This is a genomic window from Rhizobacter sp. P5_C2 (assembly GCF_054049715.1).
Genome location: NZ_JBFULV010000007.1, coordinates 1 through 111,865, shown reverse-complemented (window position 1 = coordinate 111,865; position 111,865 = coordinate 1). Strand labels below are relative to the sequence as shown.

The 111,865-nt window shown below is 68.7% G+C and carries 107 protein-coding genes; 55 read left to right on the top strand and 52 right to left on the bottom strand.

The window, feature by feature from the left end; all coding sequences use genetic code 11:
* Positions 1 to 79: 79 nt before the first annotated feature.
* Entirely contained in the window at positions 80 to 595 is a 516-nt protein-coding gene (locus ACXJLU_RS04270) for a L,D-transpeptidase (RefSeq protein ID WP_457329230.1), read from the top strand.
* On the opposite strand, the gene ACXJLU_RS04265 is transcribed toward ACXJLU_RS04270, so the two are convergent.
* Positions 535 to 1,488 (bottom strand): DMT family transporter, encoded by a 954-nt coding sequence (locus ACXJLU_RS04265; RefSeq protein WP_457329229.1) that lies wholly within the window; start codon positions 1,486 to 1,488, stop codon positions 535 to 537. The genes ACXJLU_RS04270 and ACXJLU_RS04265 overlap by 61 nt on opposite strands.
* 68 nt (positions 1,489 to 1,556) lie before the next feature.
* Here ACXJLU_RS04265 and ACXJLU_RS04260 point away from each other — a divergent pair, with 68 nt between their 5' ends.
* Together ACXJLU_RS04260 and ACXJLU_RS04255 are read left to right on the top strand one after the other, a co-directional pair.
* Positions 1,557 to 2,423: a LysR family transcriptional regulator gene (locus ACXJLU_RS04260; protein ID WP_073464336.1), complete on the top strand. Its 867-nt coding sequence runs from the start codon at positions 1,557 to 1,559 to the stop codon at positions 2,421 to 2,423.
* A 67-nt stretch (positions 2,424 to 2,490) separates the two neighbouring features.
* Positions 2,491 to 3,111: a hypothetical protein gene (locus ACXJLU_RS04255; protein ID WP_457329228.1), complete on the top strand. Its 621-nt coding sequence runs from the start codon at positions 2,491 to 2,493 to the stop codon at positions 3,109 to 3,111.
* A 13-nt stretch (positions 3,112 to 3,124) separates the two neighbouring features.
* Here ACXJLU_RS04255 and ACXJLU_RS04250 read toward each other — a convergent pair whose 3' ends face one another.
* The 9 genes from ACXJLU_RS04250 to ACXJLU_RS04210 form a co-directional block, all read right to left on the bottom strand.
* Positions 3,125 to 4,087: a recombination-associated protein RdgC gene (locus ACXJLU_RS04250; protein WP_457329227.1), complete on the bottom strand. Its 963-nt coding sequence runs from the start codon at positions 4,085 to 4,087 to the stop codon at positions 3,125 to 3,127.
* A gap of 58 nt (positions 4,088 to 4,145) precedes the next feature.
* On the bottom strand, positions 4,146 to 7,232 hold the full coding sequence (locus ACXJLU_RS04245; RefSeq protein WP_457329226.1) for a hypothetical protein: 3,087 nt from the start codon (positions 7,230 to 7,232) through the stop codon (positions 4,146 to 4,148).
* Between the two features lie 158 nt (positions 7,233 to 7,390).
* Positions 7,391 to 8,269 (bottom strand): transglutaminase family protein, encoded by an 879-nt coding sequence (locus tag ACXJLU_RS04240; protein WP_457329225.1) that lies wholly within the window; start codon positions 8,267 to 8,269, stop codon positions 7,391 to 7,393.
* Positions 8,269 to 10,746, bottom strand: coding sequence for a circularly permuted type 2 ATP-grasp protein (locus tag ACXJLU_RS04235; RefSeq protein ID WP_073464349.1), 2,478 nt, complete (start codon positions 10,744 to 10,746; stop codon positions 8,269 to 8,271). Before ACXJLU_RS04235 ends, ACXJLU_RS04240 begins: the two co-directional genes overlap by 1 nt.
* A 52-nt stretch (positions 10,747 to 10,798) precedes the next feature.
* Positions 10,799 to 14,122 carry a transglutaminase family protein gene (locus tag ACXJLU_RS04230; RefSeq protein WP_457329224.1) on the bottom strand — a complete coding sequence of 1,108 codons (3,324 nt, stop codon included), beginning with the start codon at positions 14,120 to 14,122 and terminating at the stop codon, positions 10,799 to 10,801.
* Entirely contained in the window at positions 14,123 to 14,971 is an 849-nt protein-coding gene (locus ACXJLU_RS04225; RefSeq protein ID WP_457329223.1) for a transglutaminase family protein, read from the bottom strand.
* A 22-nt stretch (positions 14,972 to 14,993) separates the two neighbouring features.
* Positions 14,994 to 15,977 carry an alpha-E domain-containing protein gene (locus ACXJLU_RS04220; protein ID WP_457329222.1) on the bottom strand — a complete coding sequence of 328 codons (984 nt, stop codon included), beginning with the start codon at positions 15,975 to 15,977 and terminating at the stop codon, positions 14,994 to 14,996.
* Positions 15,978 to 16,009: 32 nt separating this feature from the next.
* Positions 16,010 to 17,446: a circularly permuted type 2 ATP-grasp protein gene (locus tag ACXJLU_RS04215; protein ID WP_457329221.1), complete on the bottom strand. Its 1,437-nt coding sequence runs from the start codon at positions 17,444 to 17,446 to the stop codon at positions 16,010 to 16,012.
* Positions 17,447 to 17,495: 49 nt separating this feature from the next.
* Entirely contained in the window at positions 17,496 to 19,898 is a 2,403-nt protein-coding gene (locus ACXJLU_RS04210) for a DNA internalization-related competence protein ComEC/Rec2 (RefSeq protein WP_457329220.1), read from the bottom strand.
* 230 nt (positions 19,899 to 20,128) lie between these two features.
* Here ACXJLU_RS04210 and ACXJLU_RS04205 point away from each other — a divergent pair, with 230 nt between their 5' ends.
* Positions 20,129 to 21,187 (top strand): hypothetical protein, encoded by a 1,059-nt coding sequence (locus ACXJLU_RS04205; RefSeq protein WP_457329219.1) that lies wholly within the window; start codon positions 20,129 to 20,131, stop codon positions 21,185 to 21,187.
* A 103-nt stretch (positions 21,188 to 21,290) separates the two neighbouring features.
* On the opposite strand, the gene ACXJLU_RS04200 is transcribed toward ACXJLU_RS04205, so the two are convergent.
* The 3 genes from ACXJLU_RS04200 to ACXJLU_RS04190 all read right to left on the bottom strand — a co-directional run bounded on the left by ACXJLU_RS04200 (position 21,291) and on the right by ACXJLU_RS04190 (position 26,195).
* Complete coding sequence (locus tag ACXJLU_RS04200) at positions 21,291 to 23,480, bottom strand: YecA family protein (protein WP_457329218.1); 2,190 nt, start codon at positions 23,478 to 23,480, stop codon at positions 21,291 to 21,293.
* A gap of 30 nt (positions 23,481 to 23,510) precedes the next feature.
* Entirely contained in the window at positions 23,511 to 23,768 is a 258-nt protein-coding gene (locus ACXJLU_RS04195) for a hypothetical protein (protein WP_457329217.1), read from the bottom strand.
* 336 nt (positions 23,769 to 24,104) lie between these two features.
* Positions 24,105 to 26,195: a PQQ-dependent sugar dehydrogenase gene (locus tag ACXJLU_RS04190; RefSeq protein WP_457329216.1), complete on the bottom strand. Its 2,091-nt coding sequence runs from the start codon at positions 26,193 to 26,195 to the stop codon at positions 24,105 to 24,107.
* A gap of 132 nt (positions 26,196 to 26,327) precedes the next feature.
* On the opposite strand from ACXJLU_RS04190, the gene ACXJLU_RS04185 reads away from it, so the two are divergent.
* From ACXJLU_RS04185 to ACXJLU_RS04170, 4 genes are all read left to right on the top strand, one after another.
* Positions 26,328 to 26,714, top strand: a complete 387-nt coding sequence (locus tag ACXJLU_RS04185) for a VOC family protein (RefSeq protein ID WP_457329215.1) — start codon at positions 26,328 to 26,330, stop codon at positions 26,712 to 26,714.
* A gap of 103 nt (positions 26,715 to 26,817) precedes the next feature.
* Entirely contained in the window at positions 26,818 to 27,279 is a 462-nt protein-coding gene (locus tag ACXJLU_RS04180) for a RidA family protein (RefSeq protein ID WP_457329214.1), read from the top strand.
* 3 nt (positions 27,280 to 27,282) lie between these two features.
* Positions 27,283 to 27,762, top strand: a complete 480-nt coding sequence (locus tag ACXJLU_RS04175) for a disulfide bond formation protein B (RefSeq protein WP_457329213.1) — start codon at positions 27,283 to 27,285, stop codon at positions 27,760 to 27,762.
* 86 nt (positions 27,763 to 27,848) lie between these two features.
* Complete coding sequence (locus ACXJLU_RS04170) at positions 27,849 to 28,196, top strand: hypothetical protein (RefSeq protein WP_457329212.1); 348 nt, start codon at positions 27,849 to 27,851, stop codon at positions 28,194 to 28,196.
* A 36-nt stretch (positions 28,197 to 28,232) separates the two neighbouring features.
* On the opposite strand, the gene parC is transcribed toward ACXJLU_RS04170, so the two are convergent.
* The 3 genes from parC to ACXJLU_RS04155 are packed head-to-tail and all read right to left on the bottom strand — an operon-like array spanning position 28,233 to position 33,268.
* A complete protein-coding gene (gene parC / locus ACXJLU_RS04165; protein WP_457329211.1) occupies positions 28,233 to 30,539 on the bottom strand; it encodes a DNA topoisomerase IV subunit A in 2,307 nt (768 codons plus the stop codon).
* Positions 30,540 to 30,578: 39 nt separating this feature from the next.
* Positions 30,579 to 31,247 (bottom strand): lytic transglycosylase domain-containing protein, encoded by a 669-nt coding sequence (locus ACXJLU_RS04160; RefSeq protein ID WP_457329210.1) that lies wholly within the window; start codon positions 31,245 to 31,247, stop codon positions 30,579 to 30,581.
* Between the two features lie 35 nt (positions 31,248 to 31,282).
* Positions 31,283 to 33,268 carry a DNA topoisomerase IV subunit B gene (locus ACXJLU_RS04155; protein WP_457329209.1) on the bottom strand — a complete coding sequence of 662 codons (1,986 nt, stop codon included), beginning with the start codon at positions 33,266 to 33,268 and terminating at the stop codon, positions 31,283 to 31,285.
* 128 nt (positions 33,269 to 33,396) lie between these two features.
* Here ACXJLU_RS04155 and ACXJLU_RS04150 point away from each other — a divergent pair, with 128 nt between their 5' ends.
* From ACXJLU_RS04150 to ACXJLU_RS04115, 8 genes are all read left to right on the top strand, one after another.
* Positions 33,397 to 34,122, top strand: a complete 726-nt coding sequence (locus tag ACXJLU_RS04150) for a hypothetical protein (RefSeq protein WP_457329208.1) — start codon at positions 33,397 to 33,399, stop codon at positions 34,120 to 34,122.
* Positions 34,123 to 34,150: 28 nt separating this feature from the next.
* Positions 34,151 to 35,368, top strand: a complete 1,218-nt coding sequence (locus ACXJLU_RS04145; RefSeq protein ID WP_457329207.1) for an MFS transporter — start codon at positions 34,151 to 34,153, stop codon at positions 35,366 to 35,368.
* A complete protein-coding gene (locus tag ACXJLU_RS04140) occupies positions 35,365 to 35,493 on the top strand; it encodes a hypothetical protein (protein ID WP_457329206.1) in 129 nt (42 codons plus the stop codon). Before ACXJLU_RS04145 ends, ACXJLU_RS04140 begins: the two co-directional genes overlap by 4 nt.
* Position 35,494: 1 nt before the next feature.
* Positions 35,495 to 36,301: an SDR family oxidoreductase gene (locus ACXJLU_RS04135; protein WP_457329205.1), complete on the top strand. Its 807-nt coding sequence runs from the start codon at positions 35,495 to 35,497 to the stop codon at positions 36,299 to 36,301.
* Positions 36,298 to 36,891 (top strand): class I SAM-dependent methyltransferase, encoded by a 594-nt coding sequence (locus ACXJLU_RS04130; protein ID WP_457329204.1) that lies wholly within the window; start codon positions 36,298 to 36,300, stop codon positions 36,889 to 36,891. Before ACXJLU_RS04135 ends, ACXJLU_RS04130 begins: the two co-directional genes overlap by 4 nt.
* Positions 36,892 to 36,916: 25 nt before the next feature.
* Positions 36,917 to 37,798, top strand: coding sequence for a 4-hydroxy-tetrahydrodipicolinate synthase (dapA, locus tag ACXJLU_RS04125; protein ID WP_457329203.1), 882 nt, complete (start codon positions 36,917 to 36,919; stop codon positions 37,796 to 37,798).
* 110 nt (positions 37,799 to 37,908) lie between these two features.
* Positions 37,909 to 39,081 (top strand): NlpB/DapX family lipoprotein, encoded by a 1,173-nt coding sequence (gene bamC / locus ACXJLU_RS04120; protein ID WP_457329237.1) that lies wholly within the window; start codon positions 37,909 to 37,911, stop codon positions 39,079 to 39,081.
* 34 nt (positions 39,082 to 39,115) lie between these two features.
* Positions 39,116 to 39,892 (top strand): MBL fold metallo-hydrolase, encoded by a 777-nt coding sequence (locus ACXJLU_RS04115; protein WP_457329236.1) that lies wholly within the window; start codon positions 39,116 to 39,118, stop codon positions 39,890 to 39,892.
* Between the two features lie 458 nt (positions 39,893 to 40,350).
* Here the strand turns inward: ACXJLU_RS04115 and ACXJLU_RS04110 are convergent, their stop codons facing one another.
* On the bottom strand, positions 40,351 to 40,854 hold the full coding sequence (locus ACXJLU_RS04110) for a hypothetical protein (RefSeq protein ID WP_457329202.1): 504 nt from the start codon (positions 40,852 to 40,854) through the stop codon (positions 40,351 to 40,353).
* A 19-nt stretch (positions 40,855 to 40,873) separates the two neighbouring features.
* Positions 40,874 to 42,046: a JmjC domain-containing protein gene (locus ACXJLU_RS04105; protein ID WP_457329201.1), complete on the bottom strand. Its 1,173-nt coding sequence runs from the start codon at positions 42,044 to 42,046 to the stop codon at positions 40,874 to 40,876.
* Positions 42,047 to 42,083: 37 nt separating this feature from the next.
* Between ACXJLU_RS04105 and ACXJLU_RS04100 the strand changes: the two genes are divergently transcribed.
* Positions 42,084 to 42,605 carry an FKBP-type peptidyl-prolyl cis-trans isomerase gene (locus tag ACXJLU_RS04100; RefSeq protein ID WP_073464401.1) on the top strand — a complete coding sequence of 174 codons (522 nt, stop codon included), beginning with the start codon at positions 42,084 to 42,086 and terminating at the stop codon, positions 42,603 to 42,605.
* Here the strand turns inward: ACXJLU_RS04100 and ACXJLU_RS04095 are convergent.
* From ACXJLU_RS04095 to lepB, 7 genes are all read right to left on the bottom strand, one after another.
* Complete coding sequence (locus ACXJLU_RS04095; RefSeq protein WP_457329200.1) at positions 42,591 to 45,677, bottom strand: efflux RND transporter permease subunit; 3,087 nt, start codon at positions 45,675 to 45,677, stop codon at positions 42,591 to 42,593. The two genes, ACXJLU_RS04100 and ACXJLU_RS04095, sit on opposite strands and share 15 nt — an antisense overlap.
* Positions 45,674 to 46,867 (bottom strand): efflux RND transporter periplasmic adaptor subunit, encoded by a 1,194-nt coding sequence (locus tag ACXJLU_RS04090; RefSeq protein ID WP_457329199.1) that lies wholly within the window; start codon positions 46,865 to 46,867, stop codon positions 45,674 to 45,676. Before ACXJLU_RS04090 ends, ACXJLU_RS04095 begins: the two co-directional genes overlap by 4 nt.
* A gap of 18 nt (positions 46,868 to 46,885) precedes the next feature.
* The gene (locus tag ACXJLU_RS04085; protein ID WP_457329198.1) at positions 46,886 to 48,376 is read right to left on the bottom strand and encodes an MFS transporter; all 1,491 of its coding nucleotides are present in this window, start codon (positions 48,374 to 48,376) and stop codon (positions 46,886 to 46,888) included.
* Positions 48,369 to 48,851, bottom strand: a complete 483-nt coding sequence (locus ACXJLU_RS04080; RefSeq protein WP_457329197.1) for a MarR family winged helix-turn-helix transcriptional regulator — start codon at positions 48,849 to 48,851, stop codon at positions 48,369 to 48,371. Before ACXJLU_RS04080 ends, ACXJLU_RS04085 begins: the two co-directional genes overlap by 8 nt.
* Positions 48,852 to 48,976: 125 nt before the next feature.
* Complete coding sequence (dut, locus tag ACXJLU_RS04075) at positions 48,977 to 49,426, bottom strand: dUTP diphosphatase (RefSeq protein WP_457329196.1); 450 nt, start codon at positions 49,424 to 49,426, stop codon at positions 48,977 to 48,979.
* Positions 49,423 to 50,664: a bifunctional phosphopantothenoylcysteine decarboxylase/phosphopantothenate--cysteine ligase CoaBC gene (gene coaBC, locus ACXJLU_RS04070; RefSeq protein WP_457329195.1), complete on the bottom strand. Its 1,242-nt coding sequence runs from the start codon at positions 50,662 to 50,664 to the stop codon at positions 49,423 to 49,425. Before coaBC ends, dut begins: the two co-directional genes overlap by 4 nt.
* On the bottom strand, positions 50,661 to 51,470 hold the full coding sequence (gene lepB / locus ACXJLU_RS04065) for a signal peptidase I (protein WP_457329194.1): 810 nt from the start codon (positions 51,468 to 51,470) through the stop codon (positions 50,661 to 50,663). Before lepB ends, coaBC begins: the two co-directional genes overlap by 4 nt.
* Before the next feature lie 187 nt (positions 51,471 to 51,657).
* Here lepB and egtD point away from each other — a divergent pair, with 187 nt between their 5' ends.
* Positions 51,658 to 52,731 carry an L-histidine N(alpha)-methyltransferase gene (gene egtD, locus ACXJLU_RS04060; protein ID WP_457329193.1) on the top strand — a complete coding sequence of 358 codons (1,074 nt, stop codon included), beginning with the start codon at positions 51,658 to 51,660 and terminating at the stop codon, positions 52,729 to 52,731.
* Positions 52,732 to 53,410: 679 nt separating this feature from the next.
* Positions 53,411 to 53,731, top strand: a complete 321-nt coding sequence (locus ACXJLU_RS04055) for an antibiotic biosynthesis monooxygenase family protein (protein ID WP_457329192.1) — start codon at positions 53,411 to 53,413, stop codon at positions 53,729 to 53,731.
* Positions 53,732 to 53,923: 192 nt separating this feature from the next.
* On the opposite strand, the gene ACXJLU_RS04050 is transcribed toward ACXJLU_RS04055, so the two are convergent.
* The 4 genes from ACXJLU_RS04050 to ACXJLU_RS04035 form a co-directional block, all read right to left on the bottom strand.
* A complete protein-coding gene (locus tag ACXJLU_RS04050; protein WP_457329191.1) occupies positions 53,924 to 54,481 on the bottom strand; it encodes a hypothetical protein in 558 nt (185 codons plus the stop codon).
* 130 nt (positions 54,482 to 54,611) lie between these two features.
* Complete coding sequence (locus ACXJLU_RS04045; RefSeq protein ID WP_457329190.1) at positions 54,612 to 55,013, bottom strand: c-type cytochrome; 402 nt, start codon at positions 55,011 to 55,013, stop codon at positions 54,612 to 54,614.
* Positions 55,010 to 55,342, bottom strand: a complete 333-nt coding sequence (locus tag ACXJLU_RS04040) for a cupredoxin domain-containing protein (RefSeq protein WP_457329189.1) — start codon at positions 55,340 to 55,342, stop codon at positions 55,010 to 55,012. The genes ACXJLU_RS04045 and ACXJLU_RS04040 overlap by 4 nt, the downstream gene beginning before the upstream one ends.
* A gap of 17 nt (positions 55,343 to 55,359) precedes the next feature.
* Entirely contained in the window at positions 55,360 to 56,400 is a 1,041-nt protein-coding gene (locus ACXJLU_RS04035) for a cytochrome-c peroxidase (RefSeq protein WP_457329188.1), read from the bottom strand.
* A gap of 250 nt (positions 56,401 to 56,650) precedes the next feature.
* On the opposite strand from ACXJLU_RS04035, the gene ACXJLU_RS04030 reads away from it, so the two are divergent.
* The 6 genes from ACXJLU_RS04030 (at position 56,651) to ACXJLU_RS04005 (ending at position 64,297) form a co-directional block, all read left to right on the top strand.
* On the top strand, positions 56,651 to 58,729 hold the full coding sequence (locus tag ACXJLU_RS04030; protein ID WP_457329187.1) for a methyl-accepting chemotaxis protein: 2,079 nt from the start codon (positions 56,651 to 56,653) through the stop codon (positions 58,727 to 58,729).
* Between the two features lie 5 nt (positions 58,730 to 58,734).
* Entirely contained in the window at positions 58,735 to 59,949 is a 1,215-nt protein-coding gene (locus tag ACXJLU_RS04025) for a sensor histidine kinase (RefSeq protein WP_457329235.1), read from the top strand.
* Positions 59,950 to 60,000: 51 nt separating this feature from the next.
* Entirely contained in the window at positions 60,001 to 60,603 is a 603-nt protein-coding gene (locus tag ACXJLU_RS04020; protein WP_457329185.1) for a YfiR family protein, read from the top strand.
* Positions 60,603 to 62,792, top strand: a complete 2,190-nt coding sequence (locus tag ACXJLU_RS04015) for an ATP-binding protein (RefSeq protein ID WP_457329184.1) — start codon at positions 60,603 to 60,605, stop codon at positions 62,790 to 62,792. Before ACXJLU_RS04020 ends, ACXJLU_RS04015 begins: the two co-directional genes overlap by 1 nt.
* 289 nt (positions 62,793 to 63,081) lie before the next feature.
* Positions 63,082 to 63,543, top strand: coding sequence for a hypothetical protein (locus tag ACXJLU_RS04010; RefSeq protein WP_457329183.1), 462 nt, complete (start codon positions 63,082 to 63,084; stop codon positions 63,541 to 63,543).
* Between the two features lie 82 nt (positions 63,544 to 63,625).
* The gene (locus ACXJLU_RS04005; RefSeq protein ID WP_457329182.1) at positions 63,626 to 64,297 is read left to right on the top strand and encodes a response regulator transcription factor; all 672 of its coding nucleotides are present in this window, start codon (positions 63,626 to 63,628) and stop codon (positions 64,295 to 64,297) included.
* Between the two features lie 13 nt (positions 64,298 to 64,310).
* Here the strand turns inward: ACXJLU_RS04005 and ACXJLU_RS04000 are convergent, their stop codons facing one another.
* From ACXJLU_RS04000 to ACXJLU_RS03985, 4 genes are all read right to left on the bottom strand, one after another.
* Entirely contained in the window at positions 64,311 to 65,909 is a 1,599-nt protein-coding gene (locus tag ACXJLU_RS04000; protein ID WP_457329181.1) for a response regulator, read from the bottom strand.
* Entirely contained in the window at positions 65,906 to 66,364 is a 459-nt protein-coding gene (locus ACXJLU_RS03995) for a response regulator (RefSeq protein ID WP_457329180.1), read from the bottom strand. Before ACXJLU_RS03995 ends, ACXJLU_RS04000 begins: the two co-directional genes overlap by 4 nt.
* A gap of 99 nt (positions 66,365 to 66,463) precedes the next feature.
* Positions 66,464 to 67,765 (bottom strand): DUF4397 domain-containing protein, encoded by a 1,302-nt coding sequence (locus ACXJLU_RS03990; RefSeq protein ID WP_457329179.1) that lies wholly within the window; start codon positions 67,763 to 67,765, stop codon positions 66,464 to 66,466.
* A gap of 30 nt (positions 67,766 to 67,795) precedes the next feature.
* On the bottom strand, positions 67,796 to 68,785 hold the full coding sequence (locus tag ACXJLU_RS03985) for a tRNA dihydrouridine synthase (RefSeq protein WP_457329178.1): 990 nt from the start codon (positions 68,783 to 68,785) through the stop codon (positions 67,796 to 67,798).
* Between the two features lie 131 nt (positions 68,786 to 68,916).
* Here ACXJLU_RS03985 and ACXJLU_RS03980 point away from each other — a divergent pair, with 131 nt between their 5' ends.
* On the top strand, positions 68,917 to 70,845 hold the full coding sequence (locus ACXJLU_RS03980; RefSeq protein WP_457329177.1) for a response regulator: 1,929 nt from the start codon (positions 68,917 to 68,919) through the stop codon (positions 70,843 to 70,845).
* Here the strand turns inward: ACXJLU_RS03980 and ACXJLU_RS03975 are convergent.
* Positions 70,757 to 71,428, bottom strand: coding sequence for an N-acyl amino acid synthase FeeM domain-containing protein (locus ACXJLU_RS03975; protein WP_457329176.1), 672 nt, complete (start codon positions 71,426 to 71,428; stop codon positions 70,757 to 70,759). The two genes, ACXJLU_RS03980 and ACXJLU_RS03975, sit on opposite strands and share 89 nt — an antisense overlap.
* Before the next feature lie 259 nt (positions 71,429 to 71,687).
* Between ACXJLU_RS03975 and ACXJLU_RS03970 the strand changes: the two genes are divergently transcribed.
* Positions 71,688 to 72,080, top strand: a complete 393-nt coding sequence (locus ACXJLU_RS03970) for an FKBP-type peptidyl-prolyl cis-trans isomerase (RefSeq protein WP_457329234.1) — start codon at positions 71,688 to 71,690, stop codon at positions 72,078 to 72,080.
* A 41-nt stretch (positions 72,081 to 72,121) separates the two neighbouring features.
* Here ACXJLU_RS03970 and ACXJLU_RS03965 read toward each other — a convergent pair whose 3' ends face one another.
* The 5 genes from ACXJLU_RS03965 to ACXJLU_RS03945 form a co-directional block, all read right to left on the bottom strand.
* A complete protein-coding gene (locus ACXJLU_RS03965) occupies positions 72,122 to 72,331 on the bottom strand; it encodes a hypothetical protein (protein WP_073464442.1) in 210 nt (69 codons plus the stop codon).
* Between the two features lie 308 nt (positions 72,332 to 72,639).
* Positions 72,640 to 72,819 (bottom strand): hypothetical protein, encoded by a 180-nt coding sequence (locus ACXJLU_RS03960; protein WP_073464444.1) that lies wholly within the window; start codon positions 72,817 to 72,819, stop codon positions 72,640 to 72,642.
* A 148-nt stretch (positions 72,820 to 72,967) separates the two neighbouring features.
* Complete coding sequence (locus tag ACXJLU_RS03955; RefSeq protein WP_457329175.1) at positions 72,968 to 73,267, bottom strand: flagellar basal body protein; 300 nt, start codon at positions 73,265 to 73,267, stop codon at positions 72,968 to 72,970.
* Between the two features lie 54 nt (positions 73,268 to 73,321).
* Positions 73,322 to 73,669: a GFA family protein gene (locus tag ACXJLU_RS03950; RefSeq protein ID WP_457329174.1), complete on the bottom strand. Its 348-nt coding sequence runs from the start codon at positions 73,667 to 73,669 to the stop codon at positions 73,322 to 73,324.
* An 8-nt stretch (positions 73,670 to 73,677) separates the two neighbouring features.
* On the bottom strand, positions 73,678 to 74,643 hold the full coding sequence (locus ACXJLU_RS03945; protein WP_457329173.1) for a threo-3-hydroxy-L-aspartate ammonia-lyase: 966 nt from the start codon (positions 74,641 to 74,643) through the stop codon (positions 73,678 to 73,680).
* A 167-nt stretch (positions 74,644 to 74,810) separates the two neighbouring features.
* On the opposite strand from ACXJLU_RS03945, the gene ACXJLU_RS03940 reads away from it, so the two are divergent.
* The 8 genes from ACXJLU_RS03940 (at position 74,811) to ACXJLU_RS03905 (ending at position 81,100) form a co-directional block, all read left to right on the top strand.
* Positions 74,811 to 75,398, top strand: a complete 588-nt coding sequence (locus ACXJLU_RS03940) for a LysE family translocator (RefSeq protein ID WP_457329172.1) — start codon at positions 74,811 to 74,813, stop codon at positions 75,396 to 75,398.
* A gap of 30 nt (positions 75,399 to 75,428) precedes the next feature.
* Positions 75,429 to 76,865, top strand: coding sequence for an aminotransferase-like domain-containing protein (locus ACXJLU_RS03935; protein ID WP_457329171.1), 1,437 nt, complete (start codon positions 75,429 to 75,431; stop codon positions 76,863 to 76,865).
* A gap of 47 nt (positions 76,866 to 76,912) precedes the next feature.
* Positions 76,913 to 78,313 (top strand): ATP-dependent RNA helicase DbpA, encoded by a 1,401-nt coding sequence (gene dbpA, locus ACXJLU_RS03930; RefSeq protein WP_457329170.1) that lies wholly within the window; start codon positions 76,913 to 76,915, stop codon positions 78,311 to 78,313.
* Entirely contained in the window at positions 78,310 to 78,633 is a 324-nt protein-coding gene (locus ACXJLU_RS03925; RefSeq protein ID WP_457329169.1) for a 2Fe-2S iron-sulfur cluster-binding protein, read from the top strand. The genes dbpA and ACXJLU_RS03925 overlap by 4 nt, the downstream gene beginning before the upstream one ends.
* A gap of 7 nt (positions 78,634 to 78,640) precedes the next feature.
* A complete protein-coding gene (locus ACXJLU_RS03920; RefSeq protein WP_457329168.1) occupies positions 78,641 to 79,126 on the top strand; it encodes a DUF2127 domain-containing protein in 486 nt (161 codons plus the stop codon).
* Between the two features lie 131 nt (positions 79,127 to 79,257).
* Complete coding sequence (locus ACXJLU_RS03915) at positions 79,258 to 79,464, top strand: hypothetical protein (protein ID WP_073464463.1); 207 nt, start codon at positions 79,258 to 79,260, stop codon at positions 79,462 to 79,464.
* Between the two features lie 62 nt (positions 79,465 to 79,526).
* Complete coding sequence (locus ACXJLU_RS03910) at positions 79,527 to 80,453, top strand: peptidylprolyl isomerase (protein ID WP_457329167.1); 927 nt, start codon at positions 79,527 to 79,529, stop codon at positions 80,451 to 80,453.
* A 209-nt stretch (positions 80,454 to 80,662) separates the two neighbouring features.
* Entirely contained in the window at positions 80,663 to 81,100 is a 438-nt protein-coding gene (locus ACXJLU_RS03905) for a hypothetical protein (protein ID WP_457329166.1), read from the top strand.
* Here ACXJLU_RS03905 and ACXJLU_RS03900 read toward each other — a convergent pair.
* Positions 81,089 to 82,978, bottom strand: coding sequence for an ABC transporter ATP-binding protein (locus ACXJLU_RS03900; RefSeq protein WP_457329233.1), 1,890 nt, complete (start codon positions 82,976 to 82,978; stop codon positions 81,089 to 81,091). The two genes, ACXJLU_RS03905 and ACXJLU_RS03900, sit on opposite strands and share 12 nt — an antisense overlap.
* A 570-nt stretch (positions 82,979 to 83,548) precedes the next feature.
* Here ACXJLU_RS03900 and ACXJLU_RS03895 point away from each other — a divergent pair.
* Together ACXJLU_RS03895 and ACXJLU_RS03890 are read left to right on the top strand one after the other, a co-directional pair.
* Entirely contained in the window at positions 83,549 to 84,289 is a 741-nt protein-coding gene (locus ACXJLU_RS03895; protein ID WP_457329165.1) for a hypothetical protein, read from the top strand.
* A gap of 480 nt (positions 84,290 to 84,769) precedes the next feature.
* The gene (locus tag ACXJLU_RS03890) at positions 84,770 to 85,261 is read left to right on the top strand and encodes a hypothetical protein (protein WP_457329164.1); all 492 of its coding nucleotides are present in this window, start codon (positions 84,770 to 84,772) and stop codon (positions 85,259 to 85,261) included.
* A gap of 8 nt (positions 85,262 to 85,269) precedes the next feature.
* Here ACXJLU_RS03890 and ACXJLU_RS03885 read toward each other — a convergent pair whose 3' ends face one another.
* The gene (locus ACXJLU_RS03885) at positions 85,270 to 85,740 is read right to left on the bottom strand and encodes a BON domain-containing protein (protein WP_457329163.1); all 471 of its coding nucleotides are present in this window, start codon (positions 85,738 to 85,740) and stop codon (positions 85,270 to 85,272) included.
* 241 nt (positions 85,741 to 85,981) lie between these two features.
* On the opposite strand from ACXJLU_RS03885, the gene ACXJLU_RS03880 reads away from it, so the two are divergent.
* The 3 genes from ACXJLU_RS03880 (at position 85,982) to ACXJLU_RS03870 (ending at position 88,302) form a co-directional block, all read left to right on the top strand.
* Positions 85,982 to 87,301 (top strand): PQQ-dependent sugar dehydrogenase, encoded by a 1,320-nt coding sequence (locus ACXJLU_RS03880; RefSeq protein ID WP_457329162.1) that lies wholly within the window; start codon positions 85,982 to 85,984, stop codon positions 87,299 to 87,301.
* 78 nt (positions 87,302 to 87,379) lie between these two features.
* Positions 87,380 to 87,997, top strand: a complete 618-nt coding sequence (locus tag ACXJLU_RS03875; RefSeq protein WP_457329161.1) for a YqhG/Tai3 family protein — start codon at positions 87,380 to 87,382, stop codon at positions 87,995 to 87,997.
* A 74-nt stretch (positions 87,998 to 88,071) separates the two neighbouring features.
* Entirely contained in the window at positions 88,072 to 88,302 is a 231-nt protein-coding gene (locus ACXJLU_RS03870) for a DUF1161 domain-containing protein (RefSeq protein WP_457329160.1), read from the top strand.
* A 2-nt stretch (positions 88,303 to 88,304) separates the two neighbouring features.
* Here ACXJLU_RS03870 and ACXJLU_RS03865 read toward each other — a convergent pair whose 3' ends face one another.
* A complete protein-coding gene (locus ACXJLU_RS03865) occupies positions 88,305 to 88,913 on the bottom strand; it encodes a nucleoside/nucleotide kinase family protein (RefSeq protein ID WP_457329159.1) in 609 nt (202 codons plus the stop codon).
* A gap of 19 nt (positions 88,914 to 88,932) precedes the next feature.
* On the opposite strand from ACXJLU_RS03865, the gene ACXJLU_RS03860 reads away from it, so the two are divergent.
* The 7 genes from ACXJLU_RS03860 (at position 88,933) to ACXJLU_RS03830 (ending at position 97,154) form a co-directional block, all read left to right on the top strand.
* Entirely contained in the window at positions 88,933 to 89,562 is a 630-nt protein-coding gene (locus ACXJLU_RS03860) for a pseudouridine synthase (protein WP_457329158.1), read from the top strand.
* Positions 89,563 to 89,566: 4 nt separating this feature from the next.
* Positions 89,567 to 90,148 carry a flavin reductase family protein gene (locus ACXJLU_RS03855; protein ID WP_457329157.1) on the top strand — a complete coding sequence of 194 codons (582 nt, stop codon included), beginning with the start codon at positions 89,567 to 89,569 and terminating at the stop codon, positions 90,146 to 90,148.
* Positions 90,149 to 90,175: 27 nt separating this feature from the next.
* Entirely contained in the window at positions 90,176 to 90,631 is a 456-nt protein-coding gene (locus tag ACXJLU_RS03850; RefSeq protein WP_457329156.1) for a YybH family protein, read from the top strand.
* 26 nt (positions 90,632 to 90,657) lie between these two features.
* Positions 90,658 to 91,884 carry an MFS transporter gene (locus tag ACXJLU_RS03845; protein ID WP_457329155.1) on the top strand — a complete coding sequence of 409 codons (1,227 nt, stop codon included), beginning with the start codon at positions 90,658 to 90,660 and terminating at the stop codon, positions 91,882 to 91,884.
* A gap of 45 nt (positions 91,885 to 91,929) precedes the next feature.
* Complete coding sequence (locus tag ACXJLU_RS03840) at positions 91,930 to 92,148, top strand: hypothetical protein (protein ID WP_457329154.1); 219 nt, start codon at positions 91,930 to 91,932, stop codon at positions 92,146 to 92,148.
* Positions 92,149 to 92,264: 116 nt separating this feature from the next.
* On the top strand, positions 92,265 to 95,429 hold the full coding sequence (locus ACXJLU_RS03835) for an NAD(P)-binding protein (protein WP_457329153.1): 3,165 nt from the start codon (positions 92,265 to 92,267) through the stop codon (positions 95,427 to 95,429).
* A 48-nt stretch (positions 95,430 to 95,477) separates the two neighbouring features.
* On the top strand, positions 95,478 to 97,154 hold the full coding sequence (locus ACXJLU_RS03830) for a GGDEF domain-containing protein (RefSeq protein ID WP_457329152.1): 1,677 nt from the start codon (positions 95,478 to 95,480) through the stop codon (positions 97,152 to 97,154).
* On the opposite strand, the gene rsgA is transcribed toward ACXJLU_RS03830, so the two are convergent.
* The gene (rsgA, locus tag ACXJLU_RS03825) at positions 97,135 to 98,223 is read right to left on the bottom strand and encodes a ribosome small subunit-dependent GTPase A (protein WP_457329151.1); all 1,089 of its coding nucleotides are present in this window, start codon (positions 98,221 to 98,223) and stop codon (positions 97,135 to 97,137) included. The genes ACXJLU_RS03830 and rsgA overlap by 20 nt on opposite strands.
* A 364-nt stretch (positions 98,224 to 98,587) precedes the next feature.
* Between rsgA and ACXJLU_RS03820 the strand changes: the two genes are divergently transcribed.
* Positions 98,588 to 99,346, top strand: a complete 759-nt coding sequence (locus tag ACXJLU_RS03820) for an SDR family NAD(P)-dependent oxidoreductase (protein ID WP_457329150.1) — start codon at positions 98,588 to 98,590, stop codon at positions 99,344 to 99,346.
* A 7-nt stretch (positions 99,347 to 99,353) separates the two neighbouring features.
* Here ACXJLU_RS03820 and ACXJLU_RS03815 read toward each other — a convergent pair whose 3' ends face one another.
* The 3 genes from ACXJLU_RS03815 to ACXJLU_RS03805 all read right to left on the bottom strand — a co-directional run bounded on the left by ACXJLU_RS03815 (position 99,354) and on the right by ACXJLU_RS03805 (position 100,858).
* Positions 99,354 to 99,644 carry a hypothetical protein gene (locus ACXJLU_RS03815; protein ID WP_457329149.1) on the bottom strand — a complete coding sequence of 97 codons (291 nt, stop codon included), beginning with the start codon at positions 99,642 to 99,644 and terminating at the stop codon, positions 99,354 to 99,356.
* 74 nt (positions 99,645 to 99,718) lie between these two features.
* Positions 99,719 to 99,970, bottom strand: coding sequence for a hypothetical protein (locus tag ACXJLU_RS03810; RefSeq protein WP_457329148.1), 252 nt, complete (start codon positions 99,968 to 99,970; stop codon positions 99,719 to 99,721).
* Between the two features lie 144 nt (positions 99,971 to 100,114).
* Positions 100,115 to 100,858 carry a 2OG-Fe dioxygenase family protein gene (locus tag ACXJLU_RS03805; RefSeq protein ID WP_457329147.1) on the bottom strand — a complete coding sequence of 248 codons (744 nt, stop codon included), beginning with the start codon at positions 100,856 to 100,858 and terminating at the stop codon, positions 100,115 to 100,117.
* A gap of 100 nt (positions 100,859 to 100,958) precedes the next feature.
* On the opposite strand from ACXJLU_RS03805, the gene trhA reads away from it, so the two are divergent.
* The 4 genes from trhA (at position 100,959) to ACXJLU_RS03785 (ending at position 103,077) form a co-directional block, all read left to right on the top strand.
* Positions 100,959 to 101,573: a PAQR family membrane homeostasis protein TrhA gene (gene trhA, locus ACXJLU_RS03800; RefSeq protein WP_073464512.1), complete on the top strand. Its 615-nt coding sequence runs from the start codon at positions 100,959 to 100,961 to the stop codon at positions 101,571 to 101,573.
* Positions 101,570 to 102,073, top strand: coding sequence for a cupin domain-containing protein (locus tag ACXJLU_RS03795; protein WP_457329146.1), 504 nt, complete (start codon positions 101,570 to 101,572; stop codon positions 102,071 to 102,073). The genes trhA and ACXJLU_RS03795 overlap by 4 nt, the downstream gene beginning before the upstream one ends.
* The gene (locus tag ACXJLU_RS03790; protein WP_457329145.1) at positions 102,070 to 102,330 is read left to right on the top strand and encodes a VF530 family protein; all 261 of its coding nucleotides are present in this window, start codon (positions 102,070 to 102,072) and stop codon (positions 102,328 to 102,330) included. Before ACXJLU_RS03795 ends, ACXJLU_RS03790 begins: the two co-directional genes overlap by 4 nt.
* 186 nt (positions 102,331 to 102,516) lie before the next feature.
* Positions 102,517 to 103,077, top strand: a complete 561-nt coding sequence (locus ACXJLU_RS03785) for a porin family protein (protein ID WP_457329144.1) — start codon at positions 102,517 to 102,519, stop codon at positions 103,075 to 103,077.
* Here ACXJLU_RS03785 and ACXJLU_RS03780 read toward each other — a convergent pair.
* From ACXJLU_RS03780 to ACXJLU_RS03765, 4 genes are read right to left on the bottom strand one after another with little or no spacing between them, the layout of a single operon-like run.
* On the bottom strand, positions 103,065 to 103,319 hold the full coding sequence (locus ACXJLU_RS03780) for an RNA-binding S4 domain-containing protein (protein WP_457329143.1): 255 nt from the start codon (positions 103,317 to 103,319) through the stop codon (positions 103,065 to 103,067). The genes ACXJLU_RS03785 and ACXJLU_RS03780 overlap by 13 nt on opposite strands.
* The gene (locus ACXJLU_RS03775) at positions 103,316 to 104,299 is read right to left on the bottom strand and encodes an LLM class flavin-dependent oxidoreductase (protein WP_457329142.1); all 984 of its coding nucleotides are present in this window, start codon (positions 104,297 to 104,299) and stop codon (positions 103,316 to 103,318) included. Before ACXJLU_RS03775 ends, ACXJLU_RS03780 begins: the two co-directional genes overlap by 4 nt.
* Positions 104,296 to 105,129: an S-formylglutathione hydrolase gene (gene fghA / locus ACXJLU_RS03770; RefSeq protein WP_457329141.1), complete on the bottom strand. Its 834-nt coding sequence runs from the start codon at positions 105,127 to 105,129 to the stop codon at positions 104,296 to 104,298. The genes ACXJLU_RS03775 and fghA overlap by 4 nt, the downstream gene beginning before the upstream one ends.
* Positions 105,130 to 105,151: 22 nt before the next feature.
* Complete coding sequence (locus ACXJLU_RS03765; protein WP_457329140.1) at positions 105,152 to 106,261, bottom strand: S-(hydroxymethyl)glutathione dehydrogenase/class III alcohol dehydrogenase; 1,110 nt, start codon at positions 106,259 to 106,261, stop codon at positions 105,152 to 105,154.
* Positions 106,262 to 106,568: 307 nt separating this feature from the next.
* On the opposite strand from ACXJLU_RS03765, the gene ACXJLU_RS03760 reads away from it, so the two are divergent.
* Positions 106,569 to 106,778, top strand: a complete 210-nt coding sequence (locus ACXJLU_RS03760) for a cold-shock protein (RefSeq protein WP_047511365.1) — start codon at positions 106,569 to 106,571, stop codon at positions 106,776 to 106,778.
* 93 nt (positions 106,779 to 106,871) lie between these two features.
* Here ACXJLU_RS03760 and ACXJLU_RS03755 read toward each other — a convergent pair whose 3' ends face one another.
* Positions 106,872 to 107,336, bottom strand: coding sequence for a BON domain-containing protein (locus ACXJLU_RS03755; protein WP_457329139.1), 465 nt, complete (start codon positions 107,334 to 107,336; stop codon positions 106,872 to 106,874).
* A gap of 11 nt (positions 107,337 to 107,347) precedes the next feature.
* The gene (locus tag ACXJLU_RS03750) at positions 107,348 to 107,950 is read right to left on the bottom strand and encodes a lipocalin family protein (protein WP_457329138.1); all 603 of its coding nucleotides are present in this window, start codon (positions 107,948 to 107,950) and stop codon (positions 107,348 to 107,350) included.
* A 182-nt stretch (positions 107,951 to 108,132) separates the two neighbouring features.
* On the opposite strand from ACXJLU_RS03750, the gene ACXJLU_RS03745 reads away from it, so the two are divergent.
* Complete coding sequence (locus ACXJLU_RS03745) at positions 108,133 to 109,161, top strand: NADP-dependent oxidoreductase (RefSeq protein ID WP_457329137.1); 1,029 nt, start codon at positions 108,133 to 108,135, stop codon at positions 109,159 to 109,161.
* A 72-nt stretch (positions 109,162 to 109,233) separates the two neighbouring features.
* The coding region (locus ACXJLU_RS03740) for a PAS domain-containing sensor histidine kinase (protein WP_457329136.1) at positions 109,234 to 111,865 on the top strand (2,632 nt) is incomplete at its 3' end.

Genomic DNA, 111,865 nt, shown 5'->3' with positions numbered 1-111,865 from the left:
TCTGTGGGTGGCGAGCACACTGGCGTGTGCGGCAGCTTCGACATCCGACGCGATCGATGCATCGCCCGAGGTGCGGCTGGTGACCCGCTGGATCCTCGACACCCACGACAACCAGGGCAAGCCGTTCGCGGTGGTCGACAAGAAGGCGGCGCAGCTGCGCATCCATGCGGCCGACGGCCGGCTGCTCGGCGTCGCCCCGGCGCTGCTGGGCCTGGCCCCTGGCGACACCGCGATCGCCGACATCGCGCACCGCGCGCCGGCCAGCCTGCGCCCGTTCGAGCGCACCACGCCGGCCGGCCGCTTCGAATCGCAGCCGGGGCGCAACCTGCACGGCGAAGACATCGTCTGGCTCGACTACGCGGCCTCGCTCGCGATCCACCGGCTGCGCCCCGCGGCGGCCACCGAGCGCCGCACGCAGCGGCTCGCCTCGGCCTCGCCGGCCGACAACCGCATCTCGCTCGGCTGCGTGGTCGTGCCGGTGGCGTTCTACGAGCAGGTCGTGGCGCCGGTGCTCGGGCACGAACGCGCGGTGGTCTACGTGCTGCCGGAAGACCGGCCGGTGCGCGGGTTCTTCGAGGCCGCGCAGGGCTTGTAGACCAGCGCGGCGCCCATCAGCAGCATCCCCGCCGACTGCAGCGCCGACAGGCTGCGGCCATACACCAGCCAATCCACGGCCACCGCGGCGAACGGGTAGACGAACTGCAGCAGCGCGATGCGGCCGGTCGGCAGCCGTGCCATGCCGGCATACAGCAGCACATACGCCAGGCCGGTGTGGATCACGCCCAGCCCGGCCAGCCAGCCCCAGGCCGCGGGCTGCGCGGGCCAGCCCTGCGTCAGCGGCCACCAGGCCGTCAGCAGCACGCCGACCGCGCATTGCCAGGCCGCGAGCGCAAACGACGACGCCCCCTGCGCCAGCTTCGCGATCAGCGTGACCGCCGCGTAGCTGAGCGAGCCGCCGAGGCACATCACGAGGCCGGCCAGGTAGCGCGTCGATGCCAGCTCGCGCTGCGGCTGCCCGGCCAGGCCCGTCGCCAGCGCCAGGCCGAGCAACGCGAGCCCTGCCGCGGCCCAGCGCCGCGCGCCGATGCGTTCGCGCAACCACCACGCGCCGAAGCCCATCACCCACAGCGGCTGCACGTGGAACACCACGGTCGCGACACCGATCGAGGTGCGATCGATCGCCGCGAAGAACAGCGCCCAGTTCGCCACCATCAGCACGCCGCACGCGAGCGCGGCCGCCAGCGCCCGCGGCGCGAGCCGCAGCTCGTGCAGGCGGCCGGTGGCCGCGCCCCAGGCGAGCAGCGCCAGGCCGCCGAACGCACAGCGGAAGCAGACCGCCATCAGCGGATGCTGGCCGGCCTCTTCGACGAACACGCCGAGCGTGCCGAGCAGCAGGCCGCCGGCGGTCATCAGCAGCACGCCGCGCTCGGTTGACGAGGCGGTGGGCACTGACGGGGTCACGGCAGGCGTCGCGGTCGGAGGGCTCATGCCGGCATCGTCGACGCGGCGCAGCATCCCGTAAAGCGCATAGTTCAACTTGCTACCATTCGATTTCCATGAGAACCCCCGACCTCCAGCTCGACTGGCTGCGCGCCTTCGTCGCCGTGGTCGATGCCGGCTCGCTGACGGCGGCCGCGCCGCAGGTGCACCGCTCGCAGTCCGCGCTGAGCATGCAGATCCGCAAGCTCGAAGAGGCCGTCGGCCGGCCGGTGCTGACGCGCGGCCCCCGCCACCTGGCGCTGACGCCGACCGGCCACGAGCTGCTCGGCTATGCGCGGCGCCTGCTCGAACTGCATGCCGAGGCGCTGGGGGCGTTGAACGACACCCGCGTCAGCGGCCATGTGCGGCTGGGCGTGCCCGACGACTACGCGGTGGCCTACCTGGCGCCGGTGCTGCGCACCTTCGCGAGCCGCCACGGGCTGGTCGAGATCACGCTGTCATGCGCGCAATCCACGCTGCTGATCCCGCAGGTCGAGCGCGGCGAGATCGACGTGGCCATCGTCACGCGCGACCGGCCGCAGCGCGGCACGCTGCTGTTCCGCGAGCCGATGGTGTGGGTCGGCGCAGCGCAGCACGAGGCCTGGCGGCGCGAGCCGCTGCCGCTCGCGATGTACGAGGCCGGCAGCCTGGCGCGCAAGGCGGTGCTCGCCGCGCTGGCGGCGCAGCGGCGCCAGCACCGCACCGTGACGCACAGCCAGAGCCTGGTCGGCCAGCTCGCGGCGGTCGAGGGCGGGCTCGCGGTGGCGGCGCTCACGCGCTGCAGCGTGCCGGCAGGCCTGCAGATCCTCGACGGGCGGCACCAACTCCCCCCGCTGCCCGACATGGAGGTCGCGGTGCTGCGCAGCAAAGCGAGCCAGGGCGACGCGGCGGCCGATGCGATGCAGGCGCAAATCGTGAATACCTTGCGCCGTTCACCCTCCTGAGGGATGGACGGGCGGCACGAACGCAGCAGAATCCCTCCCGACTCAAGAACAACAGGAGGGTTGGAACGTGAAGAGATCGACAAGAGCCCGCGTCGTGCGGGGCGTGTTCGGTGCCGTCGTCGCGGCGGCAGCGCTGGCCGCGGCACCGGCCGCTTCGGCGCAATCGATGTACCGATGCAAGTCGGGCAATTCGACCTATGTGTCCGACCGGCCCTGCACCGCCGGTGCCGGCTCGACGCTCGGCACCATCAGCGCGGCCCCGAGCAACACCTACCAGCAGCCGTCGGGCACCTATGTGCAGCGCCCGCCCAAGGCGGCCGATCACGTGAACTACCTCAGCTCGGCCTGCGCCGACATCGCCGAGGCGATCCGCACCGGCCCGTCACGCGGCGTGCGCGGCGACGTGATCAGCGGCTTGCACGAGGAGTACCGGCAGAAATGCTCGGACGACGACGCGGCGGCGCGGCAGCGGGTGGCCGAGGACCGGCGCAACGAGCGCGATGCCAAACGTTCGGTCCAGACGGCGGCCCAGCAACAGCAGCAGCAGACGCGCATCGCCAGCGACCAGTGCAACGAGCTGCTGCGCATCCTCGCGGCCAAGCGCCGGCAGATCGCGACGATGACCGACGGCGAGCGCGCCGACCTGCAGCGCTCGGAGGAGAGCTACGCGCAGCGCTGCAAGCACTGAGGCGGCAGGCCCCTCAGGCCGCCAGCGGCTGGGGCGACGCTGCTGTTGCCGCTTTCGCGGCACCGGTGACGGCGTCGCGGTTCAGCTCGCCGCCCAGCGCCTCGATCAGCGCCGGGATCAGCTGCTGCAGCTCGCCGGTGACCAGCGCGACATCGGCGTCGAAGTGATCCTCGTCCTTGGTGGCCGTCGAGGCGCCTTCGAGCACCACGTCGAGCAGCTTCAGCTTCTTGATCGTCATCGCATCGCTCAGCACGAAGGACACGCGCGACGACCAGGTCATCGCGAGCGATGTCGGCAGCTTGCCCTGCACGATGTGCTGGCCGACCTCGTCGATGTCGAGCGTGTGGCGGGCGTACTTGACGGTGGCCTTCTCGCTGTCGGGCTGCTTCAGCTCGCATTCGCGGTCGACGGTGAAGCCGGCCGGCGCTTCCTTGCTGGTCAGCCATTCGGCCATCGCGGTGGCAGGCGAGATCGCGCTCTGGGCCAGGCTCAGCCGGATGCCGCCACCGAGCAGCTCGACCAGCATCGTGACGACGCGGTCGGCCTTGGCGGTGCTGGCGGCGTCGATCACGACGAAGCCGGCGCGCACGTCGATCCACACCAGCGTGGCGGAGCGCTTCGGGAAGGCGCGCGGCAGCAGGTCCTGCACGATCTCCTCTTTCAGCTCCTTGGCGATCTTGCCCTTGGGGCGGCGGCCGGTCTCGGCCTCGATGCGGTCGAGCCGGGCTTCGAGCTCGGTCTTGATGACCGACGACGGCACCGCCTTGCGCTCGACGCCCAGGCGCAGCACCAGCTGGCCGCCGATGTTCTCGATCAGCGCGCCTTCCTTGTCACCGCGCGGCTGCAGCCAGCCGGCGGATTCGGGCTGCGTCGCGCCGCAGGCGGTGAAGCGGCTGCCGGCGAGGCGGTCTTCCACCTCATCAAGCGGGGGTGGGGTCCATTGGTCGATGCGGTAGAGGAGTGCGTTCTTGAACATGGGCACGACGGGAGTGGGGCCCGGATTGTAGGAGCTGCCGGCCCGGGCCCCGGACTTCCTAGCCCAGGACTTTCCGGCGCCCGGCGCCGGCCTTGATCGCGGTGCCGGGTCTCACCTTGGCCGGAGGATCGACGAAGAACACCAGGCGCGCGCGGTCCAGCCGGTGCTGATGGCAATAGGCCTGGACGGCCGCTTCGACGCTGTCGTACTCCGCGATCGTGGTGCCGTTCTCCAAAACCATCTGCGACAGCACCCACCGCCCACTGCCGACCCGCTCGAGCCTGCCCCAGGCGCTTTCGGGAAGCGACTTTTGCAGGTCCGTCAGCAAGACGCGCTTCGTGGATCGCAATTGACCGTGGACATACGGGCTGGCCGGCCTTGCGTCGCCTTCGACCAGCAGGTCGCGAGACGCATCGTCGCGCTCGCTGATCTCTGCCAGCGAGGGCAGAACGGGCAGGTCGCTCATTCGCTGGGCCCGCTCCATGTCCAGCCAGGACAACTGATTGATCGCGTGGTCGCGATGGCGAAGTTCAACGGGGAGGGGCTGCGTCCAGTCGCCGGTCTCCACCCACTTCCTGTACTTCTCACGGGGGATCACGGCGACGCGGTCGTCGCCCTGCCGCCCAGGATGGTGGTAGTCGCCCGCCGCGGTCCGTTGCCAGGCACCGTCGAAGCCGGCAGGAATCGACCGATGCCGCGACAGCCCCGGGGGCATCGCACCCCTGAAGCGCAGCCGCCACTCGTTCCGCAGCGTCGCCCGCACCTCGTTCCAGGCAGCCGACCGCCTCGTCAGCTCATCCGGCAGCAGTTGCCCGGATTCGAGGTGCCTCAGTACAGCGCTCAGCTTCGAATCGCTGAATTGCTTCACCGCCGTCTTGTCGGCGACGACCTCCCCGATTCCGATGCTGGCTTCGCTCCACCTCGTGCTGACGAACTTGCAGAACGGCTCGAGATCGAGCAAGGCCGGGCTCCCGCGGCGGGCCTCGAAGGCGTCGATTTTGCGGGCATGGGCGACGCCCTTTTGCAAGCCTTCCATCTGCTGCAGGAACAACTGCGGCGGGACACTCTTGAACAGCAGATCCGCCGCCGCCCACATCTGCTCGGTCGTCAACGGTTCCACGTGCTCCAGGTGCTTCTCCGTGTGCAGGTATCGATTGATGCTTTCCAGAGGGACCTGCTCCCCCTTCAGGTTCCGCTTCAGGAGTTCAACGAACTGGCAGGTCCTCGTATCGCTGCTGCCACTCAAACGCGTGATCCAGCAGGCAGCCTCATAGGAGGACAGCAATGCACCGGGCGCCAGCTTGGCCGGCGGCGGCGCGCTCAGCGCGAACGCAGCGTGATATTCCCCGCGCCGCGCCAGCAACGTGAGCCACTCGTTGTCGCGCTCGCTGCACCCCGCCCTGTGCCGCTCGGCTTCGTCCGACGTGATCATGCGTTCGATGTCGTCGAACAGCCGTTCGTCGATGCCTGCCGTGATGGCCAGGTGCAGCTTGATCGCCGATTCCATCTCCGGATCGCGTGCGGCCGGTGGGGTCAGGCTGCGCCGTGCCAGCAGTTCGCAGAACTCGTCCAGCGCGGCACACGCATTGCGGGCCGGATCCACCTTGCGCGAACACATGCCGGCAAACACCCGAAGACCACCGGTGTACTGGCCCTGGGGAACCACGGACCACAACCCCTTCTCCTCATTCCCCTTCCCCTTCCCCTGCGCGAGGGTCGTGGCGCGGTCCCGGCGGTTGCAGCGGGCCGCCGCCCCATTGGCCACCACCGCATCGCTGCGCAGACCGGAACGCAGCCGCTCCCGTGTCCAGGCCTTCGCGAGGTAGCTGATGAGGTAGGCCGCACTGATGAACGCTCCAAACGCGGCAGCGATCACCGACACATACCAGACCACCAGGGAAGCCAGGAGAACCGCGACCGCGGTCAGAGGCGTGGTCAAGGCAGCGTTGCCGATGCCCTTGGCAATCCGCATGCGCGCGAAGAACTTCTCGCGCCTGGCCTGATGCTTCAGCTTGACGAACCGCCCGTGGGAACCCTTCAGGATGTCACTGAAAATCTTGCCGTCCTCGCCTGTCTTCTCCTCCACCGCCGCGATGAGCGCGCAGAGCAACTCGCACTTGCTGCTGTGGGCCGCGTATTCCTTCTTGCGAGTGCGCAGTTCAGACAGGCCGACCTTGATGTCCAATCCGGCGCACACCGCCGTCAGCGGCAAGCCGGCCACGCCGAGCGCCATGCCGGCGCCGCTCAACCCCACCGCTGCGAGATTGGCACCCGCATGCACCTTCATGCCCATGTTCGCGAGCGACAGCAAGGCATTGACCGGCGTCGCCGCGGAATCGCGCAGCGCCGCATCACGGCAGCGCCTCAGCGCTTGGCGTGCCTCCTTGTCGAACAACGCGCAGTTGGACAGCCCCTGCTGGCAACGGCGAAACCCGTAGGTCACGTGCGGAGGCGACGGCTTTCCCTGCTTGTGGTTCTCGATGTAGGTCAGGTAGTGCCGGTAGAACACCACGACCTCGACCTTCCAGCGGTCTTGCCGGCTCAGCGTGTCGAGATACGTGTTGAACGAATCCAGGCTGTCGAGCAGCGTGCAGCCGGCCACCACGCCCGAAACCGTCGCCAGGCCTTCGAGGCTGCCGGCAGGCAGCTGACAGTCGGGCGCATTCCGGGTCGTCAGCCCCTGGCACACGCCGCGCCCGAAGCTGCCAGCGGCCCATCCCCCCGTCGAACCTGCCACCGCAGGACCGGTCAGCGAGATCTTGTCGGGCTCCCCGAACGCCTTGCTGCCGGTCTCGCGGGGCTGGCCCAGCGCCCTGCGCCCGCGGTTCCCGACCTTGTTCGTCACGGCACCCGGCAGCTCGCGGGCCCGCTGATAGAGCGAGGGCTTGGCGGTGGCGAACACAGGCTCATGGATCGTCCGCCCGGAAGAGGGGTCGAGGCCGATTTCGCGCACCAATCCCTTGGCCACCAGCTTGCCGGCCAGGCGCTCCACCTGACGCTGGATCTTTGCGTCGATCAGCGCATTCAGGTCGAGCTGCAGCCTCGCGCACTCCTGCGGGTCGAAGGCCGCAGCCGGCACCTGCGACTTCGGCGGGCGCGTCGTGGAATAGCCGTACTGAGTGGCTGTAGCGAATCCGATGTGCATGAGCGTCGGGCCTTCCAGCTGAACAAGCGCCGCGGGCTCCGCTCCCTCTTGCCGACGAGAAACCCGCGGGACACTTGCTGAGTGGCAGAACCCGACCGTTGGTTCACAGTTCGAATGGATCCGTACGGACCGCGGGCCCGCGGCCGCCCCCAGCGCCGTCAGACCGGCGTCACGCTCACCGACACATCGAGCTGCTGCTCGCCACCCCCGAGGATCACGCCGCGCAGCGGCACCACGTCGGCGAAATCGGCGCCCCAGGCGAGCGTGATGTAGCGCTCGTCGGCCAGCTGGTTGTTGGTGGGATCGAACTCGACCCAGCCGTGCGCCGGCGAGTACGCGGCCACCCACGCATGCGACGCGTCGACGCCGAGCAGCCGCGGCTGCCCTGGCGGCGGATCGGTCAGCAGGTAGCCCGACACGTAGCGCGCCGGCAGCCCGTGGCCGCGCAGGCAGGCGATCATCAGGTGCGCGAAGTCCTGGCAGACGCCGCGCTTCTGGTACAGCACCTCGTCGACCGAGGTGCTCACCGTGGTCGCCCCCGCCTCGAACTCGAAGTCGGCGTGGATCGCCTGCGTCAGCGCCGAGATCGACTCGAACCAGTCGCGGCCCGGCGCCAGCGCGGTGCGGGCATACAGCCGCGCACCTTCGGACAAGGGCACCAGCACCGTCGGTTCGCACATGCGCGCCGGCTCCAGCGCACCGAGCGTCGGTGTGTTGCGCACCGCATCGCGCACCGATTCCCACGGCTGCGCGGCCGAGGCCCACACCGGCCGCGTGCCCACCTCGACCGTGCAGGCCATGCGCACCCGCAGCAGCCGGTGCGCACCGTGCAGCCCGAAATGCGTGACCGCGTTGCCGAAGCTGTCGGGCGCCTCGTGGCGCTCGTCGGGCGGCGGATCGATCTGCAGCGAATGCGCCAGCAGCTTCTGCCACGGCAGGTCGCGCGGCGCGAGCCGGGCCAGTTGCCACGATTGAGACACCGGCGCCGCGTACGCGTAGCGCGTCTCGTGCTCGACGGTGTAGCGGACGGCCGGCATCACGCGACCAGCGACAGCACGCTGCGCGACGCGGCGTGCGAGAAGAACTTCAGCGTCAGCTCGTCCGACACCGTGTACGCGGCGCGCTGCAGCTGGTCGATCACCGCCGCCAGCGCCTCGCTCTCCGGGTGCAGGTCGTGCGCACCGAGCGCCAGCAGCGCCGCCTGCGCCGGCCCGAGCACGTCGCTCGCGAAGCGCCCGTGCGTGCGCTCGAGCCTGTCGGTGTATTCCACCAGCCCCTTCACCTGGAAGGCCACCGAGCGCGGGTTGGTGTCGTCGCGCAGCAGCAGGTCGAGCACCGGCAGCCATTCCGGCGCCACCAGGTAGCGCGAACGGTAGGTCACGGTGGAGTCGGTCAGCTCCAGCAGCCAGTCGAGCCCGCTGCTGCGGCCTTCGCGCGTCGCGACCTTCAGCGTCTGGCACAGGGTCGACAGCCGCTCGATGCGCCGCCCGATCGACAGGAAACGCCACGAGGTGCTGCGCGTCATGCCGTCGAGCACGAAACCCGACAGCGTCATCATCGAGGTGACCGCGCGGTCCAGCCAGGCCAGCGCCAGCGCCAGCGAGCCGCCGCGCTGGAACACCGGGTCGGCGATCAGCTGGTTCAGCGTGCGCCAGTTGTCGGCCGACAGGCGGTCGCGCAGGCTGAAGGCCACGCGCAGCAGCTGCCGCAGCCGCACGCTCAAGCCTTCGTCCGGGTGCGTCGCGGCGCGCAGCAGCTCGGTGCCCACGTCATCGAGCGAATCGATCAGGCCCATGCGCTTCGCGAGCGCGAGCGTCGGCGTCAGGCCGTCTTCCGGGTCGTCGGCGCGCGCATCGACATTGCCCAGCACGCCGGCCACCGCGACACGCAGCAGCCGCGCCGAGGCATCGCAGCGCTCGCCGTAGCGGCCGAACCAGAACAGGTTCTCGGCGGTGCGCGACGGCACGTTGCCCTTGGTCGTCGCCAGGTCGGCCGGCGTCACGGTGCGGGTCAGCAGCGAGAACGACGCGTTGACCGGCCGGTCGGACAGCACCCAGGTGTCCTTCGAGCGGCCGCCGCGCTGCATGCCGATCACGCGGTCGTCTTCGTCGCCGGCCACGCGGGTCAGGCCGCCAGGCATCACGCGCCAGCCGTTCGGCGTCGCGACCGCGAACACCCGCAGCCCGACGGTGCGCGCGCTCAGGTGTTCGCCATGGCGGGCGGTGCCGCGCTGCTCGCGCTCGAGCACCGGCGCCTGCGACACGTGCACCCACTCCTGCGCGACGTAGCGCTGCGGGCGTGCCGCCACGCGGGCCCGCAGCAGCACGCGCTCGTCGTCGGAGAGGTCGGCGCCGAACACCGCCGGCTCGCCGGCCGAGCGGTCCAGCGGCTTGATGATCAGGTGGTCGATGCGCTTCCAGGCGTCGTCGAACGCCGCCGGCTCGCCCAGCCACCAGGTGGCGACCGACGGCAGCAGCAGCGGCTCGCCGAGCAGCTGTTCGCTGAGCTGCGGCAGGTAGCCGAGCAGCGCGCCGGATTCGAGCACGCCCGAGCCGAGCGCATTGGCCAGCAGCACGGTGCCGCGGCGTGCGCAGTCGGTGAGGCCGGCCACGCCGAGCGCCGAATCGGAGCGCAGCTCGAGCGGATCGCAGTAGTCGTCGTCCTGGCGGCGCAGCAGCGCGTGCACCCGCTTCAGGCCGTCGACGGTCTTCATCCAGACGCGGCCGTCGCGCACCGTCAGGTCGCTGCCCTCGACGAGCGCGAAGCCGAGGTAGCGCGCCAGCAGCGCGTGCTCGAAGTAGGTTTCGTTGTACGGCCCCGGCGTCAGCAGGCCGATCAGCGGCGGACCGTCCCCTTTCGGGGCCAGGCGCAGCAGCGATTCGCGCAGGTTCGAGAAGAACGAGGCCAGGTGCTGCACGTGCAGGTCGCGGAACATCTGCGGGAACACCCGCGAGACGACCAGCCGGTTCTCCAGCGCGTAGCCGGCGCCCGAGGGCGCCTGCGTGCGGTCGTTGACGACCCACCAGCGGCCGTCGGGCGAGCGCGCGAGGTCGGCCGCGTACTGGAACAGGTGCACGCCGCCGGGCGGGCGGATGCCCTGCACCTGGTGCAGGAAGCCGCTGTGGCCGAACACCACCGACGGCGGCACGCTGCCGTTGCGCAGCAGTTCCTGCGGGCCATAGATGTCGGTCAGCACGCGGTTCAGCAACTCGGCGCGCTGCGCGATGCCGGCCTCGATCTCGTCCCATTCGGTGGGCGAGATCAGCAGCGGCAGCGGGTCGACCTCCCAGGGGCGGTCGGCGCCCTGCGGGTCGGCGTAGACGTTGTAGGTGATCCCGTTCTCGCGGATCTCGCGTTCCATCAGCGACAAGGTGTCGCCGATGTCGGGGCCCTGGCGCTGGGCCAGGGTCTTCAGGAAGGCTTCCCAGTGGGGCCGGGGTTCGCCGGCCGCGGCGAGCAACTCGTCGTAGCGGCCCTCATTGACGGCGTATCCCTCAAGCAATGTTCTGAGCATGTGTCGACTTCAAACCAGTCGCCAGTTTGTCACATGCGCATCGCGTCCTGCGTCACGAGGGAGCGCGCCGCAGATCCAGCGTGAACGGAAAGTTCGGGTTGCGCTCCTCCTTCGGCACCACCATCACGCCCGGCGTGTGGCCGACGCGGAAGAAGCGCGCCAGCCGCCGCGCCTCGGCCTCGTAGGCATTGACCGGCGCGGTGTCGTAGCTGCGTCCGCCCGGGTGGGCCACGTGGTACTGGCAGCCGCCCAGCGAGCGGCTCATCCAGCTGTCGACCAGGTCGATCGTCAGCGGCGCATGCACCGGGATCGACGGGTGGAGCGCCGATGCCGGGTTCCACGCGCGGTAGCGCACCGCGCCGACGAACTCGCCGACCTTGCCGGTCGGCTGCATCGGGATCACGCGGCCGTTGCAGGTCAGCACATGGCGGTCGCCGACGAGGCCGGTCGCCCGCACCTGCAGCCGCTCGACCGACGAATCGACGAAGCGCACCGTGCCGCCCGGCGCGCCCTCCTCGCCCATCACGTGCCACGGCTCCAGCGCGAGCCGCAGCTCGACCTCGGTGCCCATCGCGCTGAAATCGCCCAGCCGCGGGAAGCGGAAGTTCAGGTGCGGCGCGAACCACTCCGGCTGGAAGCCGTAGCCGAACTGGTTCATCTCCTCGATCACGTCGCACAGGTCCTGCCAGATGAAGTGCGGCAGCATGAAGCGGTCGTGCAGCTCGGTGCCCCAGCGCTTCAGGCGCGGCGGCTGGTACGGCCGCTGCCAGAAGCGCGACACCAGCGCACGCATCAGCAGCTGCTGCGTCAGGCTCATGCGCGCATGCGGCGGCATCTCGAACGCGCGCATCTCCAGCAGACCGAGCCGGCCGGTCGGGCCGTCGGGCGAGTACAGCTTGTCGATGCAGAACTCGGCGCGGTGCGTGTTGCCGGTCACGTCGATCAGCAGGTTGCGCATCAGCCGGTCGACCAGCCACGGCGGCGTGTAGCCGTTGCCTTGCGCGGCGATCCGCTGCAGCTCGGCGAACGCGATCTCGATCTCGTAGACCGAATCGTTGCGCGCCTCGTCGACGCGCGGCGCCTGGCTGGTCGGGCCGATGAACAGCCCCGAGAACAGGTAGCTCAGCGCCGGGTGGTTGTGCCAGTAGCCGACCATGCTGGCCAGCAGGTCGGGCCGGCGCAGGAACGGCGAATCGGCCACCGTCGCGCCGCCCAGCACGAAGTGGTTGCCGCCGCCGGTGCCGGTGTGGCGACCGTCGACCATGAACTTCTCGGTCGACAGCCGCGTCTCGTGCGCTGCCTGGTAGAGGTGCGTCGTCTGCTCGACCAGCTCGCCCCAGTTGTGCGCCGGGTGGATGTTGACCTCGATCACGCCGGGGTCGGGCGTGACGCGCAGCGTCGACAGCCGCGGATCCTTCGGCGGCTCGTAGCCTTCCAGGATCACCGGCAGCTTCATCGCGACTGCCGTGTCCTCGACCGCGGCGATCACCTCCAGGTAGTCCTCCAGCGCGGTCGCCGGCGGAAGGAAGACGTAGAGCCGGCCACCGCGCGGCTCGACGCTGATCGCGGTGCGGGTGACCCAGCCGGCCGATTCCTTCGGCGCCGGCTGGGGTGTCGGAGCTGGAACCGCGGGCATCACGCTCGCGGTCGAGCCCGGCGCCAGGCGCAGCCGGGGGTAGGCCGGCAGCGGCGCGAACGGCTGCGATTGATCCGGCGGATGCACCCACGGCAGGTCGGTGTCCTTGGCCCAGGGCTGCGAATCGAGCGGCAGCCGGTAGCCCATCGCCGAATCGCCGGGGATCAGGTAGCAGCGCTCGGCGCGCAGGAACCACGCGCCGGTCTTCCACCGGTTGATGGCATTGCGCACCGGGTTGCGCGCGATCGGCAAGACGTGGCCGACCACCTTGTCCAACCCCTGGCTGAACACATTCCGCAGGCGGTCGCGCTCCAGCGCGTCGGAGAGCTTCGCGTCGAACGGGTCGACATTGACCGGCAGCTTGCGCTCGCGCCACAGGTAGTACCAGACGTCTTCATACGCCGGGAACACGTACTTGCCGTCCAGCCCCAGGCGCTGCGCGACGCCCTGCAGGAACTGCTGCGCCTGCACGTCGGTGACGCCGTAGTCCTTGTGCTCGTCGGCGAACAGCTCGGGGTGCGTCCACACCGGCTCGCGGTCCTTGCGCCAGAACAGGTTCAGCGACCAGCGCGGCAACTGCTCGCCCGGGTACCACTTGCCCTGCCCGTAGTGCAGCAGCCCGCCGTCGCCGTACTTGCGGCGCAGCTTGTCCATCAGGTCGGCGCTCAGCAGCCGCTTGGTCGGCCCCATCGCGTCGGTGTTCCATTCGGCGCCGTCGCGGTCGTCGACCGACACGAAGGTCGGCTCACCGCCCTGCGTCAGCCGCACGTCGTGGCGGCGCAGGTCGTCGTCGACGCGGTGGCCCATCGCCTCGATCTCGCCCCACTGCGCATCGTCGTAGGGCAGCGTCACGCGCGGCGCTTCCCAGATGCGCGTGACCTTCATCAGGTGCTCGAACTCGGTCTCGCATTCGTCCAGCGCGCCGCTCACCGGCGCGGCCGACGACGGCTCCGGCGAGCAGGCGAGCGGGATGTGGCCCTCGCCCGCCAGCAGGCCCGACGTGGGGTCGAACCCGATCCAGCCGGCGCCCGGCAGGTAGACCTCGCACCAGGCGTGCAGGTCGGTGAAATCGACCTCGGTGCCGCTGGGGCCGTCGAGCGATTTGACATCGCTCTTCAGCTGGATCAGGTAGCCCGACACGAAGCGCGACGCGAAGCCCAGATGCCGCAGGATCTGCACCAGCAGCCAGCCGGAATCGCGGCACGAGCCGCTCGCGTTGACCAGCGTCTGCTCCGGCGTCTGCACGCCGGGCTCCATGCGGATCAGGTAGCCGATGTCTTTTTGCAGCCGCTGGTTCAGCGCGACCAGGAAGTTGGTCGTCTGCATCTTCTCGCGCGGGATGCTGGCCAGGTACTTCTCGAAGGCCGGCGTCAGCGGCGCCTTGTGGCGGTACGGCTCCAGCTCGGTCGCGAGCGACTTGTCGTACTCGAACGGAAAGTGCTCGGCCGCCGGTTCGAGGAAGAAATCGAACGGGTTCAGCACCGACATCTCGACCACCAGGTCGACCTCGATGCGGAACGAGGTGGTCTTGTCCGGGAACACCAGCCGCGCCAGGTAGTTGGCCTGCGGGTCCTGCTGCCAGTTGATGAAGTGCGTGGCCGGCTCGATGCGCATCGAGTAGCTCAGCACCCGGGTGCGCGAATGCGGGGCCGGGCGCAGCCGGATCACCTGCGGGCCCAGGTTGATCGGCCGGTCGTACCGGTAGTGGGTCACGTGGTTGAGCGCGACGTGGATGGACATTCAGGGCTCCTGGGCGGTGAGCACCGCGGTTTCGGGAACGGGGTCCGGCGTGGGGGCGTCGTCGAGGACGCCGATGTCCACCGTGACCCGCATGGTTTCGTCGCCGCCGCCTTCGCGCACGCCACGGATCGGCGAGCAGGCGGCGTAGTCGGGGCCGACGGCCAGGCGCACGTGGCGCTCGTCCATCAGGCAGCGGTGCGTGATGTCGACGCTGAGCCAGCGCCGCGCGACGGGGTCGACGCAGACGTCGGCCCAGGCGTGGCTCGCGAGGGCGGGCGCATCGGGGGCGTGGAAATAGCCGCTCACGTAGCGCGCCGGCACGCCGGCAGCGCGGCAGGCGGCGATGAAGACGTGGGCCTGGTCCTGGCACACGCCGGCGCCGAGCGCGAGCGCTTCGGCGGCGCTGGTGCGCGTGGTCGTCTTGCCGCCTTCGTAGGCGATGCGGTCGGCCACCGCGAGCGCCAGCGTGAGCGCCCGGGCCTCATCGACCGGGCCGTCGAGGTGCTCGCGGCCCAGCGCGGCGAGCGCGTCGGCGGCCTCGGTGAGCGGCGTGGCGCGCAGGTAGAAGGCCGGCGGGATGCGGTCGTCGACCAGCAGCGGCGAGGCATGCGTGCGCACGACACCCGCGGCCCGCACCACGCCGCGGTAGACGCGCTGGCGCAGGCTCCAGGTGTGGCCCAGGTTGCCGAAGGCATCGCGCTGCGCGAACAGCTGGCCGGGCGCGGACAGGCTCCAGTCGAGCACCGTCTGGTGAGCGTTGGCCTGCGGCGTGAGGCACAGCGACTGCAGCGCGTACTGCAGCGGCGCGCTGTAGTCGTAGTGCGTGACGTGCCGGATGTCGAGCTTCATCCGGTGGCCCGCGCACGCGACGTCATGCCGCCACCGGCACCAGGAAGTCGCGGCTGATGCCCACCCCCAGCGTGCCGACGCGTTCGAGGAACTGCGTGAGGAACGCGTGCAGGCCGGTCGCGAGGATCTCGTCGATGCGGCCGAAGCGCAGGTCGGCCTGCAGCCGGCCCGCGCGGCGCAGCGTGTCGGACGACTGCTCGTTGGCCACCTGGCGCAGGTTGTTCACGACCTCGTCCATGCAGGCGGCCAGCGAGCGGGGCATGTCGGAGCGCAGGATCAGCAATTCGGCCACTTTCTCGGGCTTGATGACGTTGCGGTAGGCCTTGCGGTAGACCTCGAAGCCGGACACCGAGCGCAGGATCGCCGACCAGTGGTAGAAGTCGTACTCCTGGTCCTTGCCGTTGCCGTTGCCATTGGTGCCCATCGAGCCGGTGCCGAAGAACTCGCTCTCGACCGCGTGAAACTTCACGTCGAGCATGCGGGCGGTGTTGTCGGCGCGCTCCAGGAAGCTGCCGATGCGCAGGAAGTGGAAGGCCTCGTCCTGCAGCATCGTGCCCACCGTCACGCCGCGCGACAGGTGCGAGCGGAACTTGACCCATTCGAAGCCCTCGCCGGGGTCCTTCTGGAAGGTCTTGTGGCGCAGCATGCGCTGGAACTCGAGCCAGGTCTGGTTCTGCGTCTCCCAGACCTCGGTGGTCAGCGTGCCGCGCACCGCGCGGGCGTTCTCGCGCGCGGCCATCAGGCAGCTGTAGATGCTCGACGGGTTGCGCTCGTCGCTGACCATGTAGTCCATCACGCGGCGGGCATCGATCTCGCCGTAGCGCGACGCGTAGTCGGGGCTCAGCTCGGAGATGCTCAGCAGGCCCTTCCAGCCGTTGACCGCGGCATCGGCCGATTGCGGCAGCAGCGAGGTCTGGTAGTTGACGTCCAGCATGCGGGCGGTGTTCTCGGCCCGCTCCATGTAGCGGGCCATCCAGAAGAGGTGGTCGGCGGTTCTCGACAGCATCGTTGGTCTCCCCTTTTCTCAGGCTTCAGGTCTCAGGCTTCCAGCACCCAGGTGTCTTTCGTGCCCCCGCCTTGCGACGAGTTGACGACCAGCGAGCCCTCCTTCAGCGCGACGCGCGTCAGCCCGCCCGGCACCATCTGCACCGTCTTGCCGCTCAGCACGAACGGGCGCAGGTCGATGTGGCGCGGCGCGATGCCGCTCTCGACGAAGGTCGGGCAGGTCGACAGGCTCAGCGTCGGCTGCGCGATGTAGCCGCCGGGGTTGGCCTCGAGCACCTTGCGGAAATCGGCGATCTCGTCCTTCGTGGCGGCCGGCCCGACCAGCATGCCGTAGCCGCCGGCGCCGTGCACCTCTTTCACGACCAGCTCGCCCAGGTGCGCCAGCACGTATTTCATGTCCTCGGCATCGCGGCACTGGTAGGTCGGCACGTTGTTCAGGATCGGTTTCTCGCCGAGGTAGAACTCGATCATCTTCGGCACGTAGGGGTAGATCGACTTGTCGTCGGCGACGCCGGTGCCGATGGCGTTCGACAGCGTCACGTTGCCGGCGCGGTAGACGCTGAGCAGCCCGGCGCAGCCGAGCGTCGAATCGGGGCGGAAGGCGAGCGGATCGAGGAAGTCGTCGTCGACGCGGCGGTAGATCACGTCGACGCGCTTCGGGCCCTGCGTCGTGCGCATGTAGACGAAGTTGTCCTTGACGAACAGGTCCTGCCCCTCGACCAGCTCGACGCCCATCTGCTGCGCGAGGAAGGCGTGCTCGAAGTAGGCGCTGTTGTACATGCCGGGCGTCAGCACCACGACGGTCGGGTCGTTGACGGCGGCCGGCGCGACCGCGCGCAGGGTTTCGAGCAGCAGGTCGGGGTAGTGCGCGACCGGTGCCACGCGGTGCTGGCTGAACAGGTCGGGGAACAGCCGCATCATCATCTTGCGGTTCTCGAGCATGTAGCTCACGCCGCTGGGCACGCGCAGGTTGTCTTCGAGCACGTAGTACGAGCCGCTGCCGTCGGGGTTGGCGGCGCGCACGATGTCGATGCCGGAGATGTGCGAATAGACGCCGCCCGGCACGTCGACGCCCATCATCTCGGGGCGGAACTGCGCGTTCTTGAAGATCTGGTCGCCGGGGACGATGCCGGCCTTGATGATCTCCTGGCCGTGGTAGACGTCGTGGATGAAGCGGTTCAGCGCGGTCACGCGCTGGCGCAGGCCGGCTTCCATGCTCGTCCACTCGGAAGCGGGGATCACGCGCGGGATCAGGTCGAACGGGATCAGGCGTTCGGTGCCGGAGCCGTCTTCGTCCTTCGCGCCGTACACCGCGAAGGTGATGCCGACGCGGCGGAAGATCATCTCGGCTTCTTCGCGGCGCGAGCGCATCACGTCGCCCGGTTGCTGGGCCAGCCAGCGCTCGTACACCCTGTAGTGGTCGCGCACCGTGGTGCTGCTGGCCTGCATCTCGTCGAAGCTTGCTCTCATCGAATCGGTCTCCTCTGGGGTCAGGGTAGCAAATTCCAGGCCATTCTCGTCACGGCGGCGGCACCCGATGGTGCCAGTAGCGGCGGGCGCGGTCACGCTCGCAAACACCGGCAGCGGGTGGGCGGTCGCTGCGCCAGCGCCAGGCGCCGCACGAGGTGCTGGCGGCGACCAGCACGTCGCGCTCGTGCAGCCGGGCCAGCACCTCGGGCACCGGGTGGCCGAAGCGGTTGCGGTAGCCGGCCTGGATCAGCGCGACCTGCGGCTGCACCGCATCGAGGAAATCCGCGCTCGACGAGGTGCGGCTGCCGTGGTGCGCGACCAGCAGCAGGTCGCTGCGCAGTGCATCGCGGCTGCGCTCGACCAGCGCGCCCTCCTGTTCGCGCTCGATGTCGCCGGTGAGCAGCGCGCTGCGCCCGCCGGCGCTGACGCGCAGCACGCACGAGACGGCGTTCGGCTTGCGGGCGCGCTCGTAGTCGTCGGCGAAGGGGTGCAGCATCTGGAAGTGCACGCCGTCCCAGTCCCACGACTGGCCGGCGGCGCAGCGGGTGGCGGGCACGCCGGCGTCGCGCAGCGGGTGGCCGTCTTCCAATGAGCTGTCGAGCTCGGCGACCGGCAGGCCGGCGATCACCGCCGCGGCGCCGCCGGTGTGGTCGGCATCGCGGTGGCTCAGCACCAGGCGGTCGATGCGGTCTTCGCCGCGTGAGCGCAACAGCGGCAGCAGCACGCGCTGGCCGGCATCCGATTCGCGCGAGTACTGCGGGCCGGCGTCGTAGACCAGCAGGTGCTGCCGGGTGCGCACCAGGACCGAGGTGCCCTGCCCCACATCGAGCGCCAGCAGCTCGAACTGACCGGCGGCCGGCAGCTCGCGCGGCGGCAGCAGCAAGGGCAGCGCGAGCGGCACGGCCAGCAGGCGCAGGCGCCACGGCAGCGGCAACACCAGCAGCACGGCCGACAACAGCCCGGCGAGCGCCGCCCACCACGGGGCGGCCGGCACGCTCCACACCGCCCACGGCGCCTGGGCCAGCCACGTCAGCAGCACGACCAACTGCTGCTCGACCCACGCGCCGAGCGTCCAAAGCCACGGCCAGCCGGCCCCCAGCAGCGCGAGCGGCGTGATCACCAGCGTGATCAGCGGGATCGCGACCAGGTTGGCCGCGAAGCCGACGACCGAGATCTGCTGGAAGAACACCAGCGTCAGCGGTGCCAAGCCGATGGTGGCGATCGCCTGCGTGCGCAGGCCGTCGCGCAGGCTGCGCCGCACCGCGGCGAGCCGGCTCGGGGCTGCGGTTGGTGCGGGCTTGCCGTGCACCGGCTCGGACGCCATCAGCAGCCCGACCGCCATGAACGACAGCCAGAAACCCGGCTGCAGCAGCGCCCACGGGTCGCAGGCGCTGACGACCACCGCCGCAGCCAGCAGCACCAGCGGCCACGGCCAGCGGCGCGCACCGGCCTGCAGCAGCGTGACCACCGCGAGCATCCACACCGTGCGCTGGGCCGGCACGCCCCAGCCGGCGAACAGCGCATAGCCCATCGCCGCCGCGAGGCCGATCCAGCGCGCGGCCAGCGGCGCCGGCACCCACAGCATCGCGCGCACCGAACGCCGCCACAGCGCACCGGCAAGGCGCGCGGCCAGCCACGCAAACATCGTGATGTGCAGCCCGCTGATGCTGACGAGGTGGGCGATGCCGGTGCTGCGGAACAGCTGCCAGTCGCCACGTTCGATGGCCGATTGGTCGCCGACTGCCAGCGCCGCCAGCACGCCGGCCGCCTGCGGGTCGTCGACCTGCGCGTACAGCCGGTCGCGCACGCGCTGGCGCAGGCGCTCGATCGGGTGCGCGGCGGCGGGGTCGAGCAGCTCGGCATGGCCGTCGAGCACATAGCCGGTGGCGCGCACGCTTTGCTCGAACAGCATCAGCTCGATGTCGAAACCGTTGGGGTTCAGGCTGCCGTGCGGCTGGCGCAGGCGCGTCGTGAAGCGCCAGGCCTGGCCGGCGCGCAGCTTCGATTGCTCGGCGCTCAGCGGGCCATCGTCGTGCCAGCCCTTGTACCAGCCGAGCGAGACGAGCGGCGGCACGGTGACACGCTCGCCGCGCCAGCGGGCTTCATCGACCTCGAAGCGGAATTGCAGGCCGGAGGGGGTGTGGTCGGGGAGGCTGGCGACGACGCCGGTGAGGACCAGGTCTTCGCCTTCGAGCGAGGTGGGCAGCGCATCGGCCAGCCGCAGCGAGGCACGCAGATCGGACGCCGCGAAGCCGGCGATCGATGCGGCCAGCACGCCGAGCAGCGCCCAACGGTGCCAGCGCCATGCGAGCATCGCGCAGGGAAGCGATGCGATGAGCAGCAGCGCAGTGACCGATGCCGGGCAGACGGCTTGCTGCTGGAGCTGCCAAGCAACCCCCGACAGCCATGCAGCCGTGATCCTCGCAAGGTACAGCCCGCCTTGTCTGCGCATCGGGCGAGTTTAGTTTCAACGGCTGCGGTCGCTCACGGCTCGAATCTGGTGATGCTTACGAATGGTTCGACGTCGAATCCATCTCTTTCATTGGCGAACGGGCTGCATCTACTTGCGTCAGCGTGGGCCGACATGTACTGTGCGATGCAATACATGAGGGAGCAGAGGGATGAAGCCCGAAAAGACGATAGGGCTGGGAGTCAAGAGGGACGTGAACCTGGGAGGACACCGTGAGTAGCTTTGAGGTTGTCACCGACATCGCTGAAATCGCTCGACTGAACAAGGAACTCGGGCGGCGCTTGTCGAAGACTTTCAGGGTGCACCGCACGCGCGAAATCACGTATCCCTCTGGGCACCATACCGGAAGGGTGTACTTCGAAGCCGCAACCGGCTCCAACGTTCGAGCATGGTCACCCTCTAGCAAACCGGACAAGCTCAACAACTTTCTACTCGCCGGAGACCCAACTGCGTCCACCTGGATGCAGATTGATGTGCAGCTGAACTTCCCGGCCGGCACATACAACCGCCGAATGGCCGGCGTCTTTGTGACTGACGAGAATGGCGATGTCTTGGTCGCCCATCGAGGCAAGCTGACCAAGGGAATGGCGGGACTTGCAAAGGCGAAGGTCTTGAGGGAGTTCTACTCCCTAACGGTCGAGGCAGGCGACCGGCATCGCACCTCAAGGGTGATTCTGATTGCAGCCCTGGACGACCCGGAGTTGGCCGACGGACTGTGGGAGTTCGCCGCGAAGGCCCGAGAGGTAGCCACTCGGATTGCAACCGAAGATGACGGCAACGACACGTCAACCGGCGGCCGCACGAAAGGTTCGAGCGGCGACAAGAAGCCCGCCTCGCCACCAAAGGACCCCTTGCTGAAGCTCCGGGCGTACTTCGACGAGTACGCCGGCGAAGGGAACACCAAAGGCCATGGTGGCGGCAAGCGAACCGTCGAGCACGGTGCGGTCGTCAAAGCCTTAGAAGCGCAGCTGCGCGCCAATGGAAACAGCGAGAAAGCCCAGGCCATCGACCTGGCTATCGTCGCAGCACAGGTCGACCTTTACGAGGTGAAGACCTCAGCCCGAACCACGGACGTGTACACGGGCGTGGGCCAACTTCTCATCCACGGCGAATGCATCCGAGAACTGCTTGAGAAGCCTGTGCGCAGGCACTTGGTTCTGCCGGCTCTCCCGCGCGCAAGCTACAAGAAGCACGTTACCAAGAGGGGTGGCATCAACATCGTCACCTACGAGAAGGCAGGGGCCGGCTACAAGTTCAGCGGTCTTTTGTGATGCCTCACCCGCTCATGACCTGCGCCACCCACAGACTTCACCATGCTTCGCCAGAGCGACCTTCAACTCAGGCGCACACCGTGCACATCACCACCCGCTGTAGCTAAACCAAGCAGCACTTCTTGAACTTCTTTCCACTGGCGCAAGGGCAAGGGCTGTTACGGCCCACCTTGGCCGCACGGGCTTGACGAGCAAACGCCCGCAGCGCCTCATGCCCGCCGCTGGCATCGGGCAGCCCCGCCGTCAGCTCATCCATCTCGGCGGACTGCTCCCAGCGAGACATCGCACCAACCGCGAACTGCACCTGCCCCTGCGAACCTATGGATATTCCAAACCACTGCGGCGCACGCACGGCGTACTTGCGCATCTCGCAATGGGCGCGGAGCCTCTCGACCGCCTCCTGGCTCTGCACCGGATTGAAGTGCATCGTTACGCCAGCTTCTCCGCCACCGAAGTGGAACGACGCATCGTGGAGCCTCCGATCGGCGCGCCCCTGCCTTACCAGCGCGTCGAACGTTCGGTTGAATCCGCGGACCGCATCCTCTCCAAAAGACAGAAGCAGGAAGCAGAACTCCATCAACCCCGCGTCCGATTGCTCCTCGAACTGCGAGACCACCCGGCCGAATGGCGTGCCGATGAACTTGGTCAGTATCCCGGGTGGAGTTCGCTCGCCGGCATGGCCGTCCCGCCGCACCGACATCGCGGTATCCATTGCGACGGTGAACGAATCATCCAGGTACGCCATGCTGAATTCGTCCTGGGGCCACAGGTTCGTCTGCAGGTGGTAGGCCAGTGCCGTGAACTCGTGGTTGACCAGGATTTCATCTCCGACAGACAAGCGCATGCGCAGGTAATGCAGCAGGCGAACTGGACTGGAGAGGAACTCTGTCATCGTGTCGAGCAAGAACACGTCCATCACCAGCGGCGGCAAGATGACGTCGGTGCGCTGAGCCTTCAAGTACTCCCGCGCCTGATGAGCGAGCGCCGGGTAGTGCTCGGCCACGACGCACAACGTGAACACCTGCTTAATGAACGCAGGTAGCTGCACCTCGTTGCCTTGGTCATCCTCAAGTCGGCAGTCCTTGGCCAAGATTGCATTGGCGCATTCCCAGCCCTGGTCGCATGCGTCTTGAATCGCCGCGGCGAAGTCCGTCCGGAGTAGGCCGTCATTGCCCTTGCGAGCCGCCAGCGTCAGCTTCTTCGCCTTGGCCTGAACCACGATGATGCGGTCACCAAAGGTCACCAAGACGTCGGCTTCGCCGAGGCGGTTCTTTCCCCTGTACAGGTTCACGTTCGCGTGGACGTTCTTGCGGCCGAACACCGTCGCAAGGCGCCGAGCAGAGAATGTCTCCGTAAACGCCCCGCGGTGTTCGTTCGCCGTGGGCCGGTAGGTCTTGTCCGCGAACATCCAGTAGAACGGCGACTCGTAGAGCGACTCATACATCGCTCCATGGTCGAAGAGCAAGACGCCGCCGGCCCCTGTCGGGATGAGCGGCATCGCCACCACTTCGTTGAAATCTCCGACGGACCTGAAGCCCTCGTTGTTGCCGGGCAGTGTGAACGCCCGCATGAACGCCTGCACGGCATCAAGTGCCACGCCGCTGCGATGGGCAACATCGTCGGCGCGGAACTCGAACATCGCCAGCCAGCTCGAAGGCTCCACCCCCATCTGTTTTGCAGCGCCGTAGATTTCCGCACCACGGGCGCTCATCTCGTCACACATCGTGCGAGCGACGACGCTGGCCTGTCCGGACGTGAAACCCTTGTTGGCGAGCAGCCAAGCGTCGTCCCGACCGTACTTCTCCGGTGCCATGTCCCTGTACTGGAAGTGATGTGCGGACTCCGTGCCGTAGAAGATGGCCTCGCGCATGGACTCTCCGCTGGCCGGCGGCACCTCGACCGCCTCAGCACAGCCTTCCTCGCCTCCCGCGCTCGGAACGCTATTGAGCAGTTCCAGCATCGACTCGCGCATCGGCAACCACATCGCTTCATGCAACTCCGAAAGAAGCTCGTCAGAACGCGCGACATAGCGTGCAAGGTCTTGCGCGGTCGGTTCGGCGAGGTCGCGTTCGCTGCGGCACATAAAACCCAGCAGCACCATCAACTCGGTGCGAAGCAACCGGCTGGGCTGATGGACTTTCTCCATGTCGGACACCGTCAGCTCTTCCCGATAGACGACCAGGTTGTCTCGCACGCAAATCGCGGCGATGGCATGTACGTAGCCCGGCGAGCCGGTCAGTGCCAGCAAGTCCGCAACAACGTCCCCTTCACTGCGCGTCGTCTTCGAGAACATCTTCTTTTCCTATCCCGTGAATGGTCGACATCAACGTTCCCTCATCGTGTCAGCCTTTGTACCAGCCAAGCAAGACGAGCGGCGGCACGGTGACCAGTTGGCCACGCCGACGGGCTTCAGCGACCTCGAAGCGAACTGCAGGGCGGAGGGGGTGTGGTCGGGGAGGCTCGCGACGACGCCGATGAGGATCAGGTCTTCGCCTTCGAGCGAGGTGGGCAGCGCATCGGCTAATCGCAATGAGGCGCGCAGGTCGGAGGACGAGAAGCCGGCGATCGACGCGGCCAGCACGCCGAGCAGTGCTGCACAGCGCCAGCGCTACGCGAGCATCACGCAGGGCAGCGATGCGATGAGCAGTAGCACCGTGACCGACGCCGGGCAGACGGCCTGCTGCTGGAGTTGCCAAGAAACCTCCGACAGCAATGCAGCCGTGATCCCCGCAAGGTACAGCCCGCCTTGTCTGCGCATCGGGCGAGTGCAGGTGGCGCTGCCTGCCTGATGCGGCAGGACCAACTGGCGATGGCCTGCGCCGCGATGGCATTGCACCTCGGCGGCTCACTGCTGCTGACCTTCGCAGGCATGACCACCGCGTCGCTGCTGCGAACGCGATGGCTCGCCGCACCGCCCTCAATTGCCGAGGATCACCTTGAAGATCTTCTCGTCGCTGTTGTTGGCCGTGCTGTCCTTGTCGCCATTGTTCGTGGTGCTCATCCACAGGTTGCCGTCGATCGACGGTTCGACGGTGCGGATGCGGCCGTAGGTGCCGCGGAACAGCTCCTGCACGTTGGTCAGGCTGTCGCCGCTGATGACCTCGCGATACACGCGCGTGCCGCGCTGGCACGCTACATACAGCACGCCGCGCACGATCGCGATGCCGCTGCACGAGCCGTCTGCCGTCGGGTAGGTGTGCTTGGGCGCGATGTAGCCCGAGGTGCCGCAGCCGCCACCGCTGCGCGACGAGGTGCCTTCGCAGTCGGGCCAGCCGTAGTTGCCGCCCTTCTGGATCAGGTTGGTCTCGTCCATCGTGCCGTCGCCGAACTCCTGCTCCCACAGCCGGCCCTGCGCATCGAAGGCCAGGCCTTGCGGGTTGCGGTGGCCGTAGCTCCACACGTAGTTGCCGAACGGGTTGTCGGTGGGCCGCGTGCCATCCGGGTTCATCCGCAGCACCTTGCCGTTCAGGCCGCTGGTGTTCTGCGCGTTGGCGCCGTTCTGCGCATCGCCGGTGGCGACGTAGAGTTTGCCGTCCGGGCCGAAGCGCAGGCGGCCGCCGTTGTGGTACTTGTTGCGCAGGATGCCGCTCAGCAGCACCTGGATCGTCGACGTGTCCAGCGTGCCGTTGACGTACTTCAGGCGGATCACGCGGTTGTCGCTGGCCGTCGTGTGCATCACGTAGAGCCATGGGTCGGTGGCCGGGAAGGCCGGCGTCACGGCCAAGCCCATCAGCCCGCCCTCGCCGTCGGTGCCGGACACGTTCGGGATCTTGCCGACGGTGGTCTTGGCGCCGGTGGCCGGGTTCAGTCGCACGATGTCCTGCGCATCACGGCGGCTGTAAAGCACGTTGCCGTCGGGCAGCGTGACCAGCCCCCACGGGATGTCGGTGTCGGTGGCCACCTGGCTCACCGAGCACACCGGGTTGCTGCACGCGCCGCCGGTCGTCAGGCTGACGCTGGTGCTGCGGGCCGACACGTTGCCCTGCGCATCGCGCGCGGCCACCGCATAGCGGTAGGTCGTGCTGGCGGCGAGGCCGCTGTCGGTGTAGCTCAGGTTCGAAGTGGAGCCGACCTTGGCATCGTCGCGGTAGACGTCATAGGCGCTCACCGCGACGTTGTCGGTGGCGGCCTTCCAGGTCAGCGTGGCGGCGGTGCCGGCCACCGAGCCGGAGAGCCCGGTCGGCGCGGTCGGCGGCTCGGTGTCGGCGCTGCACTGCGGCACGGTGATCGGCAGCGTCGCACTGGCCTGCGAGACATTGCCCGCTGCGTCGCGGGCGTTCACGTACAGCCCCCAGCTGGCGCCCGGGCTCAACGTCAGCGAGGTGCTGAGCGTGCTGCCGCTGACCGAAGCCATCGCCTGGCCATCGTGGTAGATGTCGTAGAACGCGACGCCGACGTTGTCGGTGGCCGCCGACCACGACAGCGTGACCGAACGGCATTGCAGGTTGGCCACCTTCAGGTTGCCGGGGATCGACGGCGCCTGGGTGTCGTTGGTGCCGCCATCGCTGCGGTTCCACACCTGGTTGCCATTGCCGTGGCAGGCCCAGAGTTGCACCACCGCCTTCTGCGCGGTGCTGGCGCCCGTGACATCGAGGCACAGGCCGGATTGCGAACCCGAGATGGTGCCGTTGGCGTTGTAGCGCCACTGCTGGTTGGCCTGGCCGTTGCAGGTGTACGACGTGACCAGCGTGCCGTTCGTGGTGCCCTGGCCCTTGGCATCGAGGCAGCGCGTGCCGCCGAAGGTGCGCAGCTCGCCTGAAGCAGTGAACTCCCACTGCTGGTTGGGATTGCCATGGCAGTCGTAGATCTGGATCCCCGCGCCGGCCGTCGTGCTGTTGCCGGAGACATCCATGCAACGGCCGCTCGCCTTGCCGACCAGCGTGGTGGTGGCGGCAGACGCCGAGCCGGGCAACGCAGCAAAGGCCGACAACACGGCCAGCGGTGTGCACAGGGCAAGGCGCCGCAGCGCGCCCGCGTTCAGGGTCTTGAATGCCGTGTCGATTGCCATGGATGAGCCTCCTTGCGTTGTTTGAGGAACGTTCGTTCCAGCGGCAACATACTTGGAATTTCAATTCCACTGTGTAAACAGGCGTTCGCGCCCCCTCCCGCTACAGTTCATCCAGCAACAAGGAGTCCTGTCATGAAGCGCGTTACCGGCATCGGCGGCATCTTCTTCAAGTCCAAGGACCCGAAGGCACTCGGCGAGTGGTATCGGAAACACCTCGGGCTGGACGTCGAGGAATGGGGCGGCGTGAGCTTCCGGTGGGTCACCGAAGACAACCCGACGGGCGCGGGCACCACGCTCTGGACGCCATTCAAGGAAGACACGTCCTCCTTCGCCCCGAGCACGGCGAGCTTCATGGTCAACTTCCGGGTGCATGACCTTCACGCGCTGCTCGCGGCATTGCGGTCGGAAGGCTGTGCGGTCGACGACAAGGTCGACGAGTCCGAATTCGGCAAGTTCGGCTGGGTTCAAGACCCGGAAGGCAATCGCGTCGAGCTCTGGCAACCGCCACAAGGCCAATGAAGCGGGGGACATCCTCAGTCCGGGCGCGCTCACAACCCCGCAGCGCGTTCAGCCAAAGCCCCAGGTGTAGGATCCCCCGCTTCCTCCACCTGCCCTCCCCGCCATGTCCGTCTACGACCGCCTGAAAGCCCTCGGCATCGACCTGCCGCCGGTGTCCGCTCCCGCTGCCGCCTACGTGCCCTTCGTGCGCACCGGCAACCTGGTGTTCCTGTCCGGCCACATCGCCAAGCGCGACGGCAAGCCCTGGGTCGGCAAGCTCGGCCTCGACATGGACACCGCCACCGGCAAGCTCGCCGCCCGCGCGATCGCGATCGACCTGATGGGCACGCTGCAGGCCGCGGTCGGCGGCAACCTCACCAAGGTCGAACGCATCGTCAAGGTGATGAGCCTCGTCAACAGCACCGGCGAATTCACCGAGCAGCACCTGGTGACCAACGGCTGCTCCGAGCTGCTGGCCGAGGTGTTCGGCGCCGACAAGGGCGCGCATGCCCGCAGCGCGTTCGGCGTGGCCCAGGTGCCGACCGGTGCCTGCGTCGAGATCGAGCTGATCGCGCAGGTGGCCTGACCGATGGCCGCCTTCAAGTTCGGCGCCACGCAGCGCCTGTATGCCGTCGCGGTGCTGTGCCTGGCCGCCGTCGGCGTCGCGCTGTTCTCGCAGTACATGTTCGACATGCGCCCCTGCCCGTGGTGCATCCTGCAGCGGCTGCTGTTCACGCTGATCGCGGTGCTGTGCATCGTCGCGGCCTGGCTGCGTGGCGGGCCGCGCGTGGCGCTCGGCGGCATCTCGGTGCTGCTGGCCGCGGGCGGCATCGCGGCGGCGCTATGGCAGAACCTGGTCGCCGCGAAGTCGAGCTCGTGCAACCTGACCTTCGCCGACAAGATCATCACCGGCATCGGCGTCGACAAGCTGCTGCCGTCGGTGTTCAAGGTGACCGGCAGTTGCGCCGAGGCAGCCGTTTCCATCCTCGGCGTGCCCTACGAGTTCTGGAGCCTCGCGGTGTTCGGCGTGGCCGGGCTGCTGGTGCTGTCGGCGCTGCGCGGACGTTGATCACCCTGGCCGCGGGTCAATCGCCGATGGCGCCCGCGGCCATCGAGGGCTAAGCTCACCGGATCGTCCGCTACCGGAGCACGATCATGATGTGGCACTGGAACTCGTGGTGGGAACCGCGCAAGGACAACCCCGCCGCCACCGAGCCCCCCGCCTGGCACGGGCCGTGGGGCGTCGAGCAGGTGGCCGCCTGGCAGGCGCGCAGCTGGGAGCACATGGTGAGCACGAGCCGCTCGATGTGGAGCTTCTGGCTCGGCGCGATGCCGGTGCCCACCTGGCCGGTGATCGGGCAGGTCACGCCGCCATCGGCGCCGCATGAGGTGCAGCCGGAGACGCCGGCCGCGCCGGTGACGCGGGCGGCACCGAAATCCTCGCCGCGCAAGCGGACTGCGCTGCCGGATGGGCGGCATGCGCAGCAGGCTCGCAAGCGCTGAGCGTGCCGCCCGGCCAATGAGCCGGGCCGCGCGCCATCAACCGGCCAGCACCCGCTGCGCCTTCATCCCCGCCTCCAGCACCTTCCCCTTGCGCGCCCGCTTGCCGCCATAGACGGCGAGCGACGCGCCCTTCAGGTCTTCTTCCTTCGGCTTGCCGCCGCGGCCCAGGCCCAGCACCTTCAGCGCGGCCGCACAGGTCGCGGTGGAGACCAGCGGGTCCTTCGCGTCGACCTCCATCAGCGTCAGCCCGCGGCCGCCGTTGGACTGCAGCTTCAGCTCGTCGAGCGGGAACACCAGCAGCCGGCCGCTCAGGCTCAGGCAGGCCACCTGCTTGTGCGCCGCCGCCAGCGGCACCGGCGGCAGCAGCTTGTCGCCGTCGTCCAGCGTCAGGAAGCTCTTGCCGCCGCGCTGCCGGCTGACCATGTCGGACACCTGCGCCAGCAGACCGAAGCCGCCGGTGTTCGACAGCAGCAGCTTCGTGTCGGCGCTCGCGGCAAAGTAATGCAGCGGCTGCGTGCCGCTTTCAAGGTCGACCAGCGTCGTGATCGGTTGGCCGTCGCCGCGCCCGCCGGGCAGCAGGCTGGCCGCGATTGAATACACGCGGCCGTTGCTGCCGAACACCAGCAAGGTGTCGACGCTGCGGCACGGGAAGGTGCCGTACAGCCCGTCGCCCGCCTTGAAGGCCAGCGCCGCCGGATCGATCTCGTGGCCCTTCAGCGCACGTGCCCAGCCCTTCAGGCTGACCACCACCGTCACCGGCTCGTCGAGCACCTTCACTTCCACCACGGTGCGCTTCTGCGCCTGGATCAGCGTGCGGCGGTCGTCGCCGTACTGCTTCGCGTCGGCCTCGATCTCCTTGATCATCGTACGGCGCAGCGAGGCCGGGCTGCCGAGGATCTCCTGCAGCTTGTCGCGCTCGGCGCGCTGCTCCTTCAGCTCCTGCTCGATCTTGATGGCTTCCAGCCGCGCCAGCTGGCGCAGGCGGATCTCGAGGATGTCCTCGGCCTGCCGGTCGCTCAGCTTGAAGCGCTCGATCAGCGCGGCCTTCGGCTCGTCCGACTGCCGGATGATGCGGATCACCTCGTCGATGTTCAGCAGCACCGTCTGCCGGCCTTCCAGCACGTGGATGCGCTCGAGCACCTTGTCGAGGCGGTGCTGCGTGCGCCGCTGCACCGTCTGCTGGCGGAAGGCGATCCACTCCTGCAGCATCAGCCGCAAGGTCTTCTGCGTCGGCCGGCCATCGGCGCCGATCATCGTCAGGTTGATCGGCGCCGAGGTCTCCAGGCTGGTGTGCGCCAGCAAGGTGTTGATCAGGTCCTGCTGCTCGATGCGGCTGGTCTTGGGCTCGATGACGACGCGCACCGCCGCATCCTTGTTCGATTCGTCGCGCACCGTGTCGAGCACGGCCAGCACCGTCGCCTTCACCTGCACCTGGTCGGCGGTCAGCGCCTTCTTGCCGGTCTTGACCTTCGGGTTGATCAGCTCCTCGATCTCTTCGAGCACCTTCTGCACGCTGGTGCCGTGCGGCAGCTCGGTGATGACGAGCTGCCACTGGCCGCGCGCCAGGTCTTCGATCTTCCAGCGCGCGCGCACCTTCAGGCTGCCGCGGCCGGTGGTGTAGGCCGCGCGGATGTCTTCGGGCGAGCTGATGATCTGGCCGCCGCCCGGGTAGTCGGGGCCCGGCACCAGCGTGAACAGCTCGTCGTCGCTCATCGCCTCGTTGCGGATCAGCGCGACGGTGGCCGCGGCGATCTCGCGCAGGTTGTGCGACGGCAGCTCGGTGGCCAGCCCCACCGCGATGCCGCTGGCGCCGTTCAGCAGCACGAAGGGCAGGCGCGCCGGCAGCAGGCGCGGTTCGCGCTCGACGCCGTCGTAGTTGGGGACGAAGTCGACCGTGCCTTCGTCGAGCTCGTCGAGCAGCAGGCGCGAGATCGGGGCCAAGCGCGCTTCGGTGTAGCGCATCGCGGCCGCGTTGTCGCCGTCGCGCGAGCCGAAGTTGCCCTGGCCGTCGACCAGCGGGTAGCGCTGCGAGAAATCCTGCGCCATGCGCACCATCGCGTCGTACGCCGCCTGGTCGCCGTGCGGGTGGAACTTGCCGATCACGTCGCCGACGACGCGCGCGCTCTTGACCGGCCGGGCACCGGCCGTGCCGCTGAAGGCGAGGCCGAGGCGCTGCATCGCGTACAGGATGCGCCGCTGCACCGGCTTCTGGCCGTCGCAGACGTCGGGCAACGCGCGGCCCTTGACGACGCTGAGCGCGTATTCGAGGTACGCGCGTTCGGCGTAATGGGCGAGCGTGATGGCGTCGTCGGGATTGCCGGTGTCGAAGAGGTCGTTGGTCATCGTGTTTTTCAGGGAAAGGCTTCGCGGCTTCTGCAAGGGCTAGCGGGAAGCGTCGGATGCAGCGGCGCCGTGCATCTGCAGCCCGGTGCGTTCGCCCGGCATGCGCGCCTGCAGCAGCGCCCAGTAGAGCTCCAGCACCAGGTGCACGTGCGCCTGGGTTTCGGGGATGGCCGGCATCTCGCCGCCAGCCTTGCGCACCGCGGATTCACCGGCATTCCACGCCGCGAGCGCGACATCGATGCGGCCGAAGCGGCGCGTCAGGGTCGACAGCATGCGGGCGCCGGTGAGGATGTTGGTGCGCGGGTCGAGCAGCTTGTCGCGCAGCGCGGCGGGGCGTTCGCTGGCCGCGAAGCCGCCGTAGTGCTGCGCGGCGATCGGGGTCAGCTGCATCAGGCCGACCGCACCGCGCGGCGACACCGCCTTCGCGTTGAAGCCGGACTCGACCGCGATGATGGCCTTCAGCAGCTCGATGTCGACGCCGTGCGCGGCCGCCGCCTCGCGCAGCAGCGGCTGCAGCGACTTGACCTCGGGCGCGAACTCCAGCCAGGTCAGCAGGCCGCCGGCGCCATCGGTCTTGCCAGGCACGCGCAACTGCGCCGCATCGCCCATCACCAGGTGGTAGCGCGAATCGACCTGCGTCGGCGCGAGGTGCGCGGTGCCGCTGCCGTCGACGTAGCCCCACAGCTCGGCGTGGGCGAGCGCGGGCACGGCGAGGGCGACCGCAGCCAGGGTCGCCGACGGATTCACACGTCGACCTCGACGTCGTCGCCGCGCAATTCCATCAGCTCGCGGCGGGCTTGCGCCTCGCCCTTGCCCATCAGCTTGGTCAGCGACTCGGTGGTCGCGCCGAAATCGAGCGCGCCGAAGGCCACCTGCAGCAGGCGGCGCGTGTCGGGGTTCAGCGTGGTGTCCCACAGTTGCTCGGCGTTCATCTCGCCCAGGCCCTTGAAGCGGCCGATGCTCCAGCTGTTGTCGCGCGCGCCTTCCTTGCGCAGCTTGTCCAGCGTGGCGGTCAGCTCGCCTTCGTCCAGCACGTAGAGCTTGGCCGCCGGCTTCTTGCCGCGCGCCGGCGCGTCGACACGGAACAGCGGCGGCTTCGCGATGTAGATGTTGCCGCGCTCGATCAGCTTCGGGAAATGCCTGAAGAACAGCGTCAGCAGCAATACCTGGATGTGCGAGCCGTCGACGTCCGCATCGCTCAGGATGCAGATCTTGCCGTAGCGCAGCCCCGACAGGTCCGGCTCGTCGGTCGCGCCGTGCGGGTCGACGCCGATCGCCACCGCGATGTCGTGGATCTCGTTGTTCGCGAACAGCCGGTCGCGCTCGACCTCCCAGGCGTTCAGCACCTTGCCGCGCAGCGGCAGCACCGCCTGCGTCTCCTTGTTGCGGCCCATCTTCGCGCTGCCGCCGGCCGAATCGCCCTCGACCAGGAACAGCTCGTTCAACGTCAGGTCGCGGCTTTCGCAATCGGTCAGCTTGCCGGGCAGCACCGCCACGCCCGAGCCCTTGCGCTTCTCGACCTTCTGGCTCGCGCGCTGGCGCGTCTGTGCCTGCTTGATCACCAACTCGGCCAGCTTGCGGCCCAGCTCCACATGCTGGTTCAGCCACAGCTCCAGCGCCGGCTTCACGTAGGTCGACACCAGTCGCAGCGCATCGCGGCTGTTCAGCCGCTCCTTGATCTGGCCCTGGAACTGCGGGTCGAGCACCTTGGCCGACAGCACGAAGCTGGCGCGCGAGAACACGTCTTCCGGCATCAGCTTCACGCCCTTGGGCAGCAGGCTGTGCAGGTCGATGAAGCCCTTCACCGCACCGAACAACCCGTCCTTCAGCCCGGCTTCGTGCGTGCCGCCGTTGACGGTGGGGATCAGGTTGACGTAGCTCTCGCGCATCGGCGAGCCGTCTTCGGTGAACGCGACGCACCAGGCGGCGCCCTCGCCTTCAGCGAAGTTTTCGGTCTCGCGCGAGTCTGCGAAGCGCTCGCCCTCGAACAGCGGGATCACCGGGTCGGCGGTCAGCGCCTGCATCAGGTAGTCGCGCAGGCCGCCCTGGTAGGTCCAGGTCTGCACCTCGCCGCTCTTCTCGATCGTCAGCGAGACGATGACGCCGGGCATCAGCACCGCCTTGCTGCGCAGCAGGTGGGTCAGCTCGGCCTTCGGGAAATCGACGCTCTCGAAGTACTTCGGGTCCGGCCAGGCGCGCACCGTGGTGCCGGTCTTGCGGTCGCCCGACGCGGCCGAGTACACGCCCTTGCGAATCGTCAACGGCTCGATCACGTCGCCGCCCGAGAACGCCAGCCGCGCCACCTGGCCCTCGCGGTACACCGTGACCTCCAGCCGCTTGGCCAACGCGTTCGTCACGCTGACGCCCACGCCGTGCAGGCCGCCCGAGAAGCTGTAGGCACCGCCGGAGCCCTTGTCGAACTTGCCGCCGGCATGCAGCCGGGTGTAGACGATCTCGACCACCGGTACCTGCTCTTCGGGGTGCAGCCCGAACGGAATGCCGCGGCCGTCGTCGTGCACCGTGACCGAGCCGTCGGTGTGCAGCACCACGTCGATGCGCTTGCCGTGGCCGGCCAGCGCCTCGTCGGCCGCGTTGTCGATGACCTCTTGAATGATGTGCAGCGGGTTGTCGGTGCGGGTGTACATGCCCGGCCGCTGTTTCACGGGCTCGAGGCCCTTCAGGACACGGATCGATGACTCGCCGTAGGAATTGCTGGGTTTGGTCGCCATGGGGCGGGATTCTAGAAGCCCACCACGTTACAACTCGCAATCGACCGTGGCGCGGTCGACACGGAGGCGTCGTGGCGGCGCGTTACCCTTGCGCGCTTTTTTCTGATTCACCCAACCCGACCCGACCCATGCGCCTTGCCTCCGCCACCCTGATCGCCCTCCTGTTCGGTACCGCTGCGCCGATCGCCCAGGCAGCCGAGCTGAACTCGCTGCAAACGCTGACGCAGTCCGAGTTCCGCCTGCTGTCGGAAGACCTGGGCGCCATCGTGTCGTTCAAGCCGCTGATCCCGTCCGAGCCGCTCGGGCTGACCGGCTTCGACATCGGCGTCGGCGTGTCGGGCACCGTGCTCGAGAACCGCGGCGTCTGGGAAAAGGCGACCGGCGGCAGCAGCGTGCCGTCGACGATCGCGGTGCCGTCGCTGCGCGCGCACAAGGGGCTGCCGTTCGACATCGACGTGGGCGTCTCGGTCTCGCGCGTGCCGTCGGCCGGCGTCACCGTCACCGGCGGCGAGCTGCGCTGGGCGCCGCTGGCCGGCAACGCGGTGCTGCCGGCGATCGCGCTGCGGCTGAGCGCGTCGTCGATGTCGGGCGTCGACCAGCTGAAGCTGCGCACGCTCGGCTTCGACGTCTCGGTGTCGAAGGGCTTCCTGTTCGCGACGCCGTACGCCGGGCTCGGCACCGTCAACGTCAAGAGCAAGCCCCAGGGCGCACCGTTGGCAGGCGATGAAGACTTCAACCTGGCGAAGGTGTTCGCCGGCGTGAACCTGAACCTCGGGCTGGGCAACCTGGCCTTCGAGGCCGACAAGACCGGCAAGGCGACCAGCTACAGCGCGAAGTTCGGCTTCCGGTTCTGATCGGAGGGCAATCCGTTACATTCGCCCGATGTCCCGGACTGTCGACGCCCCCGCTCCGCTCTCGATGAAACAGGTGCTGCTGTGCGGCGCCATGATCGTCACGCTGTCGATGGGCATCCGCCACGGCTTCGGGCTGTGGCTGCAACCGATCACGATGGACCGCGGCTGGACGCGCGAGACCTTCGCCTTCGCGCTCGCGGTGCAGAACCTCGCCTGGGGCGTCGCCGGCCCGTTCGCCGGTGCGCTGGCCGACCGCTTCGGCGCCTTCCGGGTGCTGATCGCCGGCAGCCTGCTGTATGCCGGCGGGCTGGTGCTGATGGGCCTGTCCACCTCCGGCCTCGCCTTCACCGGCAGCGCCGGGCTGCTGCTCGGCATGGCGCAATCCGGCACCACCTACGCGGTGGTCTACGGCGTGATCGGCCGCAACGTCGCCGCCGAAAAGCGCAGCTGGGCGATGGGCGTCGCCGCGGCGGCCGGCTCGTTCGGCCAGTTCCTGATGGTGCCCACCGAGAACTGGCTGATCGGCCACCTCGGCTGGCAGCAGGCGCTGTTCGTGCTGGGCTGCGTGGCGCTGGCCATCATCCCGCTGGCGGCCGGCCTCAAGGAACCGAAGTTCGTCGTCAACCCGCTGCAGCAAAGCCTCTCCGCCGCGCTGCGCGAGGCCTTCGCGTACCCGAGCTTCCTGCTGCTGATGGCCGGCTATTTCGTCTGCGGCTTCCAGGTGGTGTTCATCGGCGTGCACATGCCCAGCTACCTGAAGGACCACGGGCTGTCGCAGGACGTCGCCACCGGCGCGCTCGCGCTCATCGGCCTGTTCAACGTGATCGGCACCTACACCGCCGGCACGCTCGGCCAGCGCCTGCCCAAGCGCTACATCCTGTCGACCATCTACGCGCTGCGCTCGGTCGCGATCCTCGTCTTCCTGAACGTGCCGCTGTCGCCGACCAGCGTCTACGTCTTCGCGTCGGTCATGGGCGTGCTGTGGCTGTCGACCGTGCCGCCGACCAACGCCGTCGTCGCGCAGATCTTCGGTGTGCGCTATCTGTCGATGCTGGGCGGCTTCGTGTTCCTCAGCCACCAGGTCGGCTCCTTCCTCGGCGTGTGGCTCGGCGGCAAGCTGTACGACACGACCGGCAGCTACGACGTGGTGTGGTGGATCGCGGTCGGCCTGGGCGTGTTCGCCGCGCTCGTCAACCTGCCGGTGCGCGAATCGGCGATCGTGCGGGCGACGCCGCAACCCGCATGAAGGAGGACGTCGTCAGGTTGGGCATCTGGGTGGCGGTCGGCATCGTGATGGTGCTCGTGTTCCTCGCCTACCTGCGCCCCGAGATGGCCTTCACGCTCGCCAACCAGCTCTGGAACTGCTTCTGACATGTACGTCGTCGTCATCACCGGCGCCTCGGACGGCATCGGCGCCGAACTGGCCCGGCAGTGGGCCGCGCGCGGCAAGGGCAACATCGCGCTGGTGCTGGCAGCCCGCAACCTCGACAAGCTGCAGGCCGTCGCCGACGAGTGCCGCACGCACGGCGCGCAGGCGCTGGTGCAGCGCTGCGACGTGAGCGTGCAAGCCGACTGCAAGGCGCTGGTCGACGCGACGATGCACACCTACGGCCGGCTCGACACGCTGGTCAACAACGCCGGCATGTCGGCGCAGGCGCTGCTGCGCGACGTGGCCGACCTCGGCTGGTACGAAGACCTGATGCGGGTGAACCTGTGGGGAAGCGTCTGGTGCACGCACGCCGCGCTGCCGCACCTGAAGACGAGCTACGGCCGCATCGTCGCGGTGTCGAGCCTGGCCGGGCTGGTCGGCGTGCCGGGGCGCACCGCCTACGCGGCCACCAAGTTCGCGATGACCGGCTTCTTCGAATCGCTGCGCCCGGAGATCGGCCGCCAGGGCATCAGCGTGACCATCGCCTACCCGGGCGTCGTCGCAACGGAGATCCGCCGCCGCGGGTACGACGCGAGCGGCCACGCCGCCGGCCGCAGCGGGCTCGATGAATCGGATGCGATGCCGGTCGAGACCTGCGCCCGGCTGATCATCGAAGGTGCCGAGGCGCGCCGGCGCGACATCGTGATGACGGCGCAGGGCAAGCTCGGCCGCTGGCTGAAGCTGGTCGCGCCGCGCTTCATCGACCGGCTGGCGCTGAAGGCGCTGAACCAGCACGCCCGCCCGCAATGAGCGCGACGCTGACGCCCCCCGGCGCACCCGCGCCCTCGGCCTGGGTGCAGCGCTGGTCGCACCTGATCGCGCCGGGCGCCCGCGTGCTCGACGTGGCCTGCGGCAGCGGCCGCCATGTGCGCTGGTTCGCCGGCCGGGGCTGCCACGTGACGGCGCTCGACCGCGACGCGGCCGCCACCGAGCCGCTGCACCCGATCGCCGACGTGGTGCTGGCCGACATCGAGACCGGCCCGTGGCCGCTGCCCGACCGCCATTTCGACGCCGTCGTCGTGACGAACTACCTGTGGCGGCCGCTGCTGCCGACGCTCTGCCAGGCGCTGAACGAGGGCGGCGTGCTGATCTACGAGACCTTCGCCCACGGCCAGCAGAGCGTGGGCCGGCCGGCCAACCCCGATTTTTTGCTGCGCCCGGGCGAGTTGCTCGAGGCGGCCCGCGGCTTGCGCATCGTCGCGTTCGAAGACGGCTTCCTCGGCTCGCCGGCGCGCTTCGTGCAGCGGATCGCCGCGGTGAACGCCGCCGCCGACCCCGGCGGACCGGGTGAAATCCCGCGTTATCTTCTGGACGCCGGGCACCCCCCGCAGGGTGAGTAAAATCCGCGGATTCCGAGGATCCCGCATGAAACCCATTGTTGGCAGCATCGTCGCGCTGATCACGCCGATGCACGAGGACGGCAGCGTCGACTATGACGCGCTGCGCCGCCTGATCGACTGGCACATCGACGAAGGCACCGACTGCATCGGCGTCGTCGGCACCACCGGCGAAAGCCCCACGGTCTCGGTCGAGGAGCACTGGGAGATCATCCGCATCGCGGTCGAGCATGCGCGCGGCCGCGTACCGATCATGGCCGGCACCGGCGCCAACTCCACCCGCGAGGCCATCGAGCACTCGCGCTATGCCCGCAAGGCCGGTGCCGACTGCACGCTGTCGGTCGTGCCGTACTACAACAAGCCGTCGCAGGAAGGCATCTACCAGCACTTCAAGGCGATCGCCGAGGCGGTCGACATCCCGATGGTGCTGTACAACGTCCCCGGCCGCACGGTGGCGGACATGCTGCCCGAGACCACGCTGCGCCTCGCGCAGGTCCCCGGCATCGTCGGCATCAAGGAAGCCACCGGCAACATCGAGCGCGCCGGCTGGCTGGTGCGCAATGCGCCCGCGGGCTTCTCGATCTATTCCGGCGACGACCCGACGGCGATCGCGCTGATGCTGCTGGGCGGCCACGGCAACGTGAGCGTCACCGCCAACGTCGCGCCGCGCGCGATGCACGAGCTGTGCAAGGCGGCGCTAGCCGGCCAGGCGCGCGAGGCGACAGCCATCCACCTGAAGCTGCTGCCGCTGCACAAGAACCTGTTCGTCGAACCGAGCCCCGCGCCCACCAAATGGGCCTTGTCGCGCCTGGGGCGCTGCGGCGCCACGCTGCGCCTGCCGATCGTCGGGCTGACGCCCGCCGGCCAGGCGACGGTGGAACAAGCGATGCGCGAATCGGGTCTGCTGTGAGCGGCCCGAGCCGCCTGCGCTGACGCGACCGCCCGTCCCTGCTCCAGTCCGCCCTCCCTTTCCTCTTTTCCACCGGCCCGGCCGGCGCCCTTGTGGCACTGTCCTCGGAGATGCACAACGTGACCCGTTTTCCCCTGAACCCTCTCGCCCAGGCCACCGCCGCCGCCCTCGCCCTGGGCCTCGCCGCCGCCGGTTGCTCGTCGATCGAGACGGCCGTGACCGGCGAGAAGGTCGACTACAAGACCGCGACCGCCAAGCCGACGCCGCTGGAAGTGCCGCCCGACCTGACCCAGCTGCAGAACGACTCGCGCTACAACATGCAGAGCGGCGGCACCATCAGCGCCACCACCTTCCAGAACCCGCAGGCCGTTGCAGGATCCACCGTGGCCGCCGGCCCGGCCACGCAGACGGTGGCGCCGAACGCGCTCGGCCAGGCCCGCCTGGAACGCCAGGGCGACCAGCGCTGGGTCGTGACCGCGCAGACGCCCGAGCAGGTGTGGCCGCAGCTGCAGGCCTTCTGGAAGGAGCGCGGCCTGTCGATCTCGCTCGACCAGCCCGAGGCCGGCGTGATGGAAACCGAATGGGCCGAGAACCGCGCCAAGCTGCCGGACGACCTGCTGCGCCGCACGCTGGGCCGCGTCATCGACGGCCTGTACTCCACCGGTGAGCGCGACAAGTACCGCACCCGCGTCGAGCGCGGCGCGAACGGCACCGAGATCCACATCGCGCACCGCGGGCTGCGCGAGGTCTACGTCGGCCAGCAGAAGGAATCGACGAGCTGGGAACCGCGCCCCAACGACCCGGAACTCGAGGGCGAAATGCTGTCGCGGCTGCTCGTGAAGCTGGGCGCGAAGGACGAGCAGGTCAAGCTGGCCTCGCAGCAGGCCGCGTCGGCGCCCGCCTCCGCGACGCCGCATGCACGCGCGCTGACCGGCCAGGCCGCCGCGACGCTGCAGGTCGACGACGCCTTCGACCGCGCCTGGCGGCGTGTCGGCCTCGCGCTCGACCGCAGCGGCTTCACGGTGGAAGACCGCGACCGCACGCAAGGCGTCTACTTCGTGCGCTATGTCGATCCGGCGATGGCCGGCAAGGAAGAGCCCGGCTTCTTCGGCCGCCTGTTCGGCACCGGCGAGAAGGGCAACTTCGCCCCGGTGAAGTACCGAGTGCGCGTGGTCGGCCAGGGCGATGCCAGCCTGATCTCGGTGCTCGACAGCAAGGGCGAGCCGGAGAACGGCGACGCCGGCAAGCGCATCGTCGGCCTGCTGGTCGACGAGCTGAAGTAAGCCCCGGGGTTCCGGCAACGAGGTACCGCACATGCTGCGCTTCTGCAGCCTCGGCAGCGGCAGCACCGGCAACGCGACGCTGGTCGAGGCCGGCAGCGGCGCGAGCGTCACGCGGCTGCTGATCGACTGCGGCTTCTCGCTGCGCGAGCTGACGCTGCGACTGTCGCGCACCGGGCTCGCGGTCGACGACATCGACGCGGTGTTCGTGACCCACGAGCACGGCGACCACGTCGGCTGCGCGCTGACGCTCGCACGCCGGCACCGCGTTCCGCTGTGGACCAGCCAGGGCACCTGGCGCGCGATCGGCGATCCGACGGCGCAGGAATGGCTGAACGTGGCCCGCGACGGCGAGCCGATCGCGATCGGCGACCTGCAGCTGCAGCCCTACACCGTGCCGCACGATGCCAACGAGCCGCTGCAGCTGCGCGTGACCGATGGCGACGCCTGCCTGGGCGTGCTGACCGACATCGGCTCGTCGACGGCGCACGTGGTGGCGCACCTGCAGCACTGCGATGCACTGCTGCTGGAATGCAATCACGACGTCCAGATGCTCGCGAACTCGAGCTACCCGGCCTCGCTGAAGCGGCGTGTCGGCGGACGGCTCGGGCACCTGTCGAACGAGACCGCCGCGGAGATCCTCGCGGCCTGCCTGCACGGCGGGCTGCGCCACCTGGTGGCCGCGCACCTGAGCCGGCAGAACAACCGGCCCGAGCTGGCGGTTCAAGCCTTGCTCGGTGTGACCGGCGGCAACGCGGACGACATCATCGTGGCCGACCCGGCACTCGGATTCGGCTGGCTGTCATTGCGGTGAACGGGCAGCGGCAGATCCAGACGTGAAAAAGCCGCCCGAAGGCGGCTTTTTGAATCGCCGAAGCGATTTACTTGGCAGCCGAAGCAGCGCTCGAAGCAGCGGCAGCAGCAGACGAAGCAGCGTCCGTGGCAGCCGAAGCGGCCATTGCAGCGCCCGAAGCGGCGGCATCAGCCATCGGAGCGGGAGCCGGAGCAGCGACCGGAGCAGGAGCCGGAGCGGCCTCTTCCGGCTTCTTGCCGCAAGCGGCCAGAGCAACAGCAGCAACCAGGGAAGCCAACAGAAGCGACTTTTTCATACTTATCCTCAATGAAGGTTCAGACAATTACCGGTAATTGTGGGAACCCTCCGATCTCGATATCCGGCAGGATACCCGGCAGATCCCCAACGCAGTCAGACCCAGGAAAGCTCGAGCGTTTCCTAGGCCCAGCCCATGATTATACGCAGGCCGGGTGCATACCCTATAGGCCCAGCGTTGTCGCAGGAAAGGCCTCGACGGAGCGTTGCAAAAGTGCATCAAGGTGTTCGCGCGTGCGCACCGCATCGCCCTCGTCGGTGGACCAGCTTGCACGGTACTGCGCGCGGTTCAGCAGCTTCAGCGTGAGCAGGCCCGGTGCCAGCAGCACGGTCGGCATGTCGCGCTCGTCGTCGCTGTCGGGCGAGCGGCATTCGACGATGTGCGACCACTGCCGCCGCCAGGCTGCGAAGCGCGCATGGCGCCGCGACACCTCGTCGAAGTGCCCGCCCAGCATCGTCAGCTTGCGGTGCGCGAAGGCCCAGCGCGTCAGGTGATCGAGCACCTCCAGCTCGCCGAGCGGCCAGTCGGCGAAATCGGGATCGCTCAGCAGCAGCTCGCGGCAGCCTTGCTCGGCCGCGAGCGCGAAGCCCTCGCGCAGGGCCTGCAGGAAATCGCTGCGCGACGTGATGATGCGGTGTGCACCGCCGCTCCCATCGACCTCTTCCATCGTGTGCTCCTTGCGTGGCTCAGGTCTCGTGCACCGGATGCACCCAGCCGGCGTGCGCCCACTGCCCGAGCAGTTCGAAGGCATCGTCGCTCAGCCGCGCGACATCGGCAAGCGCCAGGCGGCGGCCGTCCGCCAGCAGGCGCATCAGGCGCGCATCGCGGCCCGCGGCGCGGAACGAATCGCCGTTGATGAAGACATGCCAATCGTCGTACATCATCCGCGTGCGGCGGTCCAGGCGCACCGCGCGCGGCGCCTCCAGCGGCTCACCGGCGTCGAACCACACCGCCGGTTTCGGCTCGCTCAGCAGTTCGCCGAGCGCGCAGGTGAGCGCTGTCGGGTCGCGCAGCAGCCGCTGCACCGCATCGGCGGCGAACGCCTGCAGCCGCTGCGGCACGCGGCCGGGCGCGTCGGTGGCCGCTTGCGACGGATCGCGGTACAGCGGGTCTTCGCCATCGGGGTCGACCGCCTCGATCACGCGCTGCAGCACCTCGGTCGCGAGTTCGTCGCGGCCGGTGGCACGAAAGCCGATCGAGCAGGTCATGCACTCGCCCTCGGCCACGCCGTCATGCCCCCAGCCGGGCGGCAGGTACAGCATGTCGCCGGGCTCGAGCAGCCACTCCTGCTCGGGCACGAAGCGGCTGAGGATCTTCAGCGGCACGTCCGGCTCGAGCGATGCATCGTCGACCGGCCCGATGCGCCAGCGCCGCCGGCCTTGCACCTGCAGCAGGAACACGTCGTAGGAATCGACGTGCGGCCCGACCCCGCCACCGTCGCTCGCCCACGAGACCATCAGGTCGTCGAGCCGCGCATCCGGCACGAAGCGGAACCACGACAACAGCTCGCGCGCGGCATCGAGGTGCAGGTCCAGCCCCTGCACCAGCAGGGTCCAGCCGCGGCGCGACACCGCCGGCAACGAACGCCGCAGCAGCGGCCCGCGCTTCATCGACCAGCCGCGGCTGCCGCGCAGGATCAGGCGCGATTCGACGTCCTCGCGCGACGCCAGCTCGAACAGCTGCGCGCGCGGCGCGATCGGCACGATGCCCGGCACCGCCTGGCGGATCAGCAGCGGCTTCTTCTGCCAGTGGCGGCGCATGAAGGCGGCGGGCGACAGGCCGCCCAGCAGCGTGTCGGGGCGGGGGGCATCACCGGGCGTAGAGCCGGGCGCAGAGGGGTGGGAGATCGGTGCGGGCATCGCAGGATTGTGCGATGACTGTGCGATCATTCCGCCGATGCTCATCACCAATCCCTGCGTCGTCGCCCTCACGTGGCGGCTGGAAGACGCCCAAGGCCAGCTGATCGACGAACTGGACGCCCCGGTCGAGTTCTTCGTCGGTGGCGACGACCTGCTCGCGAAGGTCGAAGAAGCGCTGATCGGCCAGGAGGCCGGCTACGAAACCAAGCTGCACCTCGAGCCCGACCAGGCCTTCGGCGACTACCAGCCCGACCTGGTCTTCTTCGAAGAACGTTCGATCTTCCCGGAGCAGGTCGACGTCGGCATGCAGTTCGACGGCCCGCCCGAAGGCGCCGTCACCGAAGGCCTGCAGCCCGACGCGGTCTACACCGTGACCGAGGTCTACCCGACCCACGTGGTGCTCGACGGCAACCACCCGCTGGCCGGCATCGCGCTGCGGCTCGACCTGAAGGTGCGCGACGTGCGCGAGGCCACCGAAGATGAGATCGACGCCGGCACCGTCGGCTCGCCGGCCGTGAGCATCATGACGACGGCGCCGTCGAATTCACAGCTGCACTGAGCCCTCGGGGGCCGTGACCGGTCCCTTGCCGCTGAAGCGGTCGAGGTACAGGTAGATCACCGGCGTGATGTAGAGCGTGATCGCCTGCGAGAACACCAGCCCGCCGACCACCGCCAGCCCGAGCGGCTGGCGCAGCTCGGCACCCGCGCCGAGCCCCATCGCGATCGGCAGCGCCCCCATCAGCGCCGCCAGCGTCGTCATCATGATCGGCCGGAAGCGCAGCACGCAGGCCTCGCGGATCGCCTGCTCCGGCGCCATGCCCTGCGAGCGCTGCTGGTCGAGCGCGAAGTCGATCATCATGATCGCGTTCTTCTTGACGATGCCGATCAGCAGCAGGATGCCGATGGTCGCGATCAGCGTCAGGTCCATGTTGAACAGCTTCAGCGTCAGCAGCGCACCAACCGCCGCCGACGGCAGCCCGGCCAGGATCGTCAGCGGGTGGATGTAGCTCTCGTACAGCACGCCCAGCAGCACATAGATCACCAGCAGCGCGCCGACGATCAGGATCGCCTGGCTGCCCTGCGAGCTCTTGAACACCGCCGCATCGCCGCCGTAGCTGGTGATGATCGACTCCGGCAGCTCGATCTCCGCGCGGTAGTGCTCGATCTTGCCGGTCGCATCGCCGAGCGCGGCCCCGGGCGCGAGGTTGAACGACACCGTCACCGCCTGCAGCTGGCCGACGTGGTTGATCGAGGTCGGCCCGACGGTGCGCGTGACGGTCGTGAAGCTCGACATCGGCACCAGCGTGCCGTTGGACGAGCGCACGTAGATGTTGTTGAACGCGCTCTCGTCCTGCTTGGCGCCGGGCGCCACCTCCATGATCACCTGGTAGCTGTCGACGCTGGTGTAGATGGTCGACACCTGCCGCTCGCCGAACGCGCTGAACAGCGCCGAGCGCAGCGCGTCGATCGACACGCCGAGCACGTTGGCGCGGTCGCGGTCGATGTTCAGCGAGGCCTGCAGCCCGCGCAGCTGCGAATCGCTGGTCACGTCGCGGAACAGCGGATCGGCGCGCAGCTTCGCTTGCAGCTTCTGCGCCCAGTCGCTGAGCTCATCGGCCTTGACGCTCTGCAGGATGTATTGGTACTGCGCCTTGCTCTGGCGGCCGCCGAGCTGCAGGTTCTGGATCGGGCGCATGAAGACGGTGATGCCGGCCACGTCGCGCAGCTTGCGGCGCAGCCCTTCGACCACCTTGGTCATGTCGTCGCGCTGCGCATGCGGCTTCAGCGCCACGAACATGCGGCCGGTGTTCTGCGCGCCGCCGCCGCCGTTGAACGAGCTGACGGCCTGCACGTTCGGGTCGTCGCGGATGATGGCCGCGACGCGGTCCTGCAGCCGCACCATCTCCGGGAACGAGGTGTCTTCCGAGGCCTCGGTCTGCACGCTGAGCTGGCCGATGTCTTCCTGCGGGAAGAAGCCCTTCGAGATGCTCGCGAACAGCCAGCCGGTCGCGAGGAAGGTGACCGCCGCGACCATCACGACGGCCACGCGGTGGCGCAGCGCCACGTCGAGCGTGCGCGAATAGGCGCCGAGCAGCAGGTCGAAGCCGCGCTCGAACGAGCGCACCAGCGCGCCCGGCTGCTTCTTGTGCGCATCGTCGGTCAGGAAGCGGCTGGCCAGCATCGGCACCAGCGTCAGCGAGACGAAGGCCGACGCGATGATGGCCAGCGACACGATCACCGCGAACTCGTGGAACAAGAGGCCGATCACGCCCGGCATGAAGAAGATCGGGATGAACACCGCGATCAGCGAGGTGGAGATCGAGATGATCGTGAAGCCGACCTCGCGCGAGCCGCGCAGGGCCGCACCGAACGGCGCCTCGCCGTGCTCGACGTGCCGCATGATGTTCTCGAGCATCACGATCGCGTCGTCGACCACCAGGCCGACCGCCAGCGTCAGCCCGAGCAGCGAGATGTTGTCGAGCGTGTAGCCGAAGCCCCACAGCAGCGCGATCGCGCCGACCAGCGAGACCGGCAGCGACAGCGTCGGGATCGCGGTCGCGACGAAGCGGCGCAGGAACAGGAAGATCACCAGCACCACCAGCACGATGGTGCCGAGCATCGTCAGCGTCACGTCGTGCAGCGATTCGCGCACCGACACCGAGCGGTCGTTGACCAGGTTCATGCGCACCGACTGCGGCAGCTGCGCCTGGAAGCCCGGCAGCGCGGCGCGCACCGCGTCGACCACCTTGACGGTGTTGGCGTCGGGCTGGCGCAGGATGGCGAGCGTGATCGACGGCTCGCCGTTGTAGCTCGCGAAGGTCTTGACCGTCTCGTAGCTGTCCTCGACCGAGGCGACCTCCTTCAGCCGCACCGGGTTGCCGTTGCGGTTGCTGACGATCAGCTCACCGAACTCGGCGGCATTGCGCAGCTGGCGGTTCGCCTGCAGCGTCAGCGTCTGCTTCGGGCCTTCGAGCGTGCCGACCGGCGTGTTGGCGTTGGCCGCGCCGAGCGCGGCGTTCAGCTCGTCGAGGCTGATGTTGCGCGCGGCCAGCGCATCGGGCTGCACCCGCACCCGCACCGCATAGCGCTTCTGGCCGAAGATGTTGACCTGCGCGACGCCGGCCAGCGTCGACAGCGACGGCGAGATCAGGTGCTCGGCGAAATCGTTCAGGTCCGACAGGTTCAGCGACGGCGAGGTCAGCGCGATCAGCAGCACCGGCGCATCGGCCGGGTTGACCTTGCGGTACGACGGCGGGCTGGTCATGTCCTGCGGCAGCTGGCGCTGGGCGCGCAGCAGCGCGGCCTGCACGTCGACCGCGGCGGCGTCGATGTCGCGGCCCTCGTCGAACTCCAGCGTCACGGTGGTGCTGCCCAGCGTGTTCGCCGAGCTGATCACGCTGAGGCCGGGGATGGTCTGGAACTGCTTCTCGAGCTGCAGCGCGACCGAGGTGGCCATGGTCTCGGGGCTCGCACCCGGCAACGCCGCCGAGACGTTGATGACCGGCGTGTTGTAGCTCGGCAGCGCCGCCACCGGGATGCGCGTGTACGCGATCACGCCGGCCACGACGATGGCGGCGTTCAGCAGCACCGTCATCACCGGACGGCGGATGAACAGCTCGGACAGGTTCATGGTGTCACCCCCGGTGTGGCGGACGCGGTTGCAGATGCTCCACCCTTGCCCTTGCCACCCGCCCCGCTGGCGGCGCGCTCGACCACCGGCGCGCCCGGGCGCAGGTTCTGCCGGCCGTCGACCACGATGCGCTCGCCCGGCTGCACGCCGGTGACGACCGCGTCGGTGCCGGCCGCCTGCACCACCACGATCGGCCGGGCGACGGCCTTGCCGCCGTCGTCGACCGTGTAGACGATGTTGCCGCGCGGTCCCTGGATCAGCGAGGCCTGCGGCACGACGGTCGCGCCCTTCAGCGTCTCGACCACCAGGCGCACGCTGACGAACGCGCCGGGCCACAGCGTCTGCTGCTTGTTGTCGAACACCGCCTTCACCTTGACGGTGCCGGACGACGCGTCGATGTTGTTGTCGACGAACTGCAGCTTGCCGGTCAGCGTGCCGCGGCCCTCGGGCAGCACGGCCGTGACCACGCCACGGCCCGATTGCAGGTTGCGCAGCGCTTCGCCGAGGTTGCGCTGGGGCAGGTTGAAGCCGACCGCGATCGGGTCGATCTGCGTCAGCGTGACCAGCGTGCTGGTGGCCGGCTGCACCGAGCTGCCGGGGAACACGTTGATCGCGCCGGCGCGGCCGGCCCCTGGCGCGACGATTCGGTTGTAGCCGAGCGCCACCTTGGCGGCGGCCAGCGCGGCGCGATCGGACGACACCACCGCCTGCGAGCCTTCGACCAGCGTCTGGCTGCTGTCGACGGCGCTCTGCGAGACGAAGTTCTGCGCCAGCAGGTCCTTGCTGCGGGTGAGCTGGCGCTGTGCGTCGGCCAGCGAGGCCAGGTCTTTCTCGAGCTGGGCCTGCGCCTTCGCGACGTTGACCTCGTCGGTGCGCGCGTCGAGCGTGAACAGCAGCTCGCCGGCCTTCACGAACTGGCCTTCCTTGATGTGCACCTGGGTGATGGTGCTGGCGACCTGCGGGCGGATGTCGACGCTGTTCAGCGCGGTGACGCTGCCGGTGGCTTCGAGCGTGACGTCGTAGTCGCGCTGCTGGGCCCGCACGGTGCTGACGCTGACCGCCGCGCCCGAGGCCGCCGCCGACGGGGCCGCCGCAGCGCCCTCGCCCTTGCCGCGCGATGCCAGGCCGTAGCCGACCCCTGCCACCACGACCACTGCGGCGATCACCCAACCCACCAAGCTCTTGTTCATGAACTGCCCGTCGTCAAGTCATTCGGAAAAATCGGCCCGGCCCTCGGCCCCGGGATGGAAGCGCAGCGCCGGCACCCGGCTGGCGGCCCAGGCGGCCAGCACGCACACGGCGGCGGCACAGCCGAAGGCGACCTCGAACGCGACGCGCAGGTCTTGCTGTGCATGCGGATCCTGGGCCGCGTGCAGCGCATCGCTGCTCCCGATCAACCCGAAGATCAGCGCGCCGAACGCACTCGCGCCGATCGAGGAACCCAGCGTGCGAGCCAAAGACATGGTGGCCGCCGCGGCACCCAGCCGCGCGGGGCCGGAGGCCGTCTGCGTCACGATCTGCATCACCGACATCACGCTGCCCAGGCCCAGCCCGGTGGTGAATCCGAGGCCGATCAGTGTGCGCTTGTCGGGCGGCAGCAGTGCCATGCCGAGCAGGCCGGCGGCGGCCAGCAGCAGCCCGCCCATCGGGATCGCCGTCGGCCGGCCGGTCCAGACGATCAGCCGCGACGTGAGGGTCGCGCCGCCGACGATGCCGGCCGTCAGCGGCAGCAGCAGCAGGCCGGATTCGGCCGCATCGGCGTGCAGCGACAGCTGAAGGTAGATCGGCAGGTAGAACACCATCGCGAACATCGCCGACGCGAAGCCGACGACCGTCAGCACCGCATAGCGCACCGGCGGCAGCCGCATCAACTCGATCGGCAGGAAGGGCCGCGCGGCGAGGCGCTCGACGCGCAGCAACACCGCCCACAGCGCGACGATGGCCGCCAGCATCGCCGCGCTGGCAGCCGACACCCATTCGAAGCGGTGCCCGGCCGACGACAGCCAGAACAGGCTCAGCCCCATCGCCAGCGCGAACAGCAACATGCCCTGCACGTCGGGCGGGCCCTTGCGCTCGTGCGGCACGTCGTCGGCGCGCAGCGCATGCAGCCGCCACAGCGCCAGTGCGCACAGCGGCAGGTTGACCAGGAACAGCCAGCGCCAGCTGGCGTGGTGCACCACCAGCCCGCCGATCACCGGCCCGCCGACGCTGGCCAGCGTGAAGACGATCGCGAAATAGCCCTGGCTGCGCGCGCGCCGCTGCGGCGAGACGACCTCGCCGATCAGCGCCTGCGACAGCGTCATCAGCCCGCCGCCGCCCAGCCCCTGCAGCGTGCGCGCGGCCACCAGCCACCACAGCCCGGTCGCCAGGCCGCAGCCCAGCGAGCCGAGTGCGAACATCAGCGTGGCCAGCGACAGCAGCTTGCGCCGCCCGAACTGGTCGCCCAGCTGGCCGTACAAGGGCACGACGATCACCGACGCGAGCAGGTACGAGACGGCCAGCCAGGAGGTGTCGCGCAGGCCGCCGAACTCGCGGCTGATCACCGGTGTGGCGGTGGCGAGCAGGGTCTGGTCGACGGCCGCGAGGAACATCGGCAGCATCACCGCGCCGAACAGGCGGCGGAAGCGGCGGCGCCCTTCGGCGATCCGTTCGGCGGCGACCTGCTCGGCGGCAGCCGTGGGCGATGCGGTGTCAGTCATGGACGAACCTGGCCTTGAGGATGGCCAGACCCTGCATCACGACCGCCAGTTCCGCCGGCGTGGCGTCGGACAAGGTTTTTGCGAGGTCAKCGCGGGCGCCACGGCGGATGCCGTCCAGCAGCGACTTGCCTTCGGCGCTCAGCCGCAGCTCGGTGCGGCGGCGGTCGGCCTGCGCGGTGGTGGGCGAGACGTAGCTGGCGCGCACCAGCCGGTCGACCATCGACGACGCGGTGGCCAGCGTGACGCCGAGGAAACCGGCGACATCGCTGATCGAGCAGGCGGCGTGCCGGCCGATGAAGCCCAGGCAGCGGAATTGCGGCACCGACAGGCCGGCATCCAGGTTGCCACGCATGCCCATGCGGATGGCGTTCATCACGTCGGGCACGACGCTCAGCACCTCGGCGGCGACGCGGCTGGCGTCGGGCGCGGGGCTGGTCGGTTCGGGCTTGGCTGGAGGTCTGGCAAGAGAGGCCACGGCGGGGCGCTGCCTTCGCAGGACTGGACGAGATGCTTAGCCTATCAAAGCATTTCGACAAGTTTATTGCGGGTCGGTAAACCAACCGCCAGCCGCCGCGAGGATTTCACGGCGTCGGCAAGAAATCAGTGCTTGCCGGTCGAGCCGAAGCCCCCTGCCCCGCGGTCGGAGGTGCCGAATTCGTCCACCACCCGGAAGCTCGCCTGCACCACCGGCACGATCACCAGCTGCGCGATGCGCTCCATCGGCGCAATCGTGAAGGCCGACTGGCCGCGGTTCCAGCAGCTCACCATCAGCTGGCCCTGGTAGTCGGAATCGATCAGCCCGACCAGGTTGCCGAGCACGATGCCATGCTTGTGGCCCAGCCCCGAGCGCGGCAGGATGATCGCCGCCAGCCCCGGATCGGCGACGTGGATCGCGAGGCCGGTCGGGATCAGCTGCGTCTGGCCGGGCTCGAGCACCAGCGGCGCGTCGAGGCAGGCGCGCAGGTCGAGGCCGGCGCTGCCGGGGGTCGCGTACGCCGGCAGTTGCTCGGCCATGCGCGGGTCGAGCACCTTCAGGTCGATCGGGGTCATGCGGGTCGAGGAGTGGAAGTGGAAGAGGACAGCCGCGCCGCGATCTCGTCCACCAGCGTGCGCGCGAGCGTCAGTTTGTCGGCATGCGGCAGCTGGCGCTCGCCCTGGGCGTCAACCAGCAGCAGCGCGTTGTCGTCACGCCCGAAGGTCGCTGGCCCCAGGTTGCCGACGATCAGCGGCACGTTCTTGCGCTGCAGCTTCTCGCGGGCATGCCTGGACAGGTCGTGGCTCTCGGCCGCGAAGCCGACGCAGAACGGCCGGTCGGGCAGCTTCGCGACGGCGGCCAGGATGTCGGCGTTCTCGGTCAGCTCGAAGGTCGGTGCGACCTTGCTGCCGTTCTTCTTGATCTTGTGGTCCGACAGCGAGGCCGGCCGCCAGTCGGCCACCGCCGCGGTCGCGACGAACACGCCGTGCTGCGCCGCCAGCGGCAGCACCGCGTCGAACATCTGCTGGGCGGTCTGCACATCGATGCGGCGCACGCCGCGCGGCGTCGGCAGGTGCACCGGGCCGGCCACCAGCGTCACCTCGGCACCGGCTTCGTGCGCCGCGCGGGCGATCGCGAAGCCCATCTTGCCGCTGGAACGGTTGGTGATGCCGCGCACCGGATCGATCGGCTCGAAGGTCGGCCCGGCGGTGATCAGCAGGCGCTGGCCGCGCAGCCGCTTCGGCGCGAAGAACGAGACCACGTCCTCCAGCAGCTCCAGCGGCTCGAGCATGCGGCCGTCGCCGATCTCGCCGCAGGCCTGGTCGCCGTTGCCCGGGCCGAGCACGGTGGCGCCATCGGCGCGCAGCTGGGCGATGTTGCGCTGCGTCGCCGGGTGTGCCCACATCTCGCGGTTCATCGCCGGCGCCACCAGCAGCGGGCAGTTGGCGATCGGCCGCGCGAGGCACAGCAGGCTCAGCAGGTCGTCGGCCCGGCCCTGCACCAGCCGGGCGATGAAATCGGCGCTGGCCGGCGCGATCAGCACCGCATCGGCCTCGCGCGTCAGGTTGATATGGGCCATGTTGTTGGCCTCGCGCGCGTCCCACTGGCTGGTGAACACCGGCCGGGTCGACAGCGCCTGCATCGTGACCGGCGTGATGAACTGCTCGGCCGCCTCGGTCATCACGACCTGCACCGAGGCGCCCGCCTTCACCAGCGCGCGCGTCAGCTCGGCGGCCTTGTAGCAGGCGATGCCGCCGGTCAGGCCGAGCACGATGCGCTTGCCTTGCAGGTCAGTGGAAGATGCAGTGCTCACAGCGGTGTCCAGAAGCGTGACATGTCGGACAGGTTGAACAGCACGCGCACCGCCTTGCCATACACCTCGGAATGCGGCAGGAAGCCCCAGCGGCGGGAGTCTTCGGAGTTGTCGCGGTTGTCGCCCAGCATCATGTACTGACCCTCGGGCACCGTGCAGTGCCAGGCGCCGCGGCGCTCGTTGACGCACTGCCGGCCGAGGTCGGGCTGCTGCAGGTCGACCGCCATGCTGCCCAGCACGAACGGGTTGATCTTGATCAGGTGCTCGCGCCCGGGCAGCGATTCTTTCTGCAGCCACTGGCCGCGGTCTTCCTCGCGCACGCCGGCCTCGCTGCCGTCGCTGACCGGCTCGACCTCGAACGGCGCGCCGTTGATGCTGACCGCGCCGTCCTGGAAGCGCACCACGTCGCCCGGCATGCCGATCAGCCGCTTCACGTAGAACTCGGAGACGTTGCGCGGGAAGCGGAACACGACGACATCGCCGCGCTGCGGCTTGCCGAACTCGATCGCGGTGTTGGTGAACGGCAGGCGCGGGCCGTACGCCAGGTGGTTGACGAGCAGGTAGTCGCCGACCCGCAGCGTCGGCTCCATCGAACCGGACGGCACCTTCGGCCAGTCGGCCACCGCGACGCGGCAGGTGAACATCAGCGCCACCACGAAGAACAGCTCGGCACCGAAGCTGACCCACAGCGGCTTGCGCGTCGGCGCGGGCGTGCGCGCGAGGCGCCGGCGCCAGGCAAACCAGCAGGCGCCGGTGGCCAGGCTCAGCAGGCAAAGCACTTCGTTGATGGAAAAACCGATCTGCATCGAGGGCGCTTTCCGGGTGGGTGTTCGGGGGCCTGACTGGAAATGGGCCCGGCCGGGATTATGGCCGCGCCCCGCGGCCCCTTCGGCGCCAGATTCCTACACCTCGACGGCTGTAAGTCCTACGACCTTGGGTCGACAACGTTTATCGGCATCCGGCAAGATGCCCCCCACCCCGAGGAGACCCTGCATGGACCCGTTGCTGGCTTTGCGCACCACCGCCCGAGATACTGCCCGAGACACCCCCCGCGATACCGCCTCCGCCGACCCGGGCCGCCGCCCGTCGCTGGTCGGTCTGCCCGGCCGCACGGCACCGCTGCAGCCGCAGTTCATGCAGAACAAGCTGCCGCCCGAGACCGCCACGCTGGCCGAGGTGACGGCCGGGTTGCTGAAGGCGCGGGCCGAGGTCGCGCCCAAGTATTTCTACGACAGCCTGGGCTCGCACCTGTTCGAGGCGATCACCGAACTGCCCGAGTACTACCCGACCCGCACCGAAGCCGCGATCTTCGACCTGCATGCCGGCGAGATGGCCGACGCGATCGGCCGCGGGATGACGCTGATCGACCTGGGCGCCGGCAACTGCGCGAAGGCGGTGCGGCTGTTCCCGGAGTTCAAGCCGTCGCGCTATGTCGCGATCGACATCTCGGTCGACTTCCTGCGCGAGGCGCTGGCCGGCGTGCAACGCGCGCACCCGGCGCTGAACGTCACCGGCCTCGGCATGGACTTCGCGAATGCGCTGGTGCTGCCGAACGAGCTGCTGCGCGACCGGCCGGTGTTCTTCTACCCCGGATCGAGCATCGGCAACTTCACGCCCGAACAGGCCTCGCGGCTGCTGGCCGGCGCCCGCGAGCAGGCGCGCGGCGGCGGCATGCTGATCGGCATCGACCTGGTGAAGCCGGCGCACCTGCTGGAAGCTGCCTACGACGATGCGCTCGGCGTCACCGCGGCATTCAACCGCAACCTGCTGCCGCACCTGAACCGGCGCATCGGCACTGACTTCCAGCTGCCCGACTGGCAGCACGTGGCGCGCTTCGACACCGGGCTGTCGCGCATCGAGATGCACCTGCAGGCGGTGCGCGAGCTGGACGTGCGCTGGGCCGGGCACAGCCGGCACTTCGCGGCCGGCGAGCGCATCCACACCGAGAGTTCGTACAAGTACACGCTGGCGAGCTTCGAGGCACTGCTGCGCGAATCGGGCTTCCGCCAGATGCGGCACTGGACCGATCCGCAGGGGTGGTTCGCGGTGTTCTGGGCACAGGGCTGAGCGCGCCGCACCTGTTCTGTCCATTCAACTGGCAGAAATCGTGCGTCCAGTTGCCTTGAGCTCCCGGCTGGCAGTTGCAACATAGACGTGCCAAAGGTGCTTTGGCGTTGTCAAGCCGAGGCGACCGCAGGCAGCGACGCGGCTCTCCGTGTCGTCGCCGAGATCGAGCAAGCGATCCATGAACTCAAGCTCGATCTGGCTGACAGGCCCGGAGTGGCGAGTTGCACCATCGGGCCGTTGCTGAGCGACGACCCGATGATGTACCCAAGTTGGCGTGGGGAGGGCTTCTGCATGGCTGACGATTTGCGATGTCCCGGGCGAGGATATGCGGTGCCAACGAAGTCTGTTCAACAGATTGGTCGCCGAAAAGCGGACGCTGCCGATGCATGCCGGGGCGCTTCGAATCGGTCGCCGGCATTCGGAAATCGGGAGTCGAGTGGTTGGCGATGACAAGCAGCGTTCATACCCCCGTGCAGGGCCACCACTGTAAAATTCCAGCGTCGAGAAAGGGCCGGATCGGTAAGTTGGTAAGCCCGATCCCTTCCGCAAGGAAGAACCTGTTCAGCTCCGGCGAGAACCCGCGACAAGCCCGTGGTGCGCTTTGCGCCACTGCGCTTGTTCGTGCACGGTTCCATCGATTGCCCGCGGCCGAAGAAGCGCTTCTGAAAAGGGAAGTGTCATGCCTACCATCGTTGCTGACGACAAGGTCGTCACACAGATCAACGTCTTCACCACCACACCGGATCACCAGCAAGCGCTGATCGATCTCCTCAAGGAAGCCGCGCACGCCGTGCGGGACGTACCGGGCTGGCGATCGGCCAGCATCCATCGAGAGCGAGACGGCACACGCGTCGTCAACTATGCGCAGTGCGACAGCTTTGACGCCTGGAAACTAGTCTTCGAAAAGCTGCAGGACGAGGGTTTCATCGCCCGCAACAAGGCGCTCGGAACTGCGTCGCCCGGCCTGTACGAAGTCGTGTTTACCTTGGTCAAGACGTAGCAAGTCGATCAAGCTGCATGAGGATTTGCTTGAGCCACATGCGCTGGCGTTTGCCGACACAACTTCACCAATGGTCGGCAAACGCCTTTCTCAAAGTGCCCTGGGGTCCGACTGCAAGTGGCCGACCACGGGCGGTCAAGTTTGACTGGTGCCTGAGCCGGTTGCGGGTGGTATGTCGGTGCTCACCGGCTTTCAACCTACGCTCTGGTACGGCACCAACTCCCATAGGCGCTTAGGCATAGGTTTCACACGTGGCAACTCGAGGCAACCATAGCTCGACAGCAACCCCAAGCGACGGCGCCAGTTGTGAATGTAGAACGCGACTCGGAAGCGAGGCAGCAACGGCGCCTTCGGCGGCGGCTGGCCCGAGAGCACGGCGCTGCCGTCATCGGTGAGGTACGTCTCCTGCCAAGCACACTGCGACCAGCCTTCGCGCACCCCGGGATCGAATTGCACAAAGTCGCCCACGTCAAACTTGGAATCAACGTTCTCCGCCAGGACCTCGACAAGTACAGCCATCGCCAGCGAACTCTCAAACTCCTCCCAGATTTCCTGCCTGTCGGCTTCAGTGTGCGCCCTCGGAACTTCACGCCGACATCGGGTGAGGAAATCAATGGTCTCCTGTGAGTAATTCGCCGGGTCCCGCTCAGCAGCCCGACGTTCGACGAAGCGCTCGTATTCAGCGCGGTTTTGCACCGGCGAGTACAGGCCGAAGGCTGTCAGTCGTGGGGGTGAGGACGTGTGTCTCATGCCGCCCAATTCTGCCCGTGGATGGCGGCTCGCCCCGTATTCCTCTGGCAGGAACGTTCGCACCACCCCTGCTGATCCAGTGGGTTGGAACTGTTTTCGAAAAACCAAAGCGAAGAGCCTGACTGCAGGACTACGGCGTCGCGTCGGCCCGCAGGTTCAGCGAGCGCACGTAGGCGACGATGTCGCGCATCTGCTCCTCGGTCAGCTCGGCGCCCCACGGCGGCATGAACGGCGAGCGGCCCAGCGCCTGCCCGCCCATCTTGACGATCAGGCCGAGGTAGGCGTCGTTCTTGTCGGTGGTGCGCAGGTTGGCCGGCCGCGGGTCGTACAGCCGGGCGGCGCGGCCATTGCCGTCGGCGTTGATGCCGTGGCAGGTGACGCAGTAGTTCGCGAACACCAGCCCGCCGCGGAACACCGCCGCCTCGCGGCTGTCGCGCGGCAGCGGCTCGGCGCGCACGCCACCGGCCCAGCTCAGCAGGCACGCGACGACCAGCGCGCCGATCCACAGCGCGCGGCTGTCGTGGGGCTTCACTTGCTGACCTCGATCACCATGCGCATGTCCGGGTGGACCGCGCACTCGACCTCGACGGTGCCGGGCTTGTCGAGCGTGACCGTCTTCGAGCCGCCCTGCCCGAACGAGCCGAGGTCGAAGCTCTTCGCATCGGACAGCGAGAACACGTTGTGCGCGAACGGATCCTCGTTGACGAACTTCACGGTGTCGCCGACCTTCACCTGCAGCTTCTTGACGGAGAAGGCCTTGCCCTTCTGCGCCAGCACATGCTCGGCAGCACCGGCCGGCAGGCTGGCGAACACGACGGCGCCGGCCACCAGGAGAGGATGGAACTGCATGGGGAACTGCATGGAATGGCTCCTGGACATCAGTTGGCCGGCAAGGTCGGCAGCGTGAACGGCTTGGCCGGCGTGGTCAGCGCCTCCATGAAGGAGACGATGTCGCGCATCTCGTCGTTCGACAGCGACAGCGGCTTGACGCTCGCCGACAGGTTGGTGCGAACCTCGCCGCCGCGGTTGTAGTGCGCCACCACGTCGAGCAGCGTCCTGGCCGACCCGTCATGGAAGTACGGCGCGGTCAGCGCCACGTCGCGCAGCGTCGGCGTCTTGAACGCGCCTTTCAGCGACGCCACCGGCTTGATCGCGAAACGGCCGACGTCCGGGTTTTCCTGACCCCACGACGCGAGGCCGATGTTGTGGAAACCGTTGTCGGTGAAGTTCGGCGCCTGGTGGCAAGCGGCGCAATTGCCCTTGGCCGGATCGGCGAACAGCCGGAAGCCGCTCACCTGGCGGGCTGTCATGGCGTGGCGATCGCCCCGCAGCCAGCGGTCGAACGGGGAGTCGTTGCTGACCACCGTGCGCTCGAAGGCCGCGATCGCCTTCGAGGTCGTCGTCTTGTCGATCGCCTCGCCCGGGTAGGCCGCGGCGAAGGCGGCCTGGTAGCTCGGGTTGACGGCCAGCCAGGCGAACAGCGCGTCGAGGTTCATCGCCATCTCGTCCATCGACTCCATCGGCCCCATCGCCTGGTGCTCGAGCGTCGCGCGGCGGCCGTCCCACATCTGGATGGTGTTGTAGCCGCTGTTGACGATGGTCGGCGACGCCCGGCCCAGCACCTTGCTGCGGAATCCCTTGGCGGTGCCCAGGCCGTCCGACCAGCCGTACAGCGGGCTGTGGCAACCAGCGCACGACAGGTTGCGCTCCGACGACAGGCGGGCATCGAAGAACAGCATCTTGCCCAGCTCGATGCGGGCGGCGGTCGGCGCGTTGTCGCCGGGGTGCGGCGGCGCGTCGGGCAGCAACCACTGCCGGTCCTGCGGCGTCGCCACCTGCGGGTCGTCGACCGCCTCGGCAGCGCTCCAACCCAGGCTCGACAGACACAGGGCCAGGGCCCACGGACGCATCCAGTTCATGGTGAATTCCTTTCTTTTGAGCAAGAACAAGCGACGGAAATGTGAACCGGTTTTCGTCGCCGTGCGCGTCAAACGGACCCCTGCTTTGTCAACAACTGCCAACTGGCCGGCCAGGGCGGCTGCGGTTCCATCAGTTGTCATTCGTTGACAAATGAAGCGTTCACCAAAACGCTCGGGGCGGCGATATTTGTCAACAGTCGGAGACATAACGTTCCGACACGTGACCCTCTGGAACAGGAAGCAGTAACCCATGTCATCCGCGACACCCGCCACCGCCGACGGCCTGCCAGCGTCCGTCCGCCCTGCCGAGCAGCGCGCCGTGTCGAGGAACGCCGGGCCGCCCGGCGGGCCGTGGGAGTTCTTCCGTTACCACGGCATCTGGGCGCCCGGGGTCCGCCTGTTCCGCCATCTGTCCTTCAACGCCAAGGCCTTGATGATCTCGGCAGTGTTCATGGTGCCGATCACGATGCTCGGCACCGTCTACCTGCGTGACATGGCGGCCGCGTTGGTCGCCACCGAGCGCGAGCTGCAAGGCCTGCGCTACCTGCAGGATGCGCTGCCGCTGGTGCGCTTCACGCAGGCCCAGCGCCAGCGCGCGATGCAGGCGGCCGGGCTCGATGCCGCGAGCAGCTGGCCGAAGGACCAGGCGGACTATCGGCAGCTCCACGGACGGCTGCAGGCCACGCACCGGTCGATGGGCGAGGTCTTCGACGCGGCCGCGCCGTTCCAGGCCGTGGCGGCGGACTTGCCGGCCGCACCGCCGCGCGGGGCGGACGCGACCGAACTGTACGAACGCTATACGCAGCTGGTCGCCGACCAGCAGGCGCTGGTGCGGGTGGTGATGGAGCAGTCCAGCCTGTCGCAGGACCCCGACCTGACGACCGGCCGGATCGTGGCCGGCGCCGTGGCCGCCGTTCCCGAGCTGGCCGACCGGATCGGGCAGGCCTTGTCGCTGGGCGAGCAGGTCCTGGCGGTCGGCGAGATTTCCGCGCCGCAGCAACGGTTGCTGTCCGATGCGCTGCCGGTGATGGAATACCTGGAGGCCCAGGTGTCCGATCACCTCGACAAGGCCTTCAAGCTGAGCGAGCCGCTGCGCGCCGAGCTCGGGCTCGACAAGGGCATCCCGGCCGCTGCCGAGCTGCGCGGGCTCTCGCGCCGCTACCTGCTGGGCAGCGCCGTCAAGGGCGACGCGGCCCGCTTCAAGGCGGCCGGCACGCGCGCGTTCGAGGGCTACTGGACGCTGAACAGGCAGGCGCTGTCTGCCACCGAGCGGCTGCTCCAGCAGCGGCTGCACGACACGGGTGTGCGCCGCAACACCGTGGTCTCGATGCTGGCGGGCAGCCTGCTGCTCGCCGCCTACCTGTTCTGGTCGTTCCGCCAGGCCACGCAGGGCGGACTCGAGGTGGTGGCGCGCCACATGGCGCGCATGCAGCACGGCGACCTGACCGGCTCGCCGACGGCCTGGGGGCGTGACGAGGCGGCCCGGCTGATCGTCGCGGCGAAGGCGCTGCAGCAGTCGTTCTCCGGCATCGTCGGCGACGTGCGCCAGGTGAGCGGCCAGGTGCTCGACGCGAGCGCGAGCCTGGACGGCCACGCCCGCCAGCTGGTGGCCGGCAACGAGGCCTCGCGCGGCCACATGCAGCAGTGCGCCACCGCGATTCAGCGCATCTCGCACGCCGCGGGGCACACCCGCACGGTGGTCGACATGGCGGCCCGCCTGTGCGACGCGAACGTACAGGCCGCGCACGCCGGCCAGCATGCGGTGCGCAGCCAGGTGCAGACGATGACCAAGCTGCGCGAGCTGTCGACCACGATCGCCGACGTGACGCGGGTCGTCGACACGATCGCCTTCCAGACCAACCTGCTGGCGCTGAACGCAGCCGTCGAGGCGGCCCGCGCGGGCCACGCCGGCAAAGGCTTCGCGGTGGTGGCGGCCGAGGTGCGCACGCTGGCCGATCGCTCGGCGTCGGCCGCGCGCGAGATCCGCGGCCTGATCGACACCAACGTGCAACGGGTCGAGAGCAGCACGCGCATCAGCAGCGATGCGAGCCTGAAGATGAACGAGCTGGTCGCCAATGCGCAGCAGCTGACCGGGCTGCTCGGCTCGATCTCGAACGCCGCCGACGAGCAGAACCGCTGCATCGGCAACGTCGACGCCGCACTGGTGTCGCTGGAACAAGGTGCGCAGCAGAGCACCGACCGGATCGACCGGACGGCCGAGGCGGTGCGCTCGCTGCGCGCCTCGTCGGACGCACTGCGCTCGCATGTCGAAACCTTCCGCATCGACGATGCCCGCGTCGCCGATGCCACCGCAGGAGCCACACCGTGAGCGCCATGACATTGCAAGAGACGCCGCTGCCCCAGACACCGCCGCACGATGCGGACGACGCACCGCCCGGCGCGGCGCAGACCATCCTGGTGGTCGACGACCTGCCGGCGAACCTGGAGGCCGCCGCGCGCTTCCTGACGCACCACGGCTACCGTGTCGCCGTCGCCCAGGACGGCGAGGACGCGATCGAGCGCGCCGCGCTGGTCCACCCCGACCTGATCCTGCTCGACGTGATGATGCCGGGGCTGGACGGCTTCGAGACCTGCCGCCGGCTGAAGGCCGCCCCGGCGTCGAGCCACATCCCGGTGATCTTCATGACGGCGCTGGCCGAAACGCCCGACAAGCTCACCGGCTTCTCGGTCGGCGCGGTCGACTACGTGACCAAGCCGCTCGATGTCGCGGAAGTCATCGCCCGCATGCGGCTGCACCTGACCTTGCACCAGCTGCAGCGCCGCGTCGAGGCGCGCAACGCCAGCCTGCGCGAGGAGATCGCGGCGCACGAGCGCACGCAGGCCGCGTTGCGGCGCTCGAACACCGAGCTGGAGCAGCTGGCATACGTGGCCTCGCACGACCTGCAGGAGCCGTTGCGGATGATCGCGAGCTACCTGCAGCTGGTCGAGGAGCGCTACCAGGACCGGCTCGACGACGACGGCCGCGAGTTCATCGGCTATGCGGTGGACGGCGCGAAACGGCTGCAGAAGCTCATCAACGACCTGCTGCACTATTCGCGCCTCGTCAGCAAGGAGCGGCCGCTGCAGCAGACGCCGTGCGCCGAGGTGCTCGAGCTGGCGCTGCGCAACCTGCACGTCGCCGTCCAGGAGAGCCAGGCGGTCGTGACGCACGACGAACTGCCGCTGGTGGCGGCCGACCAGACGCAGCTGGTGCAGTTGTTCCAGAACCTGATCGGCAATGCGATCAAGTTCCGCAGCGGTCCGGGCCCGAAGGTGCACGTGGGCGTGCGGCAGGACGGCGACGACTGGCATTTCACCGTCAGCGACGACGGCATCGGCATCGCGCCGGCCCACTTCGAGCGGGTCTTCGTGCTGTTCCAGCGGCTGCACAGCCGCTCGCGCTACGACGGCACCGGCATCGGGCTCACGCTGTGCAAGAAGATCGTCGAGCGCCACGGCGGGCGCATCTGGGTGAGCTCGCTGCCCGGCGAAGGAACGACCTTCCATTTCACGATCTCGCCGCACGCCGGCGGTCTGGTCCAGCCGTGAGGCGCCGGACCCGGCGAGGCGGGCTTCCCCATGGCAAGATGGCCCCCTCCGATGGCCCTCGATGCCGCCTTGCCGGGACGCCCGCTGAACCACGCCACCCTCTTCGACGCCACGGCGCAGGCCCTGCGGCGCGGCTTGATCGCCGTGCTGTGCTGCCTGCCGCTGGGCGGCGCGACGGCCCAGGTCGACGCCGCCCGCATCGACGTGATCCGGGTGGCCTTCACACTGAACTTCGCGCGCTACACCGGCTGGCCTGAAGGCGCTCCCACCGATTCGTTCCGGCTCTGCGTGTCGGCCGGCGATTCGCTGTACGAGGCGTTCGCCACGGCCGACAACACGCTGGTGCGCGGCCGGCCCGTGCGGCTGCGCCGCATCGTCCCCGGTGCGGCCGACGTCTCGCGCTGCGACCTGCTGTACCTGTCGGGCACGACGGAGAACCGCAGCGGGCTGCTGCAGTCCGTCGCGTCGCTGCCGGTGCTGACCGTCGGCGACGACCCGCTGTTCCTGAACAGCGGCGGAACGATCCGGCTGTTCACGGGCGACCAGCGCATGCAGTTCGACATCAACCTGGCGCAGGCCGAGCGCGCCCGGCTGGTGCTGTCGCCGCAACTGCTGCGGCTCGCCCGCTCCGTCAACCAAGACAAGACGCCGTGATGCAACGACTGCGTATCACCTCGAGACACTGGCTCGTCCAGGCCACGCGCTGGTTCGGCCGCCAGCACGTGCCGCTGCGCCGCAAGACGGTGCTGGTGCTCGCGGTGAGCCTCTCCTGCGGGCTGCTGGCGCTCGGCAGCTGGCAGGTCGGGCGGCAGATCGCCGAACAGCAGCTGGCGGCGCGCCTGCAGATGCAGGCGCTGGCCGCGGTGATGGCCGAAGGCACGGCCGCGGCGCTGGCGTTCGGCAACGCGGCGGCGGCCAGCGAGACGCTGTCGGCGCTGCGCGGCCAGACCGCCGCCCACCGCGCCGATCTCTACGACGCACGCGGGCGCCTGTTCGCCTCGTATGCGGCATCGCAGCCGCTGCCCGATGCCGACGGCATGGCGCTGACCGTCTCGCTGGATGTCATGCTGGACGGCGTGCGCACCGGCGAGCTGCGCCTGTTCGGCGTCGCACCGACGGCCGCGTCGCAGTGGCAGCGGCAGTCGCTGCCGCTGCTCAGCGCGCTCGGCGCCTCGCTCGCGATCGGGCTGATCTTCGCGACCGTGCTGCTGCATGCGAGCCTCTCGCAGATCGAGGACCTGGCGCGCGTGGCGCGCGACATCCACCAGGGCCTGCCGCCGCGCCGCGTGCTGCGGCGCAGCCGCGACGAGCTGGGCGAACTCGTCGATCAATTCAACGCGATGCTGGGGCAGCTGCAGCTCAACCAGACCAACCTCGAGCTCACGGTGCGCGAGCGCACCGCCGAGCTGCGCTCCGCCAAGGAATCGGCCGAGGTGGCCAACCGGGCCAAGAGCAGTTTCCTGGCCAACATGAGCCACGAACTGCGCACGCCGCTGAACGCGATCATGAGCTACGCGCAGCTGTTCCAGATCGATCCGCGGCTCGACAAGGAGCAGCTGCAGGGCGTGCGCACCATCCAGCAGAGCGCGGAGCACCTGCTGCTGCTGATCAACGACCTGCTCGACCTCTCGCGCATCGAAGCCGGCCGCCTCGAACTCTTTCCCGAGCCGGTGATGCTGAAGACCTTCCTCGGCGCCATCACCGACATCATCCGGATCCGGGTCCAGGAAAAGGAGTTGACGTTCCGCTTCGAGGACCACAGCAGCGACAGCCTCGCCGTCTCCGTCGACAGCACGCGGCTGCGCCAGATCCTGCTGAACCTGCTCAGCAATGCGGTCAAGTTCACCGAGGCCGGCGAAGTCGGGCTGGTGATCCACGAGGCGCATCGCAGCACGCGCGAGGTTCGGCTGCGCTTCGAGGTCCACGACACCGGCATCGGCATCGACCCGGACAAGCTCGGCGCCATCTTCCGGCCCTTCGAGCAGGCCGCCGACGTGCAGCGCCGCTTCGGCGGCACCGGGCTGGGTCTCGCGATCAGCCGCCAGCTGGTGGCCCTGATGGGCAGCGACATCATCGTCAGCAGCCGGGTCGGGCACGGCAGCCATTTCTGCTTCGAACTCGACCTGCCGCTCGAACAGACCGCCCTCACGACGACGGCCGCCACCGACCGCCTGGCGCAGACCATCGCCGGCTATCGCGGCCCGCCGCGCAAGCTGCTGGTCATCGACGACACCGAAGCCAACCGCCGGCCGCTGATCACGTTCCTGAGCGCCAAGGGGTTCGAGATGCTCGAAGCGCCGGACGGCTCCGCCGGCCTGCAGGTCGCGCTGGAACACCGGCCCGACCTCATCCTGATGGACAGCGTGATGCCGGTGATGGACGGTTTCGAGACCACCCGGCGCATCCGCGAAATGCCGATGCTGCGCGACGTGCGCATCATCGCGATCTCGGCGAGTGCCTCGGCCTCGGACCATCAGCACACGCTGGATGTCGGCGCCGATGCCTTCCTGCCCAAGCCGTTCACGCTGACGGCGCTGATCAACTCGATCGGCCGCCTGCTGCAGCTGGAGTGGCTGGAAACGGACTCCGCGCAGCGTGCCTTGCCGGAAGAGGTGACCGGCGATGCGGCAACCGACCAGGTGCCCGATCGCGCGCAGCTCGAGCTGCTGCTGCAGCTGGCCCAGTTCGGCAACATGCAGGATCTCGCCACGCAGGCCGCCGAGCTGGCGGCCAGCTCGCCGTCGTGCCGCTCCTTCGCGTTGCGCCTGCAGCGGCTGGCAGAGCAGTTCCAGTCCAAGGCGGCGCTGCAGCTGGTGCGTGGCGCGATGCGCGCCGACAGCTGAGACGCCCGCCGCGAGCGGCCGCGCCGCCCCAGCCAAAACGACACCGGTCACTTGTCAATTGTTGACAAAGGGCTCATCGAGCTCGCGGTCAAATCGATCGATAGTTCAACCTGATCCTTGTGCATTTTCAGTGACCGATGGCAGTTGGCATTTGTTGACTTTGACCTGCGGCAGACGCGGCATTCGTCCATATCCAAACGCAGCTGCAATCGAGATCATGACGGCACCCAAGACAGCAACCTGACAGGTCACTGAACCCCAGCGACCGTCTCACCGAACGGGAAAGACCATGGATTTTTCTCCGAACCCCTTGACCAGCATGCCGACGCTGCTGCCCGCGACATTGCTGCTCCTGCCCACACTGATCGCCGTGTGGTGGCAGGYAAGCCGGTGCTTCGATCGGCGGCTGTCCTTGCTGAGGCGCCAGTTCGACGCCCAGCGCGCCGCCACCAGCGAATTCCTCCAGCACGCGAACAGCCAGATCGATCTGCTGCAAAGCGAACTCGCGTTGGCCCGACGCCGTGAAGACATTCTTCGCGCGCGGCAAGCCAGCAAGTCGCACGACTCATCGACGCTGCGCAGCGCCGGACCTGCCATCACCTTGCTGTCGGTGCTGCGCGAGCAAGCCACCGGCACATCGCACAAGCGTTCAGAGACAAGCGGCGCAGGTTGTGCAGACAAGATGCACGAACCACCCATGCTGCCTGCACATGGCAGTTTCAACATCGGCATCAGGACTCAAGCAGCCTGAGCCCACAAGTTGGCGCCGCCGCAAGGTGGCACCACACCAGATCCAGGGACCGGACTCTCATCTTTTCAACATCGAGGCAGGTATGACCAGCAGTAGTGGAATAGCAAGGATTCTGATCGTCGATGACCACGAGATCGTCAGAGACGCCGTGAGCCTGTTGCTGAACAAGCTCGAGCGGCCGGTGATCACGTTGGCCGCAGGCGATTTCCAGACGGCACGCAACATCCTTTCGAACGAAACCGTCGACCTGGTGCTGCTCGGCATCTCGTCACCCATCGGCCCCAGCCTGAACGGCGTCGTGTTCCTGCGAAGGCTGCCGGCGTGCCCGCCGATCGCGGTGTTCTCGACGCACACCACCCGCCGCTTCGTGTCGAGCGCCGTGGCCGTGGGCGTCTCGGGCTTCATTCCCAAGTCGCGATCGGCCGTCGACATCCTGCAGGCGGTGACGTCCCTGCTGGGCGGCAACAAGTACATGCCGACCGAGGACGAGATGACGCACGTCGCCGGCACCTCGGAGATCGAGGCGAGCGAGCAGACCTACGCCGAAGAGAATCTTGCCGCCGCCTACGACCTCGCACCCCGCGAAGCGGCCGTTCTGAAATGCGTCTGCCAGGGGATGCCCAACAAGCGCATCTCGACCGAGCTGAACATTTCACCAAACACGGTGCGCAACTACCTGTCGCGCATCTTCAAGGTGATGAACGTTCGCAACCGGACCGAGGCGGTCGCTCGCACGCAGAACATCCTGCGCTAGATGTGCCCGGGTTCTACACCGATGGTGCCGCGTTGGCCTCCTGAATCCACGCCAGGTTCAGCAGCGCGCCCATCTGGTCGATCAGGGCTTGCAAGTTGATCGGCTTCGTCAGGAACGCATTGGCGCCGGCCGACAGGCTCCGCTCCTTGTCATCGATCGACGCGCTCGCCGAAATCGCGATCACCGGCACCTGAGTTCGCCTCCCGCGCAGGCGCTCCAGGGTTTCAAGGCCGCCGACATGGGGCATCAGGATGTCGAGCAGGATCAGGTCCGGCATGCTGCTGTCCAGCTGCGACAAGGCCTCTGCGCCGCCGCCGGCCTCGCACAGTTCGAAGCCGAGGCTGTCCAGCATGTCGAGCAGCAAGGCGCGGTTGGTCGCCACGTCGTCCACCACCATGATCTTGCGGCGCGGCCCGGCATAGCCCGTCACGCTGCCGCGGTCCGATTCGGGCGCAGGCGTTCCTTCATCCGCTGCAGCGTCCAGCACCAGGTCGAACCAGAATCGCGTGCCTTCGCCCTTGGCGCTCTGCACGTGGATCTCGCTGCCCATCAGGCGCACGAACTGCCGGCTGATGGCGAGACCCAGGCCGGTGCCGCGATTGCGATCTTCGAGCCCTCCCACCTGCTCGAACGGCTGGAACAGCCGTGACAGCTGCGCTGTATCCATGCCGGAGCCGGTGTCCTGCACTTCGAAGCGCAGCGCGTGCGGCCCGCTCGGCCCCACCCGCAGCGTCACCGCACCGCGCTCGGTGAACTTGACGGCGTTGTCGAGCAGGTTCAGCAGCACCTGCCGCAGGCGCTTCTCGTCTGCGCGCAGCGTCGCCGGAAGGCCGGCCGACAGGTCGGCCCCCAGTTGCAAGGCAGGCTTCTGCCTCGCCCGGACCCCCATCAGCTCGACCAGGCCGTCGAGGTAGCGAGGGAGATCGAACACCGCCGGGCACAGCTCGAACTTGCCGGCCTCGATCTTCGCCAGGTCGAGGATGTCGTTGATCAGGGTCAGCAGGTGTTCGCCGCTCTGGCGGATGGCGTTCACGCCCGCCTGCTGCCGCTGGGTCAGGTTCTTGTCGCGCTGCAGCAGCTGCGCAAAGCCCAGCACGCCATTCAGCGGGGTCCGCAGGTCGTGGCTCATCGCCGCGAGGAACGCGCTCTTGGCCCGGTTGGCCACTTCCGCGCGATCGCGGGCGACCACCAGTTCGGCGGTGTGGGCCTGCACCAGTTCCTCGGCCTGGCGCCGGCCGATCGCATAGCGGATCGCCCGCGACAGCAGGTCGGCGGTGACCTCGCCCTTGACGAGGTAGTCCTGGGCGCCGGACTGGATCGCCTCCAGCGCGACCGCCTCGTCGGTGAGTCCGCTCATCACCACCAGCGCCGGCACCTTCACCGGCTGCGCCAGCAACTGGCGCATCGTGTCGAGACCCCAGGTGCCTGGGAGGCCGAGATCGAGCAGCAGCACGTCGAAGTGCTGCTCCGCCAGCGACTGCACGCCGGCATCCAGGCTTTCGCACCACGTCAGCGTGAACTCGTCGGTACGCGACTGCGAGAGCATGTGCCTGATCAAGCGCGCATCGCCGGCGCTGTCCTCGATCAGCAACACGCGGCGCAGCCCGTTCACGCCGCGCTCCCCCGCCCGACCAGGCTCACCGTCTGCAGCCAGAAGCGCTCGATATTGCGAATGACCTGGTTGAACTCGTGCAGGTCGGCCGGCTTGCTGATGAAGCAGTTCGCCTGCAGGTCGTAGGCGTGGGAGACGTCGTCGTCCGACTGCGACGTGCTCAGCACGATCACCGGGATCGACCGCAACGATGCGTCGGACTTGATGGCCGCGAGGACATCGCGACCGCCCATCAGGGGCAGGTTCAGGTCGAGCAGGATGAGGTCGGGCCGGGGTGCCGCTTCGTAAGGGGCGTCGCGGTGCAGGAACTGCATCGCACAGAGGCCGTCCTCGGCATGGTGCAGGCGCAGGTCATGTCCGGTGCGGCGCAGCGCTTCGCGCGTCAGGCGGACATCGCCCGGATTGTCTTCGACCATCAGAACATCGATGGCCCTGAACGCGCGCTGCAACAACATCGCCGCACCTCCGGATGCGGACGACTATACCCGTCACGACTCTCGAAACATCCCCCTGAAGCCGATGGGCTCCGAGGGGGAAACCCTGAACGCGGCGCCTCAGCGATCGTTGCGCAGTGTGCTCGCGGCGCCCACCGTCGTGGTGTTGCCCAGCAGGAAGATGGTGTACACCTTCCCGCTCAACAGGGTCTGGTCCTTCAGCTGCCACAGCAGGCTCGCGCCGTTGCTGGCGGCGAGGTCGGCCAGCCCGGCGCTGGCGGCCACCGTGGCCGGCAACGAAGCCGTGCCGAATGCGACGTCGTCGCCGATCACCTCGCTGTCGAGCGTCGCGTTCGCGCTGCCGGTCAACCCGTTGACGCCGTTGACCAGTCGCAGCTTGACCGGCTCCGACACACTGGTCGACGGCGTGTTGTCGTCGGTGATCACCGAGACCTGGGGCGAGTTCACGTCGCCGGTCACGAGCAGGGTCAGGTCGCCGCCCGACGGTGCGGTCGCGGCACCGACGTTCACGGCCGCACCGTTGACCGTGACGGCCAGGGCGCCGGCCGTCACCAGACGGTAGCCACCGACCGTGCCCGGCGAAGAGTTGCTGGCAACGGTCGTGCCGTTGACCGCAACGTTGACCATGTCGGTCGACACCAGGGTGTTGGCGACCACACGCACACGGGTCGACAGGTTGGCGCTCGGGGTCACGGCCCCCTGCTGGGTGACGACCAGTCCGTTCACCAGCATGCCGCCGCTGCTGCGGGTCAGCACGAGCGTGGCGATCTGCTTGTCGCCGAGCGTCAGTGCCGGGATGTCGAGCCTCACGTCGTTCTTGCCGCCGGCAGCGGTCACGCACACGTGGTACGACCCGGCACCGAACGCGGTATAGCCGGTCGGTGCCGTCGCCGAGGTCGAGGTCGACAGCCCACTGGCAGCGGCAATGGCGGTGGCGCCCAGTGCATTGCATGCGACATGGCCGACATACACATCGAGATTGCCGGCTTCGAGGCCGGCGGCGTTCATGAAGCGCAGCTTGGCCTGGCCCGAATTCGGCTCGCCTTCATCTTCCGTCAGGTAGCTGACCTGCAGTGACGCGCCGCTTGCATAGGCCAGCAGCGCGTAGTGGGAGCCCGCCGACACCGAGCCTCCGACACTGGCCGCTACGGTGCCGGAACCGCTCTGCGCGATCTTGAAGGTGTAGCTGTCTTTGTCGAGGTGGGCGTAACCGCTGCTGGTCCCGGCAGCCACGCCGTAGACCATGCCGTCGTCGTCGCGGGAGGCGTCGAGCAGCGCAAAATCGGTGGTGGCATTGATCAGGCGCACGGACCCCTGGTCCTCATCGCTGTTGCCGCCACAGGCATGCAGCAGCGGAAGCACGAGGGCGGCGATCAACAGGGCACGGGTCGGGCTTTTCACGGGTCAGGATCCTTGAAATGGGTCGGACGATTATGCGTGCAGGTCTGCAAGCGCCGGATGTCGCTCGTATGCTTGTGTGTGACTCGCAGTGCACCACTGTTGCAGATGCAACTCGAGCAGCTGCGGGTCGTTGACGGTGCGCACCGTCTGGTAGGCCTCTTCAGCCTCGGGATGGCGACGGCGCAGGTAGTTCAACCACTGCTTGAGCCGACCGGCACGGTGGCGCGGCTCGACATGTCCGCACACCAGTTGCCAGAAATGCATCATCAGCGGCAGCAGTTGCACCCAGCCGAGCGACGTGCCTGGCCGGGCGATCGCGCGCGCCAGGCCCGGGTCCGCCACCATGCCGCGGCCGATCATCAGCGCATCGCAGCCCGACACCTCGCGGCAGCGCTGCGCATCACCCACCGTCCAGACCTCGCCGTTCGCGATCACCGGAATGGCCACGGCTTCGCGCACGGCATGCACCCGCTCCCAGTAGGCCGGCGGCCGGTAGCCGTGCGCCTTGGTGCGGGCATGCACGACCAGTTCGGCCGCGCCGGCGCCTGCGATGGCCTGCGCGCACTCCACGGCCCGCAGGTCGTCGTCGAAGCCGAGGCGCATCTTGGCCGTCACCGGCATCGCCATCGGCACCGCACGCCGCACCGCCGCGACGATGCGCCCCAGCAGCTCCGGGTCCTGCAGCAGCGCGGCCCCACCCCCATGCCGGTTCACGATCTTCGCGGGGCACCCGAAGTTGAGATCGATGCCAGCCGGGCCCAGTGAAGCCAGACGCGCGGCGTTCTCGGCCAGGCAAACCGGATCGGAGCCGAGCAGTTGCGCGCTGACCGGCACGCCGCTCGGCGTGCACCCGCCGTGGCGCAGCTCCGGAACGATGCGCAGGAAGACACGCTCCGGCAACAAGGTGCCGGTGACGCGGATGAACTCGGAGACGCAACGGTCGATGCCGCCGACGCGCGTGAGCACGTCACGCAGCGTGAAGTCGAGCAACCCTTCCATCGGGGCAAGCAGGATGGTCATCGGATCGGGATGGACAGGCAATCCACGAGTGTACGTATGTCCAGAAATGAAGCGACCGGGCGGCGCCGGCGCACGGCGGACTGCCGACCGGCCGGCCCCAGCCGCATACTGCGTGCCGAGGGAGACAACCCATGGCACCACATCGCATGTCGGCCGACGCCCCGGGCCTGGGCACTCCCGGCGAGGCCAGGCCGATCCCGCCGCTGGACGCCGCCCACGCGGAGCACGTCGCGGCCGAATTGCTGCGCATGGTGCTGCTCCACACGCGGGCCGGCACGCTGCTGGCGACCGCGTTCGCGGTGCTGCTGGCGATCTACTGGTCGGGCTCGACCCCGGTCGACTGGGTACGCGGATGGATGGTCGCCAAGCTGGCCGTGTCGGCGTTGCGGATCTTCTCGGCCCACAAGCATGCGCGCGCCGGCCTGCCGGCCACCCGTCGCTGGCGTCAACTGACCTACGGGTTGCTCGCCCTCGACGGTGCGATCTGGGGCCTGGCCGGCCTGTGGTTGATGCACCAGCCGGTGCAGGTGTCGTCCTTCGTCGCAGCGGCGCTGGCCTGCGTGACCTGCGTGGCCACGTTCGGCCTGCAGGCGCGGCTGCTGGCCACGGCAGCTTATGTGGGGCCGATCATGGTGCCGACCGCACTCGGGCTGGCGCTGCGGGCCGACCAGGTCGGCGTGGTCGGCAGCCTCGGGCTGATGATGATGCTGGGGCTGCAGCTGCTCACGGCACGCGGGGCCGAGCAACGGCTCACCGCCAGCATCCTGCTGCGGCTCGAGGCCCAGGCGCTGGCCCGCGAGAAAGCGGCCGCGCTCGAGCTCGCGCAACGCCAGATCGAGGTCAAGACCCAGTTCCTGGCCAACATCAGCCATGAGCTGCGCACGCCGCTGCACGGCATCCTGGGTGTCGCGCGGCTGCTTCACCTCGAGGCGGCCGAGCCGGCCGTGCAGCATCGCCTGGAGTTGATCGAGTCATCGGGCACCCACCTGCTGCGGCTGATCAACGACCTGATCGACGTCTCGCGCATCGAGACGGGCCATTTCCCGATCCGGCACGAAGTGTTCGACATCGTCACGCAGGCCGGGCTGGTGGCCGACGTGTTCGCGCTGCGCGCCACCGACAAGGGCCTCGACTTCCTGATGACGCATGCGTTTCCACGCCCGAGCTGGGTGGTGGGTGACGCCGCGCGGTTCAGGCAGGTGCTGCACAACCTGCTGGGCAACGCCATCAAGTTCACCGAGAAGGGCCGGGTGGAAATCAACCTGAGGCGCGGAAGCACGCCCGACATGGTCGAGGTCGAAGTGATCGACACCGGCCCCGGYATCGCGCCGGCCGACCAGGACCGCCTGTTCGAGGTGCCCTCGGCGCCGGACTCCGAGGTCAGTCCCGCTTCGCGCAACCATGGCGGCCTGGGCCTCCTCATCGCCCGCGAGCTGGCCGAAGCGATGGGCGGCTCGCTCAGAGTGCACAGCAAGACCGGTGTCGGCTCGCAGTTCCTGTTCAGCGCCCAGCTTCCAGCCGCCGCCGCACCCGACGAGGCGGCAGACGGCGCGGCGCCAGCAACGCCGGTCATCGATCTGCGGCGGGTGCTGGTCGCCGAGGACGACGACGTTTCCGCGCTGATCGTCTGCGCCTACCTCAAACAGCAAGGACTGGCCCACGAGCGCGTTGGCAATGGGCACGATGCCGTCGGGCGGGCGCTGCGCGAATCGCAGCGACCCGACCTCGTGCTGATGGACTGCCAGATGCCGACGATGGACGGGCAGACCGCCACCCGCGAAATCCGGGCGCAGGAGCAGACGCTGGGCCTGACCCGGGTTCCGATCATCGCGATCACGGCGACTTCGACCGACGAGGACCGGCGCGCCTGCGCCGATGCCGGCATGGACGACCTGCTCGCCAAGCCCTTCAACCGCCAGGAATTGATGCAGGTCCTGGCGCAATGGGGCGGCGCGCTGCCCTCATCGGATGTCATGCTGCCTGACGAACCTCACCGTGAAGAGGCGGCATGGATTCTCTCGGGAACAGGTGCACGTCCGGGTGGAAGGTCTCGATCATGAACGGATACAGCCCATGGCCCGAGGCCAGCCAGGTCCGCTCGGCGGCCACGACGTCGAAGGCCAGGATGCGGTGCGGCAGGTTGCCGGCGTGCACCAGCGGCACACGATCGTCAGGCCCCAGCACATCGGTGAAGCCCAGCCCCTGGTAGATCCTGATCAGCGCATTGCTGCGCGCACCGATCACCATCCAGCGCACCTGGCTCGCCAGGCAGTACAGGTAGGCGGCCTTCATCAGCATCAGCCGGGTCTGCGGATCGGCGCCGGGCGTCACGGCCAGCCGGGTGAGTTCGGCGCGAGGCTCGTCGGCCAGCCACCTTGGCAGGATCACGCTGCCTTCCAGCAACAGCGGTACCGCGACGTTGCGCTGGATGCGGGTGGTCCCGGTGGCCGCGCCGGTGGCCTTGTCGCGACACAGCAGGATCGCGGTGCCGCGCTGGCCGTCCGTGGCATCGGGCTCGGCCAGGGTTTGCTGCATCTGAGGCACATGGTGGCCATAGGCGTGAGCCCGGACGCCGCAAACATCACGCAGGTCAGCAGCCGTCGCGGCGAGTGAAACGCTGAAGGTAAGGGTGCTTGTCGTCATGATAGGAACAGGCAGTTGAGATACCGCCTGTGTGGCGTGGCACATCGCCACGTACCCACCCTATAGAGAGGGACTCTCTGCACGTCCTCCGAATAAGACACGACCCAACACCAGTCGTAAGCCTGTGTTCCAAGTGCGTCGCAGTGCAGCGAGGTTCCGGACTCGTCGCGCCTTTCGGCGATGATGGTCGTCCCTCATTGACCTCGGGAGTCACGGTTTGAAGACACCATGGATCGGCCTTGCGGCCTGCCTGATCAGCCTGTCCGCCTGCGCGCAGGCCGACCTCGCCGCCAGCGCGGCGAAGCAGAAAGGCGCACTGGTCACGCCCAGCGGCCTCGTGTATCGCTCATTGAAGGAGGGAACGGGGGCGAGCCCGGCGGCCACGGACCGTGTCCGGGTCCACTACCGCGGCACCTTCGCCGACGGCAAGGAGTTCGACAGCTCTTACGCCCGCAAGGAGCCGGCCGAGTTCCCGTTGAACCGGGTGATCAAGTGCTGGACGGAAGGCGTGCAGCGCATGAAGGTGGGCGGCAAGGCGCTGCTGGTGTGTCCGCCGGCCATCGCCTACGGGGAGGCTGGCGCGGGGGGTGTCATTCCGCCGAATGCCACCTTGCAATTCGAGGTGGAGTTGCTCGGCATCGCCGGCAAGTAGGCTCGCAGTGCGCGGCGGTGGCCCGCGCCGCGCGGCGAACTTCAGTGAAGGTCGCTGCGCATCACCGCGGGCGTCGCGTACTCGCGACCCACGACGGCACGGGCATACAGGTAGTTGGTGCGGGCCCGGTCGCTGAGAGCGTCCATCTGCACATGCCCGTCGGCATCGCACGGAAAGGCCAGCGCACGGCCTTCGTTGAACAGCGATTGGAACCGGATTTCGTAGCGGGCGATTTGCGAAGTAGAGCTCATGTCAGCCTCCGTGGAGAACCTTGCCTGGGATCGGTCGTCGACCTCAATAAGCCCAAACTCGATGGATGAAGATTAGGCGCTGCCTGTCGACTCCGCTGTCGGGGCCCCTCGTTGCAGGGGGTCAGAAAAACTCCAATCCCCGTGTCAGCCTGGCGGGTCCATCCGACAGGGACTGCAGGCATTGCCTGACAAGCCTCGAGACCAGACTAGGTCGCCGCGACCTGCCAACACCCCGTTCAACGGAAAACGTGGATGGCCAGGCGAAAAAAGCCGGGCAAGCCCGGCTTCTTCGTTCAGGCCGGGCCTGATTACTTGGCGGCGGAAGCAGCCGGTGCAGCGGCTTCGGCCTTCTTGTCAGCCTTGTGGTGCTTCTTGTGGGCGGCCTTCTTGGCGGGTGCCGAAGCGGCATCGGCCGAAGCGGCGGCTTGAGCGAACGAGCCCACGGCGAAAGCGGACAGGACGGCGGCAACGATCAGAGACTTGGTCATGGTGGTATCCCGAATGGAGTGGAAGTCGTTCTGCCCGACTCCCTGAAGCTGGCCCGGCTGTCGCCCGGCTTGTGTCCACAACGGGAGATATTGACGATTGGTTGACGTTAAGAAACGAAAAGGGAGACTGGAGAAATATGTCGTCACGTTACGCCGTAGCGTCCAACAATGACCCCAGCACCTCGTCCTGCACCTGCAGGGTGCGCAGGTTCGCCTTGTAGCTGTAGGCGGCGGACATCTGGTCGACGACGTCGGCTTCCAGCGAGCCCCCGGATTGCGCTGGCGCCGCGATGTCGGCCTGCACGCCCCCATCGGGCTGGGGCTGCAGCACGACCTGCTGGCGCCGGAACCCCGGCGTCTGCGTGTTGGCAATGTTGTGGGCAGCGCTGTCGAGCCGGAGCTGGGCAGCGTTCAGGCCGGACAGGCCGATGGAGAAGGTGTTGGACATGGCAGGGCCTCGCTTGCAGCGATATCGGCGAGCCCGCCGCCGACTTGAACGGTTTCAGGCCATCGCCGCGCCGACCGTCGCCCGCACCGGGATGCCGGCCGGATCGAACCCCTCGAGGCAGAACACGTTGACGCCGACGAATTCAGGCGTCACCCGCTTGCGGTGGAACGGGTAGATGCCGCACGCGCTGCAGAAGAAGTGCCGCGCGGTGCGGGTGTGGAACCGGTATTCGGTGAGCGAGGCCTCGCCCGCGAGCAGCCTGAAGCGGCTCTCGTGCACCTTCACCATCAGCGCGTTCTTGCGCCGGCAGATCGAGCAATCGCAAGTGGTCAGCTCCGGAAAGTCGGTCTCGATCGCGAAGCGGACCGCCCCGCAATGGCAGCTGCCCCGCCACGTCTGCATCGGCCGGCTCATGCGCCGGCGACCAGCTCGCCATACCGGCCGAGATCGATGTTGCCGCCGCTCAGGATCACGCCGACGCGCTTGCCCGCCAGCGGCAGCACGCCCTCGAGCACCGCCGCCGCGCCGAGGCAGCCGGTCGGCTCGACGACCAGCTTCATCCGTTCGCCGATGAAACGCATCGTGCGTGCCAGCTGCGCGTCGCTGACGGTGAGGATGTCGCGCACGCGGCGTTGGATCACCGGGAAGGTCAGCGCGCCCACCATCTGCGTCTGTGCCGCGTCGGCAATGGTCTGCGGCACCGGGATGCCGACGCGCTCGCCGCGCCGGAACGATTGCTGCACGTCGTTGCCGGCCTCCGGCTCGACGCCGTACACCGCGCAGTCGGGCGACAGGTGGTTGGCCGCCGTCGCGCTGCCGCTCAGCAAGCCGCCGCCGCCGGTGCAGACGAACAGCGCATCGAGCGGGCCGACCTCCTCGATCAGCTCCTTGGTGGCCGTGCCCTGCCCTGCCATCACCAGCGGGTGGTCGTACGGCGGGATCAGCGTCAGCCCGCGTTCGGCGGCGAGCCGCTGGCCGATCGCCTCGCGGTCATCGCGGTAGCGGTCGTACAGCACCACCTCGGCGCCATAGCCGCGCGTCGCGGCAATTTTCAGCGCCGGCGCGTCCTGTGGCATCACGACCACCGCCGGCAGGCCCAGCAGGCTGGCGCACAACGCGATCGCCTGCCCGTGGTTGCCCGACGACCACGCGATCACGCCGCGGCGGCGCTGCTCGGCATCCAGCTGCACCAGCGCGTTGTAGGCGCCGCGGAACTTGAAGGCCCCCATGCGCTGCAGGTTCTCGCACTTGAAGAACACCTGCGCGCCGGTGCGCAGGTCGGCGGTGCGCGAGGTGGCCACCGGCGTACGGTGGGCCACGCCATCGAGGTGGGCGGCAGCGATGTCGACATCGCGCCAGGAGATCGGCAGGTCCATGGTCGGGTCCGAGGAAAATGCGAAGTGCGCCGAGCGTAGCCCAGCGGGCCCGCGCTGAAACTGTGCGCCCGCGCCGATTGATACAGTGCCGCGGCCCGGCCCCACACCTGTAGCTTCACGCCGCACAGCACCGTTCCTAAGCTCGTCTCCACCCTGAAGGAGACCCGATGAACGACCTGCTGCCCCTGCTGAGCTACTCGCTGCTGATGTCGGCGACGCCCGGCCCGAACAACATCCTGCTGACCACCTCGGGTGCGAACTTCGGCTACCGGCGCAGCCTGCCGCACCTGCTGGGCGTCAGCATCGGCGGCGGCGTGCAGACCTGGCTGGCCTGCATGGGCCTCGGCACGCTGCTGGCCAAACACCCGGCAATCCACGACGTGCTGCGCATCGCCGGCGCGCTGTTCCTGCTGTGGATGGCGTGGAAGCTGACCACGCCGGTGGTGTTCGGCACCGAACTCGCGCAGCCGGTCGGCTTCTTCGAGGCCGCCGCGTTCCAGTTCGTCAACCCGAAGACCTGGCTCAAGTCGGTCACCGTCGCGACGGTCTTCATGCCCACCGGCATGCCGACGAGCGTGGCCGCGCTGCTGGTGCTGGCGGTCACGCTGGCCACCAACTTCCCGTGCATTTCGATGTGGACGCTGTTCGGCGCCGGCCTGCGCCGCGTGCTGACGCGACCCGGCTGGCGCGAGGCGTTCAATGCCATCATGGCGGGATCGCTGGCGGTGCTGGCCGTGCTGCTACTCACCCGCTGAACCCCTCGCTGAACACCCCAAGGACGCCCCGTGTTCTCCCTCGACCGAGACTCCCCCGCGCCGCTCGCCGACCAGATCGAGACCCGCCTGCGCGCGCTGGTCGACAGTGGGCGCCTGTCGGCCGGCGCCAAGCTGCCGTCGATCCGCACGCTGGCGCGGCAGCTGGGCGTGAGCCCGAACACCGTCGTCACCGCCTACGACCGCCTGGTCGCGGCGGCCGTCGTCGAGTCGCACGGCACCGCCGGCTTCTTCGTCTGCGAGGCCGCCGCCCCGGCGGCCCTGGAGGCGCTGCTCGAAGCCGGCGAAGAACAGGACGCCGTCTGGCTCGTGCAGCAGGCCCACGACCAACGCGCCGGCCTGCTGCCGGTCAGCGCCGGCTCGCTGCCGGTCTCGTGGCTCGAGGACGCGATCCCCGCCACCGTCGTGCAGCGCGGCCTGGCGCGCGCCAACGGCGGCATGGCCGCGCGCTGCCCGCCGCAGGGGCTGCCCGAGCTGCGCGAGCGCATCTCCACGCTGATGCGCGGCCAGGGCATCGCGGCCGATGCGAACCGAATCCTCACGACCTACGGCGGCACGCATGCGATCGACCTGATCTGCCGCAGCTTCCTGCAGCCGGGCGATGCGGTGATGGTCGACAACCCCGGCTACCACCTGCTGTTCGACCGGCTGCGCCAGATGGGCGTGCGCATCGTGCCGATCACGCGCCGCCACGACGGGCCCGACCTGGCGCAGATCGAGGCCGCCTGCACCGCGCAGCGGCCGCGCCTGTTCTTCGTGCAGAGCGTGCTGCACAACCCGACCGGCTGGAGCAGCAGCGCCGCCAACCTGCACCGCATCCTCGGGCTGGCCGACCGCCACGGCTTCCTGATCGCCGAGGACGACGTGCAGAGCCATTTCCACCCGGGCCACCCGACGCGCCTCGCGCAGCTGTCGGAGCTGCGCAACGTCATCTACTACTCCAGCTTCTGCAAGGCGCTCAGTCCGGCGCTGCGCCTGGGCTACATCGCGGCCGAGCCGCAGTGGCTGAAGCCGCTGCTGCGCGAGAAGATCCTCTCGGTGCTGACCACCGCCTCGCTGAACGAATACGTGCTGCTCGAGCTGCTGTCGACCGGCCGTTTCCGCAAGCACATCGACCGGTTGCAGCAGAAGCTCGGCACCGCGCGCGGCCTGGCGACCCGCCAGCTGCGCCAGGCCGGCGTGCTGCTCGACCACCCCGGAGAGGGCGGCCTCTTCCTGTGGGGGGCCGTGCCGCACGGCATCGACATCGACGAGCTGGTGAAAGACGCCTTCCGCAACGGCATCCTGCTGGCGCGCGGCGCCACCTTCATGGCCGACAACGCCGGCGACCCGCACCTGCGCTTCAACGTCGTGTACAGCCAGCACGTGCGGCTGGCCGAGTACCTGACGCAACGGCTGTCCGCGGAATCGGCGGCGAGCCGCGTGCTGGCACGGGCGGCCGCACGCTGAGTGGCCGCCGGACCCACCGACTGGAGCGCGCACCGATAATCGGGCGCATGACCCAAGCGCTCCCGTTCAGCCAGTTGCCCCTTTCCGCCGCGACCCTCGAGAACCTCTCCCGCCTCGGCTACGAGACGATGACGCCGATCCAGGCCGCCAGCCTGCCGATCGCGCTGGCCGGCCACGACCTGATCGCGCAGGCCAAGACCGGCAGCGGCAAGACCGCCGCCTTCGCGCTCGCGTTGCTGGCCCGCCTCGATGCGAAGCGCTTCGACGTGCAGGCGCTGGTGCTGTGCCCCACGCGCGAGCTGGCCGACCAGGTCACGCAGGAGATCCGGCGCCTCGCGCGCGCCGAAGACAACGTGAAGACGCTGACGCTGTGCGGCGGCGCGACGATGCGCCCACAGATCGCGAGCCTGGAGCACGGCGCGCACATCGTCGTCGGCACGCCCGGGCGCATCCTCGACCACCTGGAGCGCGAGACGCTGTCGCTCGCCGCGCTGAACACGCTGGTGCTCGACGAGGCCGACCGCATGCTCGACATGGGCTTCTTCGACGACATCGTCGCGGTCGCCAAGCGCTGCCCGAAGCAGCGGCAGACGCTGCTGTTCTCGGCCACCTACCCCGAGGGCATCGCCAAGCTGAGCCAGCAGTTCCTGCGCGAGCCGCGCGAGGTCAAGCTGGGCGAGCAGCATGCCGCCGCGAAGATCCGCCAGCGCTTCTACGAGGTGAAGGACGACGAGCGGCTGCATGCCGTCGGCCTGCTGCTGAACCATTTCCGCCCGGCCAGCACGATCGCGTTCTGCAACACCAAGCAGCAGTGCCGCGACCTGGTCGACGTGCTGCAGGCGCAGGGCGTGCAGGCGCTCGCGCTGCACGGCGACCTGGAGCAGCGCGACCGCGACCAGGTGCTGGTGCAGTTCGCCAACCGCAGCTGCCCGGTGCTGGTGGCCACCGACGTGGCGGCGCGCGGGCTCGACATCGCGCAGCTCGAGGCGGTGATCAACGTCGACATCACGCCCGATCCCGAGGTGCACACGCACCGCATCGGCCGCACCGGCCGCGGCGATGAAGAGGGCTGGGCCTTCAGCCTGGCCAACATGGACGAGATGGGCCGCGTCGGCCAGATCGAGAAGGTGCAGGGGCGCGAATCCGAATGGCACAAGCTGGCCGAGCTGACGCCGAGCGGCGGCGGCCCGCTGACCGCGGCGATGCGCACACTGCAGATCCTCGGCGGGCGCAAGGACAAGATCCGCCCCGGCGACGTGCTGGGTGCGTTGACCGGCGAGGCCGGCTTCACCGCGGCGCAGATCGGCAAGATCCAGGTCGGCGAGTTCTCGACCTACGTGGCCGTCGACCGGGCGATCGCCAAGCAGGCGCTGCAGCGGCTGAACAGCGGCAAGCTGAAGGGCCGCAAGGTGAAGGTGAGGTTCCTGGACGAGGCGTCGGCCGAATGAGCGGCGAGGACGCCGCCCTTGCCGCGCCAACAAGCTTCGAGGCCGTCGTCGAACCAAGCGGGTTCCGCTTCGCGGCGCCGGCGAGGCAAGGCCTCGTGAAGTCGGCGCAACTGGCCGGCCTGCGGCTGCCGAGTTCGTGCCGCAACGGCACCTGCCGTGCGTGCATCTGCAAGCTCGTCAGCGGCCGCGTCGAGTACGCGATCGACTGGCCGGGGCTGAGCGCCGATGAGAAGGCCGAAGGATTCATCCTGCCGTGCGTGGCGCAACCGCGCAGCGATCTGGTGATCGACGCGCCGGCTGCGCGGCCGCTGACCTCATGAGCACATCGTGACAACGCGCCCCCATCCGCCGCGCACGATGCAGCTGGTCGCGCTGTTCGAGGCGATCAAGGGCCTGGCCGTGCTGGCCGGCGGCTTCGGCCTGCTGTCGCTGCTGCACCGCGACGTGCGCCACCTGGCCGAGGCCCTGATCGCCGGGCTGCACCTCGACCCGGACCGGCATTTCCCGCACATCTTTCTCGAAGCGAGTTCGCAACTCACCGATGCCCGGCTGTGGCTGCTGGCCGGCCTGGCGGCGCTGTACGCGAGCGTGCGGCTGGCCGAAGCGTATGGCCTGTGGCGCGGCTACCGCTGGGGTGCCTGGCTGGGCGCGGCGGGCGGTGCCATCTACGTGCCGGTGGAACTCTACGAGTTGCTGCAGCGGGTGAGCCCGTTGCGTGTCGCGACGCTGCTGTTGAACGTCGCGATCGTGGTCTACCTGCTGTGGATGCTGGAGCGGCAGCGGCGCGCGGCGCCGGTCATCGAAGTCGGATAGCGGCGCTGCGGTCCCACGCCGAACAGACGGATACCCGCCCTTTACCTCGCAGCAACGCGGGGGCGTCAACATCGGGGCGACGGCACCCGTTGTCATGGCGAGGCCGCTGTACGGCCTACAGGAGACCCACGATGAAACGCTTTCTGAACCGCCGCATGCTGGGCTTGGTCGGCATCGTTGCCGTGACGCAGTTGCTGAGCGCCTGCATCGTCGTGCCACCCCGCGGCTACCGCCAGCGCACCGTGGTGGTCGAGCCGGCGCCGTACTACAGCCCGGGACCGGGCCGCGACTGGCGTGACCGCGACCATGACCGGCGCGATTGGGACGGCCACCGCTGATCTGGGGGACTGATATTCGGGGCTGATATCGTGGCCGCTCCCTGTCCTCATGGAGTCGGCCCATGCCTTTCTTGCGTTCCCTTCCCGGTGCGCTCTGCGCCGCGCTGGCGCTGATTTCCGCACCGGGGGCCTTCGCCGCGCCGCCCACCGTCGCCGAGGTGATCGAACGCTCGGGCGCCACCGACTGGCGCCCGCTGGTGCCTGCCGACACCCTCGTGATGGAGCTCGCCGATCCGCGCAGCGGCCCGATCGTCATCGAACTGGCACCGCGCTTCGCGCCCCAGCATGTCGCGAACATCCGCACGCTGGTGCATGAAGGCTTCTTCGATGGCTTGGCCGTCGTGCGCGTGCAGGACAACTACGTTGCGCAATGGGGCGACCCCGACGCCGAGTCGGCCGACAAGGCCCGGTCGCTGGGCACCGCCCAACGCAAGCTGCCCGCCGAGTTCTCGGTGCCGTTGAAAGGCCTGCCGATCACCCGCCTGCCCGACACCGACGGCTGGGCGCCGGTGACCGGCTTCGTCGACGGCATGCCGGTAGCGGCCGATCCGCGCAACGGCCGCGCGTGGCTGACCCACTGCTACGGCATGGTCGGCGCCGGGCGCGACATGGCGGTCGACAGCAGCAACGGCAGCGAGCTGTATGCGGTGATCGGCCAGGCACCGCGCGGGCTGGACCTCAACATCACGCTGGTCGGCCGCGTGCTGCAAGGAATCCAGGAACTGGCCTCGCTGCCGCGCGGCACCGCCGAGATGGGCTTCTATGCGCAACCGGAGCAGCGCAGCGGCATCCGCCGCGTGCGCCTGCTGGCCGACATGCCGGACGCCGAACGCCCGGCGATCGAGGTGATGCGCACCGACACCGCGACATGGCGCGCCCTGCTCGACGCCCGGCGCGTGCGACGCGAAGAATGGTTCGTGCACAGCCCGCGGCACATCAATGTCTGCAATGCGGCGGTGCCGGTGCGGGCGAAGAAGAGTTCGGGATAGGGCGGATGGAACCTCTTGCGCCCGGGCGTGACTCAGGCAGCAATTGAACTTCGAGCGCACCTTCCATGATCAAAAGGTTCACCGACAGGGTCGGGAGAAGGGGAGCTCCCCCTCGGACGCCCGCGAGAGAAGAAGCGCCAATTCCCAATCAGCGGCACAGAGCGGCAAGCCATTGGTTTCGGATCTGGCCACAACAGCCGCACAGAGCATTGGCCGAGCAAGAGCCGAAGGCTGTGCGCCGCGCTCGCGACGAGAAGACCTATGTCGCGGCAGCCCTCAATTTGTTCCCGCCCGACAGGCGGCGCGAAATGTTGGACATGGCGGCGCGGCTGAGCGGCTACAAAGATGCAGTCGAACCAACATGGGTGGCGATGAAAGACGATGCGCGCGGACCACGCGTCGCATATTTCAGATTGCAGCTCAACGAGAGGGGAGATATCTTCGTCGAGGAGAAAATTCGTCGCAGAGCCAGCCCAGCAGCAGTCGAGCAGGAGCCCGCTCACGTGTTCTCACCCAACCAGCTGCGGCGCGGCGCGGCTCAGTTGCACGCCGCGTTCATCTGGCAATCGGTAAACGACGCTGGATTCCACCAAGCTCCACCAGATTTCGCCCCGTTGAGCATGGCAGCAGCGCTCTCAGAGGACTGAGTCCGCTGCAACCCGTTGCGCTCCGGCGGAGGAAACGTCGCCTTCTTCCTCCGCCTCCTCCCCCAGGAACCCACCGCTCTGGTGCGCCCACAAGCGCGCATACAGCCCGCCCTGCGCGAGCAGGCTGCGGTGGTCGCCCTCCTCGACGATGCGGCCCTTGTCGAGCACGACCAGCCGGTCCATCGCGGCGATGGTCGACAGGCGGTGCGCGATCGCCACCACCGTCTTGCCTTCCATCAGGCGGTACAGGCTCGCCTGGATCGCGGCCTCGACCTCGGAATCGAGCGCGCTCGTCGCCTCGTCCAGCAGCAGGATCGGCGCGTCCTTCAGCATCACCCGCGCGATCGCGATGCGCTGGCGCTGGCCGCCGCTCAGCTTGACGCCGCGCTCGCCGACGTGCGCGTCGTAGGCCTGGCGCCCCTTCGGATCGGTCAGGCCCTGGACGAACTCATGCGCCTCGGCGCGGCGCGCGGCCGCCACCATCTGCAGGTCGTCCGCATCGGGCCGGCCATAGAGGATGTTGTCGCGCACCGAGCGGTGCAGCAGCGAGGTGTCCTGCGTCACCATGCCGATCTGCGCGCGCAGGCTGTCCTGCGTCACGCCGGCGATGTCCTGCCCGTCGATCAGCACGCGGCCCGATTCGATGTCGTAGAACCGCAGCAGCAGGTTCACGATCGTCGACTTGCCGGCACCCGAGCGCCCGACCAGCCCGATCTTCTCGCCCGCGCGGATGTGCAGCGACAACCCGTCGATCACCGGCTTGCTGCCGCCGTACGCGAAGCCCACCTGCTCGAAGCGGATCTCGCCGCGCGTCACCGACAGCGTGCGCGCATCGGGCCGGTCGACCACCGCCTGCGGGCGCGACAAGGTGTTGATGCCGTCGTGCACCGTGCCGATGTGCTCGAACAGCGAGGCCATCTCCCACATGATCCAGTGCGAGATGCCGTTCAGGCGCAGCGCCATCGCGGTGGCCGCCGCAACCGCGCCGATGCCGAGTTCGCCCTGCACCCACAGCCACAGCGTGGCGCCGGTGGTCGACATGATCAGCGCGATGCTCAGGCTGTGGTTCACGATCTCGAAGGCGCTCACCAGCCGCATCTGCGCATAGGCGGTCTGCATGAACTCCTGCATCGCCGAGCGCGCGAAGCCGGCCTCGCGCTGCGCGTGCGAGAACAGCTTGACGGTGGCGATATTGGTGTAGGCGTCGGTGATGCGGCCCGTCATCAGCGAGCGCGCATCGGCCTGGGCCTGGCCGATCTTGCCCATGCGCGGCACGAAGAAGCGCAGCGCCGCGACGTACAGGCCCAGCCACACCAGGAAGGGCAGCAGCAGGCGTGCGTCGAAGCTGCCGACCACCGCGGCCATCGTCGTGAAGTAGATGACGACGAACACGAGGATGTCGGTGAGGATCATCACCGTGTCGCGCACCGCGAGCGAGGTCTGCATCACCTTGGCCGCGACGCGGCCGGCGAACTCGTCCTGGTAGAAGTTCATGCTCTGCGCGAGCATCAGCCGGTGAAAGTTCCAGCGCAGCCGCATCGGCAGGTTGCCGGCCAGCGCCTGGTGCTTGAAGAGCGTCTGCAAGGCCACCGCGATCGGGCTGGCGAGCAGGATCGCGGCCAGCAGCAGCAGCGTGCCGCTGTGCGTGGGCCACAGCTCGCGCGCCGGCGTGGCGCCGAGCCAGTCGACCACGCGCCCCATCATGCTGAACAGCAGTGCCTCGAACACGCCGAGCGCGGCGGTGAGCATCATCATGCCGAGCACGAAGCGGCGCGAGCCGAGCGTGCAGGCCCAGACGAACGCGAAGAAACCGCGCGGCGGGGGTGCCGGCACGGCATCGGGGTACGGGTGCAGCAGGTTCTCGAAGTAGCGGAACACGCGAGGGATCTCCACGGGTTGGGAGGAGCGGGGCGACGCATGGATCGGTGGTCCGGCGGCGCGCGAGGGCGGGAGCTTATCCGCTTGCTCCTGACATCGCATGACAAGCGTTGCTTTCATCGTGCTTTTCGATGGATGGGCAGCACAGCGCCTCGGCACAATCCATTTTCATCAAGGCGACAAACCGACCGCACCACTGGGCGGAGTCCGGAACCCGTACCCGGCGCCAAGACCCCCGTCTCGTTCTTCCCCGAACGATGTTCGGTAGCTACAAGGGCCACCCTGCGGTGGCCCTTTTGCTTTTTGGGGTTTGCGCGGAACTCTCCGGCCGCCAGGGTGACTCAGCAGGCGCATTCGGTTTGCGAATGCGCTTACCAAGGAAATCAGGTGTCCAGCAGACAACAGGTGGTGTCCCGCAGCCCATCGATGGAGCGCACACGGAGCGCATCCACAGAGCCTCTTCAGAAATCATCAACGGGCGGTCTTCACTATTCACAGGTGAGGCCCAAGAAGATCGCAGACCGAATCAACTCGGAGCGACAAGGCGCAGACGGCACCAAGAACGAAGCCTTGAAGCTGCGATCGAGCTCCATTCCTCCGAAGCTGAACAGTTCGCAGCAACCAACGCGGCCGACAAAAGCGGTACCCGCTTCGCCGCGACGAGTTGTGTTCGGCCCGAACAAGGGTTCGGCCAAAAAATCCATCAGCCCCAGACTGACCCGAGCGTCGCCACGACGGCTGACAAGCTCCTGGGAGGAGGGGACGGCGCACGGTACGGCAGCCACCCACCAGCGGCAGATCCCCGCGACGGAGAGGGCCTGGAGTCTGCTTCGAAAGACCACGCAGAAGTCGGCTCCCCCCGGGCAACCCGATCCGACGCCAGCAACCGCGAACGCAGGGTCTGGTGCTCGTTCACACGAGAGCCCCAGAGGGAGAAGGAGATCGTCGCAGCCGCCACTGATCAACCCCCTGTACAAGAAGAAAAAGAAGGCCAGCTCGGCGGACGGCAATGACAGGCATGGCGGCGTCTCGCAGATCGGCCAGCTTCCGGCACGAGATCATTGGTTGATCCCACCGCTGGACGACGAGCTGGACGAGATGCCCCTGCCCGCGGATCCGCGCATGACGGGTGTGCTGGGGCATATCGCGATGCTGGAACAGCGTCATCTGCGTCACAAGGACGAGAAAAAGAAGTGGAGGGATCAGAAGGAGGTGCTGCTCGCAGAAATTGCTTCGCAGAAGGAAGCCCTCAAGAAGTTGCAGGAGAAAAGCGAGGAGACGACACAAGACCTGAAAGAGACGCTCTCTTGAGCGCACTCGTAACCATCGCGCGCCTTCACCGTGTGACAGGCGGCGGCCCAGGAGTCCGACATGCGAAAAGAAAGAGCTGTTCCATCCCAGCGCAGTTTTTCTCACTCGCCACCCGTTACCAGGCGGCGTGAACCCGTTGGCGGGCCTCCCCAAGCGAGCCGGGCCGAAAGACTGGATGTTGAAATGAAGCACCGTCGCGAGTCGGCGGAGACTTTTCTTCTTCAGTCCAACCCACCACTCACACGGAACTCAGGTCCTTCGCTGCGCCGCAAGGATTCGTTGGCGGGTCCCGCACCGCAAGCGCGAGCCATGCATCGCGCGACCCGATGCAGCACCGTCCCGGGAAGAATGCCGGTCGGTGATGAAGAAAAAACTCCTGACGCAGGTGGGGGGCGGCGGAATGGCACTCGCGCCGGCAGCCTTGTTGACGAGAAGGCGGCATCTACCACACGGACACGACGTCCAAGAGACGCCTCGCAAGTGCTGAAAAAGCGCCGCGCATCCATGGAAATTTCGGTGCGCCCGCGTGACTCGCTCGACGAGCTTCGGGGAGTGCTGAAGATCATTGACCCGCCGCACACGTCAAAATCGCGCGCCGGCAAGACGCGATCCAGCCCTTCTCTTCCTCGCGAAAAGAAACCAGCGCCAACTCCGCCACGGGCTCCTGTGCAGGTTCATGTCCGCAAAGGTGCGTCCCTTGCCGACCACGAGCGGCTCACGCCGAAGCGGGGTGCGTCCCCCGTCAAATATGAATTCCGCAATCAGTTGGGGAGTCCGAGGCGCGTGAAAAAGATCCCCATCAAGGTGGAGAAGCAGCAGCCGTCGAGGCAGGCTTCAGTCATTCATCCGCCTCAACCTCCCACGCTGCTGCAGATCGCCAACAGCCTGCTGGCGATGGAGCGACACACGGAAAATTTCGAGCGAGCGCAAAGGGGGGAAGCATTCATGCCTCCCCCCAAAAAAGAAGATTGAAACTGAGATCAGCCCTTCCCCGGCTCCACGCTCAACTGGTTGTCGACGCTGACAACCCCCTTCACGTTCGACGCCAGCTGAGTCGCGCGTTCACGCGCTGCCTCGCTCGGCGCCGTGCCACGCAACGCGACCCGGCCGTTGGCGGTGTCGACATTGATCTTCAGCGCGCTGAGGCTCGAATCCTTCGCCAGCTCGGCGTTCACGCTGGTCGTGATCACCGCATCGGCGACCTTGTCGCCGGCCTTGTCGGTCGCGGCCTTCGCGTCTTGCGCCATGTCGCGGCCGGCTTGCTTCGCCTGGTCCATACCACTCGATGCATCGGCCTTCAGATCGCGGCCCTTTTGCTCTGCCTGCGCGATCACGCTGTCGTTGGTGTTCGCCGCGGTCGATTCGGCCGACTCGCGCTTGCCGCAACCGGTGAGGGCCACGCCTGCGAGCAGGACTGCCGCAGCCGTCGTCGTCAGAGTGTGCTTGTTCATGGTTCTCTCCTGTCATGCGCCCGCAGGCGATCTGGTTGAGCGAGTGCAGCGGCACCGATGCCACCGCAACCTTGTCCTGAGACGCCTCAACCTTAGGCGCCGACCCGACGGAGCGCCGTCAGTCGGGTTCGCCGATGCCTGTCGGACGATGCCCACAGCCCGCGCGATGCGGCGCCGTCCGACACCGCCTCGGCCCGCCGGCCTACAGCCGTTCTCCGCGCCCGGTCGGACAGTGGCAGCCATGACACTTCGCCTGACGCCCCTCGCCAGCCTGATCGCCCTCCTCGCGCTCGCCGCCTGCGGCGGCACCGCCAACCTGCAGGTCGCCGACGGCACCGGCCCGAACCCGAAGCTGCCGCCGCCCGACAAGAGCCTGATCCCGCTCGTCAACATCGCGCCGGCCACCGGCTGGCCCAGCGGCGTGAAGCCCACCGCCGCCCCCGGCACCGAGGTGCAGGCGTTCGCCAGCGGCCTCGACCATCCGCGCTGGATCACCGTGCTGCCCAACGGCGACGTGCTGGTCGCCGAAACCAACGCACCGCCCAAGCCCGATGACGGCAAGGGCATCCGCGGCTGGTTCATGAAGATGACGATGAAGAAGGCCGGTGCCGGCGTGCCCAGCGCGAACCGCATCACGCTGCTGCGCGATGCCGATGGCGACGGCATCGCCGAGACCCGCAGCGTGTTCCTCGCGAACCTGCAATCGCCGTTCGGCATGGCGCTGGTCGGCAACAGCCTCTACGTGGCCAACACCGATGCCGTCGTCCGCTTCGACTACACGCCTGGTGTGACGCAGTTGCAAGGCAGCGGCACCAAGCTGGTCGACCTGCCCGCCGGCACCATCAACCACCACTGGACCAAGAACCTGATCGCCAGCCCCGATGGCAGCAAGCTCTACGCCACCGTCGGCTCCAACAGCAACGTCGGCGAGAACGGCCTCGCGGCCGAAGCCGGGCGCGCGGCCATCTGGGAGATCGACACCAAGACGGGCGCCCACCGCGTGTTCGCCTCCGGCCTGCGCAACCCGAACGGCATGGCTTTCGAGCCGCAGACCGGCGCGCTGTGGACTGTCGTCAACGAGCGCGACGAGATCGGCAGCGACCTGGTGCCCGACTACCTCAGTTCGGTGAAAGATGGCGCCTTCTACGGCTGGCCGTTCAGCTACTACGGTGCGCACGTCGACGAACGCGTGAAGCCGCCGCAGCCCGAGATGGTGGCCCGCGCGATCGCGCCCGACTATGCGCTCGGGCCGCACACCGCATCGCTCGGGCTCGCAGCCGCACGCGGCAACGCGCTGCCGCCCGCCTTCGCCGACGGCATGTTCATCGGCCAGCATGGCTCGTGGAACCGCAAGCCGCACAGCGGCTACAAGGTGATCTTCGTGCCGTTCGCGCAAGGCCGGCCGGCCGGGCCGCCGGTCGACGTGCTGACCGGTTTCCTGTCGGCCGGGGAAAACGCGCAGGGCCGCCCGGTCGGCGTGGCGCTCGACAAGCAGGGCGCGCTGCTGGTGGCCGACGACGTCGGCAACGTGATCTGGCGCGTGCGCGCGGCGTCGCGCTGACAAGCTGTCACGACGAACCCGCACCGGGCGTGAATTGCTGACGCGCCCCGGCCTCGCGCGGCCAGGGACAATCCGCCGATGCGCCCTCCATCCCTGCCGGCCCGTCGTCTCCTGGCCGTCGCCCTGACGCTCGCGACCGCGCTCGCCACGGCCATCGCCACAGGCGCCGCGCAGGCGGCCGACGCCAACCCGCAGTCGGCCGTCCAGGCCTTCTATGAACTGCGCATCGCGCAATTGCCGAACGGCGGCGCACCGGACGAACCGGCGCTGAAGCTGATCGCCACGATGCTGACGCCGCGCCTGCAATGCCTGCTGAAGACGGCGCACCGCTACGACGAGGCCTTCCTCGCGACGCAGCCGGGCGACAAGCCGCCGTTCGTCGAGGGCGATCTCTACTCCAGCCTGTTCGAGGGCCCGAGCCGCGTGAAGGCCCAGCCGGCCCGGCTCGCGCGCGACATCGCGTGGGTGCCGGTGCGCATGTTCTTCGACGCCGGCGGCAAGCTCGACGCGACCGGCTGGACCGACACCGTCGTGCTGAACCGCATCGACGGCCGCTGGCTGATCGCCGATGTGAACTACGGCGGCAACTTCGCGTTCGGCAACAGCGGCCGGCTCAGCGGCGTGCTGGCCGACCAGCTGGAGCGCCCCGATCCGGCCCTCAAGTGGACCGGCCGCGAAGTGCGCAGCTGCCCCTGAGTTCGCGCGGCGTGGCACCATGCGCGCCGGACCACCGTCCTGAAATCCCAAAAGACAACCCCACGGAGAACCCGATGAAAGCCACCTTCACCCTTGCCCTGGCCGCCATGACGCTGGCCGCCGCCCCCGCCTTCGCCGCCGGCAAGTCCTGCGACGAACTGAAGACCGAGATCGCCGCCAAGCTCGACGCGAAGCAGGTCACCGGCTACGTGCTGGAGATCGTCGATGCCGACAAGGCGGGCGATGCCAAGGTCGTCGGCAGCTGCGAAGGCGGCGCGAAAAAGATCACCTACAGCCGCCAGTAATTTCAGACCGCGCAGCGCCAGTCGGCGCGTGCCGCGGTCGCCTCGATCAGCGCGGCATTCGGCTGGTCGGTGCCGGCCTCCCAGGCACGCGCCTCGGCCTCGCTGCGGCCGAAGCGCATGTGGCGCTCGACGAGCCGGTGCCGGCGCAACGCCTCGTCGACATCGACATACCAGGCCTCGTCGAGCAGCGGCTTCACGCCGGCCCAGCCATCGCGCTCGAGCAGCAGGTAGTTGCCTTCGGTGACCACCAGCGGCACGTCGGCGGGGATCGGGATGGCCGATGCGATCGGCTCCTCGATCTCGCGGCGGAATTCCGGCGCATAGACGATGGCATCGCCACCGGCTCGCACGCGTTGCAGCAGCGCGGTGTAGCCGGCCGCATCGAAGGTGTCCGGCGCACCCTTGCGGCCGGCCCGCCCGAGCCGGGCCAGTTCGACGTTCGCGAGGTGGAAGCCGTCCATTGGCAGCAGCACCGCCGCGCCGTCGAGCGCGTCGACCAGTTGCTGTGCGACCGTCGACTTGCCGGCACCCGGCGCGCCGATCAGGCCGAGAATGCGGCGGCCGCCGCGTGAGATCAATGCCCGCGCGCGGGCCAATGCCTGTTCGTTCATGCCCGCCAGTGTTGCACCGATGAGCCCCGCTTTCCTGTACCTCGACGATTCGATGCTGGTGGTCGACAAGCCGGCCGGCCTGCTGGCGGTGCCCGGCCGCGGCGAAGCCGGGCTCGACAACCAGGCCGTGCGCGTGCAGGCCGAGGTGCCCGATGCGCTGGTCGTGCACCGGCTCGACATGTCGACCTCCGGGCTGATGCTGTTCGCCCGTGGCAAGGAGATGCAGCGCCGGCTCAGCCACGCGTTCGCGCAGCGCGAGGTGCACAAGGAATACATCGCGGTGGTCGACGGGTTGGTCGGCCCGGAGCACGGCGAGATCGACCTGCCGCTGCTGACCGACTGGCCGAACCGGCCGCGGCAGAAGGTCGACCCCATCGACGGCAAGCCGGCGCTGACGCGCTACAGCGTGCTGCAGCGCGACCCGGCGGCCGGCACGACGCGCGTGATGCTGGAGCCCGTCACCGGCCGCTCGCACCAGCTGCGCGTGCACCTGCTGGCGCTCGGCCACCCGATCGTCGGCGACGCGCTCTACGCCCCGCCCGAAGCCCTTGCGAAGGCGCCGCGATTGCTGCTGCACGCACAATCGCTGCAGCTGGCACACCCGGTCGATGGCCGCACGCTGCGCTTCCACAGCCCCGCTCCGTTCTGACCCCATGCACGCACCCGTCGAGCTCGCCAAGTCCTACCGCCTGCTGAACCACGGGCCGACCGTGCTGGTCAGCGCCGCACACGGCGGGCAGCGCAACATCATGGCGGCGGCTTGGTCGATGCCTCTCGACTTCAACCCGCCCAAGGTCGCCGTCGTGCTCGACAAGAGCACGGTCACGCGGCGCCTCGTTGAAGGCTCCGGCACGTTCGCGCTGAACGTGCCGACGCGGGCGCAGGCCGAGGCGACGCTGGCGGTCGGCGGCATCTCGGCCAGCGAATTGCCGCCCGGTGAGGACAAGTTCGCCGCGTTCGGCCTGTCGGCCTTCGAGGCCACCCGCATCGAAGCGCCGCTGCTCGAAGGTTGCGCCGCCTGGCTCGAATGCCGCTTGCTGCCCGAGCCTCACCTGCAGAACCAGTACGACCTGTTCCTCGGCGAGGTGGTCGCCGCCTGGGCCGACCCGCGCCTGTTCGCCGACGGCCACTGGCTCGACGCCGCGGCGGGCAGCACGGTGCACTACATCGCCGGCGGCCGCTTCTTCGCGACCGGCGAGGCCTTCGACGCCAAGGCGACGCCGCGGCGGTCGTAACATCGCCCCCCTGACGCCCTTGCCTCCATGCAGTCCATCGCCCGCCTCCGCCGCCGCCTGTCACTGGTGATCGCGTCGGCGCTGTGGCTGTCGGCCTGCGCCGTACCCGTCATTCCCCGCGCCACGCTCGAACAGCAGGTCGCCGACACCGAGCGCGCGTTCGCGAAGACCATGGCCGACCGCGACCACGCGGCCTTCACGAGCTTCCTTGCCGACGACACCGTGTTCTTCTCCGGCCCCGTGCCGCTGCGCGGCAAGGCCGCCGTCGCGGCGGGCTGGAAACGCTTCTACGAGGGCGACAAGCCGCCGTTCTCGTGGCGCCCCGACAAGGTCGAGGTGCTCGATTCCGGCGAGCTCGCGCTGAGCACCGGCCCGGTGCTCGACCCCGACGGCAAGCCGGTCGCGAGCTTCACGTCGGTGTGGCGCCAGGTGACGCCGGGCGTCTGGCGCATCGTTTTCGACAAGGGCTGCAACTGCCCCTGACCCCCTCCCTTTTTCCTCCCAGTTCCGTGTCCACACTCCCCGCCGCTCCGCTCTCGCTGTTCTCGCTGCCGTCCTTCATGCGCTTCTGGTACGCGCGGGTCGCGGCCACCATGGCCAACCAGATGCTGATGGTGGCCGTCGGCTGGGAAATGTACGAACTCACCGGCAGCGCCTGGGACCTGGGCCTGGTCGGGCTGCTGCAGTTCCTGCCGGCGCTGCTGCTGACGCTGGTCGCCGGCCACGTGGCCGACCGGCACGACCGCAGCCGCATCCTCGCGCTCTCGATGGCGGTGCAGCTGGCGATCGCTGCGCTGCTGGCGACCGCGACGCACGGCCACTGGGCCAGCCGCGAACTGCTGTTGCTGCTGTCGATCGCGATCGGCTGCGCGAAGGCCTTCCAGATGCCGGCCCAGCAGGCGATGGTGCCGCTGCTGGTGCCGGCCGACACGCTGCCGCGCGCGATGGCCTTCAGCTCCGGCGGCATGCAGGCGGCGATCATCGGCGGGCCTGCGATCGGTGGCTTCATCTACGTGGCGGGGGCCGACGTCGTCTACGCCGTCTGCGCTGCGCTGTTCGCGCTCGCCACGGTGCTGTTCCTGCGCATCGGCCACCCGCACGTGCCGCCGCCGAAGGAGCCGGTGACGCTGCGCACGGTGTTGGCCGGCGTCGGCTTCATCTGGAACCGGCCGGTGGTGCTGGGCGCGATCTCGCTCGACCTGTTCGCGGTGCTGCTGGGTGGCGCGACCGCGCTGCTGCCGATCTTCGCGCGCGACGTGCTGCAGGTGGGGCCCTGGGGCCTCGGGCTGCTGCGCGGTGCGCCGGCGGTCGGCGCACTTGCGATGTCGATCGCGCTGACGCGTTGGCCGCTGCAGCGCCGCGTCGGCCACCTGATGTTCGCCGCGGTCGCGCTGTTCGGGCTGTCGACGCTGGTGTTCGCGGTGTCGAAGGTTTTCGTCGTCTCGCTGATCGCGCTGTGGGTCAGCGGCGCGGCCGACATGGTCAGCGTCGTGATCCGGCAGACGCTGGTGCAGCTCGAGACGCCCAACGAGATGCGCGGCCGCGTCAGCGCGGTCAACTCGATCTTCATCGGTGCGTCGAACCAGCTCGGCGAGTTCGAGTCGGGCGCCACCGCGGCGCTGCTCGGGCCGGTCGGGTCGGTGCTGTTGGGTGGCGTCGGCACCTTGGTCGTCGCCGGCTTGTGGATGAAGCTGTTCCCGGCGCTGGCCCAGCGACAACGGCTTACCGGCGACTGAAGCCCGCCTGCGACAATCCGCGGTTGCTGTATTGGAATGTCGATGATGTCCTGGATGTTGATCGCGGTGGCCCTGCTCGCCGCGCTGGCCCTCGCGGGCCTGTGGTGGCTCCGGCGCCGCGCCGCGCAACGCCGCAAGTTCGTGCCCTTCTCGCTCCCCGGCCTGCCGCAACCGGTGGCCGTCGAGCGGCGCTTCCGCGGCGGCGGCGCACCGGCCACCGGCTGGCCCTCGACGCTGGCCAGCATGCAGTTCGACGATCGCTGATCGAGGGTCTTCCATCGCGATTCGCGATGGAGGTGCCGCAGGTCGTGAAATCCTGCCACCCCTGGAATGGGTGACAAAGCGTGACTTATCCGACATCGCGGTAATACTTCGGCCCCATGACCGAAGCAGCACCGAACCGCCCTGATTTCATCTACCCCGGCGGTTCGCCGCTGATGCACCCGCCGCTGAGGCTGAACCGCTCGCGGATGTACGGATTCTTCGTGCACGGCGAGCTCGCCCGCCTGCAGGCCACGGTCGACGAGACGCTGACCGCGGTGGCCGGCGGCACGATGAGCTTCAAGGTGCTGTCGCCGTTCGTGATGCTGACCTTCACGCAGGTGCAGCATGCGCAATCGGCCAGGCCGTCGGACGCGGCCAAGGGCTGGGGCGAGGAGACCGACATCGTCACCTGGGTGATGGTCGGCCAGGTGCTCGCCGGCCAGACCGGCGTGAGCCGCGTCTTCTTCTACCCCTGCCACATCTGGGTCGACGACTGCATGGCGCTGATCAACGGGCGCGAGCTGTTCGGCTACCCGAAGTACCAGTGCGAGCACACGATGCCGGCCGACGGCGAGCCGGCCACCCGCTTCACGCTGGCGGCCAAGGGCTTCCAGCCGTTCAGTCCGGACTCGGTGCTGCAGGTGCACCCGCTGCTGGAGGTGAGCGCGACGACCGGCAAGGGCACGCGCCAGGACCTCGGCGGCCTGCCCGAGCTGATCGAGCAGGCAATCGAGCTGCTGGCCGCCAACCTGCCCGGCTTCCTGGCGCTCGACCGCGCCGGCTGGGAGCAGATCGCGCAGATGCTGCGCAGCCCGAGCGTCGCGCAGATCTTCCTGAAGCAGCTGCCCGATGCGGCCGGCATCAAGGCGGTCTACCAGGCGCTGATCGCGGCGCCGGCCACCGTGAAGGCGGTGCGCCAGGTGCAGCTGCTCGGCGACGACTACACCTGCACGCTGCACCCGTTCGCGAGCTTCCCCCTCGACCGCACGCTCGGCCTGAAGCTCGGCGCGCAGCCGGCGATCCTGCCCTTCCACATCGACATGGATTTCGAGGTGCCGGCCGGCGAGGAGCTGTACGACAACTCGCGCATCGCGCCGAAGAAGATCGCGATCCTCGGCGGCGGCGTCGCGGCGATGACCGCGGCCTTCTACCTGACCGACCAGCCGGGCTGGCGCAATGCATGCGACATCACCGTCTACCAGATGGGCTGGCGGCTCGGCGGCAAGGGCGCGAGCGGGCGCAATGCCGCGCTCGGCCAGCGCATCGAGGAGCACGGGCTGCACATCTGGTTCGGCTTCTACGACAACGCGTTCAAGACCATCCAGCGCGCCTACGAGCTGCTGGATCGGCCCGAAGGCGCGCCGCTGCGCACCTGGCGCGACGCCTTCAAGCCGCAGCAGTTCATCACGCTGACCGAGCACGTGCATGGTGACTGGCGGCTGTGGCCGATCGAGACGCCGGCGATGCCCGGCGAGCCCGGCCAGGGCGGCGAGACGCTGAACCTGTGGCAGATCGTGCAGGTCGGCTACGAGTGGATCAAGCAGTGGCTCGGCGAGCTGAAAGATGCCGAGGCACACGGCCAGGTCGGCCACGCACACCGCGCGATCCAGGCCGACACGCACGCCGGCAGCTGGCTGCATCGGCTCGCGGCACACGTCGAGGATGACGTGATGTCGCTGTGCAGCGATGTCGGCGTCGCGTTCGCTGCGCTGCAGCGCTTCAGCGCCGAGCTGCCGGCCGCGCTGCACGACCATTCGCCCGAGCATCATCTTCTGCAGTCGAGCGCGCTGAAATGCGTACGCACCTGGCTGCATGCGCGCTTCAACGACCTGCTGGCCGACAGCAGCATCGCCGACGACCTGCGCCGCCTCTACATCTGCGCCGACCTGGGGCTGACCAGCATCATCGGCATGATCGGGGACGAGGTGCTGACGAAGGGCTTCGACGTGATCAACGGCGAGGACTTCCAGGCCTGGCTGACCCGCCACGGCGCGAACCCGCAGGTCACGGTGCAGTCGGCGCCGGTGGTCGGCTTCTACGACCTGGTGTTCGCCTACGAAGAAGGCAACTTCGACAAGCCGAACATCGAGGCCGGCACGATGCTGCGCGGCATGCTGCGCGTGGCCTTCGACTACCACGGCGCGATCATGTGGAAGATGCAGGCCGGCATGGGCGACGTGGTGTTCACGCCGTTCTACCAGCTGCTGAAAGAGCGCGGCGTGAAGTTCGAGTTCTTCCACAAGGTCGACGAGCTGGCGCCCGACGCCGCCGGGCGCCAGGTCGCCGAGATCCGCATGACGCAGCAGGCAGCGCTCGCCGATGCGGCGAGGGGCTACGACCCGCTGGTCGACGTGAACGGCCTGGCCTGCTGGCCGAGCACGCCGCGCTTCGAGCAGCTCGACGCGGCGCAGGCCGCGCTGCTGCGCCGCCACGGCATCAGCCTCGAATCGAACTGGAGCGACTGGCCCGAGGTCTACGCCGCCGCCTTCGGGCAGCCGCTGCCGACGCGCACGCTGAAGCTCGGCGCGGATTTCGACCAGGTGATCTTCGGCATCTCGGCCGCGTCGGTCGCGCAACTGTGCCCGCAGCTCGTCGCGCGCAGCCCGGCGCTGGCGGCGTCGTGCGAGCACGTGAAAGCGGTCGCGACCCAGGCCTACCAGGTGTGGCTGAACCAGGACCTGGCATCGCTCGGCTGGACGCTCACCGGCCCGGACGGCCAGCAGCCGGTGCTCAGTGCGTTCAGCGAGCCCTTCGACACCTGGGCGCCGATGGACCAGCTGCTGTGCCGCGAGCGCTGGCCGCCGGCGATCGCACCGAAGAACGTCTCTTACTTCTGCAGCGCGCTGCCGATCTCGAGCTACCCGCCGTACAGCGACCATGCGTTCCCGAAGCGCATGGCCGAGCAGGTGAGGCTCGGCGCCGTCGAGCAGTTGCAGCGGCGCATCGGCACGCTGTGGCCGAACGCGGTCGGCGCCGCCGAAGGCTTCCGCTGGCCGCTGCTGGTCGACCCGAGCGACGCCCGCGGGCCGGCGCGTTTCGACAGCCAGTACTGGCGCGCCAACGTCGACCCGTCGGAGCGCTACGTGCTGTCGGTGGTCGGCAGCAGCCGCTACCGCTTGGCGACCGATGGCACCGGCTTCGCCAACCTGTTCGTCACCGGCGACTGGATCCGCACCGGGCTGAATGCCGGCTGCGTCGAGGCCGCGACGATGGCTGGCATGCAGACGGCGCGCGCGATCTGCGGCCATCCGGCGCTGATCGTCGGCGAGCGCGACGTTTAAGAAGTCTTCAGGCTGCGGCTGATTCCTGTTGTTACAGTCGACGACCTCATGAAATTCCCGACGCTCGTGGCCTGGATCGCCGGCCTGCTGTGCTTGCTGGCCGGGCCGGCGTTCGCGCAAGCGACGCTGTCGCCGATCGAGCCGCTGGAGCTCACGCGCAGCGGGCAGTTCTACCTCGCCGAAGCCAACGAAGAGCCGCCCGACGTCGACCGGCTGGCCGACTGGCTGGCCCGCAAGACGCCGGTGGCGCATGTCTCGCTGCTCGGCGGGCGCTACTGGTTCCATGCGACGGTGCGCAACGATTCTCCCGCCACGCAGTGGGTGATCGACCCGCATGCGAGCCTGATGGAGCACGTCGGCGGCTGGGTCTATGTGGGCGGCCAGCCGCCGCAGACCTTCGTGACCGGCTACCACGCCGACACGCCCTACATGCTGCACTACGGCAGCGACATCACGCTGCCGCGCGGCAGCTCGGCCCATGTGCTGCTGCGCATCGACAGCCGTTATTTCGCGCGGCTGCCCGGCATCGACATCCAGACCAAGGCCGACTACCGCCGCACCGTGATCTCGGAGAACGTGCTGGCGCTGTTCGCGCTCGGCGCGCTGCTGACGCTCGCGCTCTACAACGTGTTCATGTTCCTCGGCACGCGCGACAAGGCGCTGCTGTACTACGCGCTGTACCTGCTGGCCGCCACGGCGGGCTGGGGGCTGACCTTCCACATCCCCGCGCAATGGCTGGGCTGGCACGGGCTGCAGTGGCACTACCTGCCGTTCTTCCTGATGGTGGTGTTCAACACCCTCTTCTACATCGAGTTCCTGCAGCTGCGCGAGGCCGCACCGCGGCTCGCGTGGCTGGGCTACGCGAACCTGGTGCTCGCGCTGGTGCTGCTGCCGAGCTGCTTCATCGCGATGTCGTGGGCGCACACGCTGGCGACGATCACGATCTCGATCTCGCTGACGCTCGCGCTCGTCGCCGGGCTGCTGCGGCTGTGGTCGGGCTACCTGCCGGCGCGCTACTTCCTCGCGGCCTTCCTGGCGCTGCTGCTGCCGGCGCTGGTGATCCTGCCGGCCAACCTCGGCCTGAGCCAGGACATGGTGCGCAACCCGGAGCTGATCGCGCTGCTGGGCAGCACCGCCGACGCCATCCTGCTGGCCTTCGCGCTGGCCGACAAGATCCGGCTGCTGTCGATCGAGAAGGACGGCTACCTCGTCCAGCTGCACCGCGCGCTCGACCAGGCCAGCACCGATGCGCTGACCGGCATCGGCAACCGCCACGCCTTCGACCGCGCGCTGTCGTCGCTGACCGCCGCCGATTCGTCGGCCGGGCTGATGCTGGTGATGATCGACCTGGACGGCCTGAAGCGCCTCAACGACGAGCACGGCCATGCGCACGGCGACGCGCTGCTGTGCGAGTTCTCGCGCCAGTTGCAGACGCTGCGCGACCGCGACATGACGGTGTTCCGGCTCGGCGGCGACGAGTTCGCGGTGCTCGGCGACATGCGCCACGAAGACGAGACGCGGCGCGACATGCGCCGCTTCGAGGAGCGGCTGCACGCCGCCGGCTTCGAGGGCTGCGGCATCAGTTTCGGCATCGCGTTCGGCTCGGAGATCACGTCCAGCAGCCAGCTGCTGATCCATGCCGACGCGCGCATGTACCGCCACAAGTCGACCAAGCGCGACGCCCCGGAGAGCGCCGCGCAGGCCTTCAATCCTCGCCGCGCTTGAGCTTCATGCGCTCGCGTGCCGAACGGCCGCGCGCCTTCCACTCGGACAACTGCTGATGGCGCTCGAGCACCGTCAGCGTGTCGCGCCGCACCTCGCGCAGCAGCTTGTGGTAGTTGCGCACGCGGTCGGCACCGACGCCTTCGCGCACCGCGCAGCCTGGCTCCTCCTCGTGCCGGCAATCCCGGAAGCGACACTGCAGCGACAGCGACGCGATGTCCTCGAAGCCGAGCGCGAGCCGCGCCTCGTCGGTGTCGGGCCGCAGCGTGCGCAAGCCGGGCGTGTCGATCACGCAGGCACCGCCGGGCAGGCGGTGCAGCGAGCGCGAGGTGGTCGTGTGCTTGCCACGGCTGTCGTGCTCGCGCACCGCGCCGGTGTCCTGCAGGTCGCTGCCGGCCAGCGTGTTGGTGAGCGTCGACTTGCCGGCGCCCGACGAGCCCATCAGCACGACGGTCTGGCCGGCTGACAGCCAGGGCTGCAGCGCCCGCGCGGCATCGGCGCTGCGGCCGTTGACGGCCAGCAGCTCGACCTGCGCCGGCAGCCGGCCGCGCAACTGCGCGCGGGCGTTGTCGAGGGTCTGCGGCGGCACCGCGTCGGCCTTCGTCAGCACCACCACCGGCTGCACGCCGCTGCCCTGCACCAGGAGCAGGTAGCGCTCGAGGCGGCGCGGGTTGAAGTCGTCGTCCAGCCCCATCACGAGGAAGGCGGTGTCGACGTTGCTGACGACCGGGTGGCGGCGGCCGTCGGCATCGCGCCGCGCGATGTGCGTGAGCGGCGGCACGCGCACGTGCACCCAGCGCTGGCCGTGGGCGTCGAGCGCGGCGATCACCCAGTCGCCGACGGCCAGGCCGGTGTCGTCGTCGTCGAGCGTGCGCACCAGGCGGGGCAGCACGCGCGCACCGTGCGGCCGGTCGCCATCGTGCAGCTCGACGGTCTCGCGGTGCACTTCGGTCAGGCGCATCAGTTGCGCGCCGGGGGTTTCAGGAAAGGAAGAAGCAAGGGAGATGGCCTCGGCGGCCATCGCGGGCGTGAGCCCCATCGAGCGCAGGCGCTCGACATCGATCTCGATCATGGTGGGTCGTGTCTCTCATCATCGCGGCCGGCGCAGGCGCCGAACCAGAGTCCCTGCGCGGCGAACGCCGTGCAGGGCAACGAAGGAATGAAAGCTGTGCCGCGGCGGCAGGGTGCCGGCGGGGACGATCAGGACCCGAGAGGGATCGGCTTGATCAGCGCAGACCGGAAATGCAATCCGCGGACAGCAGGAGGGCAATGTCAGTGTTCTTCATCGCTGGGTCTCCTTGTCGCGGGGTGGTGGGGGCTGGCCGGGGCGATCCGCGGAATCGCCGGGCGCGCAGTGTGGCATGCACCGCACCGGCGCGTCAAACCCGTGGCAAAGGCGCGACAATGCGGCTCCTCTGCTGGACTGGAGCGTTGGGATGATTCGATCGCTTTACATCGTCACCGGCGCATCGCGCGGCCTGGGTGCGGCGATGGCGGAACAACTGCTCGCCCCCGGCACGCAGCTGCTGTGCATTTCACGCCGCACCAGCGAGGCGCTGGCGCTGAAGGCCGGCACCGCCCAGGCGCGCTGCGAGCAATGGGCGATGGACCTCGCGACCCCGCTGCCGGTGGCGCACCGCCTGTCGGCCTGGCTCGCGCAACTCGACCACACCGCATTCGACACCGCGACGCTGATCAACAACGCCGGCGTGCTGACGCGCGTCGGCCCGCTCGGCCATGTCGACGGCACCGATGTCTCGAACGCATTGCGCGTCGGGCTCGAGGCGCCGCTGCTGCTGACGGCCGCGTTCCTGCGCGCGACGCTCGCGTGGCCGACGCGGCGCCGCGTGCTGCAGATCTCGTCGGGGCTCGGCCGGCGCGCGATGGCCGGGCAGGCCATCTACGCCGCGGCCAAGGCCGGTCTGGACCATGCAGCCCGCACGATCGCGCTCGATGAAGCCTTGCAGCCGAACGGCGCGAAGATCGTCTCGCTGGCGCCCGGCGTGATCGACACCGAGATGCAGGCCCGGCTGCGCGACAACCCGGCCGACGGCTTCCCGGACCAGGCGCATTTCGTGAACCTGCAGCGCAACGGCGGCTTGTCTGCGCCGGCCGAGGCGGCGGCCAAGGTGCTGGCCTACCTGAACCGCACCGATTTCGGCCACCAGCCCGTGGCCGACGTGCGCGACGCCTGAAGCCTCTTCAGGACCGGTCGAGCCGCGGCGGTGCGGCAGGCACCTCGCGCGCTTCGACATCGACGATGTTGGCGGGGTCGACCGCCGGGCCGCGCCGCGTGAAGCCGCCGAACGGCTGGCGCGGATCGACCTTGAAGCGTTGGACCTGCGGGCGCCGGCCGCGCAGCAGCGCCCAGACGACGAACGACAGCGTGAGGACGAACCCCAGCAGCAGCAGCCCGATCGCGAAGATGGTGCCGATCAGGAAGACGACCAGGCGAATCAGGAAGGCGAACACGCGGCGGAAGATCATGGACAAGGGCACCTCGTTGGCGAGCCGGGATTATCAGTCCGGCCGCGGCGCGGGGTCTTTCAGCTCATCAGCTGCAAAGATCAGCCGCGCGTGCCGCGGGCCGCACGGGCCTGCTGCGCGAGTTGCAGGTCCGACATCTCGCGCTTGCCGGTCACGACCACCTGCGGCATCACGACCACTTGCATCTTCTTGCCGACCACGGTGACGGCCGGCATCGTGATCACCGCGGTGGCGACCTGCTCGGCCTGGGCGCGCGGCTGGCACAGCAGCACGACGGCGGCGGACAGCGTGGCGATGATCAGCGTCAGGTGGGTCAGGCGGGTGGTGGTCATGTCGGGCTCCAGGTCGGTGGGTATGTCGTCGATGGAGTCAGTATCGGCAGGCACCCCGCCCGTTCCCAGCGGCTTGCGACAGACCGGCCCGGCACGCGGCTGAACTGCAGCCGGGCGTGACGAACCGGCCGCAGTCCGGACCCTTCAACCGCCCGCCGGGCCCTGGAAGCCGCCCTGGCGGAAGGTCAGCACCAGCGTGTCGCGGTGTGCGCTGTGCTGCGCATCGGCCGACAGCGGCTGGATCGGCGTGCTCTCGTGGATCACGCGTTCGTCGTCGAGCATCAGCGTGGTCCAGGGCTCGCTCATCGTGAAGCGGATGCCGTTCGGGCCTTCGGCCTCGAAGACCCGCGTCTCGCCGCCCTTCAGGCCGCGCCGGCCGACCAGCAGCACGGCGACGAAGTCGACGCCGTCGCGGTGCGCGCCTTCCGGCGTCGGCCGGCCGATGCCGTCGGTGGTGTCGATGCGGAACTGGTGCGCCTCGACGAACCACGGCCGCGCCCCCTTCAGCGCGCTGCAGGCCTCGGCCATGCGCAGCAGCAGGCGCGCCCAGACCGGCTGCGCGACGAGCCCGGCCTCCATCGGCTCGAACCAGCGCTCGATGCCGCCGTGCAGCGCGTTGTAGGCCACCGGCTGCCAGTGCGCGCGGTGCGGCGAGGTCGACAGCGTGGCGCCGTCGGCCACGAAGCAGGAATGGCGGCGGCGCCGGTAGCGCCCGCCGTCGCGCAGGTAAGCGTCGGGCGGCAGCGCGTCCCAGCTCGACTCGAGCGCCTGCAGCTCGGTGGCATCGGCCGCGATCCATTCGCGCAGGCCGGCCGGGCTGATCACGCCATGGCCCTGGGCGCGCAGGCCGGGCACGAGTTGCGAGGGGACGACGTAGGGAGGCAGCATGCGTTCTGTCATGCCGTGATGATGCCAGCCCGCAAGCGTCACGACCTGCCGCTATGCTTGCGGCCTGCGCCTCCTCAAGCCTTTTCAGAAAGCGGTTTTCATGTACCACGGCGAGCGTTTCAACAGCCTCACGCACCTGGCCGGCCTGCTGCTGGCGATCGGTGGCGGCACGGTGCTGATCGTGCAGGCGTCGCTGCACGGCGATGCATGGCAGATCGTCGGCGCGAGCATCTTCGCGGCGACGATGATCGTGTTGTATGGCGCGTCGACGCTGTACCACAGCGTGCGCGGCGCGGCCAAGCGCGTGCTGGTGAAGTTCGACCACTGCGCCATCTACCTGCTGATCGCCGGCACCTACACGCCGTTCGCGCTGGTCACGCTGCGCGGGCCGTGGGGCTGGTCGCTGTTCGGCGTCGTGTGGGGGCTCGCGGTGCTGGGCATCGTGAAGGAGCTGAGCCTCGGCCGCGAGCGCGTGCCTTCCGTGCCGCTGTACGTGGCGATGGGCTGGCTGGCGCTGATCGCCGCAGTGCCGCTGGTGCGCGAGCTGCCGTGGGCGGCGCTCGCCTGGCTGGTGGCCGGGGGGCTGTTCTACACCGGCGGTATCGTGTTCTATGCGAACGACGAGCGCTGGCGCCATGCGCATGGCGTGTGGCACCTGTTCGTGCTGGCGGGCACGGCCTGCCACTTCGTCACCGTGATGCTGTACGTCGCATGAGCGGTGGCTACATTCATCCGCGCGCGGCCGAGCTGATCGCGCTGCTGCAACTGCAGCCGCATCCCGAGGGCGGGCACTACCGCGAATTCTTCCGCTCGGAAGCATCGGTCACGCCGGCCGGGGGCCGCCCGTCGCGCAGCGCGCTGACGAGCATCGATTTCCTGCTCGGACGCGGCCAGTTCAGCGCCTGGCACCGGGTCGCATCCGACGAGGTCTGGCATCTGCTCGAAGGCGGTCCGCTGCGGCTGTGGCTGATGCCGCCGTCGCTGGCCCGCATCGAGTCGGTGACGCTCGCGCCAGTCAGCGCGACGACGCAGCCGCGCTTCACGGTGCCGGCGCAATGGTGGCAGGCGGCCGAGCCGCTGGGCGAGTTCGCGTACGTGGGCGCGACGGTCGCGCCGGGCTTCGACTTCGCCGATTTCGCGTTCCTGCGCGATCACGCCGATGCGGTGTCGGCGGTGCACAGGCTGCAGGCCGATCTCACGAGGCTGGTCGGATGAGCGAGACACCCGCCCAACCCCGCAACCCGCTGCATGGCCTCACGCTCGAGGCCTTGCTGACCGAGCTGGTCTCGCACTATGGCTGGGATGGCCTGGCCGAGCGCGTCCAGCTGCGCTGTTTCAGCATCGAGCCGAGCGTCGCGTCGAGCCTGAAGGTGCTGCGCAAGACGCCCTGGGCGCGTGAAAAGGTCGAGAGCCTGTACCTCTTCATGTTGCGTGAAAGAGACCGCGCGGCGCGCGCGAGCAAGCCGCGCTGAGCTGGGCCTTCGAGCCGGTTCCGACAGCGAAGTTCCGCCTTTCCGCTGCACTGCAACACCATGTTGCAGCCCCTCGAAAAACTTCACATTGAGAGGGTGCCGCGTTCACATGCGCGGCCGATCCTGCTTGCATGTCGGACAAGCGATCCGGCAGTCCCTTACTGAAGAGAAAGCAGGAGTGAACACATGACCAGCATCACCAAACTGAGCAGCAAACTCGTCATCGCCTCGGCCGTCTCGCTGATGGCGCTCGCGGCGCAAGCCCAATCGGTCCAGCCCGGCCCGTACATCGGCGGCAGCGTGGGCACGACCAAGTTCCACGGCGACAACGTCGGCGGGTTCGACACCGACACCACCGACACCGGCGGCAAGCTGTACGGCGGCTACCAGTTCACGCCGAACTTCAGCCTCGAAGGCGGCTGGATCGGCTTGGGCAAGTACAGCAGCAGCGCCAGCGAGCTGAAGCTGAACAACGGCATCTTCCTGGACGCCGTCGGCACCTTCCCGGTGGCGCAGGACTTCTCGCTGCTGGGCCGCGTGGGCGTCTACAACGGCAAGGCCGAACGCACCGTCAACGGCGTGAACGACAGCGAGCGCGGCACCGACATCAAGTACGGTGCGGGCGTGCAGTACGACCTGTCGAAGAACACCGCGATCCGTGGTGAGTGGGAGCGGTACCGCGTGAAGGCGCTGGACATCAAGGACAACACCGACATGTTCTCGGTGGGCGTGAACTATCGCTTCTGACCAGGCACGCCCGGGGCGGGCGGATTCGGTGCCAGCACACGGATGCGCGTGCCGGTCAGCCCGACCACCTGCCCCGCCCTGATCTTGCAGGTCTTGCGCAGCTCGGCCTGCCCGTCGACCTCCACGTTGCCTTCGGCGACGAGCATCTTGGCGGCACCGCCGCTGTGGCAGACGCCGGTGGCTTTCAGCAGCGCATCGAGCGGGATGAAATCACCGCGCAGTTCGAAATCGATCAGGTTCATGCGGCGAATTGTCGCGCGAGCAGCCCATACGAATGGCGCCGCACCGCGGGATCGTGCGCCCAGGTGTTGATCACGAGTTCTTCGAGCCCGAAGTCGCTCGCCAGCGCACGCAGCTTGTCGGTCACCTGAGACGCCGTACCGACGAACGCCTTGCGCCGCATCGGCTCGATCGCCGCCAGTTCGTCGGGCGTGAAACCCCGCTCGGCGATCTGATCCGGCGATTGCAGCGGCCCGAGCAAGCCGCGGTTGCGATCGACCCGCCAACGCTCGCGGCTCAAGGCCAGGTGCAGCGCGGCCTCTTCAGTGTCCGCGGCCAAGGCCCACACACACACGGTCGCATGCGGCTTCGGATGACGCTCGCTCGGCTGGTAGAGCCGGTGGTACAGATCGAGCGCCTGCTCCGCCCCTTGCCCGTCGGTGAAGAAGTACGCAAACGCATAGGGCAAGCCGAACTGTGCCGCCATCTGCGCGCCATAGTCCGAGCTGCCGAGGATCCACACCTCGGGCGCATGCTCGCCACGCGGATGCGCCACGATGCCGCGATGGCGCAGCCCGTTGGTCCAGGCCTGCAGATCGCGCACCTGCTCAGGAAAATGCTCGGCGCTCCCATGCGCATGCGGATTCAGCGCCTGGGCGGTGCGCATGTCGCCACCCGGTGCACGCCCCACCCCGAGGTCGATGCGGCCCGGAGCCAAGGCTTCGAGCACCCGGAACTGCTCCGACACCTTCAACGCCGCGTAGTGCGGCAGCATCACGCCGGCACTGCCGATGCGGATGCGCGTCGTGCGGGCGGCGATCGCGGCCATCAGGATCTCGGGCGCACTGCCGACGATGGTCGGCAGGCTGTGGTGCTCGCTGACCCAGAAGCGTTCGTAGCCGAGGGCTTCGCAGTGCTGTGCGAGTTCGAGGGTGTCGCGGATGGCGGCGTCTTCGCCTTGGCCACTCAATGCAACGGATTGGTCCAGGACTGAGAGTTTCATGAGAGTCCTTCGGCGTGATGCGCAATGTGATCCGCCACGAAGGTCGAGATGAAGTAGTAGCCGTGGTCGAAGCCCGCATGGCGTCGCAGCGTCAACGGCTGACCGGCAGCGTTGCAAGCGGCTTCGAACAGATCCGGATGCAGCTGCGTCGCGAGGAATTTGTCGGCCAGGCCCTGGTCGATCAAGAGATGCGACGTGCGCGCGCCGGCCTTGACCAACTCGGTTGCATCGTGCGATTGCCACGCCTCGCGCCCCTCGCCGAGGTAGCCACGAAACGCCTTCTCGCCCCACGGGCTCTGCATCGGCGCGGCAATCGGTGCGAAGGCCGACACGCTGCGAAACAGCGATGGGTGCTTCAGCCCCAGTGTCAGCGCACCATGCCCGCCCATCGAATGGCCGAACAGGCCGAGGCGACTAGTGTCGGCCGCGAACTGAGCCTCGAGCAACGCCGGCAGCTCCTGCGTCAGCCAGGTCGCCATCCGCCAGTGCGTACCCCACGGCGCTTCAGTGGCATCGAGGTAGAAGCTCGCGGCCGTGCCGAAATCCCACGACGCATCGGCCTCGGCGATGCCGGTGCCGCGCGGGCTGGTGTCCGGCGTCACCAGCATCAGCCCGTGCTTCGCCGCGTGCTGCTGGGCGCCGGCCTTCATCGCGAAGGTCTGCTCGTTGCATTCGAGGCCGGCGAGGTAGACCAGCACCGGCACGCGCTGCGACGCAGCCTGCGGCGGCCTGAAGACGCCGAAGCGCATCGGCAGGCCGATCGCGGCGGACGCATGCTCGTGAAACCCTTGCACGCCGCCGAAGCAGGCGTGCTCCGACAAGGTCTTCATCGCCGGGCCGTCAGTCACGCTCTTAGTCATACACCACCACCGAACGGATCGATTCGCCACGCTTCATCAGCTCGAAGCCGTGGTTGATGTCCTTCAGTGCCAGCTTGTGCGTGATCAGCTCGTCGATGCGCAGCTTGCCGTCCATGTACCAGTCGACGATCTTCGGCACGTCGGTGCGGCCGCGCGCGCCGCCGAAGGCCGAGCCCTTCCACTCGCGGCCCGTCACCAGCTGGAACGGGCGCGTCGAGATCTCCTGGCCGGCGGCCGCCACGCCGATGATGATGCTCTGCCCCCAGCCCTTGTGGCAGCACTCCAGCGCCTGCCGCATCGTCGTCGTGTTGCCGATGCACTCGAAGCTGTAGTCGGCGCCGCCATCGGTCAGCTGCACGATCGCGTCGACCACGTTGTCGACCTCGCGCGGGTTGACGAAGTGCGTCATGCCGAAGCTGCGCGCCATCGCCTCGCGCGCCGGGTTCAGGTCGACGCCGATGATCTTGTCGGCACCCACCATCTTCGCGCCCTGGATCACGTTCAGGCCGATGCCGCCCAGGCCGAACACCACCACGTTCGCGCCCGCCTCCACCTTCGCGGTGAAGATCACCGCGCCGACGCCCGTCGTCACGCCGCAGCCGATGTAGCAGACCTTGTCGAACGGCGCGTCGGAGCGGATCTTCGCCAGCGCGATCTCGGGCACCACGATGTGGTTGCTGAAGGTCGATGTGCCCATGTAGTGCAGGATCGGCTGGCCGTCGATCGAGAAGCGGCTCGTCGCGTCGGGCATCAGGCCCTTGCCCTGCGTGCCGCGGATCAGCTGGCACAGGTTGGTCTTGCGCGACAGGCAGAACTTGCACTGCCGGCACTCCGGCGTGTACAGCGGGATCACGTGGTCGTCGCGCTTCAGGCTCGTGACGCCCGGCCCCACCTCCAGCACCACGCCCGCGCCCTCATGGCCGAGAATCGCCGGGAACAGGCCCTCGGGATCGGCACCCGACAAGGTGAACTCGTCGGTGTGGCAGATGCCGGTCGCCTTCACCTGCACCAGCACCTCGCCGGCGCGCGGCGGTGCCAGGTCGACCGTCTCGATGCTCAGCGGTTGACCGGCCTTCCAGGCCACGGCGGCTTTCGTCTTCATGGGCAACTCCTTGCAAGCCGAGGGTCGGCGTTGGGCCGGCATTGTGCGGCGCGGCCGGCCGGGCGTCGGCATGTCGTGTGGAAACACCGTCACCGGCCACGATTCTCGGAGCAGTGTGCGGAATGTCCCGACCCGTGGTGTATATTCGCCGCACAGGTATACGCAAGGCTGTGGTTGTGAGTGATCTTTTGCGACGCCGTGCTGGTTCCAGCCCGGTTCTGTTGAAATCCCCGAATAACTCTTGAGTGTCTCTGCATGCGTCGGCATGTGCTGCCGCATTACTACTGATAGAAATAGGAAAACGTCCATGACGACGCAAACCGGTACCGTGAAGTGGTTCAACGAGAGCAAGGGCTACGGCTTCATCGCTCAAGACGCGGGCGGCGCTGACCTGTTCGCCCACTTCCGTGACATCCAGGGCAACGGCTTCAAGACGCTGCTGGAAAACCAGCGCGTGGAATTCGAAGTGAAGCAAGGCCAGAAGGGCCTGCAAGCCGCGAACATTCGCGTGCTGTGATGCAGCGCAGGGCGCACGCCCTGCTGCCAAGACGAACGCGGCCCCCGGGCCGCGTTTTCTTTTGGGTCAACCCTTTTTGGGGGAGGACGTCCCCTACTGCTTGACCTGCGCCGTCTCGAGTGCCAGCTTGTTGTCGACGCCGCTCACGCCCTTCACCGCCATCGCGATGCGCTCGGCCCGCTGGCGGGCGTCCTCGCTCGGTGCCGAGCCGTACAGCGCGACCTTGCCATCGTGCGTGTCGACGTTCACGCGCAGCGCGCTGAGGTCCGGGTCCTTCGCGATATCGGCCTTGATCGATGCCGTGATCGCCCCATCGGCGATCGACTGACCGATCTGCGAGGTGCCGTCCTGGCTCGCCTGGGATGCGTCCCGCGCGGCGGTCTTCACGTCGGCGATCGACTGCTTCGCGTTCTGCTTCACCTGGTCGGCGGTCTGCTCGGCGGTCGACACCGCCGAATCCAGCTTCTGCCCAACGGTGCGGTGGTCGCTCGAATCGCACCCCGCTGCCAGCGCGACGATCGGTGCGGTCACGCACAAGGTCCACAAGAGCTTGCTCATCTCAGTCTCCTTCAGATCAACGGAACATGGCGCGCCGCCTGCGGCGCCGTGGCCGCCTGCGGTGTCTGCACGAGGCGATTCACCGGGTAGCCGTCGGCGCGCAGCCGCGCGACGATGCCGTCGTAGAGCGCACCGTCCATCTGCGGCGTGCGCGAAAGAATCCACAGGTATTCGCGCGACGGCTCGCTGACCACCGCATAGCGGTAGTCGGCATCGAGCATCACGACCCAGTAGTCACCGCGCCCCACCGGCATCCAGCGCAGCCARGTCGGCAGGAAGCTGACCTTCAGCTTCGCGCCGCTGTCGTCGCCCTTCACCGGCGTCGCGCGCCCCACCGAGACGGCAAAGGTCGAATCGGCCGCGCGGCAGCGGTTGATCACCTTGATGGCGCCGCTGCCGGTGGGCTGGTAGGTGGCGGTGACGTTGCCTTCGCACTTCGCCTGGAAGCTGTTCGGCAAGCGCGCGAGCTCGTACCACGTGCCTGAGTAGCGCTGCGCGTCGAGCGACGCGACGCTGCGCACCGGCGGCGCGTCCTGCCCCGCGGCCAGCGCCAGCGCGACGCTCGCCACGGCCAGGCTGGCCACGGTCAGGATCGAGGTGAGGCTCAGGCGCATCGCGGTCTCCAGGCAGGTCTTGTTTGTCGGATCGGTCGACCCGGTTGATGCAGGCCACTGTAGGTTCGCCCCCCGCCCCACCCTGTCGGCGCGCCGCCTGATCGGCTGTCGGACAAGGTCGACATCGGCGCTACCATCGACCGGCGCATCCAGAGAACACAACACATCCAGGAGACAACGCCATGACGAGCAGCCTCGTGAACCAGCAGATCCGCCTCGCCGCCCGCCCCGTGGGCCTGCCCACCGCCGACAACTGGCAGTTCACGACCGAGCCGGTCGCCGAGCCCGAGGCCGGTGGGGTGCTCGTGAAGACGCAGGCGCTGTCGCTCGACCCGGCGATGCGCGGCTGGATGAACGAAGGCAAGAGCTACATCCCGCCGGTCGGCATCGGCGAAGTGATGCGCGCCGGCGGCATCGGCACCGTCGTCGCATCGAAGAACCCCGCCTTCGCGGTCGGCGACATCGTCAGCGCCACGCTCGGCGTGCAGCAGTACTGCGTGATCGCCGAGGCCGGCATCCGCCGCCACGGTCTGTTCAAGATCGACCCGCGCCTGGGCACGCCGATGCAGTGGCTCAACGTGCTCGGCATGCCCGGCATGACGGCGTACTTCGGGCTGATGGACGTCGGCCAGCCGAAGGCCGGCGAGACCATCGTCGTCTCGGGGGCGGCCGGCGCCGTCGGGCAGACGGTCGGCCAGCTCGCCAAGGCGAAGGGCCTGCGCGCGGTCGGCATCGCCGGCGGGCCCGCCAAGTGCGAGTGGGTCGTCAAGGAGCTGGGCTTCGACGCCTGCATCGACTACAAGGCCGGCCCGGTGAAAGACGGCCTGAAGCAGCACTGCCCGAACGGCGTCGACATCTATTTCGACAACGTCGGCGGCGAGATCCTCGACGCCGTGCTGACGCGCATCAACCGCCACGCCCGCATCGTGATCTGCGGCGCGATCAGCCAGTACAACAACACGACGCCGGTGAAGGGCCCCGCCAACTACCTGTCGCTGCTGGTCAACCGCGCCCGCATGGAGGGCATGGTGGTGTTCGACTACGCCGACCGCTACCCGGTCGCGGTCGCCGAGCTGGGCGAGCTGCTGCAGGCCGGGCGCATCAAGAGCCGCGAAGACGTGGTCACCGGGCTCGACAACTTCCCGCAGGCGCTGCTGAAGCTGTTCAGCGGCGAGAACTTCGGCAAGCTGGTGCTGCAGGTCGCGGCCTGAGCCCGGCAGACAGGCGTCCCTGCGGGCAAGTGCGCTGGACGCCTGCGGCATTCGGCCCAACACTTGCCTTCCATGGCTGTCCCTGACGTGCCCCTCGATGCGCCCCCCGGCATGCCCGCTCCCGGCGACCTCCCGGCGGCGGCCGCGCATGCCCTGCTGGCGGCGAGCCCGGATGCGCTGCTGCAGCTCGACGAGGCCGGCCGCATCGCGTGGAGCAACGGTCGACTCGAGGCCGCCTGCGGCCTGCCGGCCGGTGCGCTGGCGGGCCGCGATGTGCGCGAGCTGCTCGGCCTGCCGCCGCAGGCCGTGCTGGCGGCCGAGGCCCATCGCTGGACCCCGCCTTCGGGCACGCCGCGCTGGCTGAGCCTGCAGTCGCCGGGACCGCAGTTGCTGGTGGTGCGGGACATCACCGAGTTGCGCACGCTCGGCGACGAGGCCCGCCGGCTGGCCGAGCTGCTCGACATGGCGCAGGAGTTCGGCCGCCTCGGCGTCTGGGAGCGCGACATCCCGTCCGGCGAGGGCCGCTGGGACCGCCACATGTTCCGCTTCTTCGGCCTGGACCCTGCCGACGGCACGCCGAATTTCGCGCTCACGTCGCAGCGCATCCACCCGGACGACCGGGTCGACCCGAAGATGTTCGAGTCGATGAACCAGCCCGGCCAGTACAGCCGGCGCTACCGCATCGTGTGGCCCGACGGCCGGATGCGGCGCGTGCATTCGCAGTGGGAGGTGAAGCCCGACGCCGGCGGCACGCCGACGCGGGCGATCGGCATCCTGGTCGACGACACCGAGGCCTACGAGCTCGCCGAATCGTTCAACGACACCAGCGCGCAGCTGAAGATCGCGGTCGACCTGGGCAACATCGCGATCTGGCGCCACGACCTGAAGCGCAACCGCATGTACTACAACGAGCGCGCGTACCAGGTGCTCGACATCACGCCGCGGCCCGAAGGCATGTCGCTCGACGAGGTGCGCGCGCTGATCCACCCGGACGACCTGCCGCAGGTGCTGGCCACCTCGCAGGCCGCGCTGCGCTCGGACCGGCCGGTCGACATGGAGGCCCGCTACCGCCGCCCGGACGGCAGCTTCCGCTACGTGCTGACGCGCCGCGTCGTGCGCCGCGATGCCGACGGCACGCCGATCGAGTTCGTCGGTGTCGCGCTCGACGTGACCGAGCAGGTCGAGCACACCCGGCGCGCGACCGAGATGGCCAAGCGGCTGGAGATCGCCGCCACCGCGGCCGGCCTGGGCATCTGGAGCCGCGACCCGGAGACGCGCCGCGCCGAATGGAACGACGAGATGTTCCGCATCATCGGCCGGCCGAAGGAGCGCGGCGTGCCCACCGGTGCCGAGTGGATGAACGAGGTGGTGCACCCCGACGACCGGGCCTTCATGGAGCGCGTGCGCGACGAGATCCGCGCGACGCCCGAGGTGTCGGTGGAGCACGAGTACCGCATCCGCCGCCCGGACGGCGAGCTGCGCTGGCTGGTGAACCGGGTGCGGCGCGAATCGCGCGACGGCCGGCCGATGCTGTTCGGCATCACGATCGACGTGACCGAGCGCGTGAAGACCGAGGCGGCGCTGCGCAGCGCGAACGAACGCATCGGGCTGGCGGTGCGCAGCGTCGGCATCGGCACCTGGGAATGGCTGCCGGCCACCGACACCTCGGTCTGGGACGACGCGATGTTCCGGCTGCGCGGGCTGGAGCCTTCCGCGCAGGTGCCCGACGAGGCCGCGCGCGCGGCGCTGGTGCTGCCCGAAGACCGCGAGCGGGTGGCCGCGGCACTGGCCGAATCGGTGCGCAACCGCAGCAGCGCGGCCTACGAGTTCCGCGTCGTGTGGCCGGATGGTTCGGTGCACTGGCTCGCATCGCGCTCGACCGCGGTGCTCGATGCCGGCGGCCAGGTGCACCGCCACATGGGCGTCAACTGGGACATCACCGACGCGCGCAGCGCCGAGAGCGCGCGCCAGGAGCGCGCGGTCGCGCAGCGCGAGAGTTCGGCCAAGTCGGAGTTTCTCGCGCGCATGAGCCACGAGCTGCGCACGCCGCTRAACGCGGTGCTCGGCTTCGCGCAGCTGCTGCAGTTCGATGCGCGCGCGCTGACCGCCGATCACAACCACAAGGTCGAGCACATCGCCGCCGCCGGCCGGCACCTGCTGTCGCTGATCAACGACGTGCTCGACCTGTCGAGCCTGGAGAGCGGCAACCTGCGGCTCGACCTGCAGCCGCTCGCGCTGCACGAGGTGGTCTACGAGACGCTGCCGCTGGTCGAGGCGCTGGCGCGCGAGCACGGCGTGACGCTGCATGCCGACCGGCTGCAGGCGACGGTGTGCGCCGACCGCATCCGGCTGCGCCAGGTGCTGATCAACCTGCTGACCAACGGCATCAAGTACAACCGGCGCCATGGCCGCGTCACGTTGAGCTGCACGGTCGACGCCACGCACGTGACGCTGCGCGTCGAAGACACCGGCCGCGGCCTGCGGGCCGACCAATTGCCCCATTTGTTCGAGCCGTTCAACCGGCTGGGTCTCGAGAACGAAGGCATCGACGGCACCGGCATCGGGCTGGCCGTCGTCAAGGCGCTCGTCGAGCGCATGGAAGGAACCGTCATGGCCAGCAGTCAACCGGGCACGGGGTCGCAGTTCGAGGTCCGCCTGCCGCGCGCCGATGCGGCCGCGGCGCAGGCGCCGGCCGGTGCGGCGC

Excerpts from the sequence above, each read along its gene's own strand:
- ACXJLU_RS04265 (WP_457329229.1), bottom strand. The coding sequence starts at position 1,488 with ATGAGCCCTCCGACCGCGACGCCTGCCGTGACCCCGTCAGTGCCCACC.
- ACXJLU_RS04260 (WP_073464336.1), top strand. The coding sequence starts at position 1,557 with ATGAGAACCCCCGACCTCCAGCTCGACTGGCTGCGCGCCTTCGTCGCC.
- ACXJLU_RS04250 (WP_457329227.1), bottom strand. The coding sequence starts at position 4,087 with ATGTTCAAGAACGCACTCCTCTACCGCATCGACCAATGGACCCCACCC.
- ACXJLU_RS04245 (WP_457329226.1), bottom strand. The coding sequence starts at position 7,232 with ATGCACATCGGATTCGCTACAGCCACTCAGTACGGCTATTCCACGACG.
- ACXJLU_RS04240 (WP_457329225.1), bottom strand. The coding sequence starts at position 8,269 with ATGCCGGCCGTCCGCTACACCGTCGAGCACGAGACGCGCTACGCGTAC.
- ACXJLU_RS04235 (WP_073464349.1), bottom strand. The coding sequence starts at position 10,746 with ATGCTCAGAACATTGCTTGAGGGATACGCCGTCAATGAGGGCCGCTAC.
- ACXJLU_RS04230 (WP_457329224.1), bottom strand. The coding sequence starts at position 14,122 with ATGTCCATCCACGTCGCGCTCAACCACGTGACCCACTACCGGTACGAC.
- ACXJLU_RS04225 (WP_457329223.1), bottom strand. The coding sequence starts at position 14,971 with ATGAAGCTCGACATCCGGCACGTCACGCACTACGACTACAGCGCGCCG.
- ACXJLU_RS04220 (WP_457329222.1), bottom strand. The coding sequence starts at position 15,977 with ATGCTGTCGAGAACCGCCGACCACCTCTTCTGGATGGCCCGCTACATG.
- ACXJLU_RS04215 (WP_457329221.1), bottom strand. The coding sequence starts at position 17,446 with ATGAGAGCAAGCTTCGACGAGATGCAGGCCAGCAGCACCACGGTGCGC.
- ACXJLU_RS04210 (WP_457329220.1), bottom strand. The coding sequence starts at position 19,898 with ATGCGCAGACAAGGCGGGCTGTACCTTGCGAGGATCACGGCTGCATGG.
- ACXJLU_RS04200 (WP_457329218.1), bottom strand. The coding sequence starts at position 23,480 with ATGTTCTCGAAGACGACGCGCAGTGAAGGGGACGTTGTTGCGGACTTG.
- ACXJLU_RS04190 (WP_457329216.1), bottom strand. The coding sequence starts at position 26,195 with ATGGCAATCGACACGGCATTCAAGACCCTGAACGCGGGCGCGCTGCGG.
- ACXJLU_RS04185 (WP_457329215.1), top strand. The coding sequence starts at position 26,328 with ATGAAGCGCGTTACCGGCATCGGCGGCATCTTCTTCAAGTCCAAGGAC.
- ACXJLU_RS04180 (WP_457329214.1), top strand. The coding sequence starts at position 26,818 with ATGTCCGTCTACGACCGCCTGAAAGCCCTCGGCATCGACCTGCCGCCG.
- ACXJLU_RS04175 (WP_457329213.1), top strand. The coding sequence starts at position 27,283 with ATGGCCGCCTTCAAGTTCGGCGCCACGCAGCGCCTGTATGCCGTCGCG.
- ACXJLU_RS04170 (WP_457329212.1), top strand. The coding sequence starts at position 27,849 with ATGATGTGGCACTGGAACTCGTGGTGGGAACCGCGCAAGGACAACCCC.
- parC (WP_457329211.1), bottom strand. The coding sequence starts at position 30,539 with ATGACCAACGACCTCTTCGACACCGGCAATCCCGACGACGCCATCACG.
- ACXJLU_RS04155 (WP_457329209.1), bottom strand. The coding sequence starts at position 33,268 with ATGGCGACCAAACCCAGCAATTCCTACGGCGAGTCATCGATCCGTGTC.
- ACXJLU_RS04150 (WP_457329208.1), top strand. The coding sequence starts at position 33,397 with ATGCGCCTTGCCTCCGCCACCCTGATCGCCCTCCTGTTCGGTACCGCT.
- ACXJLU_RS04145 (WP_457329207.1), top strand. The coding sequence starts at position 34,151 with ATGTCCCGGACTGTCGACGCCCCCGCTCCGCTCTCGATGAAACAGGTG.
- ACXJLU_RS04140 (WP_457329206.1), top strand. The coding sequence starts at position 35,365 with ATGAAGGAGGACGTCGTCAGGTTGGGCATCTGGGTGGCGGTCGGCATC.
- ACXJLU_RS04135 (WP_457329205.1), top strand. The coding sequence starts at position 35,495 with ATGTACGTCGTCGTCATCACCGGCGCCTCGGACGGCATCGGCGCCGAA.
- ACXJLU_RS04130 (WP_457329204.1), top strand. The coding sequence starts at position 36,298 with ATGAGCGCGACGCTGACGCCCCCCGGCGCACCCGCGCCCTCGGCCTGG.
- dapA (WP_457329203.1), top strand. The coding sequence starts at position 36,917 with ATGAAACCCATTGTTGGCAGCATCGTCGCGCTGATCACGCCGATGCAC.
- bamC (WP_457329237.1), top strand. The coding sequence starts at position 37,909 with ATGCACAACGTGACCCGTTTTCCCCTGAACCCTCTCGCCCAGGCCACC.
- ACXJLU_RS04110 (WP_457329202.1), bottom strand. The coding sequence starts at position 40,854 with ATGGAAGAGGTCGATGGGAGCGGCGGTGCACACCGCATCATCACGTCG.
- ACXJLU_RS04105 (WP_457329201.1), bottom strand. The coding sequence starts at position 42,046 with ATGCCCGCACCGATCTCCCACCCCTCTGCGCCCGGCTCTACGCCCGGT.
- ACXJLU_RS04100 (WP_073464401.1), top strand. The coding sequence starts at position 42,084 with ATGCTCATCACCAATCCCTGCGTCGTCGCCCTCACGTGGCGGCTGGAA.
- ACXJLU_RS04095 (WP_457329200.1), bottom strand. The coding sequence starts at position 45,677 with ATGAACCTGTCCGAGCTGTTCATCCGCCGTCCGGTGATGACGGTGCTG.
- ACXJLU_RS04090 (WP_457329199.1), bottom strand. The coding sequence starts at position 46,867 with ATGAACAAGAGCTTGGTGGGTTGGGTGATCGCCGCAGTGGTCGTGGTG.
- ACXJLU_RS04085 (WP_457329198.1), bottom strand. The coding sequence starts at position 48,376 with ATGACTGACACCGCATCGCCCACGGCTGCCGCCGAGCAGGTCGCCGCC.
- dut (WP_457329196.1), bottom strand. The coding sequence starts at position 49,426 with ATGACCCCGATCGACCTGAAGGTGCTCGACCCGCGCATGGCCGAGCAA.
- lepB (WP_457329194.1), bottom strand. The coding sequence starts at position 51,470 with ATGCAGATCGGTTTTTCCATCAACGAAGTGCTTTGCCTGCTGAGCCTG.
- egtD (WP_457329193.1), top strand. The coding sequence starts at position 51,658 with ATGGACCCGTTGCTGGCTTTGCGCACCACCGCCCGAGATACTGCCCGA.
- ACXJLU_RS04055 (WP_457329192.1), top strand. The coding sequence starts at position 53,411 with ATGCCTACCATCGTTGCTGACGACAAGGTCGTCACACAGATCAACGTC.
- ACXJLU_RS04050 (WP_457329191.1), bottom strand. The coding sequence starts at position 54,481 with ATGAGACACACGTCCTCACCCCCACGACTGACAGCCTTCGGCCTGTAC.
- ACXJLU_RS04040 (WP_457329189.1), bottom strand. The coding sequence starts at position 55,342 with ATGCAGTTCCCCATGCAGTTCCATCCTCTCCTGGTGGCCGGCGCCGTC.
- ACXJLU_RS04035 (WP_457329188.1), bottom strand. The coding sequence starts at position 56,400 with ATGAACTGGATGCGTCCGTGGGCCCTGGCCCTGTGTCTGTCGAGCCTG.
- ACXJLU_RS04030 (WP_457329187.1), top strand. The coding sequence starts at position 56,651 with ATGTCATCCGCGACACCCGCCACCGCCGACGGCCTGCCAGCGTCCGTC.
- ACXJLU_RS04025 (WP_457329235.1), top strand. The coding sequence starts at position 58,735 with ATGACATTGCAAGAGACGCCGCTGCCCCAGACACCGCCGCACGATGCG.
- ACXJLU_RS04020 (WP_457329185.1), top strand. The coding sequence starts at position 60,001 with ATGGCCCTCGATGCCGCCTTGCCGGGACGCCCGCTGAACCACGCCACC.
- ACXJLU_RS04015 (WP_457329184.1), top strand. The coding sequence starts at position 60,603 with ATGCAACGACTGCGTATCACCTCGAGACACTGGCTCGTCCAGGCCACG.
- ACXJLU_RS04005 (WP_457329182.1), top strand. The coding sequence starts at position 63,626 with ATGACCAGCAGTAGTGGAATAGCAAGGATTCTGATCGTCGATGACCAC.
- ACXJLU_RS03995 (WP_457329180.1), bottom strand. The coding sequence starts at position 66,364 with ATGTTGTTGCAGCGCGCGTTCAGGGCCATCGATGTTCTGATGGTCGAA.
- ACXJLU_RS03985 (WP_457329178.1), bottom strand. The coding sequence starts at position 68,785 with ATGACCATCCTGCTTGCCCCGATGGAAGGGTTGCTCGACTTCACGCTG.
- ACXJLU_RS03975 (WP_457329176.1), bottom strand. The coding sequence starts at position 71,428 with ATGACGACAAGCACCCTTACCTTCAGCGTTTCACTCGCCGCGACGGCT.
- ACXJLU_RS03965 (WP_073464442.1), bottom strand. The coding sequence starts at position 72,331 with ATGAGCTCTACTTCGCAAATCGCCCGCTACGAAATCCGGTTCCAATCG.
- ACXJLU_RS03960 (WP_073464444.1), bottom strand. The coding sequence starts at position 72,819 with ATGACCAAGTCTCTGATCGTTGCCGCCGTCCTGTCCGCTTTCGCCGTG.
- ACXJLU_RS03955 (WP_457329175.1), bottom strand. The coding sequence starts at position 73,267 with ATGTCCAACACCTTCTCCATCGGCCTGTCCGGCCTGAACGCTGCCCAG.
- ACXJLU_RS03950 (WP_457329174.1), bottom strand. The coding sequence starts at position 73,669 with ATGCAGACGTGGCGGGGCAGCTGCCATTGCGGGGCGGTCCGCTTCGCG.
- ACXJLU_RS03945 (WP_457329173.1), bottom strand. The coding sequence starts at position 74,643 with ATGGACCTGCCGATCTCCTGGCGCGATGTCGACATCGCTGCCGCCCAC.
- ACXJLU_RS03940 (WP_457329172.1), top strand. The coding sequence starts at position 74,811 with ATGAACGACCTGCTGCCCCTGCTGAGCTACTCGCTGCTGATGTCGGCG.
- dbpA (WP_457329170.1), top strand. The coding sequence starts at position 76,913 with ATGACCCAAGCGCTCCCGTTCAGCCAGTTGCCCCTTTCCGCCGCGACC.
- ACXJLU_RS03925 (WP_457329169.1), top strand. The coding sequence starts at position 78,310 with ATGAGCGGCGAGGACGCCGCCCTTGCCGCGCCAACAAGCTTCGAGGCC.
- ACXJLU_RS03915 (WP_073464463.1), top strand. The coding sequence starts at position 79,258 with ATGAAACGCTTTCTGAACCGCCGCATGCTGGGCTTGGTCGGCATCGTT.
- ACXJLU_RS03910 (WP_457329167.1), top strand. The coding sequence starts at position 79,527 with ATGCCTTTCTTGCGTTCCCTTCCCGGTGCGCTCTGCGCCGCGCTGGCG.
- ACXJLU_RS03885 (WP_457329163.1), bottom strand. The coding sequence starts at position 85,740 with ATGAACAAGCACACTCTGACGACGACGGCTGCGGCAGTCCTGCTCGCA.
- ACXJLU_RS03880 (WP_457329162.1), top strand. The coding sequence starts at position 85,982 with ATGACACTTCGCCTGACGCCCCTCGCCAGCCTGATCGCCCTCCTCGCG.
- ACXJLU_RS03875 (WP_457329161.1), top strand. The coding sequence starts at position 87,380 with ATGCGCCCTCCATCCCTGCCGGCCCGTCGTCTCCTGGCCGTCGCCCTG.
- ACXJLU_RS03870 (WP_457329160.1), top strand. The coding sequence starts at position 88,072 with ATGAAAGCCACCTTCACCCTTGCCCTGGCCGCCATGACGCTGGCCGCC.
- ACXJLU_RS03865 (WP_457329159.1), bottom strand. The coding sequence starts at position 88,913 with ATGAACGAACAGGCATTGGCCCGCGCGCGGGCATTGATCTCACGCGGC.
- ACXJLU_RS03860 (WP_457329158.1), top strand. The coding sequence starts at position 88,933 with ATGAGCCCCGCTTTCCTGTACCTCGACGATTCGATGCTGGTGGTCGAC.
- ACXJLU_RS03855 (WP_457329157.1), top strand. The coding sequence starts at position 89,567 with ATGCACGCACCCGTCGAGCTCGCCAAGTCCTACCGCCTGCTGAACCAC.
- ACXJLU_RS03850 (WP_457329156.1), top strand. The coding sequence starts at position 90,176 with ATGCAGTCCATCGCCCGCCTCCGCCGCCGCCTGTCACTGGTGATCGCG.
- ACXJLU_RS03840 (WP_457329154.1), top strand. The coding sequence starts at position 91,930 with ATGTCCTGGATGTTGATCGCGGTGGCCCTGCTCGCCGCGCTGGCCCTC.
- ACXJLU_RS03835 (WP_457329153.1), top strand. The coding sequence starts at position 92,265 with ATGACCGAAGCAGCACCGAACCGCCCTGATTTCATCTACCCCGGCGGT.
- ACXJLU_RS03830 (WP_457329152.1), top strand. The coding sequence starts at position 95,478 with ATGAAATTCCCGACGCTCGTGGCCTGGATCGCCGGCCTGCTGTGCTTG.
- rsgA (WP_457329151.1), bottom strand. The coding sequence starts at position 98,223 with ATGATCGAGATCGATGTCGAGCGCCTGCGCTCGATGGGGCTCACGCCC.
- ACXJLU_RS03820 (WP_457329150.1), top strand. The coding sequence starts at position 98,588 with ATGATTCGATCGCTTTACATCGTCACCGGCGCATCGCGCGGCCTGGGT.
- ACXJLU_RS03810 (WP_457329148.1), bottom strand. The coding sequence starts at position 99,970 with ATGACCACCACCCGCCTGACCCACCTGACGCTGATCATCGCCACGCTG.
- ACXJLU_RS03805 (WP_457329147.1), bottom strand. The coding sequence starts at position 100,858 with ATGCTGCCTCCCTACGTCGTCCCCTCGCAACTCGTGCCCGGCCTGCGC.
- trhA (WP_073464512.1), top strand. The coding sequence starts at position 100,959 with ATGTACCACGGCGAGCGTTTCAACAGCCTCACGCACCTGGCCGGCCTG.
- ACXJLU_RS03795 (WP_457329146.1), top strand. The coding sequence starts at position 101,570 with ATGAGCGGTGGCTACATTCATCCGCGCGCGGCCGAGCTGATCGCGCTG.
- ACXJLU_RS03790 (WP_457329145.1), top strand. The coding sequence starts at position 102,070 with ATGAGCGAGACACCCGCCCAACCCCGCAACCCGCTGCATGGCCTCACG.
- ACXJLU_RS03785 (WP_457329144.1), top strand. The coding sequence starts at position 102,517 with ATGACCAGCATCACCAAACTGAGCAGCAAACTCGTCATCGCCTCGGCC.
- ACXJLU_RS03780 (WP_457329143.1), bottom strand. The coding sequence starts at position 103,319 with ATGAACCTGATCGATTTCGAACTGCGCGGTGATTTCATCCCGCTCGAT.
- ACXJLU_RS03775 (WP_457329142.1), bottom strand. The coding sequence starts at position 104,299 with ATGAAACTCTCAGTCCTGGACCAATCCGTTGCATTGAGTGGCCAAGGC.
- fghA (WP_457329141.1), bottom strand. The coding sequence starts at position 105,129 with ATGAAGACCTTGTCGGAGCACGCCTGCTTCGGCGGCGTGCAAGGGTTT.
- ACXJLU_RS03765 (WP_457329140.1), bottom strand. The coding sequence starts at position 106,261 with ATGAAGACGAAAGCCGCCGTGGCCTGGAAGGCCGGTCAACCGCTGAGC.
- ACXJLU_RS03760 (WP_047511365.1), top strand. The coding sequence starts at position 106,569 with ATGACGACGCAAACCGGTACCGTGAAGTGGTTCAACGAGAGCAAGGGC.
- ACXJLU_RS03755 (WP_457329139.1), bottom strand. The coding sequence starts at position 107,336 with ATGAGCAAGCTCTTGTGGACCTTGTGCGTGACCGCACCGATCGTCGCG.
- ACXJLU_RS03745 (WP_457329137.1), top strand. The coding sequence starts at position 108,133 with ATGACGAGCAGCCTCGTGAACCAGCAGATCCGCCTCGCCGCCCGCCCC.